The organism is Streptomyces sp. NPDC085927 (assembly GCF_044540975.1).
Lineage (GTDB): Bacteria > Actinomycetota > Actinomycetes > Streptomycetales > Streptomycetaceae > Streptomyces > Streptomyces hirsutus.
The window spans coordinates 85275-200009 of sequence record NZ_JBITSN010000002.1 but is presented as its reverse complement, the minus strand read 5'-3'; the positions used below and the strand labels follow the sequence as shown (position 1 = coordinate 200009).

At 72.4% G+C, this 114735-nt stretch carries 95 protein-coding genes, 3 tRNA genes and 4 pseudogenes (1 of these 102 cut by a window edge); 57 read left to right on the top strand and 45 right to left on the bottom strand.

What is annotated here, in order from left to right; genetic code table 11:
- Both ACIF80_RS05835 and ACIF80_RS05830 read right to left on the bottom strand, forming a co-directional pair.
- Positions 1-879 carry the 5' portion of a family 43 glycosylhydrolase gene (locus ACIF80_RS05835; protein ID WP_399799849.1) on the bottom strand. 555 nt of this gene lie to the left of the window's left edge, so the window shows 879 of its 1434 coding nt (coding positions 1-879); the start codon lies at positions 877-879; its stop codon lies beyond the left edge, outside the window.
- Positions 861-1841 carry an arabinan endo-1,5-alpha-L-arabinosidase gene (locus tag ACIF80_RS05830; protein WP_399799847.1) on the bottom strand — a complete coding sequence of 327 codons (981 nt, stop codon included), beginning with the start codon at positions 1839-1841 and terminating at the stop codon, positions 861-863. Before ACIF80_RS05830 ends, ACIF80_RS05835 begins: the two co-directional genes overlap by 19 nt.
- 234 nt (positions 1842-2075) lie before the next feature.
- On the opposite strand from ACIF80_RS05830, the pseudogene ACIF80_RS05825 reads away from it, so the two are divergent.
- From ACIF80_RS05825 to ACIF80_RS05815, 3 genes and pseudogenes are all read left to right on the top strand, one after another.
- Positions 2076-2348, top strand: a pseudogene (locus ACIF80_RS05825) (Scr1 family TA system antitoxin-like transcriptional regulator); the annotation flags it as partial.
- On the top strand, positions 2332-2577 hold the full coding sequence (locus tag ACIF80_RS05820) for a DUF397 domain-containing protein (RefSeq protein ID WP_399799845.1): 246 nt from the start codon (positions 2332-2334) through the stop codon (positions 2575-2577). The pseudogene ACIF80_RS05825 and the gene ACIF80_RS05820, both read left to right, overlap by 17 nt.
- A 47-nt stretch (positions 2578-2624) precedes the next feature.
- Complete coding sequence (locus ACIF80_RS05815) at positions 2625-4175, top strand: fused MFS/spermidine synthase (protein WP_399799842.1); 1551 nt, start codon at positions 2625-2627, stop codon at positions 4173-4175.
- Positions 4176-4437: 262 nt separating this feature from the next.
- Here the strand turns inward: ACIF80_RS05815 and ACIF80_RS05810 are convergent, their stop codons facing one another.
- Positions 4438-5430, bottom strand: coding sequence for an endonuclease/exonuclease/phosphatase family protein (locus ACIF80_RS05810; RefSeq protein ID WP_399799839.1), 993 nt, complete (start codon positions 5428-5430; stop codon positions 4438-4440).
- 827 nt (positions 5431-6257) lie between these two features.
- Positions 6258-6428 (bottom strand): hypothetical protein, encoded by a 171-nt coding sequence (locus ACIF80_RS05805; protein ID WP_055594165.1) that lies wholly within the window; start codon positions 6426-6428, stop codon positions 6258-6260.
- 184 nt (positions 6429-6612) lie between these two features.
- Here ACIF80_RS05805 and ACIF80_RS05800 point away from each other — a divergent pair, with 184 nt between their 5' ends.
- From ACIF80_RS05800 to ACIF80_RS05750, 11 genes are all read left to right on the top strand, one after another.
- Complete coding sequence (locus ACIF80_RS05800) at positions 6613-6933, top strand: gas vesicle protein (RefSeq protein WP_399799836.1); 321 nt, start codon at positions 6613-6615, stop codon at positions 6931-6933.
- Between the two features lie 42 nt (positions 6934-6975).
- A complete protein-coding gene (gene gvpJ / locus ACIF80_RS05795) occupies positions 6976-7446 on the top strand; it encodes a gas vesicle protein GvpJ (protein ID WP_399799834.1) in 471 nt (156 codons plus the stop codon).
- 2 nt (positions 7447-7448) lie between these two features.
- Positions 7449-8198, top strand: coding sequence for a GvpL/GvpF family gas vesicle protein (locus ACIF80_RS05790; protein ID WP_399801185.1), 750 nt, complete (start codon positions 7449-7451; stop codon positions 8196-8198).
- Between the two features lies 1 nt (position 8199).
- Positions 8200-8460, top strand: a complete 261-nt coding sequence (locus ACIF80_RS05785; protein WP_399799831.1) for a gas vesicle protein GvpG — start codon at positions 8200-8202, stop codon at positions 8458-8460.
- Positions 8461-8467: 7 nt separating this feature from the next.
- Positions 8468-9232, top strand: a complete 765-nt coding sequence (locus ACIF80_RS05780; RefSeq protein WP_399799829.1) for a histone protein — start codon at positions 8468-8470, stop codon at positions 9230-9232.
- Positions 9233-9238: 6 nt separating this feature from the next.
- Complete coding sequence (locus ACIF80_RS05775) at positions 9239-10306, top strand: SRPBCC family protein (protein ID WP_399799826.1); 1068 nt, start codon at positions 9239-9241, stop codon at positions 10304-10306.
- On the top strand, positions 10299-10640 hold the full coding sequence (locus ACIF80_RS05770; protein ID WP_399799824.1) for a gas vesicle protein: 342 nt from the start codon (positions 10299-10301) through the stop codon (positions 10638-10640). Before ACIF80_RS05775 ends, ACIF80_RS05770 begins: the two co-directional genes overlap by 8 nt.
- Before the next feature lie 19 nt (positions 10641-10659).
- A complete protein-coding gene (locus tag ACIF80_RS05765; RefSeq protein ID WP_399799821.1) occupies positions 10660-11475 on the top strand; it encodes a GvpL/GvpF family gas vesicle protein in 816 nt (271 codons plus the stop codon).
- A 3-nt stretch (positions 11476-11478) separates the two neighbouring features.
- Complete coding sequence (locus tag ACIF80_RS05760) at positions 11479-11706, top strand: gas vesicle protein (protein WP_399799818.1); 228 nt, start codon at positions 11479-11481, stop codon at positions 11704-11706.
- Positions 11703-11981 carry a gas vesicle protein K gene (locus ACIF80_RS05755; RefSeq protein WP_399799815.1) on the top strand — a complete coding sequence of 93 codons (279 nt, stop codon included), beginning with the start codon at positions 11703-11705 and terminating at the stop codon, positions 11979-11981. Before ACIF80_RS05760 ends, ACIF80_RS05755 begins: the two co-directional genes overlap by 4 nt.
- 192 nt (positions 11982-12173) lie before the next feature.
- A complete protein-coding gene (locus ACIF80_RS05750; protein WP_399799812.1) occupies positions 12174-12632 on the top strand; it encodes an Asp23/Gls24 family envelope stress response protein in 459 nt (152 codons plus the stop codon).
- 112 nt (positions 12633-12744) lie between these two features.
- Here ACIF80_RS05750 and ACIF80_RS05745 read toward each other — a convergent pair whose 3' ends face one another.
- The 14 genes from ACIF80_RS05745 to ACIF80_RS05680 form a co-directional block, all read right to left on the bottom strand.
- Positions 12745-14010: a lytic transglycosylase domain-containing protein gene (locus ACIF80_RS05745; protein ID WP_399799810.1), complete on the bottom strand. Its 1266-nt coding sequence runs from the start codon at positions 14008-14010 to the stop codon at positions 12745-12747.
- Between the two features lie 82 nt (positions 14011-14092).
- Complete coding sequence (locus ACIF80_RS05740; RefSeq protein ID WP_399799808.1) at positions 14093-14941, bottom strand: hypothetical protein; 849 nt, start codon at positions 14939-14941, stop codon at positions 14093-14095.
- A gap of 49 nt (positions 14942-14990) precedes the next feature.
- Positions 14991-15533 carry a nuclear transport factor 2 family protein gene (locus ACIF80_RS05735; RefSeq protein WP_399799805.1) on the bottom strand — a complete coding sequence of 181 codons (543 nt, stop codon included), beginning with the start codon at positions 15531-15533 and terminating at the stop codon, positions 14991-14993.
- 26 nt (positions 15534-15559) lie between these two features.
- Complete coding sequence (locus tag ACIF80_RS05730) at positions 15560-16396, bottom strand: hypothetical protein (protein WP_399799803.1); 837 nt, start codon at positions 16394-16396, stop codon at positions 15560-15562.
- Positions 16393-16944 carry a hypothetical protein gene (locus ACIF80_RS05725; protein ID WP_399799800.1) on the bottom strand — a complete coding sequence of 184 codons (552 nt, stop codon included), beginning with the start codon at positions 16942-16944 and terminating at the stop codon, positions 16393-16395. The genes ACIF80_RS05730 and ACIF80_RS05725 overlap by 4 nt, the downstream gene beginning before the upstream one ends.
- Positions 16941-18233, bottom strand: a complete 1293-nt coding sequence (locus ACIF80_RS05720; RefSeq protein ID WP_399799797.1) for an MCE family protein — start codon at positions 18231-18233, stop codon at positions 16941-16943. Before ACIF80_RS05720 ends, ACIF80_RS05725 begins: the two co-directional genes overlap by 4 nt.
- Positions 18230-19636 carry an MCE family protein gene (locus tag ACIF80_RS05715; RefSeq protein ID WP_399799794.1) on the bottom strand — a complete coding sequence of 469 codons (1407 nt, stop codon included), beginning with the start codon at positions 19634-19636 and terminating at the stop codon, positions 18230-18232. The genes ACIF80_RS05720 and ACIF80_RS05715 overlap by 4 nt, the downstream gene beginning before the upstream one ends.
- A complete protein-coding gene (locus ACIF80_RS05710; protein ID WP_399799792.1) occupies positions 19633-20712 on the bottom strand; it encodes an MCE family protein in 1080 nt (359 codons plus the stop codon). Before ACIF80_RS05710 ends, ACIF80_RS05715 begins: the two co-directional genes overlap by 4 nt.
- On the bottom strand, positions 20709-21851 hold the full coding sequence (locus ACIF80_RS05705) for an MCE family protein (RefSeq protein ID WP_399799789.1): 1143 nt from the start codon (positions 21849-21851) through the stop codon (positions 20709-20711). Before ACIF80_RS05705 ends, ACIF80_RS05710 begins: the two co-directional genes overlap by 4 nt.
- Complete coding sequence (locus ACIF80_RS05700) at positions 21848-22906, bottom strand: MCE family protein (protein ID WP_399799786.1); 1059 nt, start codon at positions 22904-22906, stop codon at positions 21848-21850. Before ACIF80_RS05700 ends, ACIF80_RS05705 begins: the two co-directional genes overlap by 4 nt.
- A complete protein-coding gene (locus ACIF80_RS05695) occupies positions 22903-24156 on the bottom strand; it encodes an MCE family protein (RefSeq protein ID WP_399799784.1) in 1254 nt (417 codons plus the stop codon). The genes ACIF80_RS05700 and ACIF80_RS05695 overlap by 4 nt, the downstream gene beginning before the upstream one ends.
- A gap of 1 nt (position 24157) precedes the next feature.
- On the bottom strand, positions 24158-24964 hold the full coding sequence (locus tag ACIF80_RS05690; protein ID WP_399799782.1) for an MlaE family ABC transporter permease: 807 nt from the start codon (positions 24962-24964) through the stop codon (positions 24158-24160).
- A 5-nt stretch (positions 24965-24969) separates the two neighbouring features.
- Entirely contained in the window at positions 24970-25734 is a 765-nt protein-coding gene (locus tag ACIF80_RS05685) for an MlaE family ABC transporter permease (RefSeq protein ID WP_399799780.1), read from the bottom strand.
- A complete protein-coding gene (locus tag ACIF80_RS05680; RefSeq protein WP_399799778.1) occupies positions 25731-26738 on the bottom strand; it encodes an ABC transporter ATP-binding protein in 1008 nt (335 codons plus the stop codon). Before ACIF80_RS05680 ends, ACIF80_RS05685 begins: the two co-directional genes overlap by 4 nt.
- Before the next feature lie 717 nt (positions 26739-27455).
- Between ACIF80_RS05680 and ACIF80_RS05675 the strand changes: the two genes are divergently transcribed.
- The 4 genes from ACIF80_RS05675 to ACIF80_RS05660 all read left to right on the top strand — a co-directional run bounded on the left by ACIF80_RS05675 (position 27456) and on the right by ACIF80_RS05660 (position 32219).
- Positions 27456-28103: a hypothetical protein gene (locus tag ACIF80_RS05675; RefSeq protein WP_399799776.1), complete on the top strand. Its 648-nt coding sequence runs from the start codon at positions 27456-27458 to the stop codon at positions 28101-28103.
- A 121-nt stretch (positions 28104-28224) separates the two neighbouring features.
- Complete coding sequence (locus ACIF80_RS05670) at positions 28225-29808, top strand: DUF6801 domain-containing protein (RefSeq protein ID WP_399799773.1); 1584 nt, start codon at positions 28225-28227, stop codon at positions 29806-29808.
- Between the two features lie 40 nt (positions 29809-29848).
- A complete protein-coding gene (locus ACIF80_RS05665; protein ID WP_399799771.1) occupies positions 29849-30790 on the top strand; it encodes a hypothetical protein in 942 nt (313 codons plus the stop codon).
- A 217-nt stretch (positions 30791-31007) separates the two neighbouring features.
- Entirely contained in the window at positions 31008-32219 is a 1212-nt protein-coding gene (locus ACIF80_RS05660; RefSeq protein ID WP_399799768.1) for a helix-turn-helix domain-containing protein, read from the top strand.
- 209 nt (positions 32220-32428) lie between these two features.
- Here ACIF80_RS05660 and ACIF80_RS05655 read toward each other — a convergent pair whose 3' ends face one another.
- Positions 32429-33079: a DUF4360 domain-containing protein gene (locus ACIF80_RS05655; protein WP_399799765.1), complete on the bottom strand. Its 651-nt coding sequence runs from the start codon at positions 33077-33079 to the stop codon at positions 32429-32431.
- A 440-nt stretch (positions 33080-33519) separates the two neighbouring features.
- Here ACIF80_RS05655 and ACIF80_RS05650 point away from each other — a divergent pair, with 440 nt between their 5' ends.
- Entirely contained in the window at positions 33520-36531 is a 3012-nt protein-coding gene (locus ACIF80_RS05650) for a beta-galactosidase (RefSeq protein ID WP_399799763.1), read from the top strand.
- Positions 36532-36565: 34 nt separating this feature from the next.
- On the opposite strand, the gene ACIF80_RS05645 is transcribed toward ACIF80_RS05650, so the two are convergent.
- From ACIF80_RS05645 to ACIF80_RS05635, 3 genes and pseudogenes are all read right to left on the bottom strand, one after another.
- On the bottom strand, positions 36566-38080 hold the full coding sequence (locus tag ACIF80_RS05645; RefSeq protein WP_399801183.1) for an alpha-N-arabinofuranosidase: 1515 nt from the start codon (positions 38078-38080) through the stop codon (positions 36566-36568).
- Positions 38081-38145: 65 nt separating this feature from the next.
- A pseudogene (locus ACIF80_RS05640) lies at positions 38146-38664 on the bottom strand (carbohydrate ABC transporter permease); the annotation flags it as partial.
- Positions 38654-39430: pseudogene (locus ACIF80_RS05635) on the bottom strand (ABC transporter substrate-binding protein); the annotation flags it as partial. The pseudogenes ACIF80_RS05635 and ACIF80_RS05640, both read right to left, overlap by 11 nt.
- 305 nt (positions 39431-39735) lie before the next feature.
- Between ACIF80_RS05635 and ACIF80_RS05630 the strand changes: the two are divergent.
- From ACIF80_RS05630 to ACIF80_RS05615, 4 genes are all read left to right on the top strand, one after another.
- A complete protein-coding gene (locus tag ACIF80_RS05630; protein ID WP_399799760.1) occupies positions 39736-40284 on the top strand; it encodes a toxin in 549 nt (182 codons plus the stop codon).
- Entirely contained in the window at positions 40281-41501 is a 1221-nt protein-coding gene (locus tag ACIF80_RS05625; RefSeq protein WP_399799758.1) for an MAB_1171c family putative transporter, read from the top strand. Before ACIF80_RS05630 ends, ACIF80_RS05625 begins: the two co-directional genes overlap by 4 nt.
- 76 nt (positions 41502-41577) lie before the next feature.
- Positions 41578-42807 (top strand): MAB_1171c family putative transporter, encoded by a 1230-nt coding sequence (locus ACIF80_RS05620; RefSeq protein WP_399799756.1) that lies wholly within the window; start codon positions 41578-41580, stop codon positions 42805-42807.
- A complete protein-coding gene (locus ACIF80_RS05615) occupies positions 42797-44227 on the top strand; it encodes an FAD-binding protein (RefSeq protein ID WP_399799754.1) in 1431 nt (476 codons plus the stop codon). Before ACIF80_RS05620 ends, ACIF80_RS05615 begins: the two co-directional genes overlap by 11 nt.
- Positions 44228-44263: 36 nt before the next feature.
- On the opposite strand, the gene ACIF80_RS05610 is transcribed toward ACIF80_RS05615, so the two are convergent.
- From ACIF80_RS05610 to ACIF80_RS05595, 4 genes are all read right to left on the bottom strand, one after another.
- Entirely contained in the window at positions 44264-45133 is an 870-nt protein-coding gene (locus tag ACIF80_RS05610) for an SMP-30/gluconolactonase/LRE family protein (protein WP_399799752.1), read from the bottom strand.
- A complete protein-coding gene (locus tag ACIF80_RS05605) occupies positions 45130-45903 on the bottom strand; it encodes an IclR family transcriptional regulator (RefSeq protein ID WP_399799750.1) in 774 nt (257 codons plus the stop codon). Before ACIF80_RS05605 ends, ACIF80_RS05610 begins: the two co-directional genes overlap by 4 nt.
- A 520-nt stretch (positions 45904-46423) precedes the next feature.
- Positions 46424-47671, bottom strand: a complete 1248-nt coding sequence (locus ACIF80_RS05600; protein WP_399799747.1) for a helix-turn-helix domain-containing protein — start codon at positions 47669-47671, stop codon at positions 46424-46426.
- 3 nt (positions 47672-47674) lie between these two features.
- Positions 47675-47827: a hypothetical protein gene (locus tag ACIF80_RS05595; protein ID WP_399799744.1), complete on the bottom strand. Its 153-nt coding sequence runs from the start codon at positions 47825-47827 to the stop codon at positions 47675-47677.
- A gap of 254 nt (positions 47828-48081) precedes the next feature.
- Here ACIF80_RS05595 and ACIF80_RS05590 point away from each other — a divergent pair, with 254 nt between their 5' ends.
- The 14 genes from ACIF80_RS05590 to ACIF80_RS05525 all read left to right on the top strand — a co-directional run bounded on the left by ACIF80_RS05590 (position 48082) and on the right by ACIF80_RS05525 (position 66065).
- On the top strand, positions 48082-49053 hold the full coding sequence (locus ACIF80_RS05590) for a DUF3068 domain-containing protein (RefSeq protein WP_399799742.1): 972 nt from the start codon (positions 48082-48084) through the stop codon (positions 49051-49053).
- 405 nt (positions 49054-49458) lie between these two features.
- A complete protein-coding gene (locus ACIF80_RS05585; RefSeq protein ID WP_399799739.1) occupies positions 49459-50667 on the top strand; it encodes a glycosyltransferase family 4 protein in 1209 nt (402 codons plus the stop codon).
- A 26-nt stretch (positions 50668-50693) separates the two neighbouring features.
- Complete coding sequence (locus tag ACIF80_RS05580; protein WP_399799737.1) at positions 50694-51476, top strand: class I SAM-dependent methyltransferase; 783 nt, start codon at positions 50694-50696, stop codon at positions 51474-51476.
- Positions 51473-55834 carry an alpha-(1->3)-arabinofuranosyltransferase family protein gene (locus ACIF80_RS05575; protein ID WP_399799734.1) on the top strand — a complete coding sequence of 1454 codons (4362 nt, stop codon included), beginning with the start codon at positions 51473-51475 and terminating at the stop codon, positions 55832-55834. Before ACIF80_RS05580 ends, ACIF80_RS05575 begins: the two co-directional genes overlap by 4 nt.
- Positions 55831-57159: a condensation protein gene (locus ACIF80_RS05570; RefSeq protein ID WP_399799732.1), complete on the top strand. Its 1329-nt coding sequence runs from the start codon at positions 55831-55833 to the stop codon at positions 57157-57159. Before ACIF80_RS05575 ends, ACIF80_RS05570 begins: the two co-directional genes overlap by 4 nt.
- Entirely contained in the window at positions 57156-57893 is a 738-nt protein-coding gene (locus ACIF80_RS05565; protein WP_399799730.1) for a methyltransferase domain-containing protein, read from the top strand. The genes ACIF80_RS05570 and ACIF80_RS05565 overlap by 4 nt, the downstream gene beginning before the upstream one ends.
- 15 nt (positions 57894-57908) lie before the next feature.
- On the top strand, positions 57909-58853 hold the full coding sequence (locus ACIF80_RS05560) for a DMT family transporter (protein ID WP_399799727.1): 945 nt from the start codon (positions 57909-57911) through the stop codon (positions 58851-58853).
- On the top strand, positions 58850-59260 hold the full coding sequence (locus ACIF80_RS05555; protein WP_399799724.1) for a Trm112 family protein: 411 nt from the start codon (positions 58850-58852) through the stop codon (positions 59258-59260). The genes ACIF80_RS05560 and ACIF80_RS05555 overlap by 4 nt, the downstream gene beginning before the upstream one ends.
- Entirely contained in the window at positions 59257-60102 is an 846-nt protein-coding gene (locus tag ACIF80_RS05550) for an FkbM family methyltransferase (RefSeq protein WP_399799722.1), read from the top strand. Before ACIF80_RS05555 ends, ACIF80_RS05550 begins: the two co-directional genes overlap by 4 nt.
- Complete coding sequence (locus ACIF80_RS05545) at positions 60068-60688, top strand: hypothetical protein (RefSeq protein WP_399799720.1); 621 nt, start codon at positions 60068-60070, stop codon at positions 60686-60688. The genes ACIF80_RS05550 and ACIF80_RS05545 overlap by 35 nt, the downstream gene beginning before the upstream one ends.
- A 286-nt stretch (positions 60689-60974) precedes the next feature.
- Positions 60975-62447 carry an acyl-CoA synthetase gene (locus tag ACIF80_RS05540; protein ID WP_399799717.1) on the top strand — a complete coding sequence of 491 codons (1473 nt, stop codon included), beginning with the start codon at positions 60975-60977 and terminating at the stop codon, positions 62445-62447.
- The gene (locus tag ACIF80_RS05535) at positions 62440-63870 is read left to right on the top strand and encodes a carboxyl transferase domain-containing protein (RefSeq protein WP_399799715.1); all 1431 of its coding nucleotides are present in this window, start codon (positions 62440-62442) and stop codon (positions 63868-63870) included. Before ACIF80_RS05540 ends, ACIF80_RS05535 begins: the two co-directional genes overlap by 8 nt.
- A gap of 154 nt (positions 63871-64024) precedes the next feature.
- Positions 64025-65062, top strand: a complete 1038-nt coding sequence (locus tag ACIF80_RS05530; RefSeq protein ID WP_399799711.1) for a rod shape-determining protein — start codon at positions 64025-64027, stop codon at positions 65060-65062.
- 253 nt (positions 65063-65315) lie between these two features.
- Positions 65316-66065 (top strand): ANTAR domain-containing protein, encoded by a 750-nt coding sequence (locus ACIF80_RS05525; protein ID WP_399799709.1) that lies wholly within the window; start codon positions 65316-65318, stop codon positions 66063-66065.
- A gap of 15 nt (positions 66066-66080) precedes the next feature.
- On the opposite strand, the gene ACIF80_RS05520 is transcribed toward ACIF80_RS05525, so the two are convergent.
- The 8 genes from ACIF80_RS05520 to ACIF80_RS05485 all read right to left on the bottom strand — a co-directional run bounded on the left by ACIF80_RS05520 (position 66081) and on the right by ACIF80_RS05485 (position 78933).
- The gene (locus ACIF80_RS05520; protein WP_399799707.1) at positions 66081-67343 is read right to left on the bottom strand and encodes a beta-ketoacyl-[acyl-carrier-protein] synthase family protein; all 1263 of its coding nucleotides are present in this window, start codon (positions 67341-67343) and stop codon (positions 66081-66083) included.
- A 59-nt stretch (positions 67344-67402) separates the two neighbouring features.
- Entirely contained in the window at positions 67403-68785 is a 1383-nt protein-coding gene (locus tag ACIF80_RS05515; protein ID WP_399799705.1) for a beta-ketoacyl-[acyl-carrier-protein] synthase family protein, read from the bottom strand.
- A 53-nt stretch (positions 68786-68838) separates the two neighbouring features.
- Entirely contained in the window at positions 68839-69306 is a 468-nt protein-coding gene (locus tag ACIF80_RS05510; RefSeq protein ID WP_399799703.1) for an SRPBCC family protein, read from the bottom strand.
- On the bottom strand, positions 69303-73388 hold the full coding sequence (locus tag ACIF80_RS05505) for an amino acid adenylation domain-containing protein (RefSeq protein WP_399799701.1): 4086 nt from the start codon (positions 73386-73388) through the stop codon (positions 69303-69305). The genes ACIF80_RS05510 and ACIF80_RS05505 overlap by 4 nt, the downstream gene beginning before the upstream one ends.
- Before the next feature lie 17 nt (positions 73389-73405).
- Positions 73406-73696, bottom strand: a complete 291-nt coding sequence (locus ACIF80_RS05500) for an acyl carrier protein (protein WP_399799699.1) — start codon at positions 73694-73696, stop codon at positions 73406-73408.
- A 183-nt stretch (positions 73697-73879) separates the two neighbouring features.
- Positions 73880-75745: an acyl-CoA dehydrogenase gene (locus ACIF80_RS05495; RefSeq protein ID WP_399799697.1), complete on the bottom strand. Its 1866-nt coding sequence runs from the start codon at positions 75743-75745 to the stop codon at positions 73880-73882.
- A gap of 771 nt (positions 75746-76516) precedes the next feature.
- Complete coding sequence (locus ACIF80_RS05490; protein WP_399799694.1) at positions 76517-78118, bottom strand: MFS transporter; 1602 nt, start codon at positions 78116-78118, stop codon at positions 76517-76519.
- A 314-nt stretch (positions 78119-78432) separates the two neighbouring features.
- A complete protein-coding gene (locus ACIF80_RS05485; protein WP_399799692.1) occupies positions 78433-78933 on the bottom strand; it encodes a MarR family winged helix-turn-helix transcriptional regulator in 501 nt (166 codons plus the stop codon).
- Positions 78934-79112: 179 nt separating this feature from the next.
- Between ACIF80_RS05485 and ACIF80_RS05480 the strand changes: the two genes are divergently transcribed.
- Both ACIF80_RS05480 and ACIF80_RS05475 read left to right on the top strand, forming a co-directional pair.
- Positions 79113-79553: a hypothetical protein gene (locus ACIF80_RS05480; RefSeq protein ID WP_399799690.1), complete on the top strand. Its 441-nt coding sequence runs from the start codon at positions 79113-79115 to the stop codon at positions 79551-79553.
- 34 nt (positions 79554-79587) lie between these two features.
- On the top strand, positions 79588-80298 hold the full coding sequence (locus ACIF80_RS05475; protein ID WP_399799687.1) for a poly-gamma-glutamate hydrolase family protein: 711 nt from the start codon (positions 79588-79590) through the stop codon (positions 80296-80298).
- Between the two features lie 22 nt (positions 80299-80320).
- Here the strand turns inward: ACIF80_RS05475 and ACIF80_RS05470 are convergent.
- The 3 genes from ACIF80_RS05470 to ACIF80_RS05460 all read right to left on the bottom strand — a co-directional run bounded on the left by ACIF80_RS05470 (position 80321) and on the right by ACIF80_RS05460 (position 80751).
- Positions 80321-80397: transfer RNA gene (locus tag ACIF80_RS05470), tRNA-Ile, on the bottom strand.
- 203 nt (positions 80398-80600) lie between these two features.
- Positions 80601-80673: transfer RNA gene (locus ACIF80_RS05465), tRNA-Asn, on the bottom strand.
- 5 nt (positions 80674-80678) lie between these two features.
- A tRNA-Asn gene (locus tag ACIF80_RS05460) sits at positions 80679-80751 on the bottom strand.
- A 182-nt stretch (positions 80752-80933) separates the two neighbouring features.
- Here ACIF80_RS05460 and ACIF80_RS05455 point away from each other — a divergent pair.
- The 4 genes from ACIF80_RS05455 (at position 80934) to ACIF80_RS05440 (ending at position 86603) form a co-directional block, all read left to right on the top strand.
- Entirely contained in the window at positions 80934-81239 is a 306-nt protein-coding gene (locus tag ACIF80_RS05455; RefSeq protein WP_055627734.1) for a hypothetical protein, read from the top strand.
- 84 nt (positions 81240-81323) lie between these two features.
- A complete protein-coding gene (locus ACIF80_RS05450; protein WP_399799684.1) occupies positions 81324-82778 on the top strand; it encodes an FGGY-family carbohydrate kinase in 1455 nt (484 codons plus the stop codon).
- A 160-nt stretch (positions 82779-82938) separates the two neighbouring features.
- A complete protein-coding gene (locus ACIF80_RS05445) occupies positions 82939-84672 on the top strand; it encodes an ABC transporter ATP-binding protein (protein WP_399799682.1) in 1734 nt (577 codons plus the stop codon).
- A complete protein-coding gene (locus ACIF80_RS05440) occupies positions 84672-86603 on the top strand; it encodes an ABC transporter ATP-binding protein (protein WP_399799679.1) in 1932 nt (643 codons plus the stop codon). The genes ACIF80_RS05445 and ACIF80_RS05440 overlap by 1 nt, the downstream gene beginning before the upstream one ends.
- A 37-nt stretch (positions 86604-86640) precedes the next feature.
- Here ACIF80_RS05440 and ACIF80_RS05435 read toward each other — a convergent pair whose 3' ends face one another.
- From ACIF80_RS05435 to ACIF80_RS05410, 6 genes and pseudogenes are all read right to left on the bottom strand, one after another.
- Entirely contained in the window at positions 86641-87396 is a 756-nt protein-coding gene (locus ACIF80_RS05435) for an SDR family NAD(P)-dependent oxidoreductase (RefSeq protein WP_399799677.1), read from the bottom strand.
- A gap of 91 nt (positions 87397-87487) precedes the next feature.
- Positions 87488-88893: pseudogene (locus tag ACIF80_RS05430) on the bottom strand (sigma-70 family RNA polymerase sigma factor).
- Between the two features lie 67 nt (positions 88894-88960).
- A complete protein-coding gene (dnaG, locus tag ACIF80_RS05425; protein WP_399799674.1) occupies positions 88961-90901 on the bottom strand; it encodes a DNA primase in 1941 nt (646 codons plus the stop codon).
- A gap of 123 nt (positions 90902-91024) precedes the next feature.
- Positions 91025-92290: an NAD(P)/FAD-dependent oxidoreductase gene (locus tag ACIF80_RS05420; RefSeq protein WP_399799672.1), complete on the bottom strand. Its 1266-nt coding sequence runs from the start codon at positions 92288-92290 to the stop codon at positions 91025-91027.
- Between the two features lie 188 nt (positions 92291-92478).
- Positions 92479-93879: a deoxyguanosinetriphosphate triphosphohydrolase gene (locus tag ACIF80_RS05415; RefSeq protein ID WP_399799669.1), complete on the bottom strand. Its 1401-nt coding sequence runs from the start codon at positions 93877-93879 to the stop codon at positions 92479-92481.
- 83 nt (positions 93880-93962) lie between these two features.
- Positions 93963-94793 carry a sirohydrochlorin chelatase gene (locus tag ACIF80_RS05410; RefSeq protein ID WP_399799667.1) on the bottom strand — a complete coding sequence of 277 codons (831 nt, stop codon included), beginning with the start codon at positions 94791-94793 and terminating at the stop codon, positions 93963-93965.
- Between the two features lie 227 nt (positions 94794-95020).
- Between ACIF80_RS05410 and ACIF80_RS05405 the strand changes: the two genes are divergently transcribed.
- The 7 genes from ACIF80_RS05405 to ACIF80_RS05375 all read left to right on the top strand — a co-directional run bounded on the left by ACIF80_RS05405 (position 95021) and on the right by ACIF80_RS05375 (position 104527).
- The gene (locus tag ACIF80_RS05405) at positions 95021-95755 is read left to right on the top strand and encodes a vancomycin high temperature exclusion protein (protein ID WP_399799664.1); all 735 of its coding nucleotides are present in this window, start codon (positions 95021-95023) and stop codon (positions 95753-95755) included.
- A 269-nt stretch (positions 95756-96024) separates the two neighbouring features.
- The gene (gene tap / locus ACIF80_RS05400; RefSeq protein ID WP_399799661.1) at positions 96025-98181 is read left to right on the top strand and encodes a telomere-associated protein Tap; all 2157 of its coding nucleotides are present in this window, start codon (positions 96025-96027) and stop codon (positions 98179-98181) included.
- A 3-nt stretch (positions 98182-98184) separates the two neighbouring features.
- Positions 98185-98742 carry a telomere-protecting terminal protein Tpg gene (gene tpg / locus ACIF80_RS05395; protein ID WP_399799658.1) on the top strand — a complete coding sequence of 186 codons (558 nt, stop codon included), beginning with the start codon at positions 98185-98187 and terminating at the stop codon, positions 98740-98742.
- Positions 98743-99140: 398 nt separating this feature from the next.
- Complete coding sequence (locus tag ACIF80_RS05390) at positions 99141-100367, top strand: PP2C family protein-serine/threonine phosphatase (protein ID WP_399799656.1); 1227 nt, start codon at positions 99141-99143, stop codon at positions 100365-100367.
- A gap of 276 nt (positions 100368-100643) precedes the next feature.
- A complete protein-coding gene (locus tag ACIF80_RS05385; protein WP_399799654.1) occupies positions 100644-102860 on the top strand; it encodes a molybdopterin oxidoreductase family protein in 2217 nt (738 codons plus the stop codon).
- Between the two features lie 290 nt (positions 102861-103150).
- On the top strand, positions 103151-103750 hold the full coding sequence (locus ACIF80_RS05380; RefSeq protein WP_399799653.1) for a hypothetical protein: 600 nt from the start codon (positions 103151-103153) through the stop codon (positions 103748-103750).
- 165 nt (positions 103751-103915) lie between these two features.
- Positions 103916-104527 (top strand): class F sortase, encoded by a 612-nt coding sequence (locus tag ACIF80_RS05375; RefSeq protein ID WP_399801181.1) that lies wholly within the window; start codon positions 103916-103918, stop codon positions 104525-104527.
- 95 nt (positions 104528-104622) lie between these two features.
- Here ACIF80_RS05375 and ACIF80_RS05370 read toward each other — a convergent pair whose 3' ends face one another.
- A complete protein-coding gene (locus ACIF80_RS05370; protein ID WP_399801178.1) occupies positions 104623-104961 on the bottom strand; it encodes a winged helix-turn-helix transcriptional regulator in 339 nt (112 codons plus the stop codon).
- A 110-nt stretch (positions 104962-105071) separates the two neighbouring features.
- Here ACIF80_RS05370 and ACIF80_RS05365 point away from each other — a divergent pair, with 110 nt between their 5' ends.
- Entirely contained in the window at positions 105072-106010 is a 939-nt protein-coding gene (locus tag ACIF80_RS05365; RefSeq protein WP_399799651.1) for an NAD(P)-dependent oxidoreductase, read from the top strand.
- A 244-nt stretch (positions 106011-106254) separates the two neighbouring features.
- Here ACIF80_RS05365 and ACIF80_RS05360 read toward each other — a convergent pair whose 3' ends face one another.
- A complete protein-coding gene (locus tag ACIF80_RS05360; protein WP_399799649.1) occupies positions 106255-107037 on the bottom strand; it encodes a sulfite exporter TauE/SafE family protein in 783 nt (260 codons plus the stop codon).
- 221 nt (positions 107038-107258) lie between these two features.
- Here ACIF80_RS05360 and ACIF80_RS05355 point away from each other — a divergent pair, with 221 nt between their 5' ends.
- From ACIF80_RS05355 to ACIF80_RS05330, 6 genes are all read left to right on the top strand, one after another.
- Positions 107259-108476 (top strand): NAD(P)/FAD-dependent oxidoreductase, encoded by a 1218-nt coding sequence (locus ACIF80_RS05355; protein WP_399799646.1) that lies wholly within the window; start codon positions 107259-107261, stop codon positions 108474-108476.
- Positions 108476-111115, top strand: a complete 2640-nt coding sequence (gene nirB / locus ACIF80_RS05350; RefSeq protein ID WP_399799643.1) for a nitrite reductase large subunit NirB — start codon at positions 108476-108478, stop codon at positions 111113-111115. The genes ACIF80_RS05355 and nirB overlap by 1 nt, the downstream gene beginning before the upstream one ends.
- On the top strand, positions 111112-111462 hold the full coding sequence (nirD, locus tag ACIF80_RS05345; protein WP_399799641.1) for a nitrite reductase small subunit NirD: 351 nt from the start codon (positions 111112-111114) through the stop codon (positions 111460-111462). The genes nirB and nirD overlap by 4 nt, the downstream gene beginning before the upstream one ends.
- A gap of 157 nt (positions 111463-111619) precedes the next feature.
- Positions 111620-112606, top strand: coding sequence for an SMP-30/gluconolactonase/LRE family protein (locus ACIF80_RS05340; RefSeq protein ID WP_399799639.1), 987 nt, complete (start codon positions 111620-111622; stop codon positions 112604-112606).
- Between the two features lie 154 nt (positions 112607-112760).
- Positions 112761-113918 carry an alkaline phosphatase PhoX gene (locus ACIF80_RS05335; protein WP_399799638.1) on the top strand — a complete coding sequence of 386 codons (1158 nt, stop codon included), beginning with the start codon at positions 112761-112763 and terminating at the stop codon, positions 113916-113918.
- Positions 113919-114127: 209 nt separating this feature from the next.
- A complete protein-coding gene (locus tag ACIF80_RS05330; RefSeq protein ID WP_399799636.1) occupies positions 114128-114616 on the top strand; it encodes an excalibur calcium-binding domain-containing protein in 489 nt (162 codons plus the stop codon).
- Positions 114617-114735: the final 119 nt, after the last annotated feature.

Genomic DNA, 114735 nt, shown 5'->3' with positions numbered 1-114735 from the left:
GGAGGTGGAGTCGTTGGCGTGGTAGACGATCCAGCTCTCGCTCCCGTCCGGCGAGGTGAAGAACCCGTTGTGCCCCGGCCCGTACACGCCGTTGCCGTCGCTGCGCTGGAAGACGGGCGTGGACTTCTTGGTCCAGGACGACGCGGAGGTGGGGTCGGAGCCGGTGAGGGAGAGCTGGCCGAGTTTGTAGTCGGGGGTCCAGCAGCCGCCGGCGGAGTAGATGAGGAAGGTCCGCCCGCCCCGTTGCAGGATCTCCGGCCCTTCGTTGACCGTTCCACCCTGCCGTTCCCAGTCGTGGGTGGGCGTGGAGACGGTGGAGAAGGAGGAACTCACCGTGTACGGGTTGGACATGCGGGCGGCGACGACGTTCTGCGTCCCGCTGTGGGTGCTGCCGAACAGGTACAGCTGCCCGTTGATGGTGGCGACGGTCGGGTCCAGCATCCAGGAGGAGTTGAGCCGCCCCTTGTAGGTGTACGGCCCCAGGGGGTCGGATCCGGTGCTCTCCAGGACGTGGCTGCGCTGGGTGGGGTTGTAGTCGGAGACGTTCTGCCCGGCGACGTAGTACAGGTACCAGCGGCCGTTGAGGTAGTGCAGTTCGGGTGCCCAGATGTTGCAGCACCGGGAGGCCGCGTCGCCCTGCCACACCTGCACGCTGGGCGCGGTGTTCAGTCCGGCGAGGGTGGCCGACCTGCGGATGGTGATGACGTCGGTCCAGGACGTGCTGATCAGGTAGTAGGTGCCGTCGTGGCGGACGATCCAGGGGTCGGCGCCCTTCTGGGCCTTGACGGGATTGGCGAACGAGGCCGCCTGCGCGGAGGACTGCCCGAGCGACAGGGCGAGCAGCAGCGCGGCCAGCAGGATCAGTGGGCGACGGGCCATCCGCTGCTCCAGTTCAGGAGGTTGATGCCGAGCTTGGGGGTGCCGTTGTCGTTGGCGTCGTAGTAGTGGTAGACGATCAGGTCGCCGTCGACGTCGTTCATGATCGACTGTCCGCCGGGGCCGACGATGCTGCCGTGCGGCTCCAGCACGGGCGTCCCGCCGTTGCTCATCATCGAGACGCCGTTCCTGTCGCGGTACGGCCCGGTGATACCGGTGGCGCGGCCGACCTTGACCTTGTAGGTGGAGCCGGTGCCGGCGCAGCAGGTGTCGTAGGACGCGAAGAGGTAGTAGTACCCGCCTCGTTTGACGATGAAGGGCGCCTCGACGGCCTTGGTCCCGGTGGGCCGGGAGGCGAGGGAGTAGCGGGTGGTGTTGCTCGAGAGCTGCTTCCCGCTGGACGGGTTGATCTGGATCATCTTGATCCCGGTCCACCAACTGCCGAAGGAGAGCCACCACTTGCCGTCGTCGTCGACGAAGAGGTTGGGGTCGATGGCGTTGTAGTCGCTGGAGGAGCCGGAGGTGTACACGATGCCCTGGTCGGTCCAGCTCCCCGGCTGCCCGGTACTGGAGGCGGCGAGCCCGATCGCGGAGGTGTTGGAGCCGAACGACGAGACGGAGTAGTACATCAGGTACTTGCCGCCGCGGTACGAGATGTCGGGCGCCCACGCCTCCGGGACGGAGGAGTAGTTCCGCCACCAGCTCGGCCGGGAGGTGAAGGCGTCCGCCCCCGCGCTGAAGGCGGTGCGGTCGTTCGATGTCTTGTTGCTGATGCCGCCGCCGGTCGCGTACAGCAGGTACTGCCCCGACGACGTCCGCATCATCGACGGATCGTGGGTGACGACGGAGCCGGTGACCCGGCCGGGATGGGGGTACGCCGACGCGGCGGTCGGCATGAGGGCGAGCAGGGCGGCGGTGGGGAGAGCGAGGAGGACGGTGCGTTTGCGGAGGGAACTGCGGCGCATGCGGGTCTCCTTGCGGTGGGGGCCAGAACGCGGTGGGGGGCAGAGCGCGGTGGGGGCCAGAACGCGGTGGGGGTCAGAGCGCGTCCGTAATCTCGAACGGCGATCGCAAGTTCGAACGGGAACGTAGAATCGAACCACTTGCGCGTCAATGACCCGCGCAGCCCCGGTCGAGGCGCGCCTCGGCACGGACCGTCTTGGCGGGCGGCTCCCGGTCCACCACCTCCCACCGCGCCGGAGGCCGCCCAGCTGCGGAACATCGAGTTGCGGGTGATGCCGCTCGTGCACGATTCGCATGCCGGGCTGCGGGGCCCCATCCGGTTGCCGGAGACTCCGGAGAACGAGCGGTTCGCCTACAGCGAGGGGCAGGAGAGCGGCATCCTGATCGCCGACCGAAAAGTGGTGAGTGTGCTCCAGAGCCGTTGTGCCAGGATGCGTTCACAGGCTCTGTCCCTCCAAGACTCCGTGAGCCTGTTGCAGCGGATGCGAGGGGATGATGGGCATCACTGATCTGGCTTGGTTCAAGAGCAGCTACAGCAGCGCATCCGGGGACGACTGCCTGGAAGTCGCCCTCTCCTGGCACAAGTCCAGCTACAGCAGCAGTGGTTCCGGCGACTGCGTAGAGGTCGCGGCCTGCCCCGCCACCATCCACGTCCGCGACTCCAAGAACCACCAGGGCCCGCAACCCGCCCTCTCCCCCACCGCCCGGACCGGCTCCCTCACCCACTTCGCCGAGTAACCGGCGGCTTCTCCCCACTCCCGTCCGTGGATGAGTCGCATGCAAGGATGTCGCCCGTGACCGGATCGTCTTCCATGCCTGTCGCCGAGGGCACACCCCGCGACTACGGTCCGGGCCCCCGTGTCGCTGTGGCGCTTGTGTTCGGATCCTCGGCCGCAGTCCTGGTGGTCGAGATCGTCGCCTTGCGGCTGCTGGCTCCCTACCTCGGCCTCACCCTCGAGACCAGCACCATGGTGATCGGCATCGCCCTCACCGCGATCGCCCTCGGCTCGTGGCTGGGTGGGCGCATCGCCGACCAGGTCGATCCACGCCGGCTCATAGGCCCCTCGCTCGGGGTGTCGGGGGCGGTCGTGGCGCTCACCCCCGCTGTACTGCGCGTCACTGCGGAGTGGGCACCGGCGATGCTCCTGCTGATCGCGTCGCTGACCATCCTCGTGCCGGGCGCACTGCTCTCCGCGGTGACGCCGATCGTGACCAAGTTGCGTCTCACCAGCCTCGCCGAGACCGGAACGGTTGTCGGCCGGCTGTCCGGCGTCGGCACCGTCGGCGCCATCGTCGGCACCGTTCTCACCGGCTTCGTCCTCGTATCACGGTTGCCGGTCAGCGGCATCCTGATCGGTCTTGGAGCGCTGCTGGTGGTCGGCTCGGCGCTGGTCGAGTGGCGAACGCGCCGGTGGAGAAGCACCCCTGCCCTCGCCCTCGCACTCGTGGTCGTTGCCGGCGGCCTTGCCACCACGGTCGCGCCCGGTGGCTGCGACGCGGAGACCAGGTACCACTGCGCACGGGTCGTCGCAGACCCCGACCGGGACAGCGGCCGCACACTCGTTCTGGACGGCCTGCGGCACTCCTACGTCGACATCGACGACCCGGCCTTCCTCGAGTTCACGTATGTGCGCGCCCTCGCGTCGGTGGTCGATGCCGCCTTCCGCGAAGGTGAGCCACTCGCTGCCCACCACCTGGGCGGCGGTGGGCTCACCTTTCCCCGTTACCTCGCGGCCACGCGGCCCGGGACACGCAGCCTCGTATCCGAGATCGACAGCGGGGTCGTGCGCGTCGACCGCGACGCATTCGGTCTGAGACCGGAAACCGGTATCGACGTACGCGTCGAGGACGGCAGGCTCGGCCTGCGGCGACTGGACGCCGGCAGCCGTGACCTCGTCGTCGGGGACGCCTTCGGGGGCGTCAGCGTGCCGTGGCACCTCACCACGGTGGAAGCGATGGCTGACGTACGGCGGGTACTCGACGAGGACGGCCTGTACGTCGCCAACCTCATCGATCACGGTGGTCTGGCCTTCGCACGCGCCGAAGCAGCCACCCTCAGCGAGACCTTCGAGCACGTCGCCCTCACCGGCGAACCCGCCGATATCGGCCTCGAACCGACCGCCACCCCCGAGGGCGGCAATCTGGTGATGTTCGCCTCCGACCGGCCGGTCGACCTCCACGCGGCCCAGAAAGCGCTGGACGCCCGGCACACCGGCTGGAAGATCGTCACCGGCGACGACCTCACCTCCTGGATCGGCGACGCCCGACCACTCACCGACGACTACGCACCCGTCGATCAGCTCCTCCAGCCCCACAGCCCACAGAACAGCCGATGAGCCATTCCCGTCCTGACGTCGCAAGGGGCCTCCCGTAGGAGGGAAGCGCTTGGGCCGCCAGCGGGCGAGGGGCGCTTCCGGAATGCCGCCGACAGGCCGAAGAGCTCGTGACAAGATCTTGGCGAGATGTCCTGGTCGGGCGTGACCGGTGTGGGTGCTCCGAACATCCAGGGCATCGGCGGCGGCCAGGGGGCACGCGGTCCCGGAGCCGCCGTCGGCCTCGTCCTCCCGCCGGCGGGTGGTGGCCCGGGGCGGGAACGGGTCATCGGGCCCGCAGGTCGGCGTGGACCAGGTCGTGATTCGAGTAGTTGGGGTGGACTCCCACACCCGACGCGGAGAAGCGGCCGCCCTTGCGGAGGAGGATGTAGTCGAACTTCTTCCGGTTCGGGCTCGTGTCCTTGCCGAGGGTCGGCTTGCAGGGGGGACCGCTGCGGGCTGCGTTGCACTTGGGGTCGGCGTCCCGGAATTCTTTCCATACGGGCTTCATCTCGGAGTAGGTCGGGGTCGCGTTGAAGTCTCCCAGGACAATGGCGTTCGGATGCTTTTTCACCGCGACAAGCAGTTCCTTGATCTGTGCATTCCGCTCGGCCCGCTGGCCCCCCTCCGAGAGATGGGTCGCGAAGACACGCACCTTCTTGCCGGCGACGGTGGTGTAGGCCGAGACGTGCCCGCGGTTCTCCGCCTTGTCATCGCGGTCCGTGGAGGGCCTCGTGTAGCGCGTGTTCTTCTTGCCCGTCAGTGGCGCGGCGGAGAGGATCGCGTTGCCGTAGGACGTGCCATAGCCAAGGCAGCGCCCCCCGTGCCTTGTCACACTTCCGTGTGCGACGCGATATGTGTACCCCTTCTTCCTGAGCCGTTCGACGATGGCGTTCGTTTCCTTGACGCAGATCTCCTGCAGCGCGATGACCTGCGGACGGTACCGGGCGATCTCGTTCACGATCCGGTTGAGGTGGCGGCCCTTCCTCAAGCGGCTGGAGGGATTGTCCACATTGAAAGTGGCGACCCTGTTCGTGAAGGCGGCTGCGGCCATGGCCACAGGCTCGTCCGCGGGTGCCTCCTCCGCCGAAGCCGTTCCACCCGGCTCCGCCGGGCTTGCCGCGTTCGGCCGGTCGGAGGACTTGATCTCGTCCGAGCTGTCGGCCGCGCCCGGACCGCAGGCCGTGGAGGTGAGGAGCGCGGCGACCACCGCGGCTCCGGCGGCGTAGGTCTTCCTACCTGTGGTGCGCTTGCGGTACGTAAGGGTAGAAGCGTTCATGATATTCCCCCGTGGGTGACCGTGCGTGGCTGCCTTTGTCAGGTACAGGAAGAGATTGCTTCAAGAGCCCTTCTCAATCCATCTGCTGGGCAAGCCTGTTACCGACGAGGTACACGGAAGGGGTGATTCCGAGGGGAGGTAACGACCACCGACGCGGCACGGCTTCCCGTCACGGCCTCGGGAGGACGGTGCCGGAAGGACGAACAAGCAGGTGAAGCCTCCGGCGGAGACAGTTCTCCTGGTCGAAAACCCATCCACCAAGGGCTTCACCACGTTGTCACCTTCACTGTCGGACCCCGCCCTCAGGCCGGAAAGGGCTCAGTGGGAGCAGCCGTACCGGGCCGGTCCGAAGCTCTGGTGGGTCCCCTCGAGGCAGGCGTGAATCCGACGAACGCCATGCCCTGACCAGACTCACCAAGACCGCGTGACGAGCTCATAGGCGCGTTCATGCCGGTGGCCCTCTCAAGGAACGGCGCCCGCTCAATTGTTGAGGACCAGGGTTTCCGAAGGAGCTGTTGAAGGCCTTTCGGTCGATTTCGGTCTCGAGTGGCGAATCTTCGACAAACGGTGGCGAGAGCAAGCGGTGGGCCCCCGCTCTGCCCAAGGCCGCCATCACCGAGAACCACTTGCCGCTTCGTCGCGGCTTCGGAAAGGCAGCGCCCGGAAGAACGCCCCTCTTGCGCCGCGAGGTTCACGTCATGCCGGCGGAAAGGGAGACGGAGGGACACACACCGGGCTCGACGAATCCATCCGGGCATGAAGGCGGGGTGGTACCGGAGATTTCTCCGGTACCACCCCGCGCATTCAAGTACGGCGTGTTCCTCGGTCTACCAGCGATACCACCGGCCACGGCGTCCGCCCGTATCGGCGGAGCGCATGACGAAACCGAGCAGCCACACGGCCAGCACGATCACCGCCACGATCCACAGCGCCTTCATGGCGAATCCGGCACCGAAAAGAACGAGGGCCAGCAGAAGTACAAGAAGCAGGGGAACCATGATTATCAACCTCCGAGGGAGCAGATGCCCCGGAGTTCTCGTGGTACGCATGGCGTCTTGATGTTTCTTTTATGTCGCAGCGGGAAAACGCGCGCGCCGCGCCACTGCGACACACACGCTCCGCGCCTCACACGGATGGCCCCGCTCGAGATGCACAGCCGTCAGGAGCGCCAAAACTGACCGTATGGCAGAACCACGTCGCCCGGATGCCGGGAGCTCCAAGACGGCCCCGGCTCGCCGCACGGGAGCCGCGCGGGGGCCCGAGCACGCGGCCCGTACTGCCCTCCGGAGCCTGGCGGAGCTGATCGATCACCCGCCGGAGGGCGTGTCCGCCGTCCGGCGTTCCGACGACGGCTGGTGTGTGGTGGTGGACGTCCTGGAGGTTCCGCGGATCCCCGACACCACGAGCCTCCTGGCCTCGTACGAGGTGCAACTCGACCGGGCCGGTGAGCTCCTGGAGTACCGCAGGGTCCGCCGCTACCGACGGGGTGCGGCCGACGAGTGATCCGTGTCCGCTCCCTCTGCCCCTCTGCTGGAAGGAACTTCCATGACCGCCACCACTTACTACTCCGACGAAGTAGTGGCCTGCCCGCCTCGCGCCGGCACGTTGTACGACGTACTGGAACTGATTCTCGACCGCGGCATGGTCATCGACGTGTTCATACGGGTCTCACTGGTCGGTATCGAGATCCTGAAGGTGGACGCGCGCATCGTCGTCGCGAGCGTGGACACCTACCTGCGGTTCGCGGAGGCGTGCAACCGGCTGGACCTCGAGCGCGATTCGCGCAGCACCACGGTCCCCGAACTGTTCGGCGGCGGTGCGGCCAAGGCCGTCGGCAAGCGCAAGGTGCGCAAGGCCGCCGACACCGTGGGCGAGACCGTACGCAAAGTGGTGGGCGGCGGCGAGGAGGAGCCCGACGACCAGGACGAGGACGAGGTCGAGGACGAGCAGCGGGAACGCCCGAGGAAGCGGCGCGCTCCCGCGCGCAAGAGCAGCCGCCGCCGGGTGGAGGCATGACCGTGGTGACCGACGGGGTGTACGTCTACGCGATTCTGCGGGCGGGAACGGTGCTCCCGGAAGGGCTCGGCGGTGTGGGGTCCCCTCCCGCCCCGGTGCGGACGATCGGGCAGGGCCCGCTCGACGCGGTCGTCAGCGAGGCACCGCCCCAGCTGCGCGCGCGACGTCGCGACCTGCTGGCGCACCAGGAACTCCTGATGCGCCTGGCGGACGAAGGGCCGGTGCTGCCCATGCGGTTCGGCATGGTCGCGCCGGACGAGAGGACGGTCCTCGATCAGCTGGCCGCCGACGGGTCCCGCCACGCCGCCACTCTGGAACAGCTGGCCGGCCGCTTCGAGATCAACGTCAAGGCGCTTCCGGCGCAGAACGCGCTGGCGGCCCTCGTCGCCGAGGAGAAGAACGTACGACGGCTTCGCGATGCCGCCCGCCGGCGTCCCGGCTACGAGGCCAGCATCAGGCTGGGCGAAGCCGTCACCACCGCACTCACCCGCAGAGCGGCAACGGCGGGACAGCGCTTGGTGCGTGAACTCACGCCCGGGGCCCGCGCCGTGGCAACGGGTCCCCCCGTGTCGGGCTGCGCACTCAACCTGTCCTTCCTCGTCGACCGCGGCGACACCGACGCCTTCCTCACCAGAGCCCGGACCTTCGCGGACGCTCATCGGGAGCATGTGGAGCTCCGGCTCGCCGGCCCGCTCCCCTGCTACAGCTTCGTCTCGTCCGAGGCCCTCCCCCTTCCCATGGGCGGGGCGTGACATGGGACTGATCACCGGCCTGCTCACCCTGCCCATCGCGCCGGTCCGGGGCGTGGTCTGGGTGGCCGAGAAACTCCACGACGCCGCCGAGCGCGAGGTGCACGACCCCGCCGTACTGCGTGCGCAGCTGGCGGTGCTCAACCAGGAGCTCGAGGCGGGCGACATCACTCCGGACGAGTTCGAACGAGAAGAAGAACGGTTGCTCGACCGACTGCACGCCGTGCGGGTCGGTCCGGCACACAACGATCGCGATCGAAGGTGACGTGCTGATGGAAGACCAGTCCAAAGTTGCCCTCGGGGCCGCAGTGGTCGGCGGCTACCTCCTGGGCCGGACCAGAAAAGGACGGCTGGCCATCACCGTCGCCACGTACCTGGCCGGCCGGCGGTTCGGTCTGGAGCCCCGCCAGCTCGCCGCGGAGGGGATGCGCCGGCTCGGAGGGGTTCCCCAGTTCGCCCAGCTCCAGGACCAGCTCCGGGGCGAGGTCCTCGAAGCGGGCCGCAAGGCCATGTCCGCCACCGCCAACCGCAGCCTGAGCTCGCTGGCCGACACGCTCAGCGACCGCACGGCCCGTCTCACCAAACCTCCGCGGTTCAAGGACGAGGACGAGGAGGAGGGCGAGAACGAAGACGTCGAGGAGGAGTACGAGGGCGAGGACGAAGAGACCCCGGACGACGAAGGCGCGGAGTACGGGGACGACGAGTACGAGGACGAAGAGGAGCCGGGCCCGGAGGACGAGGAGGAAGAGGAGGAGCCCGGCCCGGAGGAAGAGGAGGAAGAGGAGCCCGAGCGGAGGCCGGAGAAGCGGCCGTCGGGAAGGAAGACCCCGGCGAAGAAGTCCTCCCCCGCCAAGAAGAAAGCGGCCGAGAAGACATCTCCGGCCAAGAAGGCGACCGCCAAGAAGTCCGCTCCGGCCAAGAAGACGGCGTCCAAAAAGACCGCGGCCAAGAAGACATCTCCCGCGAAGAAGACGGCAGCAAGCACTTCGTCGTCGGTGAAGGGGACCGAATCCAAGCGCACGAAGCGTCGGAGGTAGCCAGTCATGGCCAAGACGAAGAACACAGAACCCGAGGCTGAAGAGTCCGGATTGGGCAGGCTCCGGGGAGAGCTGTCCGGCTTCCTCGGCGCACATGCGGGGAAACTCGCCGAGAAGGCGGGAGACAAGCTGACCGGCGTCACGGGCCGGCTGACCGACGTCGCGGAGAACGGCGGTTCCCTGCCCAAGATCGGCTCACGCGTCCTTCAGGGCGATTCGCCGGTGAAGGCATTCGTCTCGGAAAAGGCCAAGGGCGTCAAGGACAGTGTCGTGGACAAGGCCAAAGAGACCTTCGGCGGTGGAAAGCGCAAGCGTAAGTCGGGCGGCGGCAAGCTCATGAACATCATCGAGGTACTCGATGTGGGAGTGCCTCTGCGTACCGCTTACGACCACTGGACCCAGTACGACCAGTTCAGCGGTTTCACCAAGGGCGTTCAGGACGTCTCGATGGAAGACGAGGCGACCAGTAACTGGAAGGTCAAGATCGGACCGTCCGCGCGCAGCTTCAAGGCGACGGTCCAGGAGCAGGTGCCCGACGAACGCATCGTGTGGACGTCGGAAGGCGCCAAGGGCACCACGCGCGGTGCGGTGAGCTTCCACGAACTGGGTCCGACCCTCACCCGGATCGTCCTGGTCCTCGAGTACTACCCGTCCGGGTTCTTCGAGAAGACGGGCAACCTCTGGCGTGCCCAAGGGCGCCGCGTGCGCCTGGACTTCAAGCACTTCCAGCGATACGTCACGCTCACCACCGACGAGCCCGAGGCCTGGCGTGGCGAGATCCGCGACGGAGAAGTCGTCAAGTCCCACGAAGAGGCCATGGAGGAGGAAGAAGAGAGGGAAGAGGACCAGGACGGCCGGGAGGACGAGGACGAGGGTGAGGAAGAGGAAGAGGAAGAGGACGGCGAGGCCGCGGACGATCGACTGACGGGCGAGGAAGAAGACGAGGACGAGGAGTACGAGGAAGAAGAGGAGCCCGGCCCGGAGGACGAGGAGGAAGAAGAAGAGGAGGAGGAGGAAGAGGAAGAAGAGGAGAAGCCCGCCGAGCGGCGCTCCCGGAGGGCCCGTCGTGACTGACCTCGCCTTCCGGCACGACGTGAACCAACCCGTCCCCGGGCCCCCGAACACCAACCTCGCCGACATCCTCGAGCGCGTCCTCGACAAGGGCATCGTGATCGCCGGCGACATCAAGATCGACCTTCTCGACATCGAGTTGCTGACCATCCGGCTGCGCCTCTTCGTGGCCTCCGTGGACACCGCGAAGAAGGCCGGCATCGACTGGTGGGAGACCGACCCGGCGCTCAGCTCCCGCGCGGCACGAAGCGCTCTGCAGGAGGAGAACCGCGAACTGCGTGCCCGGCTGGAGGCACTCGAATCCGGTCCCCGGGACATGGTGTCGTCCGATCGTTGAGCCAGGGAGAAACGAAGGCATGACGGAGCACAGCCCCAAGGCTTCGGAAGCGACCGCCCTCTACGTGTACGCGGTCTGCCGCGCCGACGGAAGTCCGGCTCTCGCCGGGGTGCCCGGGGTCACCCGGGACGCACCCCTGCGTACGCTTCCCCTCGGTTCTCTCACCGCGATCGTGCAGACCGTGCGGGCCGCCGAGTTCACGGACGAGGCATGGCAGGAGCGTCTGACGGACGAGCCCGAACTCGAACGGTACGCGCGCGCCCACCACGAGGTCGTGTCGGCGGTCGCCGCCCAGGCACCCACGGTGCCCTTGCCCCTGGCGACGCTGTACACCGCGGAGGACAGGGCCGAGCGCGTGCTGAGCGACGAGTCGGCGCGCTTCCACACCGCCCTGAAACGCATCGCGCACCATGCCGAATGGGGCGTGAAGGTCTACGCGGCCGGCTCTCCGGGCGATGACGGCGGCGGGGCGGCGCAGCGGCCGAGCCCACCGGGCGACCGGAGCCGTCCGGCTCCGGGAGCGGGGCGGGCGTATCTGGAACGCAAACGGAACCTGCAGGCACGGCGCGAGCAGCGACGGGAGGAGTCCCTGCGCGTCGCCGAGACCGTGGACACGCGGGTGTGCCGCATCGCCAAGGCGTCCCGCCGGCTCCGGCCGCACGGCCCGGGAACGGCCGGCGACCACCGCGTCCAGGTCCTGAACGCCACCTACCTGGTCGCCGAGCACCGGTCGGCGGAACTGGAGCTGCTGGCACAGGACTTGCGGGAAAGCACCGGCGCCGGGATCGAACTCTCGGGCCCGTGGGTGCCCTACTCCTTCGTGGGCGAGGTGTGAGGGGTGACGCACGACGTGGTTCCGTGGGACAGTCCGGGCCCCTTGAGCGGTCCCATCGGGGTGCCGTTGGTGGATCTTCTGGACCGGGTCCTGGCGACCGGGGTCGTCGTCAGCGGGGATCTGGTCATCGCGATCGCCGATGTCCCGCTCGTCCGGGTGTCGCTGCATGCCCTGCTGTCGTCGGTCGGCGAACGCGTGCCCGCCCCGTGGGCCGACAGCGGGCCGCTGTGACGGCCTCACGGGTCGACCTGGACTCCGAGCAGATGGGGCGCGATCTCGTCGCCCTGGTCCTCACCGTGGTGGAGCTCCTGCGCCAGCTGATGGAGCGGCAGGCCCTGCGGCGCATCGACCAGGGCGACCTCACCGACGAGCAGACCGATGAGATCGGCACCACCCTCATGCTGCTCGACCAGCGCATGACGGAACTCTGCGAACAGCACGGCGTACGCCCGGAGGACCTCAACCTCGATCTGGGGCCGCTCGGCGCCCTGCTCCCCCGGGACTGAAGGGGCGACGGGACGGGTGGAGCCGGTGCCCCCGCCGGCCGCTCACCCGAATGGCGGAGGACCGGTTTCCGGAGCACAGTGGAATGAGGGCGCGAGGCAGCGGATGCCGGCGGATGGCATCCGCTGAGTGCCGGTGGACGGCATCCGCCGGATCCGGCCCGCCCCTCCCCGACGGCTCTGTGCGAGGAATCCATGACGACGAACGACAGTCTGAGCGGCACTGCCCTGAGCACGGGCGGCACCACGGGGGAAACCCCTGGGACGACCGTCATCGCGAACACCGTGGTCTCCACGATCGCGGGCATAGCCGTGCGCGAGACCGAGGGGATCTACTCCCTCGGCGGGGGTGCCTCACGAGCTCTGGGAGCGGTCAAGGAAAAGGTGTCCCGCTCCAGTGATCCCGGGCGTGGCGTGAAGGTGGAGGTGGGCGAGAAGCAGACCGCCATCGACGTCGATGTCGTGGTGGAGTACGGCATCGAGATCCTGGAGGCCGCGAGGGAGGTCCGCTCCCGGGTCACGGACGCGGTCGAGACGATGACCGGACTGGAGGTCGTCGAGATCAACATCAAGGTCCTCGACGTCCATGTCCCGGGAGCGGACGAGGGCGACGAGGACACGGAGCGTGCTTCCTCGGGTTCCCGCGTCCAATGACGCGGGTCTGCTGACCCGCCCCGCACCCCCCGCCTGCGGGAAACCGCCGACGGAACTCGACCGACGCCTCCGGGACGGCTCAGGGGCAGCTCCGGGACGGCTCAGCGATGGCTCAGTCGGCGGAGGGTGTGGCCGGGACGGTGGGGCACGGGGAGGTGGTCGGGGAAGGGGAAGGGTCGGGGGACGGGGAGCCGGACTCCGGGGAGCACTCGTCCGGTTCGGTGGGTGAAGGGCCCGGGTCCGTGGGGTCCGGGGAGGGCGACGGGTCCTCGGTGGGGGACTCCTCGGGCGGTGTGGAGGGGTTCTCGCTCGTCGGGGGTTCCGTCGGCGAGGAGGGGCCCGGCGACGGGGACGGGGGCGGCGACGACGGGGAGGGGGAGGTGGTGGGCGACGGGGACGAGGAGGGGGGCCGTGTGGGGGTGGCGGGGGTGGTCGGGTCCGGGCCGATGATGATGCCGTCGTCGTCCTTGTTCCCGGTGTCGGCGGGCTCGGTGGCCGGGGTGTCGCCGCCCGCGCCGGGGCTCTTCGGGATGACGCCCTTGCCGTCGGGGACGGTGTGGATCCCCCGGCTGTAGAACTCCAGCCAGTACCTGACCAGTTTCAGGTAGGCGCGCGAGTGGTTGTAGCTGAGGATCGCCCGGTCCAGGTCCGCGGCCCGGCCCAGGTTCCGGTCGCCCGCGCACAGGTAGTGCCCGGCCGCCAGGGCCGCGTCGAAGATGTTGTTCGGGTCGGCACGGCCGTCACCGTTGCCGTCCACGCCCCAGCGGGCCCAGGTGGACGGCAGGAACTGCATCGGTCCCACCGCACGGTCGTAGACCGTGTCACCGTCGTGGGCGCCCCCGTCCGTGTCCCGGATCAGGGCGAAACCCCGGCCGTTGAGCGGCGGTCCGGTGATGCGGCCCAGCGTGGTGCCGTTCCGGTCGACCGCTCCGCCGCGCGCCTGGCCGGACTCGACCTTGCCGATCGCCGCGAGCAGCTCCCAGGGCAGCCGGCAGCCGGGGTCCGTCCTGCCGACGGACGTCCCGGCGGCACGGTAGGCACGCAGCACGGTGGCGGGGACACCGGACTGGGAGCGGAGGCCGTGGACGAGCGCCGGGGCCGCCGACCCGACGTCCGGCACCTTCAGGGGCGGGATCTCGGTGTGGTAGGAACCGTCGCCCGGAGGCATGAGCTCGGTGTACGGGGCGTCTGCCGCGGCCGGTCTGCCGTCGTCGTCGGTCGAGGGGGCGGCGTGGGCGTCCTTCGCGTCCCGGGTGAGACCGGGTGCCTGGGAGGCGGTGAGGGCTGCCACGGCCGCCACCGCGAGGGCGGTCGTCCGCAGTCTCCTGCGGGCCCGGCCGGGACGCCGGCGTCGTGCGCGTGCGCGGTGTGCGGACATGGCGGTCACTCCTGTCGGATGCGGGGCGTACGGGCGGTGCCGTGCGTACGGGCGGTCACGCGGGCGGTCACGCGGGCGGCTCTCAGCGGCCGAAGGTGTCGAGGGCGGAGACGAGCCAGCGTCCGTCGCGGTGGACGACGTCCACCGCGAGCAGGGCCCCGGCGTACACGCCCTCGTCCTGCTGCTCCTGCTCGCCCTTCGCGGCCTTCCCGTCCTTGTTCGCGGTGGGTTTGGTTCCGGCGGTGCCGACGCTGCTCTGGTCGGCGTAGACGAGGACCCGGGCCCGGTCGCCGTCGATGCGTTCGACGGCGCTCTCGGTGACCGCCGTGGTGATCAGCGCCTTCTGCTCGTCGGCCCGCTTGCGGACGTCGGCGAGCAGGGTGTCGTGCTGGCCGACGGCCTTCTCGGTGAGCAGGTCCTCCGCGGCTTTCTCCAGGGCACCGGGGTCGGTGTGGTCGTACGAGAAGAGCGCCTCGACGGCCTTGGACGTCTGCCCCTTGATCTCGCTGGTGCGGGCGAGGTCGGTCAGGGCGGTGTTGCTGCGCGCGGGGTCGTCCCGGAGTGCCTCGGCCCGCGCGTGGGCCCAGCCCGCGAAGCCTCCGAGGAGCAGGGTCAGGGCGCAGAGGACCGCGAGGGTCGTGGCCGGGCGGTGCGGGCCGCTGCGGGCCCGGGCGGTCCTGCGGTCGCCCGTGGCCCCGGGCGTCTTCCGGGCCGCCCCGGGGGCCTTCCCGGCCGTGCCGGGAGTCGTTCCAGGGGTCTTCCGGGTCGTCGTCCCGTCCGTGGCCGGCTCGGCCGGAGGGGGGAGGACGGCCGTGCCGCCCGTGCCGGACCGGCTCTCGGTGCCCGGCCGGGTCCCGGCGGAGGGGGCGGGGCGGGACTCGCGGGCCTGCCGGCGGCGCTGGCGGTTGATGTGGTGGCGGGTCGTCGACATCGTGCGGGTGTCCTCCTCGGTGCGGCGGCTGGCGCTGTGCGGGGCCGGGTCAGCCGGCCGATGTGCCGCCCACGGGTGCCTGGCCCAGGGCGCTCAGCTTCCAGCGGCCCTCGGTCCGGGTGAGTTCGCCGAGCATGCGACTGTCCTTGTCGGTCTTCGCGCCGCCGGCCGCCTCGACGGTGACGCGCAGGGCGATCAGCACCCGGGCGCGTCCGGCGCGGTCGTCGATCTCGGTGACGGCGCCCGACAGCACCCGGGCCGTGGTGACCGTCCTGGCCGCTTTCACCTGCTCGGCGAACTCCGTGCGACCGGAGGTCAGTTGTTCGTGCAACTCCCCGGTCGTCGAGGATTCCCACAGGTCGAGGCCCCGGTCCAGGTTCTGGTGGTCGAGCGTGTTGAGGTTCTGCACGGCCTGCTCCCCGGCGGCGAGCGCCTCGTCCCGTTGCCCGGCGTACGCGGCCCGGTCGTCGTGGGCCGCGCGGTACCAGTCCTGTCCCGCCCACGCCGCGAAGCCGCCCGCGGTGAGGGTGAGGGCGAGCAGCACGGCCGGCAGCGGCCGGGTTCCGGCGAAGGCGCGGACCGCGCGTTTCATGGGGTGCTCCACTCTCCCGCGCACGGTCAGCGGGCCTTGATGTCGGTGATCCGCCACTGGTCGTCCACCAGCCGTGCCGTGACGGTGAGTTGGGCCGCCGCGGTGGTGGCCTTGTCCTTGCCGCGGTGGGAGGTCTGGTCGAGGAAGACCAGCAACCGTGCTTTCCCGCCGTCGAGTTCGATCACTCCGGTGCGGGCGACCCGGGTGCTCAGGGTGACGCGCTGCTCGGTGAGGTCGTCGCGCACCTGGTCGAAGAGGGCCTGGTACTGGCGGGCGGCGCGGCCGCTGAGGACGGTGCGCGCGGAGCGTTCGGCGGCCGCGGTGCCGTCCGGTGTGTAGGAGAAGGCCCGGGCGAGGGCATGGCCGACCTCACCGGCGACGCGGGTGGTGGCCTCGGTGTCGGTGAGCGCCTGGTTCCGGACGGGCGGGGCCGATCGCAGCTGGTGGGCACCGTAGAAGAAACCGCAGCCGGCGACGAGGAGCAGGGCGGCGGACCCGGCGAGGGCGGCCCGTCGAAGGCGCCCGGCGGGAAGGCGGCGGGGACGGGCGTCGCGCGTCGTGTCTTCCGGCTCCGGGGCGGCTTCCGGCTCCCCGGCTTCCGTAGCGGGTTGTGCTTCCGGCACGTCTGTCACGCCCGGCGCGTCCGGTGCGTCCGGCGCGACTGTCACGCCCGGCGCGTTCGGTGCGTCCGGCACGTCTGTCACGTCCGGCGCGTCCGGTGCGTCCGGCGCGACTGTCACGCCCGGCGCGTTCGGTGCGTCCGGCACGTCTGTCACGTCCGGCGCGTCCGGTGCGGGGGTTCCGTCGGGCTCCGGCGGTCTGCCCCTGCGCAGCAGCCGTGTCAGCATCGGGGTCTGCGTCATCGGCCGCCGCCCTCCTTCTCCTCGGAGGTCTCTCCCGCGTCCCGTGCCGTCCTCTCCCCCGTGACCGGCACCGCGCTCAGCGCCCTCACCTTCCACTCCCCCTCGTCCGTGCGGGCCAGGACCGCCTCCAGCCGTTTGCGGTCGGTGGTCGGCTGCTTCGTCCCGGCGGGTGCGACCTCGACCCGGACGGTGGTGATGAGCTTGGCCGTGCCGGTGCGTGTGTCGAGCGCGGTGACGGCGGCCTCGGTGACCGTGCCGCGCGCCGAGGCGCCCGCCTCGGCCTCGGTGCCGCCCAGTTCCTCGCGCAGGGGTCCGATGGAGGCGGCGCGCCAGGATTCGATGCCCTTCTCGGCCCGCTGCCGGGTGGAGGCGTCGAGTGTGGTGAGCACGGCGACGCCCTTGCGTCCGTCGGCGAGCGCCCGGTCGCGCTCCCGGCCGTGGGCGAGCGCGTCGTCGGTGCGTGCCTGGGCGTAGGTCCACGCGCCGGTGCCGCAGAAGCCGAGCGCCAGGGCGAGCCCCACGCCGGTGAGGATGCGGGTCCGCTTCATCGGGTGCTCCCGGTGGCCGGGGTGAGGAGGCCCGTCATGTCCCCGGGTGCCTCGCCGTCCTGGCCGGGCAGGGCGAGGGCGCCGGGGAGCGTGGTCGCGCCGGCCGTCCTCGCCCCGCCGCCGCTTCCGCCGCTGCTGCCGGAGGGCAGGGTGCCGGGCTTGGCCGGTTCGGGTACCGGGCCGCCCTTCGGGGCGTTCGCCGAGCCGCGCACGTTGACCCCGTCCGCGGCCGGGGCGGTGCAGGCCGCGCCGGTGTTGAGGGCGGGCGTGGTGCCGAGGTCGAGCCCGTTGCGGTAGCGGGTGGCGCCGTATCCGGCGGTGCAGGGCAGGGGGTTGAAGAAGGTGACGGCCATGCCGAAGTTCAGTTTTCCTCCGTCGACGGCGGTGGCGCCGGCGGCGACGGCCGCCGGGAACTTCACCAGGAACTCCTCCGTGCCGCGCTGCCGGGTGACGGCGATCTCGGAGGTGGTGAGCAGGTTGGCGAGGACGACGCCGAGGCTCGGGTCGAGGTCCCGCAGGACGCCGCTGACCTGGGTGGCGGCATCGGGGGTGACGGTCAGGAGGCGGCGCAGGTCGGCGTCGGAGCCCTTGAGGGCGCGGGCCAGTGCCTCCGCTCCGGTGGCGAAGTCGCGGATGGCCTGCGCCTCTTCGGCCTGGGTGCGCAGGACGGTCTCGCCGTCGGTGATGAGCCGGGTGGTGGACGGCAGGTTGCGGTCGGCGGCCTCCACGAAGCCGCTGCCGCTCTCGAGCAGGACCTCTAGGTCGTCGCCGTGGCCTTCGAAGGCCTTGCCGAACTCGTCCACGACCGTGCGCAGGTCTTCGAGCGGTACGGAGGCGGCGAGGGCGTTCACGCCGGTGAGGACGTCGGTGACGGGGGCGGGCACCTGGGTGTCGGTCTCTTCGATGCGGGTGCCCTCGGCGAGGTAGGGGCCGCCGTCGCTCTCGGGCCGCAGGTCGATGTACTGCTCGCCCACGGCGGAGAGTCCGGCGACCACCGCGCGGGTGTCGGCGGGGATGCGCGGGGCGGACTTCTTGATGCGGAGTTCGGCGACGACGCCGTCGGCGGTGAGGCCGATCGGGCCGACCCGTCCCACGGAGACGCCCCGGTAGGTGACGTCGGAGTGGGTGAACAGGCCGCCGGTGCGCGGGAGCAGCACGTCGACGGTGTAGTGGTCGGCGACGCCGATGTACCGGCCGAGGTCGGCGTAGCGGATGCCGAGGAACGAGAGGGCGAGGACGGCGACGAGGAGGAAGGCGATGTTCTTCAGCCGTACGGCGAGGGTGATCAACCGGATTCACCTCCCCGCGTGGCCGCCGGGTCCGCCGGCGTCCCGGAGGCGGCGGAAGCGGAGGCGGAAGCCGTGGCGGGGACGGAGGGCAGGGGCAGCGGGGGCGAGTGCTCCGGTGCGGGCTGCCGCGGCGACGAGGTTCCCGGCGACGGGACCGGCTCCCGTCCCCGGCCGGACTCCTCTTCCCCGCCGGCCTTCCTGGAGGACGGACCCTCCCCGGCCGCCGCCGGGCCGCCGTCCGCCGGGGCGGAGGGGGAGGCCGTCTCCTCGGACACCAGGGGCGGGATCACCTGGGTGCCGGGGACGGCGGCCATGTTCAGGTACACGTTGAGGTAGTCGCCCTTCACCCCCCGCAGCACCTCGTCGGTGAACGGGTACGTCAGCAGCACCTGGAGCGAGTCGGGCAGGTCCGTGCCCGCGTCCGCGAGCGCCTTCAGGGTCGGCGCGATGGCCTTGAGGTCGGCGATCATGTCGTCCTTGCTCGCGTCGATGGTGGAGACGGCGACGCCGGAGAGGGTGTCGAGGGAGCGCAGCATGGTCAGCAGGGAGCCGCGTTGCTTCTCGAGCGTCTTCAGTCCGGGCGAGAGGTCGGTGAGGACGGTGCCGACGTCGTCCTTGCGGGTGGCGAGGGTCGCGGAGAGCCGGTTGGCGGCGTCGAGGGCGTCGGTGATGTCGCCCCGGTTGTCGTCGAGGTCGGTCACCAGGGTGTTGACCCGCTTCAGTACGGAGCGGACCTCGGGTTCACGGCCGCCGAGCGCCGCGTTGAGCTCCCGGGTGATGGTCTTGAGCTGGTTGACGCCGCCGCCGTTGAGTAGCAGGGACAGCGCGCCGAACACCTCCTCGACCTCGGTGTCGCGGCTGGTGCGGGAGACCGGGATGACGCCTCCGTCCTCCAGCCTGCCGGTGCCGGCCGTGCCGCCGGTCTCCCGGGCGGGCGCGACGAGTTGGACGTACTTCTCGCCCAGCAGGCTGGACTGTTCGAGCCGGGCGGTGGCGTCGGCGGGCAGCCGCACATCGCCGTTGATCCTCATGGTGACGCGGGCCGACCAGTCGTCGTGGCCGAGTTCGATGGCGGTGACCCGGCCGACGGCGACGTCGTTGACCTTCACCGCGGACTGCGGGACCAGGCTGAGTACGTCGTGGAGTTCCGCGGTGACGGTGTAGGGGTGGTCGCCGAGGTCGGCGCCGCCGGGCAGCGGCAGGTCCTCGATGCCGTCGAAGCTCGGGAGGCCGGTGGTGGCCGCGCCGAGGGCCAGGGTGAAGCCGAGACCGAGGGCGATCAGTCCGCCCAGGGTGAGGCCGACCGCGCCGCCCGTGGTGAGCACGCCGCGCTTGATCCCGTCGGCTCCCGGGCCGGCGCGCCGTGCGCCGTGCTTCCCCGCTCCCTTCTCCGCTCTCTTCATCGCTCCCCCTTTCCGGAGGCCGCGGATCCGCCGTCGTTCCCGGCCCCGCCGCCGCCCGTGGCCTCGCCGCCGCTCGTGGAGGAGCCGCCCGCCGCGGGCAGGGGCAGCAGCGGTCCGCCCATGCTGATCTCGTTGAGGTCGGCGCGGCCGTCGAGGGTGCGGGTGTCGGGGTTGTAGGCGCGTACGAGGTTGCCCGCGGCCAGCGGTGCCACGTCCAGCGCCTCGGCGAGGGAGACCCGCTGCTCGACGAGGGTCCGGGTGATGGGGACGAGCCGGTCGACGTTCTTCTTCAGCTCGCCCCGGTTGTCCTCGATGAAGGTCTTGACCTGGCCGAGGGCGGTGCCGAGTTCCTCGAGCGCGCCGGTGAGGTCGCCCTTGTTGTCGGCGAAGAAGGTGACGACCTCGTCCAGGCGTTCCTGCGCGGTCCGTACGTCGGTGTCCTTGTCCTTCAGCATGGTGGTGAAGGTCTGGAGCCGGCTGAGCGTGCTGAACAGGTCGCCGCTGCTGCCGTCGAGGGTCTTGGCCGCCTTGCCGAACTCCTCGATGCTCGTGCCGATGGTCTCGCCGTTGCCGTCGAGGTTGGCGGCGCCGGTCGTCAGCAGGCCGGACAGCGCGCCGGTGGAGTTGGCGCCGTCCGGGCCGAGGGCCTCGGCGAGTTCGGTGACCGATGCGTAGAGCTGGTCGATCTCGACGGGGGTGCGGTTGCGGGAGGCAGGCAGTACGGCGCCTTCGGCGAGGGCGGGCCCCGAGCTGTGGGCGGGGGTCAGCTGCACATAGCGGTCGGCGACGACGCTCGGTGCGACGACGACGGCCCTCGCCCCTTCGGGGACCTTGACGCCCTCGTCCAGGCGGAGGCCGACGCGCACCGTGGTGCCCTGCGGCCGCACCGACTCCACCTCACCGGCCCGCACCCCGAGGATGCGCAGGTCGGACCCGGCGTAGATGCCGACGGCGCGGTCGAAGTAGGCGGTGATGCGGGTGCCTTCGGAGTCGAGGACCCGCACGGCGGTCAGCCCGCCGGCGGCGAGCACCGCGAGGGCGAGCACGCCGGTGAGGACTTTTCTGCGTCTGCTCATCGTTCACCGTTCCCCTGGGCCGCCGGCTGTTTCGGCGGCAGGCATCCGGTCTCGGGCAAGGACGTCTCGGGCAGGTAGGCACGGGGGACGACACCGCACAGGTAGCTGTCGAACCAGCGGCCGTTGCCCAGGGTGTTGCCGACGAGGCGGTAGTACGGTCCGGCCAGCGCGAGGGTCTTGCCGAGCTGGGCGCTGTTCTTCTCCAGGACGCCGGTGACCCGGCCGAGGGCCTTGAGGGTGGGGCCGAGCTGCTTCTCGTTGTCGTCGACGAGGCCGCTGAGTTCGGTGCCGAGCTTTCTGCTCCCCTTGAGGAGGGCGCGGATGGCGTCGCGGCGGTCCTGGAGTTCGCCGAGCAGGGTGCCGCCGTCCTCCAGCAGGGTCTCGAAGCTGGACTGCTTGTTCTGCAGGGTCTTGGTGAACGTGGCGCTGCCCTTGAGGAGTTCGGAGAGTTCCGCGTCGCGCTTGGAGACGGACTTCGACAGTGCGGACAGACCGCCGGCGGCCTTCCTCACGTGGGGCGGGGAGTCCTCGAAGGTGTCGGAGATGGTCTCGAAGCTCTCCGCGAGTTTTCGGGTGTCGATGGCGTCGACGGTGCCGCTGAGATCCTGGAACGCCTGCGTCACGTCGTAGGGGGAGGTGGTGCGGGACAGCGGGATGCGGCTGCCGGGGTCCTGCCGGCCGGAGCCGAGCGGGTCGAGTGCCAGGTACTTGTCGCCGAGGAGGGTCTTGATGGCGATGGCGGCGGTCGTCCGGTCGCCGAGCCAGGCGTCCTCGACCTCGAAGGTGACCTTCACCTTGGCGCCGTCGAGCCCGACGCCGGTGACCCGGCCTGCCTTGACGCCGGCGATGCGCACCTCGTCGCCCTCGTCGAGGCCGGCCGCCTCGGAGAAGTCGGCGCTGTAGGAGGTGCCGCCGCCGAGCGGCAGCCGGTCCACGTTGTAGACGAGGGCGGCGAGCAGGGCGAGGGCGAGCAGCCCGACGACGGCCACGGCGACGGGGTCGCGTTCCTTGACCGGTCCGATGCGCGGGCGCCGGGACCCGGCAGCCGTCCGCCCGGCCTTCTCCGCCTCCTCGCTCCCGCCTGTCTCGTCGCCCCCGCCTGTCTCGTCGCTCCCGCCGCGTCGCATGAAGGGCCTCATCCGCGGCACCTCGATTCGGTGATCGCGATGCCGGTCGGCGGTTCGGAGCCGTCGGAGGTGGTCACTCCGCTCACGCGTGCCTCGCAGAGGTAGAGGTTGAGCCACGATCCGTAGGAGGACAGGCGGGCCAGGGCGGTCATCTTGGCGGGGGTCCGGTCGAGGAAGTCCTCGATCTGCGGGGTGTGTTCGCCCAGTCCCTTCGAGAGCCGGCCCAGTTCACGGATGTCCTGTTTGAGGGGCGCGCGTCCGTCCTCGAGGAGGTCGGCGGTGACGGTGGTCAGGTCGCCCATGGCCTCGACCGCTTCGCCGAGGGGTTTGCGGTCCTCGTTGAAGCCGGTGACGAGGTCCTGCAGGGTGTCGACGAGGTCGTCGAAGCCGGCCTCCCGGTCGTTGAGGGTCTTCAGGACGGTGCTGAGGTTGTCGACGACCTGGCCGATCACCTTGTCCTTGGCGGCGACGGTGGTGCTGAGCGAGCCGATGTGGCGGATCAGGCTGTCGACGGTGGCGCCCTCGCCCTGGAGCACCTGCACGATCGATCCGGCGAGGTCGTTGACGTCCTTCGGGGACAGTCCTTCGAACAGCGGCTTGAACCCGTTGAAGAGCAGGGTCAGGTCGAGGGCGGGCGCGGTGCGGTCGAGCGGGATGGTGGCGTCCTGCTCGAGGGTGCCGGTGAGGTCGCCGCTGCCGCGGTCGAGGGCGACGTAGCGCTGGCCGACCATGTTGAGGTACTTCACGGCGGCGGTGGTCGACCGGGGCAGCCGGCGGTCGTCGCGGACGGTGAAGGTGACCTGCGCGGTGCGGCGCTGCACGACGCGGACGTCGGTCACCTCGCCGACCTTCACCCCCGAGATCCGCACGCTGTCGCCGTCGACGAGCCCGGTGACGTCGGTGAACAGGGCCTTGTAGCTGTGGGTGTCGGAGCCCACGCCGGTGCTGGCGACGCTGAGACCGAGCACGGTCGTGGCGAGGCCGGTGACCAGGACGAAGACGAGGGACTTGAGCAGCGTCCCGGTCAGCGGGCGGCGCCGGGTGTGCGCGTAATCCTGGGTGGTCATCCGAGGGTCACCTCCGTGCCGCGGTAGACGGGCCCGACGAGCAGGCTGCTCCAGTCGGGCAGGTCCGCGGGGCTCCGGCCGGCGGCAGGGGCGAGCAGCTCGTTGACGAGGGCGTTCTCCTGCGGGGAGTTGGCGGGGCCGAGGTCCTCGTCCGTCCCGGCGGACGCCCGGGCGGCGGGCGCTGCGGACGCGCCGAGGTAGGGCACCGGATGGCAGCGGGGGCCGCCGCCGGAGTCGTACGCCGGGGTGTCGCGGCCGGGGACGTAGGCGCCGCGCGAGGGGACGGTGGTGACGTCGACGTGGATGCCGGGCCGGTCGGTGCCCTTGCCGAGCGCCTTGTCCATGGCGGGCACGAACTCGGTGAGGGTGCGCAGGGTGCAGGGGAAGGAGGGTGCGTACTCGGCGAGCAGTTCCAGGGTGGGCCTGCCGGTGGCGCTGAGGCGGATGATGGTGTCCTCGTTCTTGCGCAGGAAGGCCGTCATGTCCTCGGCCGTCCGGGTGGTGGCGCCGAGGGTGCCGGCGAGGTCGGCCTCCTGTGCGGCGAGGGTGCCGCTGGTGGTGGTGAAGTCGGTGAGCGCCGTGATGATGTCGGGTGCGGCGTCCGCGTAGACATGGCTGACCTTCACGAGCTGTTTGAGGTCCCGGTTGAGCGTGGGCAGGTGGGGGTTGAACTCCCGCAGGTGGTCGTCGAGCACGCCGAGCGTGTCGCCGAGCCGGTCGCCGCGTCCCTCCAGGGCCTGCGAGACGGCCGACAGGGTGGCGGAGAGCTTCTGCGGCTGGACCGCGGTCAGCATCGGCAGGACGTTGTCGAGGACCTGCTGGAGTTCGACGGCGTTCTCGGAGCGGTCCTGGGGGATGACGGCTCCGGCGGCCAGTGGCCGGGGCGAGGGGTTCTGGGACGGCACGAGGGCCACGAACCGTTCGCCGAACAGGGTGGTCGGCAGCATCTGCGCGCGGACGTCGTCCGGTACCCGCTCCAGGGTGCCGGGCTTCATGGCGAGGGTGAGCCGCGCTCCGTCGCCGTGGGCGTCGATGGAGCGGACCTCGCCGACGACGACCCCGCGCAGTTTGACCTCGGCGCCCGGGTGCATCTCGTTGCCGGCGCTGCCGGTCTCGACGACCACCGGGTCGGAGTCGGTGAACCGCTTGTCGTAGACGGCCACGGCCAGCCAGATCAGCAGGGCGGGCACCAGCAGGTAGGCCACCCCTGCACAACGGCGGCCCAGTGTCACGCCTCGTCGTCCGCTCATGTCACCCCGCCACCTTCACGGTCGTGGTCGCGCCCCACAGGGCGAGCGACAGGAAGAAGTCGGTGACGCTGATCAGCACGATGGCGTTGCGCACGGACCGGCCGACGGCGACGCCGACCCCGGCGGGGCCGCCCGAGGCGCGGTAGCCGTAGTAGCAGTGGGACAGGATCACCATCACGCTGAAGATCAGTACTTTCAGCACGGAGAGCAGGACGTCCGTGGGTGAGAGGAAGAGGTTGAAGTAGTGGTCGTAGGTGCCCCGGGACTGCCCGTTGAACAGGACGGTCACGTAGCGGGACGCCACGTAGGAGGAGAGCAGCCCGATCGCGTAGAGCGGGACGATGGCGACGACGCCGGCGATGATGCGGGTGGTGACCAGGTAGGGCTTGGAACGGATGCCCATGCCCTCGAGGGCGTCGATCTCCTCGTTGATGCGCATGGCGCCGAGCTGGGCGGTGAAGCCGGCGCCGACGGTCGCGGAGAGGGCGAGTCCGGCGACGAGCGGGGCGATCTCGCGGGTGTTGAAGTAGGCGGAGACGAATCCGGTGAACGCGGCCGTGCCGATCTGGTCGAGGGCCGCGTAGCCCTGGAGTCCGACGACGGTTCCGGTGAAGAGCGTCATCGCGATCATCACGCCGATGGTGCCGCCGATGACGCCGAGGCCCCCGGTGCCGAAGGCCACCTCGGCGAGGAGGCGCTGCACCTCCCGGAGGTAGCGGTGCAGGGTCCGCGGGATCCACAGCAGGGCCCGTACGTAGAAGAGGAACTGGTCGCCGGTGCGGTCGAACAGGGCGAGCGGGGAGGCCATCGCGCTCAGCCTCCCTTCGGCGGGACGATCTGGAGGTAGATGGCCGTCATCACCATGTTGACGAAGAAGAGCAGCAGGAAGGTGATGACGACGGACTGGTTGACGGCGTCGCCGACGCCCTTGGGGCCGCCGCGCGGGTTGAGGCCCCGGTAGGCGGCGACGATGCCCGCGATGAACCCGAAGACCAGCGCCTTGAGTTCGCTGATGTACAGGTCGGAGAGCTGGGCGAGGGCGGAGAAGCTGGCCAGGTAGGCGCCGGGGGTGCCGCCCTGCAGGATGACGTTGAAGAAGAAGCCGCCGAGGGTGCCGACGACGGAGACCAGGCCGTTGAGCAGGACCGCCACGCCCATGGTGGCCAGGACCCGGGGGACGACCAGGCGTTGCACGGGCGAGACGCCCATGACCTCCATGGCGTCGAGTTCCTCGCGGATCTTGCGGGAGCCGAGGTCGGCGCAGATGGCGGAGCCGCCGGCGCCGGCGATGAGCAGGGCGACGATGAGCGGGCTCGCCTGCTGGACGACGGCGAGGACGCTGGCGCCTCCGGTGAACGACTGGGCCCCCAGCTGCTGGGTCAGGGAGCCGACCTGGAGGGCGATGACGGCGCCGAAGGGGATCGAGACGAGTGCGGCGGGCAGGATGGTGACGCCCGCGATGAACCAGAACTGTTCGACGAACTCGCGGAACTGGAAGGGTCTTCGGAAGATGGCGCGGCTCACTTCGGCGGCGAGCGCGAAGAGCCGGCCGGTCTGCCGCAGCGCGCCGGTGATCATGCGCCGCTCCCGGTGGCGGGCATCGGCAGCGTGGGTGCCTGGGCGTGGTGCGCGTAGGTCTCCCGGATGGCGGAGCGCGCGGCGGGCGGCAACCGGTCGAGCATGCCCATGACTCGTTCGCGCCGTCGGGCGACGGCCCGGCGCGGCGGCAGGCCGGGCGACGGCTCCAGCTGCGGGACGATCCTCCGGGGCCGGGCCTCGTCGGCGGCGGTGCCCGCCTCGGCGGCGAGGGTGGCCGCGTCCTTCTCCTCGGACATCCCGATGGGGCCCTCGCGCCGGCCGCCGAGGAACTGGGCCACGACCGGTTCCTCGCTGGTGAGCAGCACCTCGCGCGGGCCGAAGGTGACCAGCTCGCGCCGGAAGAGCATCCCCATGTTGTCGGGCACGGTGGCGGCGATGTCGAGGTTGTGGGTGACGATCAGCATCGTCGCGTCGATCTGCGCGTTCAGGTCGATCAGCAGCTGGGAGAGGTAGGCGGTGCGGACCGGGTCGAGCCCGGAGTCCGGTTCGTCGCAGAGGACGATCTGCGGGTCCAGCACGAGCGCGCGGGCCAGGCCGGCCCGCTTGCGCATGCCGCCGCTGATCTCTCCCGGAAGCTTGCCCTCCGCTCCCAGCAGTCCGACGATCTCGATCCGCTCCATGACGATGCGGCGGATCTCGGACTCCTTCTTGCGGGTGTGCTCGCGCAGCGGGAAGGCGATGTTGTCGAAGAGGGACATCGACCCGAAGAGAGCCCCGTCCTGAAACATGAGACCGAACAGTTTACGGGTCTCGTAGATATCCCTTTCGGGACTGTTCACCATGTCCACCCCATTGATGAGGACACGGCCCTGCTCGGGTTTGAGCAGCCCTATGAGCGACTTCAGGAAAACGGTCTTCCCGGTGCCGGACGGTCCCAGCATCACGCTCACCTCTCCGGCAGGAAGGGTGAGTGTCACGTCCCGCCAGATGCTCTGCTTACCGAAGGACTTGGTCAGGCCCTCGACCACCACTTCGATTCCCATATCACCTCCAGCGGACGCAGGTCGGATGTGCACCGCGGGGCGCACGTTAAGTCGGTGCGGAGCGCAATGACAACGGGTGCGGTGCCGGATTCCCGTCCCCTTTCCGGAACTTGTCACCGCGCAGACAACCCGTCGGCCGCACTTGTCTCCGGGGAGACAGGGGCAGGGTCTCGCGGCTCCGGGGGTGCGGATCCGCGAGACCCTGCCTACGGACGTCCGGACCCGCTGGGAGGGTGAGGCCGGAAAGCATCCGTCGTGGCTCCGGCCGACGGGGGCCACCGACCTGGAGCCGAGCACCACACCGGCACGTTACGGTCCAGTAACCTCGGCGGGCAAGACCGGGATCCGAGTTTTCCGGGATACGCACTTCAGCCATCCGGAACTTGTCAGGACGCAGATAAAACACGGCCCGGAAACTGTCACCGGGTGAGCAGGGCGGCTCGGTGAAGGGCAGCGAACGGCGAGGCCCCGCAACCGGCGGACGAAACGTCGACATTGACACTTGATGACTAAGACGACCTGTGGACCACTCACCCCGGAAACAGATATTTCCACTTTCAAAAGAATCATGAACGGCGGCATTGTTCGGCTAAGTTTCCCGCAAGTAACGTCATTTCTCGCGGACAGGGAACAGCGAGCCGCGGGCCGCACGGCCTTCCCTCGATCGACCGGCCACGGCCCACCTCTGCCGGCCAACCCACAAGGAGTCCTGACGTCATGAAGAAGAACACGAGAAGGTTCGCAGTCGTGGCGGGTGCGGCCGCGGCCGCCTTCGGCCTCACCGTCGCGCCCGCCTCGGCGGTGCCCTCCACGGTGTGGACCGTCACCCCGACGGGCGCCTACACCGCGACGAACGTCGGCAACATCGTGCTGACCGCCACCATCCCGATGACCTGTACGACTTCGAGCGCGTCGGGAACCATGAACAACGCCACGGGCAACCCGGCCACGGTCGCCAACATCAACGCCATCAACTTCGGCACTTCGGCCTCGCCGTGCACCAGTGTCCTGGGCTCCGTCACCACCGTGGCGGTCACCCCCTGGACCGTCGTCGCGCAGGACTACACCGCCGCGACCGGTGTCACCAAGGGCTACATCGGCAACGTCAAGGCCAACGTGACCGCCGGCGCCTGCAAGTTCACGGTGACGGGCAAGGCATCGGCCACCTACACCAACACCGGCACCAACGCCGGCATCCTGGCCGTCAGCAGTGTCGCCACCGGTGACCTGATCGTCAGCTCCAGCCCCGCCCCCTCCAACTGCGGCACCGTGGTCACGACCGCCACCAAGCCCATCTTCAAGGGCAACTACCGCATCAAGGCGGCGAACGGCGCCACTCCGAAGATCGTCGGCACCAACCCGTAAGGCATCACCGGCCCGTGTCCGCCCGACCGGAGTTCCGGTCGGGCGGACACGGGCCGTCCGTGCCGGACCCCACCGACGGCCCTGCCGGTTTTTCCTGTCGGACCACTCGAGCGGAGCAGCATTGAGAGGCAACCGTACCGCCGTGTCGCGGCCGTCCCGCGTCCGCGCCAGGAGGGCGGCGATCGCGGCGTTCGTGGTGCTCGCCGCCCTGACCCCTGCCGCGGTCTCCGCCGCAAAGACCCAGGAGGTCGACACCGAACTCCCCTATGTCTGCGTGCTTCCCTCGGGACCACAGCGCGCGACGGTACGGGTCTCGGCGGTGTTCCCGGACCGGGTGAAGGCCGGCGAGGCGTTCTCTCCCACCGAGGTCACCACCACCGTGGAACTCCCGGCGGAGGCGGTCGCGGACCTCAGGGAGTCCGAGGCCACCACCGCGCGGGCCGCCACCCGCCTCACCGTCGGCGTCGCCCAGAACAAGGCCACGGCCGAGGCGACCTGGCGCGGCACCGCGGAGCCGGTCGCCCTTCCCGACTCCGGACCGCTGATGCTGACCGCGACGGGCGACGTCCCCTCGGTGACCGCGCAGGGCGACGGCGACCTGACGTTCTCCGCCGGCGGCCTCGCCGTCGACCTGGCGCTCGGCACGGCGGACGGGACCGCCGCCGGGCCCGGCGCGCTGACCATCGGCTGCTCCCTCGCCCAGGAGGGAACCGGCAAGGGGCTGCTGACAGCCGTGCCGGTCGGCAGGGGCACGGCGGACCCGAGCGGGCCGCCGGCCTCGCCCGACTCGGACTCCGGTTCCGGAGCACCGGATTCCGGCTCCGGGGCGCCGGCCGAGCCGGAGGACCAGCGGGGGGAGCGGGCGCCGAAGGTGACGGAGAACCGGCCCGGTGCCGCCGCCGACCGCGACGCGCCGTACTGCGCCTACGACGAGGAGCTCCCGTTCACGTCGGCGTCACTGAACGCGTACATCACCGGCTACACGAACGTGCGCAAGCAGAAGGGCGCCTCGATCTTCCCCACGTCCTGCGTGCTGATCGAGCAGGGGGAGCTGGATGCCTTCCCGGACGAGGACGGCAACTTCCACGTAGTGATCAACGCCACGGGCCGGCTGCGCTACGAGCGACGCATGGAGACACCTCCCTTCCAGGCCACCTTCCTCGGCTTCGGCTTCGTTCCGACCAAGGCCACCATGGTGCTGGAGCAGACGGGCCCGATGACCATCCGCTTCGACACCGTGGTCGTGTACCCCGAGTTCAAGGCCGAGACCATCGTCCGGGTCCCGCTGGTCCTGCGCGTGACCGACCTCGAGGTCAACGGCACGCCCCTGGACGTCGGATCCGGGTGCGGGACCGAGAAGCCGCTCAGTTCCACCGAACCGGATCCCGCGAACCATCCCGGTGACCACGCGGTGCTGTACGGCAAGGGCGGCTATATCGACGGCGAGCCCGCCACCGGCTACCAGCTCACCTCCGGCGGCCCGTTGACCGGAGAGGTGACCATCCCCGCTTTCACCGGCTGCGGCACCGGCGGCGAGAACCTCGACCGCCTCCTCACCGCCTCCGTCTCCGGCCCCGGCAACTACGTCAAGCAGATACAGGGCCAGACGTGTCTGCCGAGCGATCCGGTCTTCGAAACCCCGACCACCCGAGGGCAGTGCACCGAAGACCTCCAGCCCTACCAGGTCCCCGTCCGCGAACGCTGAGCCGCTGCCCCCGTTCCCCCTTTCACGAAAGGCCACCACCATGCCCCGGTTCTCCACCCGCGCCCGACTCGCCACCGTCGCCGGCCTGACCGCGCTCGGCGCCTTCGCCTCGATGGGCACCGCCACCGCCGCCGACCCCGCGCTGAACGGTGAGTGGGCCCCCTTCACCCGCTGTCCCGTGGACTCCGCGCCGATGCTGGCCGCCGACGGCCTCCAGAAGACCCCGCAGTGCGTGGTCTCCACCTCCGCCAGCGGCTCCATCAAGCTGGGCAAGACCACCGTGGTCACGGGGAAGACCAACCTCCAGATCGGCGTCGTGCAGAACGCGGACGGCACGAGCAGCGTGGTCGCCCCGCCCTCCGGCGCGCTCGTCGCCGACTCCGCCACCGTCCCCGGCGGTCTGCTCGGCCTGATGTGCCCGAGCGACGTTCCGGTGATCACGGCCATCTGCAAGACGCTCGACGACTCCAGCCTCAACAGGATCACCGCCACCATGGAGTCCGTCGGCGCGCCCTACGCCTTCGACCAGACCGCGGGCATCCTCACGGGCATGCCGATCGTCGCCCTCCCGGTCCGCATCCACCTGGAGAACTCGCTTCTGGGCGGCAAGTGCTACATCGGGACGGCCTCCAACCCCATCCTCCTGCGCCCGAAGAACCTCACCTATCCCGAGTTCGGGATGAGCTTCTTCAAGGGCAACGGTGCCCTCGACGACGCCGGTGAGATGAGCCGGATCAACCTCACCGGTGCCACCCAGAACGACAGCTCCTTCGCGGTCCCCGCGGCCACCGGCTGCGGTCTGAACGTCGGCCTGATCAACGCCGCCGTCAACGCGAAGACCGGGCTGCCCTCCGCCGCCGGGAACAACAGCCTCACCCTCAACAACACCCGGACCCACCTCACCGGTCTCAACGCGCCCGGCACCGTCGCCCCCGACGCCGGCAAGGTACTCGCGGAGAACTGGCACTCGGCCGTCAAGTAACAGCCACGCAACGGCGGTTCCCGGCCGTCCCACCGGCCGGCCGGTGTCCCCGTACGTCACTTCTGCTCAAAGCGTGTACAAGGCAACCGCGTTGATTTAGCTTCAGCGTGCCAGAACGGCGTGACCCCATGGACCCGGCCGGACGTCCTCCGCCCTCCGGCGGAACGGCGCCCGGCCGGCCATCCCGCCGGACACATCTGAGAGCAAAGGGTGACTCATGCCCTCGATCACACGGTCACCGGAGGCCGGGGAACCGCTCGGCCCCCTCCCCAGACAGTTCGCGGCCTTCATCCGACCGGAACTACCGGGGCTGCTGAACGAGATACGGGCGGAGGTCACCCGCGCCTACCCGGTGTACGGCCGGCTGTTCAACGGCCCCGACGGGGACGCGATCCGCCAGGGCGTGGAACATACGCTGGCCGCCTTCGTGGACCGGGTGGCCAACCCCGGCCAGAGCTCGGAACCGCGGGACGAACTGCTGCGCAGATTCGGCCGGGTGGAGGCCTACGAGGGCCGCGACCTGGAGACCCTGCAGGGCGCCTACCGGCTCGGCGCCCGCATCGCGCTGCGCCGCGCCAAGACGGTGGGACGCCAGTACAACCTCTCCCCCGCCCTCGTCCTCACCTTCGCGGACGCCCTCTTCGCGTACGTCGAGGAGCTGGAGGCGATCACCCGCGAGGGGTACGCGGAGGTGCGGGAGCGGAGCGCGTCCGAGGTGTCCGCGTTACGAAGACAGCTGTTACACCTGATCCTGGCCGCACCGCCGCTGCCCCGGACGACCGTCTCCGAACTGTGCGAGGCCGCCGCCTGGGAACTGCCCCGGGAGTGCACCCTCGTCGCCCTCCGGCCCCCGGTGCCCCACCACATCCAGGCGGGTCTCGACGACGACGTCCTCGCCGACCTCGACATCCCGCAGCCGTATCTGCTCGTCCCCGGGGTTCTCACCCCGCAGCGCCTCACCATGCTCGGCACGGCCCTGGCCGGCACCCGCGCCGCGGTGGGCCTGACCGTACCGCTCGCGCAGACCGCCGACTCCGTCCGCTGGGCCCGCCGTGTGCTCCAGCTCGTCGACGACGGTGTCGTGCCCGACGCCCCGCTGATCCACTGCGCGGACCATCTGACGACCCTGTGGCTGTTGTCCGACCCCGCCCTCGTCGACCACCTCGCCGCCCGCGAACTGGCCCCCCTCAGCGGACTGTCCCCCAGCCGGCGCGACCGGCTCGTCGAGACCCTCCGGGTCCACGTCTCCACCCGGGCACCCGCGGAGCAGGTCGGCGAGATGCTGGGCGTCCATGCCCAGACCGTCCGCTACCGCCTGCGGAACCTGGACGGCTACCTGGGCGACAGCCTCAGCGACCCCGACCACCGCTTCGCCCTCGAAGCGGCCCTGCGCGCCCTCCACCTGCGCGGCCACACCGGCCAGGAGTGACTCCCGCGGCCGGCCCGTTTCCCCGCCGTCCGGGCCGGCTACCCCACCCCCCCCCGTGCACGGGCACGACGGGCCGTCGCGTCCGGGGGAGGCCGGCGGCGGAGACCGGCGTGCGGCCCGTGCGCCCGGGAGGCGGACGCACGAGCCACACAGACTGCACGGGCCGCACGGGCCGCACAGGCCGCGCGGACGGCGTGCCTGTCGCCCCGTCAGGAGCCGGGGCACTCCTTCCAGGCCATGTGGTAGGTCGTGCTGATGTCCCCGTCGGTGGAGTCCATCGTCATGAAGCTGACCTTGTCGGGGGACGAGGTGCCGACGCCGACGCGCAGTTCGGTGTTGATGTTGAAGTTGCGCTGGACGCCGCAGGGGGCGTAGACGAGCTGGGCCCAGTCGGTGGTGTCCGTGGCCTGCCAGTTGTCGTCGTAGGGGCCGGCGAAGGAGTGGCTGCGGTACTCCGTGTTCGGGGAGCCCTGGAAGTAGTACGACGCCCTCTGCGTGCCCGTCGCGCCGCGCTGGAGGGCGGCGAAGCCGCGGTAGTCGGCGCTGGCGATGGCGTAGGTGAAGCCCTGGGGCACGTGGACGATGAGGCTGAGCTGGCAGTTCTTGCGTGATGCCGTGGGGTCGGAGGTGCCGCCCGCCTGGGCGAGGTAGTCGCTGTACGTCACCGTGAACGCGGTGTTGTTCTCGGAGACGGCGACCGCGGTCGTGCCCTGGGGACAGCCGGAGCCGTTCACCGTGGCGACCTTGATGACGATCTTGTCCGGGGGCGGGTCCACGAACCCGGTCGACGGGTTGTGCGCGGGTGTCGCGGTGGTGAGCAGCGCGGCCACCGCGGTGCTGAGGAGCAGGCCACCAGCCATGGTTCTCCCTGTCGGTCCAGTGGGGGGTGAGTGGGACGTGATGGTTGAAAAGTCATGCACCTGACAAGAAGCCGGAGGGCTTCCGCACGCGTCGGCACACGGGCTCCCGGCCCTCGTGAAGGAGGCATGGAGAGGATGTGAAGGCCGGGAGCGCTCGCATCGTAGGCGGCGCCCCGGGGCGCGGGCAGGGTGAACTCCGGCCATTCGCCCCCGCCGGGCCGGCCGGGTGTTCACAGGGAACGGGCGATGGGAACAGCCCGCGCGCGCGTCACTCGTACCGGGCGAAACGGACGTACCGGGAACCTGGCGTGAACACCGTGGTGCCCGGGCGTAGACAATGGCCCCCCAGGACCACCCGTCACGGGGGAACCAGGACCACCCGACGGCACCACCCGCGGCCCCATGCGGCCGCACCAGCGGCACACCAGGAGGCGGCTCCCTTGGAGCTCAGCAGGCGTACCTTCACCGCGCTGGCCGGCACGGCGGCGCTCGGCCTCGCGCTGGCCGGCAGCGGGGCGGCCACCGGCACGAACCGGACGCGTGCCGTGCCCACGGGGCCGCCGCCCGCCCCGCCGCGCGCGGACGGCAGGCGGCACGAGGTCGGCTTCGACCGGCACTCGCTCCTCGTCGACGGCCGGCGGCTGGTGCTCTGGTCGGGCGAGGTGCACCCCTTCCGGCTGCCGAGCCCGTCCCTGTGGCGGGACGTGCTGCAGAAGCTGCGCGCCCACGGCCACAACGCGGTGAGTGTCCCCGTCCCCTGGAACGTCCACTCCCCCGCGCCCGGCAAGCACGACTTCACCGGGGTGCGCGACCTCGACCTGTTCCTCACGACGGCGGCCGAGGAGCGGCTGTACGTCGTGCTGCGCCCCGGGCCGTACCTCGGCACCGCCGACCTCGACGCCGGTGGCTTCCCCGGCTGGCTGACGGTCGCCGAGGGCGCGGCCGGAGCCGCGGACCCCGCGTACCTGGGACACGTGGACGCGTGGCTGAGCGCCGTCGACGCCATCGCCGTCCGGCACCTGTTCACCGGGGGCGGCGGCACCGTGCTCCTGTACCAGATCGAGGACCGGTACGAGGGGCGGGGCGGGAGCGGCCCGGCGGGCGCGGGCGCCTACATGTCCCACCTTTACCAGAAGGTGCGCGCCGACGGGATCGACGTACCGCTGTTCCACAACGACGGCGGCGCGGACGGCCTGTGGGCGCCCGGCTCCTTCCCCGCCGGCGCGAAGAAGGGGGAGAGCGGCTGGCTGTACGGGTTCGAGTCCTCGCCCGTGCCCGGTGGGGCGCCGGCCGATCTCGGGCACTTCGGCAGGCGCGGGACGGGGGCCCGGGCCAGTGCGCGCACCCCCGGGTTCGTCACCGGGGCGGCCGTCGGCGCGCCCGATCCCTGGGGCGGGGCCACCTCCGGGGGCAAGGGGTACATCGAGGTGCGCGGAAGGTGGGACCCGGCGTACGAGCGGAGCAGCCTCCTCACCAGCCTGGCCAACGGGATCACCCTGCACACCACGCGGGTGGCGGCCGGCGGGACCTCGTGGGGGTGGCTGGCCTCGCCGCACGTCTACACCTCGTACGACTACGGGGCCCCGGTCGACCAGGCCCGCCGGCCCACCGCCAAGCTGGCCCCGCTCCAGCAGCTCGGGCATCTGCTGCGGACCGTGCCGGACCTCGCCCGCCTCGAACCGGCGCCCGCGGTGCGCCCCGAGGACGACCGGCTGAAGGTCTACCACCTGGCCAACCCCGACACCGACGCCCAGGTGTACGTCCTGCGCAACGATTCCGCCGAGGAGGTCAGGTCGGCGCTGCCGGGCACCGATGTCGGCGTGCCCGTCACGGTCGGCGCGCGGGACGCCAAGCTGCTCGCCACCGGACTCGAACTGGGGCGGCGCAAGCTGGCGTTCACCACCGCGCAGCCCATGTTCGGGGTGACCGTCGGACGGCAGGACATCGCCGCGTTCGTGGGCCGGGCCGGCGAGACGGCGCAGGTCGTCCTCGACTGCGAGGTCCAGCCGCTCACCAACCGGCTGGACCTCGAACCCGCCTGGTCCTACGACCGGGGCCGGCTGAACGTGGTCACGCCGCTCGGGGTGGGCGGGCTGAGCCGGGTCCTGATCGAGGGCGGCGACTCCGACACGCCGATGCTGCTCCTGTTCGCCGACGACGCGACCGCCCAGCGGCTGTGGCCCTACGAGACCCCGTCCGGCTCGCTGCTGGTCTACGGCCCGCCGCTGCTGCGCTCGGCCGCGCTGCGCGGCTCCACCGTCCACCTCACCGGCGACGTCACGGGCGAGACCGGCCTGGAGGTGTGGGCGCCGCGCGGGATCACCACCGTGACCTGGAACGGGCGGCCGGTGCGCACCACGGTCAGCAGGGCCGGGTCCCTGGTGATGGAGGGCCTGATGCCCGGCACGCCCGCGCCGTCCCTGCCCGAGCTCACCGGCTGGCGGCGGCGGGCGGAGAACCCGGAGTCCGAGCCGGACTTCGACGACGCCCGGTGGACGGCCGCCGACCGCACCGCCTCCCCGAGCACCACGCCCGTACCGGAGGGCCGGCCCGTCCTGTTCGCCGACGACTACGGCTTCCACTACGGCGACGTCTGGTACCGGGGGCACTTCGAGGACGCACGCGGCGCCACGTCGGTGTCCCTGTCCTACAGCACCGGCACCCAGGGGCTGCTGATGGCCTGGCTGGACGGGAAACCGCTGGGCACGCACCGGATGCCGGTGCCGGACGAGGAGACCGCGGGCCGGGGCACCTGGACCGCGACCGCGACGTTCCCCGTGCCCGGGAAGCTGCGCGGGCGCGGCAAGCACGTCCTGTCCGTGCTCGTACGGCGGATGCAGCAGGAGGGGGACACGGCGGGCGCGGAGGAACCGGCGGCCGGCCGTGGTACGCGCCGGGCGGGCCGTGGACTGACCGGCGTCGGCTTCGCGGGGGCTTCCCCCGAGGTGAGCTGGCGGATCCAGGGGGCCGGGGCACCGGACCGGGTGCGCGGGGCGATGAACAACGGCGGCCTGTACGGGGAGCGCGAGGGCTGGCACCTGCCGGGGTACGGCGACGACCGGGACCGCAGCGCCTGGAAGGCCGTGGACCGGCCGCGCGAGGACCGGCGGCGGCAGGGGGTCACCTGGTACCGGACGGAGTTCCGGCTCGACGTCGACCCGGACGTGGACGCGTCGGTCGGCCTCGTCCTCGAGGACGACCCCGAACGCGCCTACCGCGTCCAGCTCTTCCTCAACGGCTGGAACATGGGCCAGTACATCAACGACGTGGGCCCGCAGCACACCTTCATGCTGCCGAACGGGATCCTCCGCACACGGGGGACCAACACACTGGCCCTGGCCGTGCTCTCCGACGGGACCACACCCTCGGGGCCGGGCGAGGTGCGGCTGACCCTGGTGGGCGCGGCGCGCGGCGGAGTGCCGGTGGAGGCGGTGGAGTCACCGGGACGGTGACCCCCGCGCCTCCGCCGGCCCGGCCCCGGCGTGCTCACGCCAGCCGGATCACGTTCCAGGACAGCGGTTCCAGTACGGCCTCGAGTCCGCCGTCCGTCAGGGTCGTGCCCCCGACGGTGTGCGGGGTGACCCGCTCCGGTTCGGCGAGGGTGTTGCGGGCGTCGGGGTCGGCGTCCGCGAGGGCGGTGTGCTCCACGACCGAGGTGAGTCCGAGGCCGCCGAGGGCGATCTCCAGCGGCAGCGGCCCGGTGCGGCTGCGGTTGACGGCGAAGACGGTGACCGTGCCGTCGTCGGCGCGTACGGCGGTGGCGTGCAGCAGGTCGGCCGTGCCGTACCTGTCGGTCTCGTACGTCGGTGAGTCCACCCGGACGTCGAGGACCTCGCCGCGCCCGTACCGGGAGGCCTGCGCGAACGGGAAGAACGTCGTCTGCCGCCGGGCGGGGCCGCCCGGCTCGGTCAGGATCGGGGCGATGACGTTGACGAGCTGGGCGAGGCAGGCGACCTTGACCCGGTCGGCGTGCCGGAGCAGCGCGATGAGGAGCGAGCCGAACACGACGGCGTCCGTCACGCTGTAGTTGTCCTCCAGCAGGCGCGGCGCCTCGGGCCAGTCGTCCTGCGCGAAGGCCGTCGCCCGCTCCTGCCAGCGGGACATGTACCAGACGTTCCACTCGTCGAAGGAGAGGTTGATCCTCTTCGTGGACTTGAGCTTCGCGCCGACGTGGTCGCAGGTGGCGACGACGTTCTCGATGAAGGACTCCATGTCGACGGCGGAGGCCAGGAAGGAGTCGAGGTCGCCGTCGTGCGGCTCGTAGTAGGCGTGCAGGGAGACGTGGTCGACGAGGTCGTACGTCTCGGTGAGGACCGTCGCCTCCCAGGCGGCGAAGGTGGGCATGGACCGGCCCGAGGAGCCGCAGGCGACGAGTTCGACGCCGGGGTCCTGCTGGCGCATCGCGCGGGCGGTCTCGGCGGCGAGGCGGCCGTACTCCTCGGCGGTCTTGTGGCCGGTCTGCCAGGGGCCGTCCATCTCGTTGCCCAGGCACCACAGCCGGATGCCGAAGGGGTCCTTGTCGCCGTGCGCGACGCGCAGGTCGGACAGGGCGGTACCGGCGGGGTGGTTGGCGTACTCCTGGAGTTCGAGCGCCTCGGTGACCCCGCGGGTGCCGAGGTTGACGGCCATCATGGGCTCGGCCTGCGGGCCGATCTTCCGCAGGAAGGAGATGTACTCGGACAGGCCGAAGCGGTTGGTCTCGGTGGAGTGCCAGGCCAGGTCGAGGCGGCGGGGGCGGTCCCCGGCGGGGCCGACGGAGTCCTCCCACCGGTAGCCGGAGACGAAGTTGCCACCGGGATAGCGGATCGCGGTGACGCCGAGTTCGCGGACCAGGTCCAGGACGTCGGTGCGCAGACCGTCGGCGTCGGCGGCGGGGTGGCCGGGTTCGTGGATGCCGGTGTAGACGCAGCGGCCGAGGTGTTCGACGAAGGAGCCGAAGAGCCGGGGGTCGACCGGGCCGACGGTGAAGGCGGGGTCGAGGGTGAAGCGGGCGGTACGCATCTTTTCCTTTCGGGGGTTCGCCGGCGTCCGCGGGGCCGGTACGGGTGCCGGTGCGGCGGTGGGCGTCACTGGCCGGCGAGGCCGGTGTGCGCGACGCCCGCCACGATCTGGCGCTGGAAGAAGACGAAGACGACGATCAGCGGCAGGCCCGCCATGAGGCCGCCGGCCATCAGCTGGGCCCACTGGATGCCGTAGGAGTTCATGACGGTGGCGATGCCGTTCGGCATGGTCATCAGGTCGGGGTTGTTGGTGACCATGTAGGGCCACAGGAAGTTGTTCCACGAGCTGATGAAGGTGAAGATGCCGACCGCCGCGAGCGAGGGGCGCGACAGCGGCAGGATGATCGTGAGGAAGACGCGCCAGCGGCCGGCGCCGTCGATGAAGGCGGCCTCCTCCAGTTCGCGCGGGACGCCCTGGAAGAACTTGTAGAGGATGTAGACCATCGCGGCCGGCGCGCACTGCGGCAGGATCATTCCCCAGTGGGTGTCGACCATGCCCATCTGCTGCACCGTCGTGAACAGGGGAACGCCGAGCACGGCCGGGGAGATCATCAGCCCGGTCATCACGACGCCCAATGTGCCGCCGCAGGAACTCCAGGACCTGGACGGCCTTGCCGGTGTCGAAGGTGACCTCGGTGTTGGCGTCGTCGAACCAGGTGCCGCCGAGCTGGGTGTGGAAGGCGGCGAAGAACCACCACTGGAAGTTCTGGTCGTTGACCCACAGGCCGATGGTCTGCAGCCCTTTCCCGGTGGCCTTCTTCGCCTCCTTCAGCACGCCGAACCACTCGTCGGCCGACGTCACGGGCGCCATGCGCCCGTCGGCGTCGAGCAGGCCCGCCTTCCCCAGCACGTCCTTGCGGTAGAAGCAGAGCTGGACGTGGATGCCGAGCGGCAGGGCGTAGAGCTTGCCGCCGATGACGGCGCGCTTCCACACCTCGGGGTTGAAGTCCGCCTCCTTCACGCCGTGCTCCGCGAGCAGGCCGACGTCCCAGGGGTCCAGGAGACGGCCCGGCGAGAAGCCGGTGACACGGCCCAGGTGCATGACGCCGAGGTCCGGTGCGCGGTTGCCGGCGGCCGCCATGGCGAGCTTGGTGTAGAAGGGGCTGCCCCACTGGAGGGTGGAGTCCTTCACGCCGATGCCGGGATTGTCCTCACGGAAGGCGTCCAGCATCGCGATCATGTTGTAGCCGTCGCCGCCGCTGAAGAGGTTCCAGTACCGCACCCGCGTGCCGGCGTCGGAGACCAGGGCGTCCGCGCCGGTTCCGAGAGCCGCGAAGCCGAAGCTGCCCGCGACCGTCAGGCCGCCCGCCGCGGCCAGAAAGTGCCTGCGATTCAGGCCAGGTCGTCCCATGCCCTGCCCCATCTGTCGAGGTGTCGTGTCGGAGAGGTGCCTCGTAGGAGATGTGCTCGTGGGAGGTGTGCACGGCATCCGAAGCGGGTGCGTCGGGATACCCGAGATGGCATGTTCGGTATATCGAATGGCGCCCGTAACTTCGAACGGACCGTAAGGGGCGGGCGCGGGCGCGTCAATGCTTCGGACAAGATCTCGGGGCCTGGCCGACGGGACACCTGTTCGCATGACGTGGACCCTCACGGCGCGTAGTCTCGAACGGCCTTGAGATCACCCGGGGGAACAGGGAAACAAGGGAGAGAGCGGTGCGCACCAGGAAGGAGATGCGTCGTCTCGCCGACGCGCTCATCGAGCCCATCCGGGTGCCGGTGCCCGCCGAGCCCGAGGTCCTGTTCGACGCACTCGTCGCCTCCGTCGGCGCCTGGCGGGGACGTGAAGTCCTCGTCCACCGGGCGGCGTTCCCGCCGCACACCGCGAGCGGCCTGTGGCTGGAGCGGGAGGGCCACGACGACGTGGTGGTGGACGAGCGGGCAGCCGCGTGGCACCAGATCGTGATCTTCTGCCACGAGGTGTGGCACATGAACCGGCGGCGGATGGAAGCGGAAGCTGGATCCGGCGGTCGCCCGGTGACCGATCCGGCGAGCCGTCAATCCATGGCCGCCCGAACCGACTTCAGCCTCGCCGAGGAGCAGGAGGCCGACCGTTTCGGGATGCTGATGGGCCGTCGGCTGCGCACCTGGATGGACGCCTCCGCCGACTCCGTGTTCGCCGCCGGGGGCGGCGGCTCGGGCGAACCGCAGGACCTCGCCGGACGCATCGGCGCCGCACTCAACCACCGCGGGACCAGACGATGAACGGCCTGATCAACTACGTCAGTTGCGGAGCGCTGTGGCTCGGCCTGCTGGTGCGGGCCCCGGACCTGCTGCGGCACCGGCGCGATCCGTATCTGCGTTCCATCTGCGCGGTGCTGGGGCTGGCCGGTCTCTGCTTCTTCCTCGGGGCGCCGCCGACGGTGGGCGCGATCAACCGCCTCGGCGGGGTGCCGAACCTGGCGGCACCGCTGACGTACGCGGCGATCATCGCCTACGGCGCCGCCTCCCAGGTCCTCGTCGTCCACTGGCGCGGCGGGTCCGGGGTGCGCCGCACCGCCCGCCGCTGGATTCTCGCCTACACCGGCGTCCTGGCCGGGGTGGCGGTGACCTTCGCCCTCGGGGACGCGCCGGTGGAGCGCCGCACCGACCTGGACACCTACTACGCGACGACCCCGTACCTGGCGCAGATGATCGTGCTGTACCTGGTCGCGCACCTCATCGCGGTGACCGTGACCGCGGTGACGTCGCTGCGCTGGGCGCGCCGGGTGCGGGGCGGGCTGCGGGCGGGCCTGACGCTGATGGGAGTGGGCGCGCTGTGCGGCACCGGTTACAGCGTGGCCAAGCTCGTCGCGGTGGCCGCCCGCTGGTCCGGCCGGGACTGGGCGGCGCTCGGCACCGCCGTCTCCCCGGCCGCCGCGGGGCTGGGCGCGCTGCTGACGGTCGTCGGGGTGCTGGTGCCGCTGGCCACGCCCCGGGTGGCCCGGTGGGGGCGGGCCCGGCGGACGTACGCCCGGCTCGAACCGCTGGAGCGGGCGCTCGACGACCTGCTCGTCCGGCGGACGCTGCGGCTGCCCCGGCCCCGGCTCGCCTCTCCCGCCGCCCTCCTCGTGTGGCGCCAGACCAGCATCCACAACGCGCTGAGCCACCTGGACGCCTACTTCGACCGGGACCTGTTCGACCGGACCCGCGCGTGCGCGCTCAGGACGACGGCCGATCCCGAGTGGGCCGAAGCCTCCGCCTGGGCCGCCGTGATCGTCACCGCGGTCCGGGACGAGGCCGCGCCCGGACGCCGTCCGCCGCCGGCCCACGGCACCGGACGGCTCCTCGACCGGATCCCGGGGCCGGCCGGACTGGCCCGGATCGCCGACGCCCTGGCCGGCACCGCACCGGCCGCCCCGGTGACGCAGGCCGCGCCGGTGACGCCGGCGGAACCTGCACCCTCCGCCGTGGCGCCCCCGGCACCGACGGGGGCCGTATGAACCGCGACGCCCGCGGCGGCCGGCCCCGCCGGTCCGGCGGTGCCGGGCACCCCGCGCCGCGAGGAGGCACCGCGACATGAGTCTCGTCGTGTACCTGGCCGCCTTCATGCTGGGGATCTCCTCCGTCCTGGTGCGGCGCCGCCCGCGCACCGCCCTGCGCGACCCGCTGACGCTGTCCACCTGTGTGGCGATCGCGCTCGCCGCCCTGGTCTTCGTCTGTGCCGCCCCGGCGACCCTGGCCGCCGTCAACGAGCTCACCGGCGTCCCCAACTTCGGTGCGCCGCTGACCTACGGGATGCTCTCCGCGTACAGCTGCGCCGCGCTCGTCCTGCTGATCAACTGGCGGGGCGGGCCCCGCGAGCTGGTGCGGCGCATGGTGCTGCGCAGCGTCACCGCGTACGGGCTGCTGGTGCTCGCCATCGTCGTCCTGTTCGCGCTCGCCGACGCGGGCACCGAACGGCTGACCGACCTCGACACGTACTACGCCAACACCCCGTTCATGCGGGAGATGATCCTGCTGTACCTGCTCGGGCACAGCGCGGCCATGCTGGTCATGTGCGCCGTGTGCCTGAAGTGGGCCCGTGAGGTCACCGGGCTGCTGCGCACCGGGCTGCGGCTGATCCTGCTGGGCACCCTGCTGGACGTGGTGGGCTTCCAGCTGACCAAGTACACGGCGGTCGTGGCCCGTTGGAACGGGCACGACCTCGACTTCCTGTCCACCGATGTCGCCCCGCCGATGGCCTCGCTGGGCGCGGTGCTGTGCTCGGCGGGCTTCGTGCTGCCGAGGCTGCTGCCCCCGGCGCTCGCCCAGTGGCGGGGACTGCTCGACCACCGGCGGCTGGCTCCCCTGTGGTGCCTCGTACGGTCGGCGTCCACCGCTCCCAAGCCGCCCGCCGACTGGTGGCAGCTCCCCCAGGTCCGGCTGCAGTGGCGCGAGGTCTCCATCCACGACGCCCTGCTCGCGCTGGCGCCGTACTTCGACCACCGCGTCCGTGAGCGGGCGCGGGACGACGCCCTGGCCGCCGGGCGCTCCCCCCACGAGGCCCGGCTGGCGGCGGAGGCCGCCATGCTCGCCGACGCCGCGCGCCGGGCCGCCGCCCGCGAGGAACCGCCCCAGACGGACGGAAGTTACCGGCTGCACGCCACCGAGGTCTCCGGCACGAGCGGGCTGGTGGAACTGGCCCGGGCGCTGGACCGGGACCGCCCTCCCCCCATCGCACCCCACACGCCTCCCGCGCCCGACGGCGCGGGGCCGAACCCCATGGCTGGACCCATGGCAGAACCCGAGGAGCCCCATGTCGCGTAGAGCTGTCGTCATCGGTGCCGGACTGGCCGGCATGCTGGCAGCGGCCGCCCTGTCCGACGCCGGAGCGGACGAGGTGATCGTGCTGGACCGCGACGATCTGCCCGACGGCCCCGAGCACCGCCGGGGCCTGCCGCAGGGGCACCACGCGCACCTGCTGATGCCGGGCGGACTGGACGCCATGGAGGAGCTGCTGCCGGGCGTGGATCCGCGGGGACGGCTGCTCGCCGCCGGCGCGCACGAGGTGTCCCTCAGTTCGGGCATGCTGGCCCTCACCTCCGAGGGCTGGCTGAGACGATGGCGGCGCGCGGGACCGGTCATGCTGACGTGCACCCGGCCGCTGCTGGACTGGGTGATACGGACCGCGGTGCTGGAACACGCGCCGGTCGAGATCCGCAAGGCGGCGGTGACCGGGCTGACGGGGTCCGCCGGGCGGGTGCACGGAGTACGGGTGGCGGCACCCGGCGGCGGGGAGAACCGCCAAGCGATCCGCGACGAGGAGCTCGACGCGGACCTCGTCGTCGACGCGAGCGGACGCGGTACGCGGGTCGTGACCTGGCTGGACGGGCTCGGGGTGTCCGGCATCCGGGAGCGGACCGTGGACTCCGGTCTGGTCAACGCGACGCGGCTGTACCGGGTGCCGGAGGGTGCGGAAAGGTTCCCGCTGACGATCGTGCAGGCGAACCCGTTCGTCTCCCGGCCGGCGCGGAGCGCGATGGTCATGCCGGTCGAGGGCGGCCGGTGGCTGGTGAGCTGCGGCGGCTCCCGCGGCGGTGAGCCGCCCGCGGACCCGGAGGGCTTCCTGCGGTACATGCTCGACCTGCCGGACCCGATCGTGGGCCGGCTGGTCTCCGGCGCCGAACCGCTCACCGACATCCATCTGAGCCGGTCGACGAGCAATGTGCGGCGGTATCTGGAGAAGGCGCCCCGGTGGCCGGACGGCTTCGTCGCCCTCGGGGACGCGCTGGCCACCTTCAACCCCGCGTACGGGCACGGCATGTCGGTGGCCGCGTTCGGCGCGCGGGTCCTCGGCCGGGAGCTGAACGGGGTGGCCGGCGACCTCGGCGCGCCCGGTCTCGCCCGGCGGGTGCAGCGGGGTGCGGCACGGGTGGCGGAGGCGGCCTGGTCCATGGCGGTCAGTCAGGACGTGCTGTACCCGGGGGTGCGCGGCGGTGCGCCGACCACCGCCGACCGGGCCCTCTCCGCGTACACGCGGCGCGTCACGCGGGCGGCCACCGGTTCGTACCCGGCGGCCTCGGCGCTCTGGGGCGTCACCGGTCTGCGCATGTCCCCGGCCCGGATGTTCCACCCGGCCACGGTGCTCGCCACCGTCGCCGGCTCCCCGCTGCCCCCGTCGACCCGGCCGCCGATGACCCCGGGCGAGCAGAAGGTCCTCGCGCAGCTGGATCGTACGGAGGTCTGAGCAGCGGGCGGGCGGGGAAGGGGACCGGTCCGTGCGTCAGCCCGCGAAGGCGGGCTGGGCGACGCCCTCGCCCGCGCCCGGGACGACCAGGAGCGAGCCGGCCAGGGGCGGCGCGGGGGCCGGTCCCACCCGGGCCGTGGTGATGTACAGGTCGGTCAGGCCGGGGCCGCCGAAGGCGCAGGCGGTGACGCGCGGGACCGGGAGTTCGATCACCCGGTCCAGTGCGCCGGACGGGGTGTAGCGGCGTACCGCCGCGCCGTCCCACAGCGCCACCCACACACAGCCCTCGGCGTCGACGGTGAGGCCGTCGGGGAAGCCGGCGCCGTCCTCCACCTCGGCCAGCGGGCGGCGGCCGGTGACCCTGCCGGTGTCCGCGTCGTGGTCGAAGACGTCGATACGGCGGGTGGGGGTGTCGATGTAGTACATCAGGCGCCCGTCGGGGCTCCAGCCGGTGCCGTTGCTCACCGTCACGTCGTCGAGGACGAGTTCGGCGGTGCCGTCGCCGGTGACCCGCGAGAGCGTGCCGCCGCCGGTGGCCTCGTCGTAGCGCATGGTGCCGGCCCACAGGGCGCCGTCGGGGGCGACGGCGGCGTCGTTGCCGCGGCGGCCGGGGACGGGCTCGTGGCGCAGCCAGCGGAAGGTGTCGTCGGGGTCGAGCAGGCCGATGCCGTCCCGCAGGTTGAGGACCAGGCCGCCGCCCGCGCGGGGCTTGACCGCGCCCACGTGCTGTTCGCCGCGGCGCAGGGTGCGCCGGCCGGTGGCCGGGTCGTAGCCGTTCAGCCGGGAGTTGAGGATGTCGATCCACAGGAGGCGGCCGGTCGCGGGGTCCCAGGTGGGGCCCTCGCCGAGGGCGGACTCCGCCCGGACCGCCACCTCGTAGGAGGCACCGTCACGCGTCGTCGTCATGGCGTCCTCCGGTGGCCGAGGCGCTCGGACAGTTCGTCGGCGCCCTTGGCCGCGAGCTGTTCCAGCTCGGCGAGGCGGTCGTCGCTCCAGCGGATCATCGGTACGGAGATGGACAGCGCGGCGACCACCTGTCCGGTGCGGTCGCGGACCGGGGCGGCCACGCAGCTGACGTCCGGGTTGGACTCGCGGCTCTCCACGGCGACGCCCCGGGCCCGGATCCGCGCGAGGGCCTCGCGCAGGGCGGCCGGGTCGGTGATGCTGTTGGGGGTCATCGCGGCCAGCTCGGCGTCGTCGGGCAGGCGCGCGGCGAGTTCCTTCTCGGGGAGGGAGGCCAGCAGCATCTTGCCCACGGAGGTGCAGTGCGCGGGCAGCCGGCGGCCGGCCGCCGACACCATCCGTACCGCGTGGGTGGAGTCCACCTTGGCGATGTAGATGACGTCGGTGTCCTCCAGGATCGCCACGTGCACCGTCTCGTCGCAGGTCTCGGCGACGGACCGGGCCACCTGCTGGCCCTCGGCGGCGAGGTCGAGGTGCTCGGCGTAGCGGGCGCCGAGCTGGTACGGGCGTACGCCGAGCCGGTAGCGGCCGGGCTGGCCGGCCACCGGGACGATGTACTTCCGGGCGGCGAGCGTGGTCACCAGTTCGTGCACGGTGGTGCGCGGCAGCTGGAGCCTGCGCACGATGTCGGGTGCGGAGAGCGTCCCGTCCCCGTCGAGGAAGAGCTCGAGAATGTCGAGAGCCCGGGTCACGGCTGGTACGAGACGTCCCACGACCGGCCCCTCCCTGTCTGTCTCAGCCCGTTCGAGATATCAACAGGCGATCGGAATGACGAACACACAGGCTAGCCATCCGGACCCACCCGGGCAATGGCCTGCCGAAGAGTCGACACCGGCCTGCCGGCCCCGGCGCCCGGACCGACCCTGACACGGCCCGGGCGGCCCGACCTGCCCTGGCGGTCCGGGCGATCCGGGCGGTCTGGGCGGTCCGGGCGGTCCGACCCGCTCTTGCCGACCCTGCCTGCCCTGGCAGCCCTGGCGGCCCTGGCGGCCCTGGCAGCCCTGGCAGCCCTGGCAGCCCTGGCAGCCCTGGCAGCCCTGGCAGCCCTGGCAGCCATACAAGTCCCGGCAGCTCTGGCAGTACTGGCAGTCCCGGCAGTACTGACAGTCCCGTCGGCCCTGGTAGTTCCGCCGGTCCTGCCTGTCCCACCAGCCCGCCTGCTTCGGCGGCCCTACCCGCCCGCTCCGCCGGTCCGGTCCGCCCTGCCGGCCCCGGCTGTCCGGCTCACCCCGGTCAGCGCCGGGCGCGGGTTCCTCCCAGTTCGCCGCGGAGGCGCTGCGCCCTCAGGACGAGTTCCAGTTCGAAGCGGCGGTCCGGGTCGTCGATCTCGTCGCCCCACAGTTCGCGGATCTGCCGCAGCCGGTAGCGGACGGTCTGCGGGTGCACGCCGAGCCGCGCCGCCACCTCGGGCGCGCCGCCCCGGGTCTCCAGCCACGCCAGCAGTGTTTCCGCGAGCCGCCGTCCGTTCGTGGGGGCGCAGTGGGCCAGCGGGGCGAGGCACTTGAGCGCGAGGTCGTCGATGAGTTCCTCGGGCTGGAGCAGCACCAGCGCCTCGGTGTGCTGGGTGCAGTGCAGCACCTCTCCGGCGGGCAGCAGCCCGCGTTCCATCAGGCGCAGGGCGGCCTCGGCCCAGCGCAGCGACTTCGCCGCGTCGACCGGCGGCACCGGCGGTCCGATCGCGCCGGACCATCCGGTGAGCGCGCGCTGCAGCAGTTCGGGGCGGCCCGCGGCGTCCGGCTCGGGGATGATCATCCGGGGCTGCTCGTACTCCATGTCGAGCAGCACCTCCTGGCCCACGGCGGGCGCGACCGCCTCCCGCGCGGGGCGCCGCAGGACGCCCACCGCGACCTTCCCGGGCAGCGGCCAGCCGACGCGGGCGGCCCGCTCGGCGAGCGCTTCGGCCGGATCGCCCCGGTGGTGCTCGGTGAGCAGGAGCTCCATCAACCGGCGCTGCAACCGCAGCCGTTCCCCCGCCTGCCGGGCGGCGGCCTCGGCATAACCGCGGACGGACTGGTCGACCAGTCCGTCCAGGTACGCGTAGCCCGCGTCGGCGAGTTCGTACATCGCGGGTGGCGGGATGTCGACGCGCTGGCCGATCTCGGCGAGCCGCCGCCAGGCCATGCGGACGCCGAGCCGGTAGATCGCCTGGAGCGAGTCCAGCGACCGTCCGTGCAGGCCCTCACCGCGTCCGAAGTCGTGGAACAGGCCGGGCGGCGCCGTGGGACGGCCCGCCGAATAGTCGGCGTGCACCAGATGCTGCACGAACACCTCGATGGCCCGGCGGATGCCGACGAGAGCCATCGGTTCGCCGGAGTCGTCGAGCACGACGGGGAGTTCGGGGTATTCGCGCTGGATCTCGCTCATGATCTCTTCGGCGAGTCCGGGTGCCTCGGCCATGGCCGTCTCGGCGAACCTGTGCACCTGGGAGCGTGGTACGTCGTGCCAGGCGGAACGGGCCGTGACGGTTCTGGACGCCGTCACCGGTCAGCTCCCCTGCCCCGCGTGCTCGTAGGTGATCAACGGCGTGTTCGGCTGGTCGGGGGTGGCATCGAGCAGTGCGACCACGCCGAAGGCTGCGCCCACGGCAAGGGCCGAGGCGAGTACGACCGTCAGCGCGGCAGCAAGCAGTCTGGACATTTCAGGGTCAGCCTCTCTGGATCCGGAGGATTTCCCCACCCCCGAAAGCACGTTCCGCCACCCCTGTCCGTCACCCCCCAGTGTCGAGTGCACATTGACACTGAGTCAAGGGGCGCCTACGGTTCCCGGCCCAGAGGGAGTACGGTCCCGGCCCGCAGGGGGTGCCGGATGGCTCCGCCCCTCCCACATGCGCGTTTTCCCTCTACGGTCCGGCCTTTTCACGCCGGTCCGTCCCAACCTCCCGGAGTGCCCGGATGCGCCGTACAGCCTCCCCCTTTTCCCTGGCCATACTCGGTTTCGGCACCTTCCTGCTGGTGCTGGCACCGATGCTGGCATGGTATGTGCAGCCACGTGCCGCGGTGAACCCCATCGACATCGACACCACCGCCCGCTACACCGGCCGGGGCAGCGTGTTCGATCTCGACCGGGTCGAGACCCTCTCGGACCAGGCACTCACCGTCACCCAGCGGGTACGTGGCGACGTCGAGGCCAGCGAGGACAGCGGCAACGCCGTGTGGGACGTGATCACGACGGTGGACACCGACAAGTCCCTGCCGGCCGCCGACCCGCACGACGCGCTGGACTTCTCCCCGCACCGCTGGGTACTGGACCGCGAGACCACGAAGCCGGTCCACTGCTGCGGTGCGAAGCCCCGGATCGAGGGCGAGGCGTACCTCAAGTTCCCCTTCGACGTGCAGAAGCGCTCCTACCAGTGGTGGGACAACACCCTCGGCGACACCGTCGTGATGCGCTACCGCGGCACCGAGAAGGTGCAGGGGTACACCGGCTACCGGTTCACCGCCTCGGTGCCGGCCACGAAGACCGGCACGCGCATGGTGCCGGGCACCCTCGTGAACACCCCGGACAGGCCGCAGGTACTGGCCGAGGAGTGGTACTCCAACCACGGCCTCGAGCTGGTCGTGGACCAGGCCACCGGCCGGGTGATCTACGCGCAGACCGGTCCGAGGCGCACGCTGCGGACGCCGGGCGGGGACGAGGACGCGGCAGTCCTGCTGGACGCGGAGAAGCTCGCGTTCACGACCGAGACGCAGAAGGAGGCCGTGCGGCAGGCGGAGCGCGACAGCGGACAGCTGCGCATGGTGGGCCGGACCCTTCCGGTCGGCGCGGCCGTGGCGGGATTCGTGCTCGCGGTGACCGGCGGGATTCTGGTGGCACGTGGACGGAAGGAAGAAGAGCATCCCGGTTTGTCCGGTACTGCTCAGTAAATGCTCACGAACCGAAGCGACTTCCGGGTCAACAGGAGCGGAAATTGTCACCTCGGTGAGTAGCCCTGGGGAACGTCTGGGCGAAAACTGTCCATCCCCACCCCGTGCACAAGCCATTCACAGTCCACGCCCAGGGTGAGCACGCGTGCTCCCCCGAAGCATTCGGGTTCCGGCCGGGCCATCCCGCCCGGCCGGAATCCGCCCCCTTTCCGCGCCACCACGTTCCGCACCCCCTGCGCCTCGTGACACTCCCCCGTACCTCCGACACTCCCCGCACTTCGACACTCCCCGTAACTCCGACACTCCCCCGCGCTCGGCAGCACCGCCCGCGCTTCGTACACCCCGGTCCCACCCGCACGTGTCCCGCGTACCCCACGCATGACCCCAAGACGAGTTGGAGCACCGATGCCCCAGCACGTACCGTCCTCTCCCGCGCTCTCGGTTCCGCTCGAGCGGAGAGAGGCCCATGAGCGGGGAGGCCCCCACCGCACGCCGCTCCCCGGCACGCCGCAGGTGTCTCCGGCTGCGCCCCCCGCCCCCCGGCGGATCGTCTTCCTCGCCCACCGCGATCTGGGCAACCCCTCGGCCGGCGGCTCCGAGCTGCTGGTCGACCGGCTCGCCGACGGCCTGAGCCGCAGGGGCCATCAGGTCACCCTGCTGTGCGGAGGGCCGGCGACCCCCGTCCGTGACTACCGCGTGGTGTCGGCGGGCGGCACCTACAGCCACTTCCTGCAGGCCCGTTCCGCCTTCGCCCGTCAGGTCGGTGCATGCGATCTGCTGGTCGAGGTCTGCAACGGCATGCCGTACCTGGCACCGATGTGGCATCGCGGGCCGACCCTGTGCCTGGTCAACCATGTGCACACCGACCTGTGGGGTATGCGCTTCGGCGGTCCTCTGGCTCCGGCCGCGCGGATCGGGCGCAGACTCGAGCACTGGGCGCTGACCGGCGCCCGGCAGAACGGGCTGATGGTCGCCGTCTCCCCGTCGACCGCGGACGCCCTGCACGGGATCGGCGTGCCCCGCGAGCGGATCAGGGTCGTGCACAACGGCGTGGAGGAGCCCGGTCCGCGCACCGAGCGCTCCCCTGAACCGCTCTTCGTGGCGGTGGGCCGACTCGTCGAGTACAAGCGGATCGACCTGCTCCTGCGACTGTGGGAACGCGTGCGGCCGGTCACCGGCGGCCGGCTGGTGATCGTCGGCGACGGCCCCGAGCGGGAGCGTCTGGAACGCCTCGCCGGCCCCGGTGTCGAGTTCACCGGCCACGTCTCCGAGGCGGAGAAGCACCGTCTGCTGTGCGCGGCCTGGCTGCTGCTGCACCCCTCCGCCGTGGAGGGGTGGGGCCTGGTCGTCACGGAGGCCGCAACCCGCGGGACCCCGACCGTCGCCTTCGACGTGCCCGGTCTCAGGGACTCCGTGGTGGACGGCGAGACCGGCGTGCTGGCGCACGGCGAGTCCTCGTTCGCGGCCGCCTGGTGCACGCTCGCCCTGTCCGGCGCCCGCCGGGAACTGATGGGCGAGGCGGCAAGGAAGGACGCCGCCCGCTTCCGCTGGGACCACACGGTGCGCCGGTTCGGCGCGGTGGCGTCGGAGGCGGTGCGGAGTCACCGGACATGAACGGCGGACGTGTGACTGACAGGAGCATGACTGAGACAGGACCGGGTGGCGCAGTGAACGGCACGGGCAAGGGCGGCGGTACGCCGAAGGACCCCTCCCTGCGCCGTTCCCTCGCCCTCTTCCGCGCCTTCATGGGCGAGCAGGAGGATCCCGACGCCTGTTACACACTGCTCGCCCGGGACGCCGCCGACCAGGTCGAGGCGTACGGCGGGCCCGTGGCGGGCCGCGTCGTGGTCGACGTCGGCGGCGGCAGCGGGCACTTCACCGAGGAGTTCCGCCACCGCGGTGCGGACGCCTTCCTGTTCGAGCCCGATGCGCGGGAGCTGGCCGAGAAGCCGCCCGAGGGGACCGTGGTCGCGGACGGCTACATGCTGCCGCTGTGCGACGGCGCCGCGGACGTGACGTTCTCGTCCAACGTCCTGGAACACGTGGCCGATCCGCAGACCTTCCTCAGTGAGCTGGCCCGGGTGACCAAACCGGGCGGACTCATCTATGTGTCGTTCACCAACTGGTTTTCGCCGTGGGGCGGGCACGAATGGGCCCCGTGGCACTATCTCGGCGCCGAGCGGGCCCGCGCCCGCTACCGGCGCCGTACCGGAAAACCCGCCAAGCACACACTCGGCGAGAACCTCTTCCCGGTACACATCGGCACCACCCTGCGGCAGGTACGGGGCCGCACCGACGTACGCATCGTCTCGGCGCGCTCCCGTTACTGGCCGTTCCTCACCGAGACCGTGGTCAAAGTCCCCGGTCTGCGCGAGTTCGCTACTTGGAACCTCCTCCTCATCCTCCGGCGGTGTCCCGAATGACGTCCACGGTCCAGGCTCCCCCTCCGGAAGCCGTTCCCCGTACCGCAACCGCCGCGGACCCGCCCCGGGGTCCGCGGTCGCGGCGCTGGCTGCTGGGCTTCTGGGCGGTTGTCTTCGCCCTTCTCCTAGTGGTGCAGCCGGGTCGGCAGACCTTCGACACCAAGCTGGGTGTCACCGTCGACCCGGGCCGGTTCCTCTCCGACCTGGGCCAGCTCTGGCAGAGTCAGGGATCGTTCGGCGGGGTCAACAACCAGTACATCGGCTACCTGTGGCCGATGCTGCCGTTCTACTGGGTGGCCGACCTGGTGCAGCTGCCGGTGTGGCTGGCCGAGCGGCTGTGGCTGTCGCTGATCGTGACCGTCGCCTTCTGGGGCGCACTGCGCCTGGCGGAACGACTGCGTGTGGGCAACGGGCCGGCTCGGCTGCTCGCGGCGACGGCGTACGCGTTGTGGCCGCTGTTCACCACGGTGATCGGCTCGACGTCGGCCGCCGCCCTGCCGGGCGCGCTGCTGCCGTGGGTGCTGCTGCCGCTGACGGACGAGCGCTACAGCGCCCGGGTCGTGGCGCTGCGTTCCGCGCTGCTCGTCCCGTTCATGGGCGGGGTCAACGCGGCCTCGACGCTGGCGTCGCTGCTGCCCGTGGGCCTGTACCTGCTGTCCCGGCCGCCGGGCCCGCGCCGGCGCAAGCTGATCGCCTGGTGGGCGCCCGCGGTCGCGGTCGCCACCGCCTGGTGGTGGATACCTCTGCTGCTGCTCGGCGTGTACGGCGAGAACTTCCTGCCCTACGTCGAGACCGCGCAGACCACGACGGACACCATGGCGGCCACCGAGGCGCTGCGCGGCGCCGGCAACTGGGTGGCGTACCTGCACTTCGGTGAGGCATGGCTGCCCGCGGGCTGGACCGTGGCCTCCTCCGTGCTGGTGATCGTCTGCTCGGCGCTGGCGGCCGCTCTGGGCCTCGCCGGTCTGGCCCGGCGGGACCTGCCGGAGCGTCGCTGGCTGGTGCTGACGGTGCTGGTGACGGTGCTGGTGCTGCTCGCCGGCTACGGCGGTGCGTTCGGCGGCCCGTTCCACTCGGTGGTGCAGGGCTGGCTGGACGGCTGGTTGTCGCCGTTCCGCAACATCTACAAGTTCCAGACGGGCCTGGCGCTCGCCCTGGTCCTGGGCCTGGCCCACCTGGTGGGCACGGTCGCGCAGGCGCGGGCGGCCGACGGATCGGTCCGCTCCCGACGGCGGGAGCGGGGCAGGCGCTTCGCGCCCCTGATCGCCGCGGTGCTGGTCCTTCCCGGTCTGATGTGGCCGTACCTCAACGGGTCCATCCTCAGCCCGGGTTCGTTCCAGGAGATCCCCAAGTACTGGCAGGCCACGGCCGACTGGCTGGAGGAGAACTCCCCCGATTCCCGTGCCCTCGTCGTACCGGCCACCGCGCACGGCATCCACACCTGGGGCTCGACCATCGACCAGCCGCTCGACGTGGTCGCCGACTCCCGCTGGGCACAGCGCGACTACGTGCCGTTCGGCACCCCGGGCAACCGGCGTGCCATGGACGCGGTCGAGCAGGCCCTGCTGACCGGCTCCGAAGTCCCGGGCCTCGCGGACTACCTGAGCCGCGCCGGCCTCCACTACGTCGTGGTCCGCAACGACCTCGACCCGGACCAGGTCGGGCAGGTGCCGACCACCACGGTCAAGCGGACCCTGACGCAGTCCGGCTACGAGCGGGTCACCGGACTCGGCCCGGTCTCGACCGGCGGTGTGATCGCGAACGGCACCCCGCTCCAGGTCGAGGGGCTGTACCCGCAGCAGCGGGCGGTGGAGATCTACCGTCCGACCGGCACGGACGTGCAGCGTCCGGGGCAGGCCTCGCTGGCTCCGGTCGCCGACACCGCCGTGGTCTCCGGCGGCCCGGAGGCGCTGCTGCCGCTGGCCGACGAGCTGCGCGGCCGTCCGGCCGTGCTGACCGGCGACGGGCACCCGGGGCTCGGCACCCCGCCGGTGCAGGTGACCGGTGACGGGATGCGGTACGCGGACACCCGGTTCGGCCTGGTCAACTCCAATACGTCGTACACGTACACCCCCGAGGAGCGCAACGCGCCCGACGCGGTGCAGGACGCCGGTGAGAAGCCGCGCCAGATCCTGCCCACGGAGGGCCTGGACCACCAGACGGTGGCCGAACTGCGTGGCGCCCGTTCGGTGTCGGCGTCCTCGTACGGCAACTGGCTGTTCCACCTCCCGCAGTACGACCCGGTGAACGCCTTCGACGGCAGCCCGGACACGGCCTGGACGGAGGGCTCGGCCGGATCGCCGAACGGGCAGTGGCTGCGGATCGGCTTCGACGGCAGCTACGACATGCCGGACTCCTTCGCCGTCACCCCGCTGCCGCAGGACAGTGTGCGAGCGGCCGCGACCAAGGTGCGGGTGGAGACGGAGCGGGGTTCCGAGACCGGCTTCCTCCAGGCGAACGGCACCAAGCAGGAGATCAAGGCGCCCGAGGGCGCGACGCGCTGGATGAAGCTGACGATCGTCGAGTCGGTCTCCCGGCACTCCGGTCTGGGCGGCGCGGGCTTCTCCGAGATCGACCTGCCGGACGTGCAGGTGACCCGGATGCTGCGGCTTCCCACGGACTCGGAGGACTCGACGGCGGCCGCCCAGGTCGTCTCGCTGCACCGCTCGGCCGACCCGACCGGACTGTCCCCCACCGGCACCGAGAACGGACTGCACCGCCAGTTCACCACCAACGCCGCGGGCACGTACGAGATCGCGGCGAGCGCCGTGGCCGTGCCGGGCGAGGGACTGGACCGCCTGCTGTACGAGGTGGCTCCCGACCGGCAGACCCGGATCACCGCAACCGCCGACTCGACCGCCCGCCTCGGCGCGGGCCTGAGCGCGCGCAACCTCACCGACGGCGACCTGACCACCTCCTGGATCGCGGGTGACCGGCCGGTCGTCCGTCTGAGCTGGGAGGGCAAGCAGTCCATCGACGAGATCGTGCTGGGAGCGGCGGGCGGCCTGTCCACCCGGCCGACCGAGGTGCACATCAGCTCCCCGGACGGCGCGGCGATCGCCAATGTCGACGACAACGGCAAGGTCCGTTTCCCGGCGATCACCACGGACCGGCTCGACATCACGATCACCCGTACCGCCCCTCTCACCCTGCACAACCCCGTCGCCGGCGAGGACCTGGACCTGCCGGTGGGCTTGACCGAGGTCTACCTGCCGGCGCTCGAGACGTACCGCACCCCGCAGCCGTCCGCCGACCGGGAGTTCACCCTGGCGTGCGGCAAGGGGCCGGTCCTGTCCGTCGACGGCCAATTCCACGAGACCAGCGTCGAGGGAACGGTCGGCGACCTGGTGGAACGGCGTCCGGTGGAGGTGACGCTCTGCCAGGAAGGCGAAACGAAGACCGCCCTGGAGCTGCCGGCCGGAGAGCACCGGGTCGAGGCCGGTGACGAGGGCCCGCTGACCGTGACCGGCCTGACCCTGACCCGCGGCACCGTGCCGGACGTCTCGGCGTCCGAGCGCGAGCTGGAGGTCCGGGACTGGCTGGGCGATCAGCGCGAGCTGACGGTCGGTTCGGGCGCCGCCTCGTACCTCACCACGTACGAGAACCACAACGAGGGCTGGACGGCCACCCTGAACGGTGAGGAACTGACGCCGCTGCGGCTGGACGGCTGGCAGCAGGGCTGGCAGATCCCCGCCGGCGAGGGCGGCACCGTGAAGCTGTCCTACGGTCCCGCCACCACGTACGACGCCGGGCTGATCGGCGCCGGCGCCGGGATCGCGGTGCTGATCGGGCTGGCGTTGTGGCGCCGCAAGACCGAGAACCCCGACGCCCCGCAGCCCGCGCCGGCGGCGCCCGGACTGTGGCTGGGCGCGGTGGCGCTGACCCTGGTCGGCGTGGTGATCGCGGGCTGGTGGGCGCTGCTGGTCCCGGCACTGGCGCTGCTCGCCTGGCGCAGGGCCGCCCTGCTGGTGCCGGTGGCGCTGGCCGCCCTCGCGGGAGCGGGGATCGTGGCGGCCTTCGGGGCCGGGGAGCCGGCGGGCGCGGGCGAGGGTGCCTTCGGGCACCTGGCCCAGCTGCTGGCGCTGATCGGCCTGTTCGCGGCGCTGGTGAGCCTCGGCGGCCCGGATTCCGGGCGCACGGTCCGGGAGGACGGCTGGGGAACCGGCCGGGCGGACGGGACCGGGACGGACGAGTACGGCCCCGCGGGGTACGACAAGGCCGTGCCGCCCCGGGTGCCGGCGCACTCGGCGGCACCCGGTCAGGAGACGCCCACTCAGGAGATCCCCCGCGTGCGGACAGCGGGCGGCCAGGACGGTCCGGCGGGCGGCGGACCGGCGGAAAGGGGCTCGGCGGGATGACCGCACCCCTGCGTATCCCGTTCCCCGTGGTGGACGAGGTGTCACGGCACTGCGTCCAGGACGAGGAACCGGAGACGGTGCTCATCGAGGTGCACCTCCCCGGGGAACTGGATTCCGGACGCCTGCGCAAGGCGTTCCTGGAAGCGCTGCGCCGGCACCCGCGCATCCTCATGCGCGAGGCCCCCGGTCCCTGGTACCGGCGCCGCTACGAATGGGAACTGACCGACGAGCCCGACGTGGAAACGGTGAGTTTCCCGCCGCCGGGCCCCGGCTCCCTGCAAGACGCCCGGGCCCGGGCCATGGCGGTTGCTCCTTCGCTCACGGCCTCCCCGCCCATCCGCCTCGAGGTGGTGACCGCCCCGGGCTCCACGGAGTCCGGGGCGGGGGGCGGGGCGGACGGCCGCGCGGCCGTCCCGACGGGCACCGCGCTGCTCCTCACCCTCAACCACACGGCACTCGACGGCCCGGCCTGCCTGCGCATCCTGGCCACCGCCGCCGAGATCTACGGCGGCCGGGACAACTCGGCCGCCGCCCCGCCCGTACGGCCGTCCGAGACGCCGCGGGCGGGGGCGCCGGACACGCCCTCCCAGTGGGCTCCGCCCGCCCGGGTGGCCCGCGGCACCCCGGACCCGTACCCGGGTCCCCGGCGCGGCAACGGACTGCTCCACACCGAGCTTCCGTTGCCGCACCGGCCCAAGGGCGCCCCTTACACCGTCAACGACCAGCTCATGGTCGCCACCGCCCTGACGCTCGCCGACTGGAACCGTGAACACGGCGCACCGGCCCGCCCGTTGCGCATCACGATGCCGGTGGACGACCGTCCGCGGGACGCCTCGATGCCCATCGGCAACGGCACCCGCCTGGTCGAGGTGCCCTTCTCCCCCTCCGAGCTGGAAACGGAGGACCTGCCCGGACTGCTGGGCCGCACCGCGCTGCGCACCCGTGCCCTGAAGGCCCTCGTCCGTCCCCAGCTGGGGCACGGCGCGGCCCTGCTGACCTCGCCGTGGGCGCCGGTCGCCGTCCGCGCCGCCCTCACCCGGGGAATCCGCAGGGCGGCGGCGCCCTGGACGTCGACGACGCTGCTCAGCAACATCGGGCGCATCCCGTACCGGATGGACTTCGGAGAGGAGGCCGGGTGCGCGCACGCGGTGTGGTTCTCGGCTCCCGCCCGGATGCCCCGCGGTCTCACCTTCACCACCGCCTCCGTCGCGAGCCGGCTGCACCTGGCCGTGCGCTGGTCCCGTCCGCTGCTGGGGCACGACGACGGCATCCACCTGCGCGACCTGTTCGCGCACCATCTCCACTCCACGGAGGCGACCCCGTGACGACCACCGCGCCCCCGCCCCGCGACCTGCGCGACTTCTACGAGAACCCCGCCGTTCCCGTGGCCTCGGGCCCCTCCCGCAGCCTCCGCCAGGCCCGGATGCTCGCCGGGGCGCTCGGCCCGGCCGGTGCCGGGGGCACGCGGACGATCCTCGACATCGGCTGCGGCGACGGCTCCGCCGCGGCCACCGCCGCCCCCCTCCTGCGGGGCCACCGGCTCGTCGGCGTCGACTGGTCCCAGGACGCCCTGGCACGGGCCCGCACCCGGATGCCGTACGCGGTGCGCGGCGAACTCACCGGCGGAGGGCTGCCGTTCGCGTCCGGATCGGCCGACGCGGTGCTGTTCAGCGAGGTGATCGAGCATCTCGTCGACCCGGACGCGGCCCTGGAGGAGATCCACCGGGTGCTGCGCCCCGGAGGCCATCTGATGCTGTCCACCCCCAATCTGGCCGCCTGGTACAACCGGGCGCTGCTGCTGGCCGGGGTGCAGCCGGTGTTCTCCGAGGTCAGCCTGCGCGGTATCCACGGCAGGCCGGGTTCGGAGGTGGTGGGGCATCTGCGGCTCTACACCGCCCGCGCGCTGCGGGAGTTCGTCGCCGCGTCCGGCTTCACCGTCGTACGCCTCGAAGGCGCTCCGTTCCACGGGGTGCCGCGTCCGCTGCGGATGCTGGACCGGCTGGCCTGCGCCCGGCCGCCGCTCGCGTCGATCCTGCTGCTGCACGCGCGCCGGACCTGAGGGGGACCGGGGACCATGTGGTGGGGAGTAGCCGCTGCCCTGGTGTCGAACGTCCTGTACAGCGGCGGGTTCGTCCTGGAGAAGCGGGCGCTCGCCACCCTGCCCGAAGTAACGGTTCACCGGCCGGCGCGACTGCTGCGGCTGGTGCTCGGCAGCCCGCTGTGGATCGCCGGCGCGCTGTCCCTCGCCGCCGGTTTCGGCGCACAGCTCGCCGTGTACCGGACCCTGCCGATCGCCGCCGCCCAGGGCCTGTTCGTCTCCGGCCTGGTGCTCCTCGTGATGCTGTCGGCGCGGCTGCTCGGCGAGGAGACCACCGGCCGGGAACGGTACGCGCTGGGCGCCATCCTGCTCGCGCTGCTCATGGTGGTGCTGTCGCTGAAGGAGGGCGGCGCGGGCGCCGACACCGTCGGCCGGGACGCGCCGTACCCGCTGATCCTGCTGGTGTGCGTGCCGTCGCTGGCGGCCGGGGTGTGGCTCTACCGGTCCGCGGAGCGCCGTGCCCGGCGCCGGCACCGGATGCCGACCACCGGTGTCGAGTACGGGGTCGCCGTCGGCCTGCTCTACGGCGTCAGCTCGCTCGCCATCAAGGGGGTGTCGAGCCACCTGACGACCAGCGGCATCGGCGACGCGCTGCTCGGCCTGCTGCGCTCCCCCTACCCGTATCTGCTGCTGTTCACCGGCGTGTTCGGCCTGGTGCTGTCGCAGGCGGCGCTCCAGCGCTGCCGGGCCTCGCTGATCGTGCCGGTGTGCACGACCGTGACGTGCCTGTACACGGCGGTGCTCGGCACGCTGTCGTTCGGCGAGGAACTCCCCGACGAACCCCTGCGGCTGGCCCTGCGCGTGGCGGGCACGGTGCTCGCGGTCACCGTGCTGCTGGCCATGCCGAAACACGACACCACCTCACAGCCAAGCACCGAGACCAAGACCGAAACCGAAACCGAGGAGTTGACGCCCCCGTGAAGCCCGACGATCCGCTGCTGAGGATTCTGGCCTGCCCGCTCGACAAGGGCCCGCTGCACCTGCTCCCCGCCGCTGCCGCTGCTTCAGCCTCTGCCTCTGCCTCTGCCTCTGCCTCTGCCTCTGCCGGGAAGGACGGCACAGCGGCGGTGGACGGAGCCGGGGAGGCGCTGTACAACCCGCGCCTGCGCCGCCGCTACCCGATCATCGACGGCATCCCGCAACTGCTCCCGTCCTCCGGCGAGCAGGTCTCGGACGAGGAGCACGAGACACTGCTGGCGCGTGTGTCCGAGGACCACATGACCGCGGGAGACATGTCCGAGGACCACATCGCCGAGGACCCCGTGCCTGAGAACCACATGGCCGGGAACGACATCCGCCGTCCCGGCACCCCGGGGGCGACCACATGACGAAGGACCGTCCCAGGGTCACGCTCGCCGCCCGCGCGGCGTCCGTCCTGCCCACCCGGGTCGTGGCCGCCGCCGCCCGCGCGGTCTACCCGCGCTTCGAGCCCGAGCTGGCCCGGCTCGCCGACCTGTGCCCGCCGGACTGCGGCACGGCGGTCGACGTCGGCGGCTGGTACGGCCCCTGGACGCACCGGCTGGCCCGGCGCGCCCGCCGGGTGGTGACCATTGAGCCGGTCCCCCACCTGGCGCGGCTGCTCGTCTCCGGCGCCCCGCCGAACGTCCGCGTGGTCCGCGCGGCGGCCTCGGACCGCGCCGGGGTCGCCCGGCTGTGGCTGCCGCCGGACGACGGCGGCGACCGGGGGGTGTCCTCCCTGGTCCGCCGGGACATCCACGGCCACGCCCTGGACGTCACCTGCGTCACGCTGGACGAACTGGGCCTGAAGGACGTCGGCTTCATCAAGATCGACGTGGACGGCAACGAGTCGGCGGTGCTGCGCGGCGCCACCGGCATCCTCGCCCGCGACCGCCCGGCGCTCTTCGTGGAACTGGAGTCCCGCATCCAGCCGGTCGCGCCCGTGGTCACCCAGCTGTCCCTGCTGGGCTACGACGGCTGGGTGCTGCCCGGCGACTCCTGGGTCCCGCTGGCCCGTTTCCCCCTGGAGGCCCACCAGGCCAGGGCCTCCTACGTCGTCTCCCACGGTCTGCTCCGCCGCGTCCTGCCGCACGGCGCGCTCAGGGGCCCGCGCTATGTGAACTCGGTGCTGTTCCTCCCGGACGGCCGCCGTCCCGGAACGCCCCCGGTGAGCGACGATGGTTCCCGTGCCTCCCGCGAATCCCCCCGGTAGCCCGTCCGGCCCGTTCACCCCGCTCGACCTCCAGCTCGTCCTGCTGCGCCGCATGGCCGACCACCAGCCCGGCCTGGTCGAGGACGCCCGCCGTGAACTGGGTGTCTCCCTCGCCGGGATGCGCGAGGCGAACAAGCGCTGGCAGGCCATGGTCCGCTCCCCGCGCTCCCGTTCGGCCCGTTCAAGGTACCTCTCCGTCCTCGGTGAGCCGGAGTCCTCGGCCCGGCGCCGGATCGGCGACCTCGACTGCGAGGCACGGCGGTGGCGGCTCCCGCTCTGGCCGGACCTCCGCTTCGAGATCCTCACCGCGCCCGACGGCACCGTCTGGAACGAGTGGCTGGTCCGCGCGCCCGACGCCGACCCGCCCGTCCTGCGCACCGTCGAGGATCTGACGCCCTGGTCCTGCACGGTCGACGAGGCCGCCCGCGCCTTCGCCCCGGCCCGCCCGCTCGAAGGCACCGCCCCCACCCGGTGGGGCCTCGCCTTCGTCGCGCCGGACGCGCGGGGCGGGCGGCACGAGGTGGTCGCCGAGTTCACCTGGGGCCTGCTGCAACGGGTCGCGGTCGGCGAGCCGCCGCCCGGATGATCGCGTCCACCGTCCGGGGCGTCGAACCGGTGTGCAGGACGGTCGAGCGCGAGGCTGCGCGTCGCGGCGGCGGTCTGCCGCACCGGACGCCGGCCACGGGCGTTCGTTCCGACGGTTGATGGTGTACGGAGGAATCGTGGTCGCGCCGGTACCGGCGGTGGTGTGGCGGGTGCCGGCCGTGCCCGGCCGGGGTAGGAGCCCGGTCGGCTCCCGGCTGGAGCCCGGCACCCCGGGAACGACAGCTGTACAGCCCCCATGGTTCCCCGATGGTCAAGGAGTACGACGCGTGTCCTCTCTCTTCCCGGCCCTGACCGACGGCGACGGCCCTGCCGCCGGCCGGCCCGCCCTCCGGTTCGGCGAGCGCTCACTGACGTACGGGGAACTCGCCGCCGCGGCCGGCCCGGTGGCCGGGGCCGTCCGGGAGGCGCGGCGGGTCGCCGTCTGGGCGACCCCGACCCTGGAGACGGCGGTCGCGGTCACCGCGGCGCTGCTCGCCGGGGTGACCGTGGTGCCCCTGAACCCGAAGTCGGGCACCAAGGAGCTCGGCCACATCCTGTCCGACAGCACCCCGGACCTGGTCCTCGCCGCTCCCGGCCAGGACCTCCCGGAGGCCCTGGCCGGCCTGGCCCGCCTGGACGTCGACCCGGCCGTCCGCGCCCCCGGCGCGCTCCCCGGGGACCTCGCCGGGGGCGGCACGGGCGACGAGGACCCGGCCCTGGTCGTCTACACCTCCGGCACCACCGGCCCGCCCAAGGGCGCCGTCATCCCCCGTCGCGCGATCGCCGCCACCCTGGACGCGCTCGCCGACGCCTGGCAGTGGACCGGCGACGACGTCCTCGTCCACGGGCTCCCGCTGTTCCATGTGCACGGGCTGGTCCTGGGCATCCTGGGCCCGCTGCGCCGCGGCGGCTCGGTGCGTCACCTCGGCGGGTTCACCACCGAGGGGGTGACACGGGAGCTGCGCGGCGGCGCGACCATGCTGTTCGGCGTGCCGACGATGTACCACCGCGTCGCGGAGGCGCTGCCCGCCGAGCCGGGGCTGGCCGAGGCGCTGGCCGGGGCGCGGCTGCTGGTGTCGGGGTCGGCGGCGCTGCCCGTGCACGACCACGAGCGGATCGCGGCGGCCACCGGCCGCCGGGTGATCGAGCGGTACGGCATGACGGAGACGCTGATGAACACCAGCGTCCGTGCGGACGGCGAGGCCCGGCCCGGCACCGTGGGCGTGCCGCTGCCGGGCGTGGAGCTGCGGCTGGTGGAGGAGGACGGGTCACCGGTGGCGGCGCACGACGGGGAGACCGTGGGTGAGATCCAGGTCCGCGGCCCGAACCTGTTCACCGAGTACCTGAACCGGCCGGACGCCACCGCGGGCGCCTTCACCGCCGACGGCTGGTTCCGCACCGGTGACATGGCGGTGCGCGACGCCGACGGCTACGTCCGCATCGTCGGCCGCAAGGCCACCGACCTGATCAAGAGCGGGGGTTACAAGATCGGCGCCGGTGAGATCGAGAACGCGCTGCTGGAACACCCCGGTGTCCGGGAGGCCGCGGTGACCGGGGAGCCGGACGCCGACCTGGGCGAGCGGATCGTCGCGTGGGTCGTCCCGGCGGATCCGGGGGCGCCGCCCACCCTCGACGACGTGGCCGGCCATGTCGCCGCCCGCCTGGCCCCGCACAAGCGTCCGCGGGTGCTCCACCACCTCGCCGCACTGCCCCGCAACGACATGGGGAAGATCATGAAGCGCGCGCTGCGCCATGACTGACCGGCTCACCGCGCGCGAGACCGTCGCCCTCGTCGCCGACGACGCGACCTTCGTAGAACTCCCCGACCCCGTACGGGAGTCCGCCGATTCGCCTCCCGACGGCCCGCTCGGCTGGCCGGGCTACGACGCCGCCCGCGCCCGTGCGGCCGAGCGCACCGGTGAACAGGAGTCGGTGGTCTGCGGCACCGCCCTGGTCGAGGGCGTCCGGGCCGTGCTGATCGCCTTCGAGTTCGGCTTCCTCGGCGGCTCCCTCGGCGAACGCACCGGCGACCGGCTGGTGGCGGCGTACGCGCATGCCCGCGCGCACCGGCTGCCGGTGGTCCCGCTGGTCGCCACCGGTGGCAGCCGGATGCAGGAGGGCATGCTCGCCCTCACCCAGCTCCAGCGGGTGGCCCGCGAGTCGGTGCTCACCAGGGAAGCCGGGTCGGCGCAGATCGCGGTGCTCCGGGACCCGACGACGGGCGGCGGCTGGGCCACCCTGGGCGCGGGCGCCGACGTGGTCCTCGCGCTGCCCGGCGCACAGGTCGGCTTCGCCGGCTCACGGGTCCGTCCGGCGGACGCCGACCCGGCGGCGTACACGGCCCGGGCGCAGGTGGCGGCGGGGGCGGCGGACGCCGTGGTCCCGCCGGAGGAGCTGCGCGGCACGCTGGGCCGGTGGCTGCGGCTGCTGACCCGCCCGTCCGACACACCGGCCGCCCCACCGAAGCCGCTGGGCACGGGCGCGGGCGCGAGTACGGGCACAGGTCCGGGCCCGGCCGGCCTCCCGGCCACCGGCTGGGACGCCGTGCGGCGCGCCCGGTCCCTTGAACGCCCGCGCGCAGGGGACTACCTGGACGCCTACTTCACCCACCGCGTCGCGATCAACGGCGACCGCTGCGGCGGCACCGATCCGCAGGGCATGCTCTGCGGCTTCGGCGAGCACGAGGGCCGTACGGTCGCCTACGCCGCACAGACCGGCACGGCGACCCGTCCCGCCGGGTACCGCACCGCCGCCCGGCTGATCCGGCTCGCGGACCGGCTCGGCATCCCGGTGCTGACCCTGGTGGACACCCCGGGCGCGGCCAACGACGCGGAGGCGGAACGGCAGGGGGCGGGGGCGGCCATCGCCGACCTGTTCGCCGCGGTGGCCGCCGCCCGCACCCCGGTCACCACGCTCGTCGTCGGCGAAGGCGGCTCCGGCGGCGCCCTCGCCCTGGCGGCTCCGGGCAACACCTGGGCCGCACCCGACAGTTACTTCTCGGTGATCACCCCGGAACTCGCGGCGGCGATCCTCAAACGCCCCCCGGAGGAGGTGGAGGCCACGGCGGACCAGCTCCGCGTCCGCCCGCAGGACCTGGTGGAGCTGGGCGTCGTACGGGGCATCGTCGGCCACCACGACCAGGAACAGGACCCCGACCCCGGCCACCCTTACGACGACAGGTGAACCGGGGGCCTCCCCGCGGTCCCCGCGCCCCGCCCCCGTTCAGCGGCCCCCCGCCCGGCCCTCCACAAGGGGCGGGGTCCTGTGCGGGCGCGCACGATGGTCATGAGGTCCGCCGCCCGGCGGCCCGCAGGACCGCGCACTCGGGAGGATTGCCGTGACCGCCAGTCTGGAGCAGTTGCGCCGCTGCCACTTCGCCGTCGACCTGGGAGCGGCCCGCACCCGGGTCTACGTCAAGGGTGCCGGTCTCGTCGTCGACCAGCCGTCCGCCGCCGCCGTGAACACCCGTACCGGCGCGCTGATCGCGGTCGGCGAGCTCGCGGAGCGGATGAAGGGGCGGACGCCGAGCTACATCCGTGTCGTACGGCCGGTGTCGGGCGGCACCGTCGTCGACATCGACATGGCGCAGCGCATGCTGCGGCATCTGCTCGGCGACCGGATCCGCCGTACGCTGCGCCGCCGGCCGGGCCTGCGCGCCGCGGCCTGCACGCCGCACGACGCCGATCCGCTGGCCCAGCGCGCCGCGATCGAGACCCTGGTCGGGCTGGGCGCCCGCCGGGTGGAGCTGGTCGACACGCTCATCGCCGCCGCCGTCGGCTGCGGGCTGCCCGTGGAACGTCCCGAGGCGACCATGATCCTGGTGTGCGGGGCGGCGACCACGCAGGTGGCCGTGCTCTCCCTCGGCTCGATCGTGACGGCCGAGCGTATGTCGGTCGGCGGTGACGCCGTGGACAACGCCATCGTCCAGCACCTGCGCCACCAGCACGAGCTGATGCTGCCGAGCCAGTCCGTACGGCCGTTGCAGCTGGCCCTGTCCGGCAACGGGCTCACCCCGCACGGTCCGGAGTCGACGGAGATCCACGGCCGGGACGTCGCCACCGGCCTCGCCCGCTCGGTCAAGGTCGACACGGCGGCCGTGCGGCACGCCATCCAGACCCCGTTGACGGCGGTACTGGACGGGATCGGCAAGGTGCTGCGGGGCTGTCCGCCCGACCTGGTCGCCGACCTCGTCGACCGCGGGATCATGATGGTCGGCGGCAGCGCCCTGCTGCCGGGCCTCGACCAGATGCTGCGGCAGGCGACTGGCATGCCGGTCCACATCGCCGAGCGGCCGGACGTGTGCGCCGTCCAGGGCCTGGGCGCCATGCTGGAGGGCAAGATCGCCCCCCTGGTGCTGAACCCGCTGGCGACCTGAGCCGCCGGGCCGGCCGTACCTGCCCCGCCCCCTGTCCGCTCTGTCCGCCGTACTCGCCCCACCCGCCATACCCGGCCGGAATTCCGGCCGGTTCGACGACAAGGGGTGTAAGGCGCGGCAAACCGGGCAGGCGCACCCGCGAACACTGCATGGACCGCGCACGCTCCCGCATGTACCGCACGCCCTGCCGCCCGGTCCACGGCGACCGAACCGCACGCCCGACGGCCCGCACGCGTACCGACAAGGCGGTGTCATGACCTCCGCGGCCCCACCCCCTTTCCCGGAACGGCCTTTCCCGGAACGACGCGGCACCCTGGTCATCGGTGGGCGCATGGACGCGGACCGGGCGCTGCTCACCCCGCGCGGTGAACTGGTCCACGGCTGCGCGGACACCCTCGCCCGGAAGCTGGCCCGGCTGCCCGCCCGCACGGCCCGCGTCGACCTGGACATGAGCGGGGTGCGTTTCATGGACACGGCGGGACTGCGGTTCCTGGAGGTCCTGCGCGATCACGGCCGCCGGCGGTCGGTGCCGGTCACGGCCACCGGGTGGACCGGTCAGCCGCGCCGCATCCTGGCACTCGTCGGCCTGGACACCACCGACCCGCTGCGCTCTCCCGGCGAGGACCGCGCGCCGGCGCCCGCCGCCGCCCCGGCGGTGGCGGAGGAGCCGGCGAAACGGCCGCCCGTGCGGGAGGAGGAGGCCGAACGGCTCCGGGAGGCCATTGCCGCCCGGCCGGCCGTCGACCGGGCCCGCGGCCTCCTCATGGCCGCCCACGGCTGCGGCTCGGACACCGCCTGGCGCATCCTGCGCGAGGCCTCCCGGCTGTCCGGCGCCCCGCTGCGTACGGTCGCCACGGCGGTGACCGCCGATGCCGGCCGGGCGGACCCCCGCCCTCCGGAGGAGGTGCAAAAGGCCCTGGCCGCGGCCCTCGCCCGCCACCTCCGCCCGCCCCGGGCCGGAACGGACCCGGAGGGGGCGGACCCGGGCACGCCCCACCGGTGAGCGCGCCGAGCGGTGTCACCGGGTCCGGAACGCCAGCACCACGTTGTGGCCGCCGAATCCGAAGGAATTGTTCAGGGCGGCGATCCGCCCCTCGGGCAGCGGACGCGGCTCGTCGCGGACGATGTCCGCGGCCACCCCGGGGTCGAGGGTGTCCAGGTTGACGGTCGGGGGCGCGAGCCGGTCCCGCAGCGCGAGGATCGCGGCGACGGACTCGACCCCGCCGGCCCCGCCCATCAGGTGGCCCGTCATGGACTTGGTGGCGGAGACCGCGAAGCGGTCGGTGTCGTCGCCGAACACCGTGCGCAGCGCGGTGATCTCGGCGACGTCCCCCGTCGGGGTCGAGGTGGCGTGCGCGTTGACGTGCACGATCTCGGCGGGTTTCAGGTCGTTCGCCTCCAGCAGGTTGCTCAGCGCGGCGGCGATGCCGCGGCCCGTCGGCTCGGGCCGGGTGATGTGGTGGCTGTCCGCGGAGAGCCCCTGCCCGACGGCCTCCGCGTACACGCGGGCGCCGCGCCGGGCCGCGTGCTCGGCCGCCTCGAGCACCAGGACGCCCGCGCCCTCGCCCATGACGAAGCCGTCCCGGTCGACGTCGTAGGGGCGGGAGGCCGCCTCCGGGTCGTCGTTGCGCTTGGACATCGCCATCATGTTGCCGAAGGCGGCCATGTTCAGCGAGCAGATGGCCGCCTCGGTGCCGCCCGCGAGGACGATGTCGGCGCGGCCGGTACGGATCATCTCGATGGCGTAGCCGATGCCCTCGGCGCCCGTGGCGCAGGCGCTGACCGGACTGTGCACCCCGGCCCGGGCGTTGACGTCCCGGCCGACGGTGGCCGACGGCGTACTGGCCATCATCATCTGCATCGCGTGCGGGGAGACCCCGCGCGGGCCCTGCTGCTTGAGCATCTCGTACTGGTCGAGCAGCGAGGTCATCCCTCCGATGGCGGAGGCGACGACCACGCCGAGCCGGTCCGGGTCCACCGGGGCGTCCGCGCCGGCCCGGCCGGTGAACCCGGCGTCGGCCCACGCCTCGCGCGCCGCGACGAGGGCGAACTGGGCCGCGCGGTCCAGCTTGCCGGTCTCGGACGCGGGCAGCACCTCCCTCGGCTCCACGGCGGCCTCGGCGGCGATGCGCACCTGGACCTCGCGGGTCCAGTCGTGCCTCAGCGGGCGGACCCCGGAGCGGCCGGCCAGCAGACCCCGCCAGGTGGAGGCGGCGTTCCCGCCGAGTGGTGTGGTGGCACCGAGACCGGTGACGACCACGGTGCGGTCAATCGCTGTCACTGGAACAACTCCACGTCTGGATACGGGTGTTACCGGTGTTGTCGTTACGGGTGTTGGTGTTACGGGTGCCGTCGGGCGGGGACGCCGCGGAAGGTGAGGGCGACGTTGTGCCCGCCGAACCCGGCCGAGTTCTTCACCGCGACGTTCTGCTCGCCCTCCAGCTTCCGCGGGCTGCCGTGCACGATGTCGACCGACAGGTCCTCACCGAGCCGGGTGAAGTTGCGGGTCGGCGGCACGAGGCCGTGGTACAGGGAGAGGACGGTGGCGATCGACTCGATCGCGCCGGCCGCGCCCAGGCTGTGCCCGGTCATCGACTTGTTCGCCGAGACCGCGGGCCCCCGGTCGGCGTCCCCGAACACGGCCCGGATGCCGTGTCCCTCGGCCGCGTCGCCGGGGAGCGTGGCCGTGCCGTTGGCGTTCAGGTGGACCACCTCCTCGGGCCGGGCCCCCGCGTCGGCGAGCGAGTCCCGGATGGCCCTGGCGGTGCCGGCCCCGGCCGGGTCGGGCTGCACCATGTCGTAGGCGTCCGAGGAACTGCCCACGCCGGCGAGTTCGGCGTAGATCCGCGCGCCGCGCTCCCGTGCGTGCTCCTCGGACTCCAGGACGAGGATGCCCGACCCCTCGCCGAGCACCATTCCGTCGCGGTCCGCGTCGTACGGGCGGGACGCCGAGGCCGGGTCGTCCAGTCGCTTCGACAGGGCCCGCATCGACCCGAACGAGGCGAGGACCAGCGGGTGCAGTGGCGCCTCGGTGCCGCCGGCCACGACGACGTCCACCTCGCCGCGGCGGATCAGCTCGGCCGCGGTGGCCAGCGCCTGCGTCCCGGAGGAGCAGGCGTTGACCGTGGCGTGCACCCCCGCCCGCGCGTTCACCAGCAGGGCGACGGCGGCCGCGGAGCCGTTGCCCATGGACATCGGCACCGTCAGCGGGGGCACCCGGTTCCAGCCCCGGCTCTTGAGCACCTCCCAGCCGCTGATCATCGCGTTCATGTCGCCCAGGGCGGCCGACACGACCACGGCCACCCGGCGCGGCTCCGCCGGGGCGCCGTCGAGGCCGGCGTCGTTCCAGGCCTCCGCGGCGGCCGTCACCGCGAGCTGGGCGGAACGGCTCAGCCGGCGGCGCTGCTTGTGCTCGAGCGCGGGTCCCGGTTCGGTCTTCACCCGCCCGCCGAGCGCCGGGGGCATGTCCTTCGTCCAGTCCTCGCCGTCCAGCAGCCGGATGCCGTTCTCGCCGCGGAGCAACGCGTCCCAGGTGGTGGCCACGTCACCGCCGAGCGCGGTGGTGGTGCCGACACCGGTGACGACGGCCTTCGGGCGCGGCCGGCCCGCGGACTGCGGCGTGTGCGCGTACGTGTGCGTGTTCTCGTGCTGTGGTGTGGCCCCGTACTCGGATGTGATCCCGTACGGGGGTGTGATCCCGTGCTGAGGGGTTTCCCCTGGCATGACTTCTCCTGTCAGGACGCGGGTGTGATCGTGCGGGCGCGCCGGGACCCGGGTCAGGACGACCGGGGCCGCTCCGCCTGCGCGAGCCGGTCGGCGAGCCGGCCGGAGTCCTTCTTGACCTGGCTGACCAGCACCTTGCGCAGCAGGGATTTCGGCATGATCCCGAAGTAGTCCCCGGGCTCGACGTCGAACGTCCAGTGCACGCCGGTGGTGCCGTCCGGGCGTTCGGTGTAGTCGTAGGTGCCGGTGTAGCCGAACGGCCCGTCCACCACGTGGAACCGGGACCGGTGGCCCGGCTCGTACTCGGTGATGTCGACGGTGAAGGTCATCCGCTTGCCGATCAGCGCGAAGGTGATCTCGTACCGGCAGCCCTCGCGCGCGGCCCCGTTGAGCAGCTTCGTGTCCACGCAGCCGGCCTGCCACTCGGGGTCGCGGGCGGGGTCGGACAGCCAGGCGAAGGCCTCCTTCGGCGGCACCGGAAGGTCGAACTCGTACTCGGCCCTGAGGGATGCGGTGTTCATCGCTGGTGTGCTCCCATGTGCGGTGCGATCGCCTCGGCGGCGACGGCGGCGTGCGGCGGATACATGACGGAGTTGTGGTCGCCCTGGACGTCGACGACCCGGAGCGATCCCTTGATCAGCGTGTCCCAGCCGAGCTCCGGCCCGTAGTCGACGGGTTCGTCCACGGCGCGGAGCAGCAGGAGGTCGAGGTCGTTCGGCTCGGGCAGGTAGGTCTGCAGGGCGATGCCGTTGGCGAGGTACGCCTCGAAGTAGCGCAGGATCTGGTCGCGGTCCGCGTCCTCGGCGAGGACGCCGATGGCGGCGGCCCGGGCCAGGATGTGGTCGAACGCGGCGTCGCCGCCGCGTTCCCGCAGGTCCTCCGCGGGGATGTCGAGACTCTTCCCGTAGGGCACCGCGAGGTCCCGCGCGAACCACGACAGGATCGTCGCGTCGTCCGCGGTCTCCGGGATGTTCTCCTCGATCGGGGCGCGGCTGTCGATGGCGGCGAGGAGTTCGATCTCCTCACCGGCGGCACGCAGTTGCCCGGCCACCTCGTAGGCGATCACCCCGCCGAAGCACCAGCCGCCGAGGGCGTACGGCCCGGTGGGCTGGATCTCCCTGAGGTACTCGATGTACCGGGCGGCCATCCCCTCGACGCTCACCTCGGCCTCGCCCGTGCTCTCGATACCGGGTGCCTCCACCGCCAGGACCGCGCGGCCCGGGGGCAGGTGGCGGGTCAGCTCGACGTAGCAGAAGACGGTGCCGCCGAAGGGGTGGAACAGGAACAGCGGCCTGCTTCCCTCCTCCCCCTCGCGCAGGGTGACGACCGGGACGCGGGAGGTCTCCTGGCCGCCGTGCCGCACGGTCGTGGCCAGTTCGGCGATGGTGCCCTGCCGCAGCAGCTCGGAGATCGGGATCTCCACGTCCCATTCCTCGCGGATGGCGGCGCTGAGCCGCACGGCGAGCAGCGAATGACCGCCCACGTCGAAGAAGTTGTCGTGCACGCCGACCTCGGGGATGCCGAGGATCTCCGTCCACATGCGGGCCAGCGTGATCTCCGTGGCGTCGCGCGGTTTCTCGAAGACGGCGTCCGAGGTGACCTCGGGCTCCGGCAGCCGGTTGCGGTCGATCTTCTTGTTGGCGGTCAGCGGGAGTTCGTCCAGGACGACGAGGATGCCCGGGACCATGTACGGGGGCAGCGACACGGCCGCCGCCTTCTTGATCTCGGACGTACTCGGTCCGGTACCGGTACCGGGCTCGGGCACCACGTAGCCGACGAGCCGGTCGTCGCGGACCACCACGACGGCCGTGGAGACGCCGTCCACCGCCTGCAGCACGGCCTCGACCTCGGCGAGTTCGATGCGGTAGCCGCGCAGCTTGACCTGGTTGTCGAGGCGGCCGTGGTGCAGCAGCCGGCCGTCGCTGGTCCAGCGGGCCCGGTCGCCGGTGCGGTACAGCCGCTGCCGCGGGGCGGCGGGCAGCCCGGTGACGAACCGTTCCCCGGTCAGCTCGGGCCGGTCCCAGTATCCGGCGGCGAGGCCCGCGCCGCCGATCCACAGCTCGCCGGGGAAGCCCGGTTCGACGGCGCGTCCCCGCGGATCCAGCACGTACAGCTGCGTGTTGGCGAGGGGGCGGCCGATGTCGATGCCGGCGGCGGGGTCGACCGGCCCCTCGGTGGACCAGATGGTCGTCTCGGTCGGCCCGTACACGTTGCGCAGGCTCGCCACCCGGCCGGACAGGAACTCGGCCAGTTCCAGAGGCAGTTCCTCGCCGCCGCAGAGCACGTTCAGCCGCGGTGATCCGTTCCAGCCGGCGTCGCGCAGCATGCGCCACGAGGTGGGGGTGGCCTGCATCCAGGTCGCGCCGGACTCCTCGATCCGGACCGCGAGCCGGGCGCCGTCGGCGGCCGTGTCGCTGTCGCACACGATCACGCGCCCGCCGGCCACCAGGGGCATGAACAGTTCCAGCCCGGCGATGTCGAACGAGACCGTGGTGACGGCGAGCAGACTGTCGTCGGCGCCGAACCCGGTGGTCTCGCGCATCGACAGCAGCAGGTTGACCAGGGCGCGGTGCCCGATCGCCACGCCCTTGGGGCGGCCGGTGGAACCGGAGGTGTAGAGGATGTACGCCAGCCCTCTGCCGTCCGGGCCCGTCCCCTTCCCGCCCGCCCCCTCCGCGTTCGTCCCCTCCGTGCCCGCCCCCTCCGCGTTCGTCCCCTCTGTGCCCGTCCCCTCTGTGCCCGTCCCCTCCGTGCCTGTCCCTTCCGGGCTCCCGGCGCCGGTGACGCCCGCCGCCAGGTCGTCCAGGCGCAGCACGGGGAGTCCGAGTCCGGGCAGCGTGTTCTCCCCCGTGCCGCGCTCACCGAGCAGCAGCCGTGCGCGGGAGTCCTCGGCCATGTAGGCGAGCCGCTCCACCGGCAGTTTGGGGTCCAGGGGCACGTAGGCGGCGTCGGCCTCCAGCACGCCGAGCAGGGCGGCCACCAGCGGGGCCCCGCGTTCCGCCATCACCGCGACCCGGTCGCCCGCGGTGATGCCCGCGGTGCGCAGGGCCGCCGCGACCTCCTCGGTCCGCTCCAGCAGCCGCGCGTAGCTCCACTCCTCGCCGTCGGCGACCAGGGCGGTCGCGTCGGGGGTGCGCCGGACCTGCTCCCGGAAGAGGTCCGGGAGCCTGGCGTCGGGCAGCGCGCGTACGGGGCCGGAGCCCTGGGCGGCGAGCCGCGCCGACTGGCGTTCGTCGCCCCGGGCGAGGCTGTGCAGGGGGACGTCCGGCTGCCGGACCAGGCTCTCCACGGTCGCGACGAAGGCGGCGGCCAGGTCGCGGGCCGTGCCCGGTTCGAAGAGGTCGGTGTTGTAGCGCAGGACACCCGCGAAGGCGCCGTCCCGCTCCCCGCCCATCTCGACCCACAGGTCCGTCTGGCCCTCCTGCTGCGGCACCGGGTAGGGCCGCAGGGTGGCTCCGGCGACGTCCAGTTCGGCGGTCCGGTCCGGGTCCAGCAGGAAGAAGGCGTCCATGTCGGTGAGGAACGGCAGCCGGTCCCAGGCGAATCCGGCCTGGTACAGCGGGGTCCGGCTCGGGTCGCGGGGCGGCGCGAGTTCCCGGACCAGCCAGGGGAACGGCAGTTCCTGGGCCCGCATCGCCTCGAGCACCCGGGCCCGCACGGAGGCGAGCACCTCCCGGTACGTCGCGGTCTCCTCGACCTCGCCGCGTACGACGACGGTGTTGACGAAGTTGCCGAGCGCGTCGCGGTACCGGCGCTGCAGTCTGCCGGAGGTCGGGGTGCCGACCAGGACGTCGGACTGGCCGCTCAGCCGGCTCAGCAGCACGAAGTAGGCGGACAGCAGCACCATGTACGGCGTCGCCGCGGCCTCGCGCGCCAACTCCCCTACGGCGTCGGTCGCTTCGACCGACAGGGCGAACGGTACCGAGCCGCCCTCGTACGTCGGGGCCGGCGGCCTGGGCCGGTCGCCGTACAGGTCGAGGCCGGGAGGGGCGTCGGCGAGCCGTGCCGCCTCGTCGGCGGCCAGCGCGGCGGCCTTCCCGCCGGCCAGGAAGGTCCGCTGCTGCTCGGCGTAGGACGCGAAGGCACCGCCGTCCAGGGTGAACTGCCCCTGCGTTCCCTCCAGCCGGGCGCGGACCTCGCCGAGCAGCAGGGCCAGTGACCAGAAGTCGGCGGCGGCGTGGTGCAGCACGGCCGCGAACACCCAGGTGCGCTCGGCGGTCCGGTACAGGTGGACGCGCCACAGCGGCGGCCGGGACAGGTCGAACGGTGTGCGGGTGTCGGTCCTGACCCGGTCCCGCAGCGCCTTGGGGTCCATGCCGCGGGCGTCGGTGTGCCGGATGTCGAGCGGCACGGACTCCTGGACCCGCTGCGCCGGCCCGTTCTCGCCGGGCCGGAAGCAGACGCGTAAGGCGTCGTGTTCGGCCATCAGGTCACGGAGGATCGCCTCGGTCCGGTGGCCGAGTCCGGCGTCGGCGGTGACCTCGGCGCCGAACACGATGTGGTAGGCGGAGCACTGGGGGTCGGTCTCGTGGATGAACCAGAGGCCGGCCTGCTGCGCGTTGACGGGCGGCGGTACGGCAGCCGCCGGGGATGCGGTGGTCATGGGGGTCCCGGTCGTCATCACTGGCCGTCCGCGGTGGCCGGGACGGGCACGGTGTTCATCAGGTTCCAGAGCGCCTCGGAGAGGCTGTCGACCGTCGGGTGGTCCCACAGCAGGTCCACCGGCAGGTCGGAGAGCCCGCAGGCGTCCTCGATCTCCATGCCGACGGCGAGCGCCGCCATGGAGTCGAGGCCGTACGAGGTGAACGGCTGGTCGGTGGCCAGTTCGGCGGCGGGTACGCCGGCCTCGGCGGCGACCGCCTGGGCGAGGACGCGCTTCACGTCGTCGAGCGTCATGTCGGTGGTGTTCATCGCAGGTCGGAACCTTCCGGTGTGCAGGTGTGCAGGTGTGCAGGTGAGCCGGTGAGCCGGTGAGCCGGTGAGCAGGTGATCAGGTGTGCCGGTGATCAGGCGATCAGGCGGATCGTGGGACGGGTGGTCGGGTGGTCGGGTGGTCGGGTGGTCGGGCCGATCGTTCGGCGGGCGGGCGCCGGGTCAGGCGGCGGAGGCCGGCCGGTCCGCGCCGTGGCGCGCCTCGCGCGCGCCCGGGGCGGCCTGGCGCATGGTCCTGAGGGAGAAGAACTCGTGCTTCTCGCGCTGGGAGTTCATGCGGTCGAAGAGGGTGCGGGCGGTGTGGGGGTCGAGGTCGCCGACCTCGTACTGGTGGACCTGCTCACGGGCCAGGGCGGCCTCGAGCCAGGCCCCGTCGGCGAAGAACGCGTCGAGGTGGTCCCGGTTGTGGAGCCAGATCCCGAGGGCGGCGACCTTGGCGTGCAGGGCGCACAGGTCCTCCGCCAGCCTCATCAGCCGCGGCGGGGTGGTCTTGGCGGAGGCCGGCGGCGCTGCCGCCGGTGCCCTGCGCAGGTCGTGGAAACGCGCGTAGAGCGCGTCGAGCCGTGCGCGCAGCTCCTCGGCCCGGGTCCGCAGTGCGGTGAGCCGTTCCTCGTCGCAGCCGGCGTCGGGTGCGAGGCCGGCGAGACGGCCGATGAGGGCGGGGAGGCTAGCGAAGGTCGCGTCCCGGCCGCGGCCGAACACGCTCACCCGGGCCGGCTCGAACGGGGGCAGTTCGGCCCGCAGGTCGTACAGCGTGCTCCAGTCCTCGTCGCGGGGCCGCTCGTGGGACTTGGCGAGGGCGGCCAGTTGCTGGGTGATGCTGTCCAGGCAGACCGGTTCGCTGCCGTCGAAGACGGACACGACGGCGCCGTCGCGGAGCATCTTCTGGAAGATGCCGACGTGTTCCGCCGCCCGCATGTAGTACCGGGCGCCCAGCGTGCGGGCGAGCGCCTTGCCGGCGAAGTCGACGAGGCGGGCCACCTGGACCTTGGCGGCGTTGCCCCAGACGCTGAACTCCTCGGTGTACAGATGCAGTCCGCGCATCGCGACCAGGCTCTCGCACTCGGCGACCAGCAGGCTCAGGTAGGCGTTGGCGAGGGACTCGGTGACGTACGGGATCTCGCTCGCCGGCCCGTCGTACAGGGTCCGGCCGGAGAGGAAGCCGCCCACCGTCCGCAGCATGGTGTCGCCCGTGCCGAGGGACAGGCCGGTGCACAGGGTGCGGGTGATCAGCAGGCCGCGCAAGGACAGTTCGAGCCCTTCTCCCTCGGCGCCCAGCCGGGCGGAGGCGTCCACCCGGGCGTCGTCGAAGGAGACTCCGCTGATGTCGCATCCGCGCAGGCCGTACGTGGGGACGCGGGGTACGCCGGTCACCTCGCCGGAGACGACACGCGACCGGTCCACGAGGAACATGGACTGCTTGCGCTTGGCCGGCACGCCGTCGTCGCCCGTGGTGCCGAGGAGCACCACATGGGTCGAGGTCCGGCCCCGGTTGATGGGCCATTTCTCGCCGGTGAGGACGTACTGTCCGGCGTCCGGGGTGGCCACCAGTTCGTTGGCGGCCAGGTCGGCGCCGTGGCCGGGCTCCGAGTAGGCCAGGCAGGGGACGACCCCTCCGCGCAGCACCGTGCTCGCCCACTGGGCACGCTGCCCGGCGTCGCCGCCGATCCAGGCGAGCATCATCCAGATCTGGGTGCTCTCGCTCACGGCCACGTTCATGTCGCGGCGGGCGATCACACGGGTGAGCATCAGCAGTTCCTCGGTGCTCCGGAGGTCTCCGCCCAGCCAGTCGGGCACGAAGTACCGGTGAAATCCGAAGGCCCGCACCCGGTCGATTCCGTCGGCCGGCAATTCCTCACGTTCGTCGAGCTCCAGGCTCCGGGCGAAGGACAGGGAGTTCATCTCCACATCGGGGTCACCCAGCCACTCCTCCAACGCCTCGGCCGGTGCGGCAGCATCGACCGGGTGCTTTTCCGGTTCATCGGAGAGAACGCCTGCAAGCTGCTTTTCGGACACGAATTCGCGCATGGAGCACTCCATTTCAGCGCATGACAAAGACGAAATCGGCACCGGCCGGTCCTTTCCACGGAATAAGCCAGGGGTCGACCGGCGACTTCCGATGGATTCGGCCGTGCGGGAACGGCCCGGAGCGGCGCGCGGCACGGCGTTGTGCCGCGGCACCGGCTCGGACGGAAAGGGCACCGCCGTCCGGACCACACAGGGGCGCCGGACGCGGACACCAGAAAAAGGGCAGGTCACCGACGTCGGTCAGACGTCGGCACCGGCGTCATCTACGGCAACAGCCGAACAGAATGCGGTTCACTCGAACGTCCCCCGTGACGTATGTGTGTGTCTCGGCGGGAGCCGGCCGGAACCCCGTCCGGTCGGCCCTCCCCAAGATCTCCCCCGTAGTGGTTGCACATTCGACAACCTGTCGCCGCCATGGGCGGCTTCGCTCTACGTCAGGACTCTAACATTCACAAGCCTTGGCGGTTTGTGATGCCCATCACTATTTTACGCTCCCTTTGCGCGAATATTCGATCAGGCCGGAACCTTGAACTCCGTTCACCGTAAATGAAGGACGTACGAATTCCGCTTCACCCGCCTTTCGCTTCGGTTGAATTCGCAATTGACACGGATTCGAAAAGCACCCGCCCCAGCAGTTCCCTGCCGGCACACAAAAACGCCCGGCCGGGATGTCCGGCCGGGCGTCGGTGTCACTGCGGTGTCGCGTCGGGGTCGGTGCCGCCGTGCGGCGACGGTGGGTCAGGAGCGGATCAGTGGCGGTTCAGGACCGGATCAGGAGGGCGCGCCCACCGGCACGTCCGGCCGCAGCTCGCCGTCCTCGTCGAGGTCCGGCGGGATCGTCGACAGCGCGCTCGCGTGGAGGTCCTTGGTCCGCAGCATCAGGAAGCCGATGAGCGCGGCGATGAACCCGAGGATCGCGCAGATGGTCATGGCGCCGTGGAACGCGGTCATGAACGCGTCCCGTCCGGCGGCGACCACCTGCTCCTGCAGCGCCCCCGCGTTCGCGGCGACCGCGTCGAAGGCACCGGCGCTGATGCCGTGGGCCGCCTCCTCCGCGGCGGCATCACCCATCTGCTGCCCGACCGCCGACGCGGCGAACTCGTCGGCCACGCGGTTCTGGAAGAAGGCGCCCACCCCCGCGATACCGACGGCGACACCGACCTGCTGGAAGGTCTCGTTGATGCCGGACGCGACACCGGACTTGGCCGGTTCGGCGACGCCGATGGCCAGCGCCGCCCGGGTCGGGTTGAAGGCGCCCATGCCGAAGCCGGCGATGATCAGGGCCGGCAGGAGCACGGTCCAGGCCGAGTCGACCTCCGCCAGATTGAGGAAGAGCAGACCGATCGCCATGACGAGGGTGGAACCACCGAGCAGCACCCGGAAGGGGACCTTGCCGATGAGTCCGCCGCCGATCGCGCCGGCCACGAACATCGCGGCCGTCAGCGGCAGGAACCGCAGCCCCGCGTCCCAGGCGTCCATGCCCAGCATGTTCTGGAGGTAGCTGGTCTCGAAGAACACCGACGGCAGGGCGCCCGCGTTGCCGATCATGGCGACGAGGGAGATGCCGACGAAGGTGCGGTTGCGGAAGAACGACAGGTCGATCATCGCGCGCTCGCCCAGACGCCGCTCGATGAACACGAACACCACCAGGAAGACCGCGCTGGCCGCGTACAGGCCGAGCGTGTTGGCGCTGGTCCAGCCCTCCTCGGGCGCCCGGATGGTGGCGAACACCAGGGCCCCGAGCGCGATGCTGAAGGTGGCCAGTCCGGCCCAGTCGGTGGGATGCGCCCGCCGGTTGAGCGACTCCCGCACCCACAGCGCGCCGACGAGGATGGCGATGATGCCGACCGGCACGTTGATGTAGAAGATCCAGCGCCAGGACAGCGAGCTGGTCAGCGAACCGCCGACGAGCGGCCCGGCCGCGACGGCGACACCGACCGCGGCACCGAACACGGTGAAGGCGGTGGCCCGCTCCTTGCCGTGGAACTCGTGGCTGAGCATGGCCGGACCGACCGCGAACATGACGGCCGCGCCGACACCCTGCACGGCGCGGTAGAGGCTCAGCGCGGTGGCGTCGCCGGCCAGGCCGCAGGCCAGCGAGGCGATGGTGAAGATGGCGAAGCCCACCTGGAAGAGCCGCTTGCGGCCGAGCCGGTCGGCGAGCGAGCCCGCTGCCACCAGGAAGATCGCGAGGGTGAGGGCGTAGGCGTCGAACACCCACTGCAGGTCGGCGAAGCTGCTGTCCAGGGACTCGTGGATCGCCGGCAGCGCGACGGCCACCACGCTCAGGTCGAGCATCAGCATGAACGTGCCCAACGCGACGATCCCCAGGGTCCACCACCTTGCGGGCGATGGTGCGCGTTCTGCGGACATGACGGGGACTCTCCTATCAACCGGATTCATCGATGATGGAAAAATAGATGATTGGAAAGTCGAGGTCAACTGCAGTCACGGTGAGTAACGAGGATCCGGCCGTCACCCGCACCGCCGCACGGCGGGACCCACACGCGGTCACGGATGACAGGGGCGACGGGGGCCGACGGACGGACTGCGGGCGGGCGGAGGGAACCGTCGGACGGAGGGAACCGGCAGGCAAACGAAAGCGGGCGGACCCTCAAGGGCCCGCCCGCACCACCGCCAACGCCACCGGCGCCGTCGTCAACTCACCTCCGTGCCGCCCGCTCCCGTCAGTCGGAACAGACGGAGGCGGGCCAGCGGCCCGCCAGCATCCGGTCGAGCATCCTGCGCATCACTTCGCGCTCGTCGTCGTCGAGCGCGCCGAAGAACGCCGTCTCGACCTCGGTGACCACACTGTCCACCGCCGCCAGCGCCGCACGGCCGGAGTCGGTGAGGATCAGGTTGTACCGCCGCCGGTCGGCGGGGTTGCGCCGCCGCTCGACGTGCTGGTTGCGCTCCATCTCGTCGATGACCGTCACGACCGTGGTCGGGTCGAGGTTGAGCAGCCGGCTCAGGTCCTGCTGGGAGAGCTCGGGCCCGCCGGCCAGCGAGGCCAGCACGAAGAAGTACCTGCTGCGCATGCCGACCGTCTCCAGGGCCTTCTCCACGTCCTCGAGGAGCAGCAGCCCCGCCTTGTGGAGCAGGTATCCGGGACGCTCGGCGATGAAGAAGTCCTCGCGTGGCCGCAGTTGTGCCCCGTCCCGCTCGGCATTGCCGCCACTGCGCGCCATGGGCCGACTCCCTTCAACCATATGAAACGTCCACCATCGAAGATACCAACGCTTCGGACGCCCGGAACGTGCCGTGCAGCGTCCGGGCAGCGGACCCACGTCCCGGGCGGTCCCGGCGCCCGGCACCGGCCGCGCACCCGCCATGCTTTCCCCACAGCACCAGTCATCCCGGGGGGACCATGCGCATCCGCACCACGACCGTCGCCGCTCTGACCGTGCTCGCCCTCGCGCTCACCGCGTGCGGCAGCGGAGAAGAGCCCACCGCCGAGGACGACGGCGGCAGCCGGTCGGCCGGTACCGGCGCCGAGGACGCCGAGGACAGGGCCCGCGAAGCCGCCGGCCTCCCGCCCGAGCCGAGCACCACGGCCCGGTACAGGTTCCTGGAGGCCCTGGACGCCATCGACCGCCGTATCTCGGAGCCCGGCACGGACGAGCTGGCCATGAGCCGCGGACTGAACCAGTGCCGCTCCATCAAGGCCTTCCCGGACGACAGGGACAAGCTGATCCGGCAGACGCTGGAGCGGTTCGCCGTCCCGGCCGACCTGCCCGACATCAACACCCCGGAGACCGGCGGGAAGATCCTGGACGCGGTGCACGAGTACCTCTGCCCCGACTTCTGACCGGACGGACCGCACGAGGCAAGGAGCGTGACCCGTGGCCGACCTGTACGGCTCCTACGGCGAGCTGGCGGCCGTCGAGACGGAGGGTGTCGCCTACGAACGCCGCCTGGTCCTCGTCGCCGGTGCGACGTGGTGTTCCATCGCGGTCCACGGCGGCGGCATCGAGGGCGGGTCCGGAGAGGCGGCCCGCGCGGTCGGCGCCGGACTGATGTCGCACTACGAGTTCGCCGGACTCAGGACGTCCGGGAACGCCGATCTGCACGTCACCAGCACGAACTTCGACGAGCCGATCGGTGCGGGCCTCGTCCGCGCCTCCCGCCGCTGTCTGTCCTTCCACGGCTGCGCCGGAACCCCCGGCGTGGCCGAGACGGCCGTCGGCGGCCTCGACACGGACCTGGTCGCCCGGCTGACGCGGCGTCTGCGGAGCGCCGGATTCCCGGTCGTCACCGCGCCCTCCGAGATCGCGGGCGCCCACCCGGCCAACATCTGCAACGGGACGCTGACCTCCGCCGGGGTGCAGCTGGAGCTGAGCAGGGCCCAGCGTGAGGCGTTCTTCCCCGGCGGGGACCTGAGCCGGGCGACGCGCGACAGTGGCCGCCGCACCGGGACGTTCCACGCCTACGTGGCCGCCGTCCGCGCCGCGTTCCGGGACCGCGGACGGATCTCCGCCGGCGGCCGGCCCATGATCTCCGGAGCCGAAGAAGCCCCCTCCACCGGAAGGGGGCTGACGTCGGTGCGCAGCTGAACGTTCCTGCGTTGCTCCGCTGTGGTGGGGCGGGTGGGACTCGAACCCACGGCCGACGGATTATGAGTCCGTTGCTCTAACCGGCTGAGCTACCGCCCCAAGCGGCGTGTCGCGCACTGGTGTGCGTGCCGTCTGCCGCAGCATAGCCGCTCATACGATCTCCTGCCTCGATGATCGACTAGGCACGGCCCCCCTTGCGGCCCCGAGGGCTGTCTCCGGGCCCGCCCGGCCCCTCCGGGCGGTCGGCCAGGACGTGAACCGGGCATGAAAAAGGACCCCCAGAGGGGTCCTCGTTCAGCATGCTCCCCCGACTGGACTCGAACCAGTAACCTGCCGGTTAACAGCCGGCTGCTCTGCCAATTGAGCTACGGAGGACCGAGCTCCCCCGACTGGACTCGAACCAGTAACCTGCCGGTTAACAGCCGGCTGCTCTGCCAATTGAGCTACGGAGGAATGCCTCGTCTGCATCGAACGCACCTACCTGGGTATCCGCCAGGGGGCGCGCGCTCTCTGCGACACATACATTAGCGCAAGCAGGGGGGTGCTTCGCCAATCGGTACTCTCCGGCGCTGTCGCCGCAACCGGAGAGCCGTGCAAACCTGCACGCAGTCCTACACAAGGGAAGGGTGGCCGCCATGCGTTACCGGCTCACGTTCGTCACCGGAGTCGTCCTGGGTTACGTGCTGGGCACGAGGGCCGGACGCGAGCGCTACGAGCAGTTGAAGAAGTCGGCTCAGCGGTTCGCGCAGAACCCCGCCGTGCGCAACACCGCGGAGACCGCGGCGCAGCAGGGCCGGGACATCGCGGGCCGGGCGTACCACGTGGTGAGCGACAAGGTGGGCGACCGGATGCCCGACTCGGTGGCGCAGCGGGTGCGCACCCTGCGCGAGCGCACCTCGCAGGGCGCCGGCGAGGACGACTGGGGGACGAGCAACACCTGACCGGGACACCGGTGACACCCGGCGGAAGCCCTCGGCGGACCGGCCCGGCGTCACGATGTCGCCGGGTACGGCAGAATTTTGGCCATGGGGATAGTCGCCGGGCTGGACAGTGCGCCCGATTTCACTCGCATCGTCGTCTGTGACGCGGACAGCGGGACCGTGCTCAAACAGGGGTATGCGCCACACCCGGTGGACCACCCCCAGGGCACGGGCCGCCCGTCCGACGTCGATCCGCAGAACTGGCTGCTGTCGCTGGGCGAGGCGGCGGGCGGTGGACTGCTCGAGGGCGTGCAGGCCATCGGGGTCTCCGCGCAGGCGAACGCGCTGGTGCCGCTGGACTCCCAGGGCAACACCGTGCGGCCCGCCATGGTCGGCGCCGACAAGCGGGCCCAGGTGGCGGCGGCCGATCTGATCGACGCGCTCGGCGGCCGGGAGGCGTGGGCGCAGGCGGTGGGCAGCGTTCCGCAGGCGGCGCACCCGGTGACGAAGCTGCGCTGGCTGGCCCGTGCGGAGCCTGAGAACGCGGCGCGCACCGCCGTGCTGCTCCAGGCCCACGACTGGCTGGTGTGGCAGCTCCTGGGCCGTCCGGTGCGCCGGACCACCGACCGGGGCGGTGCGTCCGGAACCGGCTACTGGGCGGCGGCGACCGGGGGTTACCGGCCCGATCTGGTGGAGCTGGCGCTCGGGCACCAGACCATGCTGCCGGAGGTGATCGGCCCGGCCGACGCGGCCGGTGCCACGCCGGAGGGGCTGCTGATCTCCGCGGGCACCGGGGAGACGATGGCGGCGGCGTTCGGGCTGGGCATCGGGCTGGGCGACGCGGTGGTGTCGCTGGGCGCGTCCGGTTCGGTCATGGCGGTCCACCCCGAGGCGCTCTACGACCCGCACGGCATGGTCACCGCGCTCGCGGACGCCACCGGCATGCATCTGCCCGTCGTCACCACGCTGAACGCGGTGCGGACCCTGCGCGGGACCGCGGAACTGCTCGGGCTGCCCGATCTGGAGAGCCTGTCCGACCTGGCGATGAAGTCGACACCGGGTTCGCACGGGCTGGTGCTGCTCCCTTACCTGGAGGGCGAGCGGACGCCGAATCTGCCGCACACCGCCGGAACCCTGTCGGGGCTGCGGCGGGAGTCGATGAAGCCGGAGCACCTGGCGCGGGCCGCGTTCGAGGGCATGCTGTGCGGGCTCGCGGACGCGCTGGACGTGATGCGCGGCCGGGGCGTGGAGGTCCGGCGGGTGTTCCTGCTGGGGCAGGCCGCGGAGCTGCCCGCCGTGCAGGCGGCGGCGCCCTCGCTGTTCGGGGCGCAGGTGGTGGTGCCGCAGCCCGCGGACTACGCGGCGATCGGCGCCGCCCGGCAGGCGGCGTGGGCGCTGGGGGTGTCCCAGGGCACCCTCGACCCGCGGACGCCGCCCGTCTGGCAGGGCGCGGTGGCGCAGGTGCTGGAGCCGGGCGACGACCTGGCGGTGGGGCAGGCGGTGCGCCAGCAGTTCGTGTCGGTGCGCGAGCAGACCCACCCGGGGGCGTTCCGGATGTGACCGGCCGGGCGGCCGGCGGGCGCGGGTCGCGCGCCCGCCGGCCCGTGGCACCGGGACGCGGTTCCACGGATTAAATCGGTTGAGGTAACGCGGGTGGAGTGTCCGACGATAGGGGCCAGGGGCAACCAATGGCTCCCGCCGCCCACCCGAGAGACTCAGCGTGCTGATACGACTGCTTCGGACTCATCTCCGGCCGTACAAAAGACCCATCGTCCTTCTGGTGCTGCTGCAGTTCCTGCAGACCTGCGCCACGCTCTACCTCCCCACCCTCAACGCCGACATCATCGACGACGGTGTCGTCAAGGGGGACACCGGCTACATCCTGTCCTACGGCGCCCTGATGATCGGCATCTCGCTGGCGCAGGTCGTGTGCAACGTCGGTGCCGTGTACTACGGCGCCCGGACCGCGGCGGCGCTGGGGCGGGACGTGCGGGAGGCCGTCTTCGACCGGGTGCAGTCCTTCTCCGCGCGTGAGGTCGGCCGCTTCGGCGCCCCCTCGCTCATCACCCGTACGACGAACGACGTCCAGCAGATCCAGATGCTGGCGCTGATGACGTTCACCCTGATGGTGTCGGCGCCGATCATGTGTCTGGGCGGCATCGTGCTGGCGCTCGGTCTGGACGTGCCGCTGTCCGGGGTGCTGGTCGCGGTGGTGCCGGTGCTGGGCGTCTCGGTGACACTGATCGTGCGACGGCTGCGTCCGCTGTTCCGGGCCATGCAGGAGCGGCTCGACACGGTGAACCGGGTGCTGCGCGAGCAGATCACCGGCAACCGGGTGATCCGGGCGTTCGTCCGGGACGCGTACGAGCAGCGGCGGTTCGGGAAGGCCAACGCCGAGCTGACCGAGGTGGCGCTGGGCACCGGCAACCTGCTGGCACTGATGTTCCCCGTGGTGATGACGGTGGTGAACCTGTCGTCGATCGCGGTGGTGTGGTTCGGCGCGCACCGGATCGACAGCGGGGGCATGCAGATCGGTGACCTGACCGCGTTCCTCGCCTATCTGATGCAGATCGTCATGTCCGTGATGATGGCCACCTTCATGTTCATGATGGTGCCGCGGGCCGAGGTGTGCGCCGAGCGCATCCAGGAGGTACTGGACACCTCCTCCAGCGTCGTGCCGCCCGTCGCGCCCGTCACCGAGCTGCCCCGGCACGGCCATCTGGAGATCAGGGGCGGCGGCTTCCGCTTCCCTGGTGCCGAGGAACCGGTGCTGAAGTCGGTGGACCTGGTGGCCCGTCCGGGGGAGGTCACCGCCGTCATCGGTTCGACCGGCAGCGGCAAGTCGACGCTGCTCGGGCTGGTTCCCCGGCTGTTCGACGCGACCGAGGGCGAGATCCTGGTGGACGGCGTGCCCGTCGCGGACCTCGATCCGGCGCTGCTCGCGAGGACGGTCGGGATGGTGCCGCAGAAGCCGTACCTGTTCGCGGGGACGGTGGCGACGAATCTGCGCTACGGCCGTCCGGACGCCACGGACGCCGAGTTGTGGCACGCGCTGGAGGTGGCGCAGGCCAGGGAGTTCGTCGAACGGCTGGAGGGCGGGCTCGACGCGCCGATCGCGCAGGGCGGCACCAACGTGTCCGGCGGCCAGCGCCAGCGGCTCGCGATCGCGCGGACTCTGGTGCAGCGCCCCGAGATCTATCTCTTCGACGACTCCTTCTCCGCGCTCGACTACGCGACCGACGCGGCGCTGCGCGCGGCGCTGGCGGAGGAGACCGCCGAGGCGACGGTGGTGATCGTCGCCCAGCGGGTGGCGACGATCCGTGACGCCGACCGGATCGTGGTCCTGGACGAGGGCCGGGTCGCCGGCACCGGCCGGCATCACGAACTGATGGCGGACAACGAGACCTACCGGGAGATCGTGCTCTCCCAGCTGACGGAAGCGGAGGCCGCCTGATGGCCGGGGCCATGGCGCGGGCCGGGGCCGGGGCGGGCCCCGACCACCAGTCGCTGCATTTCAAGGAGTCGGGCAAACGGCTCATCGCGCGGTTCGGGCCGGAACGCCTGACCATCTACGGGCTGTTGGCCTGCGTGGTGCTGAGCGTGGGGCTCAGCGTGATCGGGCCGAAGATCCTCGGCCGGGCGACCGACCTGGTCTTCGCGGGCATCGTCGGACGGGACATGCCGGCCGGGGCGACCAAGGAGCAGGTGCTGGAGTCGATGCGGGAGCGCGGCGAGGGCGGTGTCGCGGACATGCTCCGCAGCACCGACTTCACGCCGGGCGAGGGCATCGACTTCACGGCCGTGGGCAACGTCCTGCTGTTCGCGCTGGCGGTGTTCGGGGCCGCCGGTCTGCTGATGGCGGTGGCGACGCGGCTGGTGAACGGGGCCGTGAACCGCACCATGTACCGGATGCGCGAGGACGTGCAGACGAAGCTGTCGCGGCTGCCGCTGTCGTACTTCGACAAGCGGCAGCGCGGTGAGGTGCTGAGCCGGGCGACGAACGACATCGACAACCTCGGGCAGACGCTCCAGCAGACGATGGGCCAGCTGATCAACTCGCTGCTGACCGTCATCGGCGTGCTGGCGATGATGTTCTACGTGTCCTGGATCCTGGCGCTGGTCGCGCTGGTGACCGTGCCGCTGTCGTTCGTGGTCGCCACCCGCGTGGGCAAGCGGTCGCAGCCGCACTTCGTGCAGCAGTGGCGTACGACGGGCAGCCTCAACGCGCACATCGAGGAGATGTACACCGGGCACACCCTGGTGAAGGTGTTCGGGCGGCAGGAGGAGTCGGCGAAGCGGTTCGCCGAGGAGAACGAGGCGCTGTACGAGGCCGGCTTCAGGGCGCAGTTCAACAGCGGCGTCATGCAGCCGCTGATGCTCTGCGTGTCGAACCTCAACTATGTGCTGGTGGCGGTCGTCGGCGGGCTGCGGGTCGCGTCGGGTTCGCTGTCCATCGGTGACGTGCAGGCGTTCATCCAGTACTCGCGGCAGTTCTCGATGCCGCTGACGCAGGTCGCCTCGATGGCGAACCTGGTGCAGTCGGGTGTCGCGTCGGCGGAGCGGGTCTTCGAACTGCTCGACGCCGACGAGCAGTCGGCCGACGTCTCGCCGGCCGAGAAGCCGGCCGAGCTGCGCGGGCGGGTGGCGCTGGAGCGGGTGTCGTTCCGGTACGACCCGGAGAAGCCGCTGATCGAGGACCTGTCGCTCACGGTGGATCCGGGGCACACGGTCGCGATCGTCGGTCCGACCGGCGCCGGCAAGACGACGCTGGTGAACCTGCTGATGCGGTTCTACGAGGTGTCCGGCGGGCGCATCACGCTCGACGGTGTCGACATAGCGCGCATGTCCCGGGACGAACTGCGGGCCGGGATCGGCATGGTGCTCCAGGACACCTGGCTGTTCGGCGGCACCATCGCGGAGAACATCGCGTACGGCGCCTCGCGGAAGGTCACCCGGGAGGAGATCGAGGAGGCGGCGCGGGCGGCCCACGCCGACCGGTTCGTCCGCACCCTGCCGGACGGGTACGACACGGTGATCGACGACGAGGGCGGCGGGGTGAGCGCCGGTGAGAAGCAGCTCATCACCATCGCGCGGGCGTTCCTGTCCGACCCGGTGATCCTGGTGCTGGACGAGGCGACGAGTTCCGTGGACACCCGTACCGAGGTGCTGATCCAGAAGGGGATGGCCCACCTGGCGCACGGGCGTACGTCGTTCGTCATCGCGCACCGGCTGTCGACCATCCGGGACGCGGACACGATCCTGGTGATGGAGAACGGGTCGATCGTCGAACAGGGCACGCACACCGGGCTGCTCGCGGCCGGCGGGGTCTACGCGCGGCTGTATCAGGCGCAGTTCGCGCAGGCCGTGGTCGAGGTGGACGGCTGAGCGGCCGGGGCCCGGCAGGCCGGCCGGGCCCCGGCGGTCAGCGCAGCTTGTTGGCGCCGCCGTCCGCCATGACGGTCTGGCCCGTCATGTAGCGGGCGTCGTCGCCGGCGAGGAACGCGACGACGGGGGCGACGTCCCGCTCGGGATCGCCGAACCGGCCGAGCGGCACCTTGGCAGCGGACTGCTCGTACTGCTCCGGGTGCGCGTCGGCCCAGCGGGCGACGCCCTCGGTGAGCGCCATGGGGCAGACGACGTTGACGCGGATGTCGTGCTTCGCCCACTCGTTGGCGACGACACGGCTCAGGCCGCGGATGGCCTCCTTCGTGGCGGCGTACGAGGCCTGGTTGGGCTGGCCGTCCAGGGCGGCGCCGGAGCCGAAGTTGACGATCGATCCGCCGCCGGCCTTCTTCAGCTCGGGCAGGGCCGCGAGCATGAAGTTCCGGGTGGCGTAGAGACTGGTGCCCATGGCCAGGTCCCAGTCCTCGTCGGTCTGCTCCTCGAAGGGGCGCTGCCGGGAGACGCTGGCATTGTTGACCAGGACGTCCAGCCCGCCGAAGTGCTCGACGGCCCTGGCCACGGCGGCGTCCGCCACGGCCCGGTCGGACACGTCGCCGCGCAGGAACACCACCGCCTCCCCCAGGTCGGCGGCGAGCTTCTCCCCGGCCTCCTCCTGGAGGTCGACGACGACCACGCGGGCGCCGCGTCCGGCGAACACCCGGGTGATCGCCCCGCCGATGCCGGAGGCACCTCCGGTGACGATCGTCCGCTTGCCTTCCAGGCTCCTGTCTCCCACGAGGCACTCCACTCGTTCGGTTGTGTGACGTCCGCGCCGATCCGCGCAGGATCACACTAAACGAGCGGGTTGCCCGGCCCCGGCCGGAGCCTCAGTCCAGATAGCCCCTGAGCTGGTCCGCGAAGGCGTGGTCGCGGAGTTTGTTGAGGGTCTTGGACTCGATCTGGCGTATGCGCTCGCGGGTGACGCCGAAGATGCGGCCTATCTCCTCCAGGGTGCGGGGACGGCCGTCGACCAGGCCGTAGCGGAGCTGGACGACCTTGCGCTCCCGTTCCCCCAGCGTCGACAGGACCGCCTCCAGGTGCTCCCTCAGCAGCAGGAACGCGGCCGACTCGACGGGGCTCGCGGCGTCGCCGTCCTCGATGAGGTCACCGAGGGCGACGTCGTCCTCCTCGCCCACCGGGGCGTGCAGGGAGACGGGCTCCTGGGCGAGCCTCAGCACCTCGCCGACCCGCTCGGGGGCCAGGTCGAGCTGGGCGGCCACCTCGTCCGTGGTCGGTTCACAGCCGCGTTCCTGGAGCATGCGGCGCTGGACGCGGACGACACGGTTGATGAGTTCGACGACGTGCACGGGGACGCGGATGGTGCGGGCCTGGTCGGCCAGCGCGCGGGACATGGCCTGGCGGATCCACCAGGTGGCGTAGGTGGAGAACTTGTAGCCGCGCGCGTAGTCGAACTTCTCCACGGCCCGGATCAGGCCGAGGTTGCCCTCCTGCACCAGGTCCAGCATGGTCAGCCCGCGGCCCACGTACCGCTTGGCGACGGAGACGACGAGCCGCAGGTTGGCCTCGATCAGCCGCCGCTTGGCCATCCGGCCCATGACGACGAGCCGGTCCAGGTCCAGGGTGAGCCTGCTGTCCAGGTCGGAGGCCAGCCGCAGCTTCTCCTCGGCGAACAGTCCGGCCTCGACGCGGCAGGCGAGTTCGACCTCCTCGGCGGCGGTGAGCAGGGGGATGCGGCCGATCTCCCGCAGGTACTGCCGGAACAGGTCCGAGGAGGGGCTGCCGGACTCGGTGCGCACCGGCGGCGGGGCCGCCTCCACCGCCTCCACGGGGTCCGCTGCCTCCACGGGGTCCACCACGTCCGTGGGGTCCACCGCCTCCGCGGGATCCACCGCGTCCACGGGATCCACCGCGTCCACGGGGTCCGCCGGGTTCCCCGGGTCGGGTGCCTCGGAGGGGGGTTCGGGCTCCGTCCGGGGGTGGTGGGCGGCCCGGCTGTGCGTGGGCACCGCCACCAGGACGTCCGCGTCGGGCCGCGCACCGGCCGTACGCGCGGCGGACTGGGCGAGGGTCTGGATCTGGGTCTGCACCGGGGCGACCTCCAGGATGATCGCTGCCGAGGGGGGCGGCAGCGGTACTTCGGGGGCGGAGCCGGTGGCCTCGCCGCTGTCCGTCCCGTACGCGATGGGCGTGGCCGCGGGGGTCCGGACCCGTCGGGGACGGAGCGGCCGCGCTCCGAGGACTCAGGTACCGCACCCAGTGTGGGGTACGACACATCGTCCCCACGAGGGGCGTGCGACGACTTTTTGCTTCCGCGCGGTGACCCGGCGGTTACGGCCTGCCTACAGCGCCGCCGCGCCGTGTCCGCGCAGGGCCTGGTCGTACTGCTGGAGGACCCACAGCTCGTTCTGCACGGAGGCCAGTTCGGCCGGGTCGCCCTGGGAGGCGACCCGGGTCAGCCGCCCGGTGATCTCGCGGATGCGGCGCTCGACGGCCCGGCGGCGGACGGTGACCAGCTGGGCGCCCGCGTAGTTCTCGTCGACCTCCTTGACGCCCCGGTGCAGCATGATCGCCTCGACGGCGAGTTCGGTGACCATGGCGCGGACGGTGTCGTCGGGGGCGGCCTCGCGGACGCGGACCAGGTAGTCCTGGGAGTCGGGAACGCCGGACTCGGCGCCGCCCGCGTCCAGGATGGCCTGGCGCACCGCCGCGTACACCGGGGCGGTGAACTCGTCGAGGCCGTACGCGTCGAAGGCCGGGGAGACCAGCTCGGGGCGCTGGAGGGCGAGCTTGAGCAGTTCGCGTTCGGTGGCGAAGACGGGGTTGCGCAGGTTGAGGGCGGGGCCGCGCGGGGACGCCTGGGCGGGGGCGGAGCCGTACTGCTGCGGGCCACCGCCGCCGCCTCCGCCGTGCTGCTGCCGGTCGGGAGCGGGGCCCTTGCCGCCGCGGTCACGGGCCCAGCGGGCGAGCTGCGCCACCCGCTTGACCACGAACTGGGTGTCGAGGATGCCGAGCATGCCGGCGAGCTGGACGGCGACCTCGTGCTGGGCGCCGCTGTTCTTGATGCGGGCGACGACGGGGGCGGCCTCGTCGAGGGCGGCGGCGCGGCCGGCCGGGGTGTCCAGGTCGTAGCGGCCCACGATGTGGCGGAGCGCGAACTCGAAGAGCGGGGTGCGGGGCTCGGCGAGGTCCGCGACCGCGTCGTCGCCCTTGGCGAGGCGCAGGTCGCAGGGGTCCATGCCGTCGGGCGCGATGGCGATGTAGGTCTCGGCGGCGAACTTCTGGTCGTCCTCGAAGGCGCGCAGGGCCGCCTTCTGGCCGGCCGCGTCCCCGTCGAAGGTGAAGATCACGCGGGCCGATCCGTTGTCCATCAGCAGCCGGCGCAGGATCTTGATGTGGTCGCCGCCGAAGGCGGTGCCGCAGGTCGCGATGGCGGTGGTGACGCCGGCGAGGTGGCAGGCCATGACGTCGGTGTAGCCCTCGACGACGACCGCGCGGGACGACTTCGCGATGTCCTTCTTCGCCAGGTCGATGCCGTAGAGGACGTGGGACTTCTTGTAGATCGCCGTCTCGGGGGTGTTGAGGTACTTCGGCCCGTTGTCCGACTCGTACAGCTTGCGGGCGCCGAAGCCGACGACCTCGCCGCCGATGTCGCGGATGGGCCACATCAGACGGCCGCGGAAGCGGTCGATGGGGCCGCGGCGGCCCTCCTGGGAGAGGCCGGAGAGGACCAGTTCCTTGTCGGTGAAGCCCTTGCCGCGCAGGAAGCGGGTGAGGTGGTCCCAGCCCTGGGGGCTGTAGCCGACAGAGAAGTGCTGGGCGGCGGCCTGGTCGAAGCCGCGCTCCGCGAGGAAGGCGCGGCCGGTGTCCGCCTCGGGGGAGGTCGCGAGCTGCTCCATGTACCAGTCGGCGGCGATCCGGTGGGCCTCGACCAGGCGGATGCGCTCACCGCGCTGGTGGGCGGGGTTGTACCCGCCCTCCTCGTAGCGCAGGGTGATGCCGGCCTGGGCGGCGAGGCGCTCGACCGCCTCGGAGAAGGAGAGGTGGTCGATCTTCATCACGAACGTGAGGGTGTCGCCGCCCTCCTGGCAGCCGAAGCAGTGGAAGAACCCCTTGCTCGGACTCACCTGGAAGGACGGCGACTTCTCGTCGTGGAACGGGCACAGGCCCTTGAGGTTGCCGCCGCCCGCGTTGCGCAGCTGGAGGTACTCGGAGACGACGGCGTCGATCGGGACCGCGTCCCGTACCGCCTTCACGTCCTCGTCGTTGATCCGTCCAGCCACGCGTGAAGTCTACGGCGGTCCGCCGGCAGCCGGGCCCGAAGCGTCCGCCCCCAGGTGCGAGGCCTCCGCCCGCGGGGGTGCGGGCGGGTGCCGGACGTCCGGGCGCGTGGTGCCGGCAGGCCGTCAGGGGGCGAGGCTCTCCAGCGGGACGCGCGGGTCCGCCAGGGAGTCCGTGTCCACCGGGGCCCGGGAGGTGATCAGCCGCTGGATCGGGTCGGTGACGTCCCACACATTGACGTTCATCCCGGCCAGCACCCTGCCCTCCTTCATCCAGAAGGCGATGAACTGCCGCTTGCCCGCGTCGCCCCGGACCACGACCTGGTCGTAGGAGCCGGGCGGCGCCCAGCCGGAGTACTCCATGCCCAGGTCGTACTGGTCGCTGAAGAAGTACGGGACCCGGTCGTAGACGACCTCCTGGCCGAGCATCGCGCGGGCCGCGGCCGGGCCGCCGTTGAGGGCGTTGGCCCAGTGCTCGACGCGCAGCCGGGTGCCGAAGAGGGCGTGCGGGAAGGAGGCGACGTCGCCGGCGGCGTGGATGTACGGGTCGGAGGTGCGCAGCCGTTCGTCGACCCGGATGCCGCCGCCGTCCGCGGGGTCGGCGAGGTCCAGGCCCGCCGCCTGGGCGAGGCCGGTGCGCGGGGTGGCGCCGATCGCCGCGAGGACCGCGTGCGCGGGGTGCTCCTCGCCGTCGTCGGTGCGGGCGGCGAGGACGACGCCGTCCTGCCCGGTGATCCCGGTGAGGGTGGCGCCGAAGTGGAAGCGGACGCCGTGCTCGCTGTGCAGGTCGGCGAAGAGCTGGCCGAGCTCGGGGCCGAGGACCGAGTGCAGCGGGGTCCGCCCGCGGTGCACGACGGTGACCTCCGCGCCGTACCCGCGGGCCGCCGCGGCGACCTCCAGGCCGATCCAGCCGGCGCCGGCGATCACCAGGTGGCCGTTGTCCCGGCCGAGGGAGGCCAGGACGCCCTTGAGGCGGTCGGCGTGCGCGAGGCGGCGCAGGTGGTGGACGCCGACGAGGTCCGTGCCCGGGATGTCCAGGCGGCGGGGCTCGGCGCCGTTCGCCAGCAGCAGTTTGTCGTAGCGGACGGTGGTGCCGTCCTCCCCGAAGCGGACGGTCTTCGCGGCACGGTCGACGGCGTCGACGGTCTGGCCGAGGTGCAGTTCGATGTCGTGGCGCGCGTACCAGGCGGGCTCGTGCACGAAGACGCTGTCGCGCTCCTCCTTGCCGAGCAGGAAGCCCTTGGACAGTGGCGGCCGTTCGTACGGGCGGTCCCGTTCGTCGCAGATCAGCAGGACCCGGCCGGTGAATCCCTCCGTTCGCAGCGTCTCGGCCGCCTTCGCGCCCGCCAGGCCGCCTCCGACGATGACGAATGTCTGATCCGCGTCGACCACTTGATGCCTCCTGCAGGGGGTCCGGGGAGTGTCCCCCCGGAAAACACTGTGGGTGCCGCCACTTGCGAGCGTCCCGCACACAGGGTGATGCGGGAAGAGGGGGTGGCCCGATCAGGCCACGGAGGGTCACCTTCGGGCGAGCACACGTCTCCGGTGTCCCACCGGCCTCCTCCGTGTCCCCCTCTCCTTCATGCCTGCCCCGTGAGGCGGGCGTGAAGCGAGCGGGCCGAGACGTCGGTGAGGGACGCGATCCGGTCGACGATCACCCGCTTGCGGGCGCGGTCGTCCGGGGCCTGCGCGAACAGGGAGCGGAACTGCGGGTCCAGGCCCTCGGGGGCGCGGGCGGTGAGCGCCTCGGCCAGTTCCAGGACGACGATCCGCTGGTCGGCGCGGAGCTGCTCCTGCTCGGCGCGCTGCATGACGTACCGGTCGGCGACCGCCTTGAGGACGGCGCACTCCATCCGGGTGTGCCGGGGGACGACGAGTTCGGCTCCGTAGCGGGTGAGACGGCCGCTGCCGGACCTCTGCCGGGTGGCGCCCTCGGCGGCCAGGCAGAAGCGGCCGATGAGCTGGCTGGTGGCGTCCTTCAGGCGGGCCTGGGCGACCGCCGTGCCGTCGTAGCCGTGCGGCCACCACTCCTGGGCGAGGAGGCGGTCGAGCGCCTCGGCGAGCTCCGCCGGGTCGGTGTCCGCGCCGACGTAACGGCCGACGGCGACGGCGAAGACCTCCTGCCGTTCGGGCTCGGCGTGCAGGACGTTGGGGTCGATGTGGCCGGCGTGCAGGCCGTCCTCCACGTCGTGCACCGAGTAGGCGACGTCGTCCGCCCAGTCCATGACCTGGGCCTCGAAGCAGGTACGGCCCTCGGGGGCGCCCTCGCGGACCCAGTCGAAGACGGGGCGGTCGTCCTCGTAGACGCCGAACTTCGCGGAGGCCGGGTCGGTGGGGTGGGCGCCCCGGGGCCAGGGGTACTTGGTGGCGGCGTCGAGGGCGGCCCGGGTGAGGTTGAGGCCGACGCTGACGGGGTCGCCGGTCTGTGGATCGGTGACGAACCGCTTGGGTTCGATGCGGGTGAGCAGGCGCAGCGACTGGGCGTTGCCCTCGAAGCCGCCGCAGTCCTCGGCGAACTCGTTCAGCGCCTGTTCGCCGTTGTGGCCGAAGGGCGGGTGGCCCAGGTCGTGCGAGAGGCAGGCGGCTTCCACCAGGTCCGGGTCGCAGCCGAGGGCGGCACCGAGTTCCCGGCCCACCTGCGCGCATTCGAGGGAGTGGGTGAGGCGGGTGCGGGGGCTGGCGTCCCAGACCCCGCCGGCCTCTCCGGGGGTGACGACCTGCGTCTTGCCGGCCAGGCGGCGCAGGGCCGCGGAATGCAGGACGCGCGCGCGGTCGCGCTGGAAGGCGGTGCGCCCGGGACGCTTGTCCGGCTCGGCGGCCCAGCGGGCGGCCGACGCCGGGTCGTAGCCGGGAGGCGAAGTGGGGTGCTGCTGCGGGTGCGCGTGCGTCGGCGCCTGCGCCGGTGGCTGCGCCTGGGGCCGGGGCTGCGCTTGGGGCTGGGGTGCGGGGTCGGTGGGGGCGGAAGTGCTGGTGCCTGCCATACCTCGACACTACGGGCACGCGGTGACACTCGGGCGGGGCCGGGGCACCGGGGCGTACGACGGAGGCCGGGACGGGTGCTCGTTCAGGCGGGGGCCGGGCTCGTGGGTGCCGGGGCGGGGACCGTGCGGGCCCGGCTGTAGCGGTGCAGGAGGAGGCGGGCCATGGCGGGGTGGGTGCCGAGGGGAGCCGCGGTGATCCAGGGGGAGGCTGCCGCGCACTCCGTGGCGAAGCGGCCGGGGGCGGTGAAACAGGAGGCGACGGCCACCCGGTGACGGCCCCGGCCGGCGAGGGCGCGCAGTGCCTCGGGGACGGTGGGGGCGGCAGCGGAGGCGTAGGCGGGGACGACGGGGACGCCGAGACGCCGGGCGAGCAGTTCCGCGGTGCGGGCCGTGTCGGCCCGCGACTCGGGGTCGCGCGACCCGGCGGCGGCCAGTACGACCGCGCTCGCGCGGCGGGCCGCCTCGTCGGCCGGGGTGTGCCAGCCGGCCTCCGTCAGGCGGTCCCGCAGGGCGTCGACGAGCAGCGGGTGCGGGCCGAGCGGGGCGGCCACGCGCGTGTGCAGCGGCGATGCGGCGGCCGTCCCGGGGATGTCCTGCTTGACGTGGTGGCCGCGGCCGAACAGCAGCGGCACGAGCACGGCGCGACCGGTCCCCCGCGCGTGCAGGCCGGCGAGGCTGTCGGCCAGAAGCGGCTCGTTCAGCTCGATGTGCCCGAGGTGCACCGGCAGGCCGGGGCGGAGTGCGCGGACGCGGTCCAGGAGCGCCCGTACGGTGCTCAGCGCGCGCGGGTCACGGCTGCCGTGGGCCACCACGACGAGGGCCGGGGGCGGGAGCGGGTGGCACCGGCTGCTCCCGTTGAGCGCCCCGTGGACGGGCGGCCGGGTGCTGGTCGAGGTCGTGAGGTGCGCCGTCATGCCCCCGATCGTCGCCGGGGGAGGTTGCCTCCCCGTTGCGCGGGGGTGACGGGTGTTTTCCGGCGGTTCACGGCACGGCCCCGCGGGGTGAGAGCCCGTTCGGGCCGCGGTCCCGCCCCGCCCCGCCCCGCCGCGCACCGTGCCGCTGATCACAGGGCGCGGCTGAACCGGAGGACGCGCGGGGGCGTCTTCGACGTCGAGGACCGACCGGGGAGGGTGCCCGTCCCATGCTTCATCTGTTGCGCCGCGTGAGGGCGGGCGGGGCCCGACGGTTCCGCCGGCCGCGTCTGCCGCGTACCCGGGCCGGCCGGCGGCGGCTGGTGCAGGCGGGGATGGCGGTGTGCGTCCTGGCGCTGCTGCCGGCGACGTGGCTGCGCCTGGCGGCGGACGGCCGGCTGCACACCACCGCCGACGTGCCCCGCACCGAGGTCGCCGTGGTCTTCGGCGCGGGCCTGTGGGACGGGGAGCCGTCGCCCTATCTCGCGCACCGGCTGGACGCGGCGGCCGAACTGTACCGGGCGGGCCGGATCGAGGTGGTCCTGGTCACCGGCGACAACAGCCGCGAGGACTACGACGAGCCGGACGCGATGCGCGCCTATCTGACCCGGCACGGCGTGCCCGACGCGCGGATCGTCAGCGACTACGCGGGCTTCGACACCTGGGACTCGTGCGTCCGCGCGAAGGAGATCTTCGGTGTGGACCGGGCCGTACTGATCAGCCAGGGCTTCCACATCCGGCGCGCGGTCACCCTGTGCCGGGCGGCCGGCGTCTCCTCGTACGGTGTCGGCGTCGACGACCGGCACGACCTGACCTGGTACTACGGCGGCACCCGGGAGATCCTCGCCGCGGGCAAGGCGGCCCTGGACGCGGCCTTCCGCCCGGACCCCCACTTCCTCGGCCCGAGGGAGCCGGGGGTGCGGCGGGCGCTCGACGGCATCCGTGCCCCGTCGGCCGCGCGGTGACCGTGCCGTGCGGGTCGCAGCACGCTCGCGCCATGGCGGACCCGGCACGGATCGCGGCCGCCCTCCCGGCCGAGCGGGCCGCCGGACCGGGCAGGCCCACCGGCTCCCCCTCGGTGGCCTGAGGGCGGAGACGGCCGCTCGGCCACCGGCTCCGATCAGCTGCTCCAGGTCGTCGTCCGCCACCCTCCCCCGATACTCGAACGGGTTACATGAGCAGGTTAAACGGGAGGGTAAGGTCCGCTAGGGTCGAGGCGCGGAAGGAGATCGCCATGGCCACCGAGGAAGAGCTGTTCGCGTCGGTCGACGCGCTGCTGGAGGAGGAGCCGCAGCTCCCGTCCCCGGCGGAGCGCGCCCGGCTGCGCGAGGCCGCCGGCATCACCCAGGCCCGCCTCGCGGCCGCGCTGAAGACGTCGACGCAGAGCATCAAGAACTGGGAGAACGGCCGCTCCGAGCCCAAGCCGCCGCGCCTGGAGGCGTACCAGCGACTCCTGAAGGGCTGGGCGGCGAAGTACCCCGCGCCCGGTGTGCCCGGCACCCCCGCGGTCGCATCCGCCGCCGCACCCGCACCCGCCCCGGCCGTCGCGCCGCAGCCGGAGGTGTCGGCCACGGTCGCCGGCCCGGCCGCGCCCGGGCCGGCGACCGCCGCGCCGGTGGAGGCGCCCGCCGCCCAGGCCGGCCCCGAGCACCCCGCCCGTCCGGCCGCGCGCCCGGCGACGTCGTCGCGGCATCCGGCGGCGAAGAAGACCGCGAAGCCCGCCGACGACCCGCGCTTCCCGCACGGCCCGCTCGCGGTGCTGGACGGCGACGGCTGCGCGTACGGCGTGGACGGCATCGTGCTCGACTGCCCGGCGACCACCGTGCCGGAGCTGGTGGAGTGGACGCTGCGTGAGTCCGGCCTCGGGGCCGCGAAGCTGAACCGCTACGGCAAGGACAGCGACCCGCTGATCGTGCTCACCGCCTCCGCCGCCGTGAAGCTCGGGCTGCCGGAGCGCCTGGAGGGCCACGAGCAGCGCCGTTCCCTGCGTCTGCCCGAGGACCATCCGGTGGTCAAGCAGGTGGCGAAGGCGAAGTGGCGGCTCACGCAGCGCGGGTTCGGCCCGTGGGCCCGGATCTACCGCAAGGCGCAGGAAAACCAGCGGCAGTGCGTGCAGCTCGCGATCCTGTCCTGGGACGCCCTCGACGAGCGGTCCTGGCCCGGTGTCGCGGACATGGAGCCGGCCGACGTCGCCCGCGTCCTCGGGGTGTACGCCCAGCGGGTCATCACCCCGCGCGGTTCCACGGCCGTGTCCGGGCTGGAACTGATGACGGCGCTGCGCCCGCCCACGAGGGCCGTGCAGGACCGGGCGACCGGGAACTGGGTGCCCGGCCACAACCCCGGCTCGCTGGGCACGGAGCCGATGGACCCGGCACCGCCGGAGGCCACCCCCGAACACCCCGTGGTCGTGAACAGCGGCTGGACCGGCGGGTTCCTGGACGAGGAGGCGTACCAGTGGGTGCGGTCGGTGGACTCGCTCACCGATGAGGAGTGCACGCTGCCGTACGCGGTCGGCCTGGACCTGAACACCGCGTTCCTCGCCGCCGCGAACCGCCTGGTCGTCGGCCTGTCCGCCCCGGACCACTTCCACGCGCCGGCGTTCAATCCGAAGATCCCCGGCTCCTGGCTGGTCGACCTGGGCCATGTCGAGCTGGACCCGCGCCTGCCCTCGCCGTTCACGCCGGACGGCACTCGCCCGAGCGGCCCGGCCTGGTACCAGACGCACACCGTCGCCTACGCCCAGGAACTCGGCCACGACGTGCATCCGGTCGAGGCGTACCTGCGCCGGGAGACCGGCGCGTACCTGGACCCGTGGCACGACCGGCTCAGGACGGCGTACGTCGACACGCTCGCCGACCTCGGCGTCACCCGGGACCTGTCGGACACGGAGTTCCTCGCGGCGATGGAACGCCACAAGGACGTCGACCCGGCCCTGGCCGCCGTCCTCGCCGCCGTCAAGGCCACGGTCAAGGGCGGCGTGGGCAAGCTGCGCGAGCGCCCGCAGGGCCGCCACTACAAGGAGGGCGAGCGGTGGCCGGCCCTTCAACGGCCGACCTGGCGCCCGGACATCCGCGCCGCCGTCATCTCCAGGGCGCGGGTCAACATGCACCGCAAGCTGCGCAACATGGCGGCGATGACGGGCCTGTACCCGCTCGCCGTGCTGTCCGACTGCGTCGTCTACCCCTCGCCGGGCGACAGCCCGCTCGACTTCCTCCCCTACGCGGCGTCCGGCAAGCCGCAGCCCGGCGGCTTCCGCCTCGGCCCCACCCCGGGCCTGGCGAAGCTGGAGGGCGTCCGGTCGATGCTGTGGGCGGTCGGCCTGATGGAGCAGGGCCTCAACCCGGCCCGCCACATCAAGGGCGGCGACGCCGTCCTGGACGAAGGGGAGTGACCGGTGGGGGAGATCGAGGACGCCATCGAGCGGGCCGACCGGGAGAGCTTCACCCGCGAGCCGCCGAAGACGCTCAAGAGCCAGATCCGTTACCTGCTCAAGCAGCTGGGCAGCGCGAAGGCCGTCGCGCAGGAGATCGGTGTCACCGCCGACTCCGTGAACCGCTACCGGCGCGGCGCCCGCAAGCACGCCCGCGCCGACGTCGCCGCGAAGATCGACGACGCGGTGCGGTCCCGCTGGCAGCCGCAGGTGCGCAGGCGCCGGCAGCGGCAGGCCGCCGCCACGGGCGGGATCACGGTGGAGACGAGGGCCCGCTTCGGATACACGGCGCCGGTCGGCACGACCGACGACGGACGCTTCCGGCGGCTCACCGTGCACCTCCCCCCGGCGTACGCACAGCGCCTGTTCGACGCCCGCGCCGCGGGGGCCGGCGACCGGGAGATGCGCGGGATCATCGCCGAAGGATTCAAGGACGTCTACTTCCAGGACGGTGGCGGCCGCGCCCCGGGCCTGTCGGACGTGGCCATCAACGACATCGACTACCTGGACCTGGATTACTGAAGAGGAGCGAGGACAGGACGGCTCCAGGAGCCGCGGCGCCCGGGGCCGACGGTGCCGGTCATTGATCAGGGGCGCTGCCGGCGTTCGGTGACGGCGTCCTGAGACCGGCCTCGCTCACCGCGCTGCGCGTGTCTTCGCTCACCGCACTGCGCATGTCTTCCAGCGGGCTCCGGTGAGCCGCTGGTGCCTCCCGTCGCGCGGCTCCGTCCCGTCGAGGGTGTCCGTGCCGTCCACTCGCGGCGCCGGGAACTTCCTGCGGGCCGGCACGCGCCTCGCGCCGGCGGCGTCGGCCGGTCGTCCTCGAACGCCCGGTGTGCTCGGGTGGCCGGGGCCGCTCAGGTGGGGTGGAGTGGTAAAGGCGCGGTTGACCCGCCCGGCGGCGGGAGAGGGGCAGACAGGTGACGGGAGAGAAGACCGGCGGAGCCGATGAGGTCCTGGGCCAGATGCTGCGGGAAGTGCACCGCACGGCGCCGGACGATCTGCCGTTGCTGTTGCGGCGTCACACCGCGGACCTGGGCCTGAAGAAGATCATCGTCTATGTGGCCGACGTGCAGCAGCGTGTCCTGGTGGAACTGGGTGAAACCCCGGACCAGCCGCTTCGGCGCCTGTTGATCGACGATTCGCTGGCGGGCTGGGCCTACCGCACGGTCTCCCCTCGTATCGAGCCCGACGACACCGGCGGGCTGATCCTGTGGCTGCCGATGCTCGACGGGGTCGCGCGGATCGGCATGGTCGCCTTCCACGCTCCGGCCCTGGACGGCAGGACGCTGAAGGACTGCCACGCGCTGGCATCACTGATCACGCTGATCATGTTGGACAAGAGCGCCTTCAGCGACACCTTCCGCCGCCTGCGACGCGTCTCGGACATGCGACTGCCGGCCGAGATGGTGTGGGCCTTCCTGCCACCGCGAACGATCGGCACCGACCTGATCACCTCCTCAGCCGTCCTGGAACCGGCCTACGACCTGGGAGGCGACTGCTTCGACCACGCCCTGTCCGGCAACACCCTGCACACCGCCGTCCTGGACGCGATGGGACACGACCTGGCGGCCGGCATCACCTCCTCCGTCGCACTGGCCGCCCTGCGCCACGCCCGCCACCACGCCACAGATCTGGCCGGGACCGTCACCGGCATCGACGCCACCCTCAACGAGGTTTTCGCCGACCGGCACAGCACCGGCATCCTCGCCCAGCTGGAGACCACCACCGGCCACCTGACCTGGGCCAACTGCGGACACCCGCCACCCCTGCTCATCAGAGGCCGGGACCTGGTGCCCCACGCTCTTGAGCGCGAGCCCGAGCCGCCACTGGGCGTAGGAGCCTGGCTGCCCGGCGTTCGGCGCACCATCCACCACGCCCGGCTCGAGCCCGGCGACCGCGTGCTGCTCCACACCGACGGAGTGACCGAGGCCCGCTCCGCCGGCGGAGAGCTCTTCGGCGAAACCCGCTTCGCCGACTTCATCATCCGCGCCATCGCCTCCGGCGAAACCGCCCCCGAAGCCTTGCGCCGCCTGATCAACACCATCCTGGAACACCGGGACAGCCGCCTGAATGACGACGCCACCATCCTCATGCTCGAATGGCATCCCTTCCGCGAGACCACCACCCGCCGCAGGCTGCCCTGACCCGCAGCGGCCGCAGAGCGGTGAAAGCGGCGGTGACGAGCGGCGGGCCTCCACCGTGACAACCGACTCGCCCTACGAGATCCGAACGGCCGGCTCACCTCCGTTCCGAAAGTGACGACCACCGTGGTGACGGCCACCGTGCTTCGGCCCACGGCCGTCGACCGCGGCATCCGCTCCCGGCCTCACTGCGCTCCCCCGGCCCCGGGGAGGTGGCCGTACCGGGGGTGTAACAGGGGCCGGTGCGGTGCGTAACACGTGCGACGCACGCTGGGCGGCATGCAGAGCACCGTGACGCCCACGCACTGCCCGTACTGCGCCCTGCAGTGCGGGATGAACCTGACGCCCGCCCCGGGCGGGACCGTCCGGGTGAGCGAGCGCGCGGACTTCCCGGTGAACCGGGGCGCGCTGTGCGGCAAGGGGCGTACGGCACCGGCGGTGCTCGACCCCGGCGTGCGGCTGACCTCGCCGCTGGTGCGGTCCCCGGAGACGGGCGCGCTGGTGCCCGCCGGCTGGGGCGAGGCGCTGGACCGGATCGCCGAAGGGCTGGGCCGTACGCGCACCGAGTACGGGGCGGACGCGGTCGGGGTGTTCGGCGGCGGCGGGCTGACGAACGAGAAGGCGTACGCGCTGGGGAAGTTCGCACGGGTGGTGCTGGGCACCTCCCAGATCGACTACAACGGCCGCTTCTGCATGTCGTCCGCCGCGGCCGCCGGCATCAGGGCGTTCGGGCTGGACCGGGGGCTGCCGTTCCCCCTGGAGGACATCCCGAGTACCGGCTGCGTGATCCTCGTCGGCTCGAACCCGGCGGAGACCATGCCGCCGGCGCTGCGCTACTTCGCCGAGCTGAGGGCGAACGGCGGCACGCTGATCGTCGTCGATCCGCGCCGCACGAAGACCGCCGAGCAGGCCGATCTGCATCTGGCGCCCCGCCCGGGCACCGACCTCGCGCTGGCGCTGGGCCTGCTGCACCTGGTCGTCGCCGAGGGACGCACCGACGAGGGGTACATCCGGGAACGCACCACCGGCTGGGAGGAGACCCGGGCCGCGGCGATGGCGCACTGGCCGGAGTACGTGGAGCGGATCACCGGTGTGCCCGTGCCCCTGCTGCGGGAGACCGTACGGCTGTTCTGCGAGCCGGAGGCGGCCATGGTGCTCACCGCCCGCGGACCCGAGCAGCAGGCCAAGGGCACCGACACCGTGGGCGCCTGGATCAACCTGTGCCTGGCGACCGGCCGCGCGGGCCGCCCGCTGTCCGGGTACGGCTGCCTGACCGGTCAGGGCAACGGGCAGGGCGGACGGGAACACGGCCAGAAGGCCGACCAGCTGCCCGGCTACCGCAAGCTGACCGACCCGGCGGCCCGCCGGCACGTGGCGGGGGTCTGGGGCGTGGACCCCGACGCGCTGCCCGGCCCGGGGCGCAGCGCGTACGAGCTGCTGGACGCGCTGGGTACGGACATCCGCTCGCTGCTGCTGATGGGCTCCAACCCGGTGGTGTCGGCGCCCCGCGCGGCGCACGTCGAGGAGCGCATCAGGTCGCTGGACTTCCTGGCGGTGTGCGACGTCGTGCTGTCGGAGACGGCCGCGCTCGCCGACGTCGTCCTGCCGGTGACGCAGTGGGCGGAGGAGACGGGCACGACGACCAACCTGGAGGGCAGGGTGCTGCTGCGGCGGCGCGCGCTGCCCGCGCCGGACGGTGTGCGCAGCGACCTGGAGGTGCTGCACGAGCTGGCCGTCCGGCTCGGTGACGGGCCGAGTCCGGAGAAGAGGTTCCCGACCGATCCCGAGGAGGTCTTCGAGGAGCTGCGCCGCGCGAGCGCGGGCGGGCCGGCGGACTACTCCGGGATCAGCTACCGGCGGCTCGCGGAGGGGAACGGCGTGTTCTGGCCGTGCCCGGCGCCCGAGCCCGAACCCGGACCCACGCCGGTGGCGGTGGCACCGACAGCGGCACCGGCCCCGGCAGCGGCAGCGGCAGCGGCAGCGGCAGCGGCAGCGGCAGCGGCAGCGGCAGCGGCAGCGGACAGTGCCGTGCACCCCGGTACCCCCAGGCTGTTCCTCGACCGGTTCGCCACCGAGGACGGGCGGGCCCGGTTCGTGCCCGTGGCGCACCGCGCGAACGCCGAGGAGCCCGACGACGATTACCCCGTCCTGCTGACCACCGGCCGGGTGATGGCGCAGTACCAGTCCGGCGCGCAGACCCGGCGCGTCGACGAACTGAACGCCGCCGCGCCCGGCCCGTTCGTGGAACTGCACCCGCGGCTCGCGGAGCGGCTCGGCGCGGCCGAGGGCGATCCGCTGGCCGTGGTGTCCCGGCGGGGCCGGGCGGTGGCACCGGCCCGGATCACCACCGCGATCCGCCCCGACACCGTGTTCATGCCGTTCCACTGGGCGGGCGAGGGCCGCGCGAACACCCTCACCCATCCCGCCCTGGACCCGACGTCGCGGATGCCGGAGTTCAAGGTGTGCGCGGTGCGGGTGGAGACGGTCCGGCCCTGAGTCCCCGTCCCGGCCGACTGCCGTACCGGCCTCACCCGTTCACCGCCGTGCGGCGTCCCCATCGGATTCTTTCCCCCGGCCGGGCCCGCGGCACGGCGGTGACCTGCCGAAACGGGTACGGGCGGGGGTCCCGCCGGGGCCGGCCGACACCCGTTCACCTCGTTTTTGACGTTTCTTCAGGGAGCGGCCCGCGCCCGCCGGCCTTTACCTCGGACCAGTGGGAACGCGACTGACGGCGGCACATGGGGGTGCCGCGGGCGCGGCCCCTTCGTGAGCCCGAGGGAGCATCGATGCGAGGTACCGCCCGGCGGCTGCCCGGCCCGACCTGCCTGACCGGACCCGCGCTCGCCGTGGCCGCCGCGGGACTGCTCGTGGCGGCCGCCGCACCCGCCGTGTACGCCGAGGAGTCCGCCGCCCCCGCAGGACCCCCCTACGACGCGCCGGCCGGGAGGCCCGCCGGGAGCCTGGAACTGCACCCGGCCATGGTCGTGGCCGGCGCGCAGGTGACGGTGAACACCGCGGCGTGCGGCGACGACGACACGGTCGCGGGCGACGCCACCGCCGTGGGCGCCGGCCGTTTCACGCTGGCGCCGGGCTCGGACGACCCGGACTCGACCGGACGGTTCCGGGTGCCGCCGGGAGCGCAGCCGGGCACGTACGAGATCGTCGCGACGTGCGACGCGGGCGGGCAGCGGGTGACCGGCGACCTGGTGGTCAGGCTGACGCCCGCCGCGCAGCAGGTGTATCCCCGGGGCAGTGTGAAGACGGGGGTCGGTGGCGCTCTGGGCCCCGATCCCGTGCAGACCGCGGCCGGTGTGACGGCTCTCGCCGTCGCCGCCGCGGGCGGTACCTGGCTCCTGCATCGCCGGGCGAGAGGCGACGGGATCTGACGGGCGCCCTCCACCGCCCGTCCGCCGTACCGCATGTCCCTCCCCCTCCGGGTCCGACGCCCCTCGCGGCCCGGAGGGGTGCGGGGCCGGCCCCGGAGAGGTCAGTCCGCGATGCGCCGCATACGCCGCAGGTCCAGCCGGGCCGGGAGCCCGGGCGACAGGGTCATGGTGTCGGTGAGCGTGTTCGCCCTGTTCTGCGGCCTGTGGCTGCTGGGCGACGGGGCCGCGACGCACGCCCCGCCCCAGCCGTCCGCCGCCCAGGCGCACTCCGCGCCCGCCGGACACGGCTCCGGGCGCCCCTCCGAGCAGGCCGCCGCGCTGCCGCCCTCCCCGCCCGACCGGATCCGCATCCCCGCGATCGGCGTGGACGCGCCCCTGACGGGCCTCGGGCTGACCGGCACCGGCAGCCTCGACGTACCGCCGCCCGAGCGGACGAACCTGGCCGGCTGGTACGAGGCCGGCACCACTCCCGGCGAGACGGGCACCGCGGTCGTCGCGGGCCATGTCGACAACGCCGAGGGCCCCGCCGTCTTCTACTCCCTGGGCGCCCTGCGCAAGGGCGCCACCGTCGAGGTGGGCCGGCGCGACGGCGGCACCGCCGTGTTCACCGTGCACGCCGTCGAGGTGTACGACGCCCGGGACTTCCCCGACGAGAAGGTGTACGGCGCGGCGAAGCGCCCGGAGCTGCGGATCATCACCTGCGGCGGAGGTTACTCACGCACCACCGGCTACCGGGGCAACGTCGTCGTCTACGCCCACCTGACGGGCAGCCGCTGAGCCTTGGGCGGCCGAGGCCTTCAAGCAACTGGGCCTTCGGGCAACCGGGCCTTCGAGCAGCCGAACCGCCCCGCGCGGCCGGCCGGCACCGCGTCTCACGCCACCCGGTGCGGGCCGGGCTCCGCCCTCCCCCATGCGCCCAGCGGTTCCAGCGCCTCGTTGAGCGCCGTCCCCCTCGGCGTCAGCGAGTACTCGACGCGCGGCGGGTTCTCGTCGTACTCCTCGCGGTGCACGATGCCGTCGGACTCCAGCTCCCGCAGATGCGAGGCGAGCACCTTCTCGGTGATCCCGGGCAGCTCCCGGCGCAGGGCGCCGAAGCGGTACGGCCGTTCGTGCAGCGCCCAGAGGATCAGCACCTTCCACTTGCCGCCGATCACGTCCATCGCCGCGTCGATCCCGCACAGATACGCCCCCGGCCGCCGTACCGTCCCCATGCCCGTCGTCACCCCGTCCGCTCCCGCTGCCTGCACCCTTTCCCCGGGGTAAGCGCCCACTTCGAAGTACGTACTTGAGCAGGCCCTTCCCCGCGGCGAGCCTAGTCTCCATGACCCACAACGCCCCCTCCCCCGCTCCCGCTTCCCTGACCCTGCTCGGCGCCGGTGCCATGGGCACCGCCCTCGGCCGCGCCTGGCTCGCCGCCGGCCGTCCGGTGACCGTCTGGAACCGTACTCCCGCCCGCACCGCGGCCCTCGCCGCCGAGGGTGCGACGGTCGCCGCGACCGCCGCCGAGGCGGTGGCCGCGAACCGCCTGGTGATCGCCTGCCTGCTCGACGACGACTCCGTCGGCGAGGCGCTCGACGGCGCCGACCTCACCGGGCGGGACCTGGTGAACCTCACCACCGGCACCCCGGCCCAGGGCCGTGCCCGTGCCGCCCGGGCCACGGCACGCGGTGCCCGTTTCCTGGACGCCGGGATCATGGCGGTGCCGCCGATGATCGGGGTCCCGGAGTCCGGGGCGTACGTCTTCTACAGCGGCTCGCGCCCCCTGTTCGAGGAGCACCGGGACACGCTCGCCGTCCCGGCCGGCACCCGGTACGTGGGTGAGGACCCGGGGTTCGCCGCGCTGCACGACGTGGCGCTGCTGAGCGCGATGAACGGGCTGTTCGCCGGGATCACGCACGCCTTCGCCCTGATCGGCGGGGAGGAGGTCGCTCCCCAGGACCTCGCGCCGCTGCTCGCCTCCTGGCTCACCGCCATGACCCCGGCCGTGCACGAGACCGCCGAGCGGCTGAGCAGCGACGACTACACCTCGGGAGTGGTGTCCCACCTTGCCATGCAGGCCGCGGGCAACGGCACGCTGCTGCGCACGGCCGAGGAGCAGGGCGTGAGCGCCGAGCTGCTGATGCCGTACATGGACCTGATGGCCCGCCGCGTCGCCGCCGGACACGGCGACGAGGACGGCGCGGGCCTGGTCGGGCTGCTCCGTCTCCCGGCGACGGAGACGGCAACGGCGACGCGGGAGCGGGCCGCCGACCGGGCCTGAGCCCCGTCGTCCCAGCCGGTGGGAGCGGCCCGGTCGGGAAGCTCTGCCGGGAGGCCGGCCCGGGCCCCGATGACCTCGCATCCCAGCAGCCGGCCGGCCTCGTCCACGGCGAGGACGGCTTCGGCGCCCGCCGCAAGCCCTTCGACGGGAACCTGGCGGACGGCGGCGCCGTCCGGAATGCGGGCGACGAGGGAGACGGACACGGCGTTCCCGGCCCTGAAGGGCCGGGCGAGGTGCCGGCGCCTCAGGCCAGCCACTGTTCGTACGCCATGTTCGCCACCAGGGCGAAGACCACCGTCAGCAGGACGACGCGGACGAAGCCGCTGCCCTTCTTCAGGGCCGTGTGGGCGCCGAGGGTGCCGCCCGCCAGGTTGAAGACGGCCATCAGGCCCGCCAGCTGCCACAGCACCGCGCCCTGCCAGGCGAACATCGCCAGCGCGCCGGCGTTGGTGCAGCAGTTGACGATCTTCGCGGTGGCGGACGCGGTGACGAGGTCGAGGTGGAGCAGGGCGGTGAGCGCCAGGACGAGGAACGTGCCGGTGCCGGGGCCGATGAGACCGTCGTAGAAGCCGATGCCCAGGCCGCCGAACCCGATCGCGGCGAGGACGCGGCGGCGGGAGACCGGGCCGGGCTTCGGCGCGGTGCCGAAGCCCGGGCGCAGGATGACGAAGGCCGCGACGGCGAGCAGCACCACCATGATCACCGGCTTGAGGACCTCGGTGCTCATCCCGGCGGCGAGGAAGGCCCCGCCCGACGATCCGACGAGGGCGGCCAGGCCGATGCGTACGGCGGTCCGTACGTCGACGGGTGCCTTGCGGGCGTAGGTGATCGCCGCGCCGGTGGTGCCGACGATGGCGACCGCCTTGTTGGTGCCCAGGGCGTGCGCGGCGGGGGTGCCGGCGGGCAGGCCGAGCAGCAGCGCCGGCAGCAGCAGGAGTCCGCCACCGCCGACCACCGCGTCGATCCAGCCGGCCGCCAGTGCCGCGAGGCAGAGGAGAACGACCGTGGTCAGGGAGATGTCGGGCATGGGCGTGACCCTATGGAGCGGATAGTTGTGCCGTCCATCAAGATGAGCGTTTCCTGAGGTTGAGGCTCCTCACAGGCCCTCCTCACCATGCCTCCTCACACCCCTCTCCGCCGCACGCCCCGAACCCTCACACCCGTCCCCCGCCCCTGCTGAGGGCAGCGTTCCGAGCGGGAAACAGAGGGGATGCCGTCGGGTAACACCCGCACCGCACGCTCGGTGCCATGACCTCGAACTCGCGTGTGGTGGTGATCGGCGCCGGCCTCGCGGGCGTGACGCTCGCCCGGCGGCTCGGTGAGCTCGGCACGCCCGCGCTGCTGGCCGGCGACGAGGAGCACCCCCCGTACAACAGGGTGCTGCTCGCCGAGGTGCTGGCCGGGCGGTACGGCCCCGAGGTGATCGCGCTGCCGGCGCCCGCCGGGCTGACCCGCGCCCGGGTCACCGGCATCGACCGGGCCGGGCGGACCGTCCGGTGCGCCGACGGTTCCCTGATCGCCTACGACAGGCTGGTCCTGGCCACCGGCTCCAACGCCGTACTGCCTCCCCTGCACGGCCTGTTCACCCCGGACCGCGAACTGCCCGGGGGCGTGCACGCGTTCCGGACCATGGACGACTGCCTGGGACTGTCCGGGGCGGTCCGGCCGGGAGTCCGGGCGGTCGTCATCGGCGGCGGGCTGCTCGGGGTCTCCGCGGCCCGGGCGCTGGCCGTGCGCGGCGCACAGGTCGTCCTCGCCCAGCAGTCCGAGCGGCTCATGGAACGCCAGCTCGACCCGGCCGCCTCACGGCTCGTCCGGCGGCATCTGGAGGACCTGGGCGTCGAGGTGCACACCGAGTGCCGGGTGCGGGACGTGCGCTCGGCCGGCGGCGCGGTGCGGTCGGTGGAGATGGCCGACGGGTACGCCCTCGGCGCCGACCTGGTCGTCCTCGCGTGCGGGGTCCGCCCGCGCGTCGGCCTCGCGCGGGCGGCCGGCCTGGAAGTGCGCAAGGGCGTGGTCGTCGACGACGAGCTGCGCACCTCGGACCCGTACATCCACGCGATCGGCGACTGCGCCCAGCACGCGGGGCAGGTCTACGGGCTGGCCGCGCCCGCCCTCGAACAGGCCGACGCCCTGGCCGGGGTGCTGGCCGGCGACCCCGCCGCCCGCTACACCGGCACCCGGTCCCTGACCCGGCTCACGCTCACCGGGCCCGACAGCCCCTTCGACCTCGCCGCGTTCGGTGAGACCGCCCCCCGCCCCGGCGACGACGTCGTGCAGCTCGCCGACGCCACCCGGGGCACCTACCGCAAGGTCGTCGTCCGCGACGACCGGCTGGTCGGCGGGGTCCTGGTCGGCGAACTCGGCACCGTCGGCGCGCTCGCGCGCGCCTGGGAGGGAGCAGAGCCGCTCCCCTCCGACGGCGGCCCCCTGCTCCACCTGCTCACCCACGACGGAGGCTCCTGATGACCACCGCCCCGGAGGCCACTCCCACGATCGTGCTCGTCGGCCACGGCATGGTCGGCCAGCGCTTCCTCGAGGCGCTCGCCGAGCGCGGCCTGACCGCCACGCACCGCGTGGTCGTGCTGTGCGAGGAGCCGCGTCCGGCGTACGACCGCGTCCAGCTCACCTCGTACTTCTCGGGGAGGACCCCCGAGGACCTGTCCATGACGGACCCGCGGTTCATCGAGGACCACGGCATCGAGCTGCACGTCGGTGACCCGGCCGAGAGCATCGACCGCGAGGCGCGCGAGGTGACCGCCCGCTCCGGGCTGGTCGTCGGCTACGACGTCCTCGTCCTGGCCACCGGCTCCTACCCCTTCGTCCCGCCGGTCCCCGGCAAGGACGCCCGGGGCTGCTTCGTGTACCGCACCATCGAGGACCTGCTCGCCATCGAGGAGTACGCGAAGAACGCGACGACCGGCGTGGTGGTCGGCGGCGGGCTCCTCGGCCTGGAGGCGGCGGGCGCGCTCGACGGGCTCGGACTCACCTCGCACATCGTGGAGTTCGCGCCCCGTCTGATGCCCGTGCAGGTCGACGAGGGCGGCGGCGCGGCGCTGCTGCGTACCATCGAGGACAGGGGCCTGTCCGTCCACACGGGCGTGGGCACGCAGGAGATCGTGACCGGCGCGGACGGTTCGGTCACCGGCATGAAGCTGTCCGACGGCTCCGAACTCGCCACCGACCTGGTGGTGTTCAGCGCCGGCGTCCGCCCCCGCGACCAGCTGGCCCGGGACTGCGGCCTGACGGTCGGCGAGCGCGGCGGCATCGCCGTGGACGAGCGGTGCCGCACGGTCGCCGACCCGCACGTCTTCGCGATCGGCGAGTGCGCGCTGGCCGCCGACGGCCGGGTGTACGGCCTGGTCGCCCCCGGCTACGAGCAGGCGCAGACCGCCGCCGCGGCGATCGCCGCCGACGAGACCGACCGGTCGACGTTCACCGGCGCCGACCTGTCCACCAAGCTGAAGCTGCTCGGCGTCGACGTGGCGTCCTTCGGCGACGCGCACGGCGCCACCGCCGGCTGCCTGGACGTCGTCTACTCCGACTCCCGCGCCGGCCTCTACAAGAAGCTGGTCATCGGCGGCGACGGCACGCTGCTCGGCGGCATCCTGGTCGGCGACGCGGAGGCGTACGGCACGCTGCGCGCCTTCACCGGCTCGGTCCCGCCGGTCCCGCCCGAGTCCCTCGTCCTGCCTGCCGGGGCCGGGGCCCCGGTCCAGCTGGGCCCGTCCGCGCTGCCGGACGAGGCCGTCGTCTGCTCCTGCCACAACGTCACCAAGGGCACCATCCGCGGCGCGGTCACCGAGCACGGCTGCACCACCGTGCCCGAGGTGAAGAAGTGCACCAAGGCCGGTACGGGCTGCGGCAGTTGCGTGAAGGTGCTCGGCCAACTGGTCGCCGCCGAGCTGGAGGCGAGCGGCGTCGAGGTCGACAAGGGCCTGTGCGGCTGCTTCGCGCAGACCCGCGAGGAGCTGTACGAGATCGTCCTCGCCCTGCGCGTCACCTCCCACCGAGACCTGCTGGACCGGTACGGCCGCGAGGACGCCCGGGGCGGCGACGGCTGCGAGGTCTGCAAGCCGACGGTCGGCTCGGTCATCGCCTCGCTGGCCCCGACGATCGGCGCGAGCGGCTACGTCCTGGAGGGCGAGCAGGCCGCGCTGCAGGACACCAACGACCACTTCCTCGCCAACCTCCAGAGGAACGGCTCGTATTCGGTCGTCCCCCGCATCCCCGGCGGCGAGATCGCCCCGGAGAAGCTGATCGTGATCGGCGAGATCGCCCGCGACTTCGGCCTCTACACGAAGATCACCGGCGGCCAGCGCATCGACATGTTCGGCGCGAGGGTCGAACAGCTCCCGGTGATCTGGGCCCGCCTGGTGGACGCCGGCTTCGAATCCGGCCACGCGTACGGCAAGTCACTGCGCACGGTGAAGTCCTGCGTCGGGCAGACCTGGTGCCGTTACGGCGTCCAGGACTCCGTGCGCATGGCGATCGACCTGGAACTCCGCTACCGGGGCCTGCGTTCCCCGCACAAGCTGAAGTCGGCGGTCTCCGGGTGCGCCCGCGAGTGCGCCGAGGCCCAGTCGAAGGACTTCGGCGTGATCGCCACCGCAAGCGGCTGGAACCTCTACGTCGGCGGCAACGGCGGCGCCACCCCGCGCCACGCCGACCTGCTCGCACAGGACCTCTCGGACGCCGAACTGGTCCGTCTCGTCGACCGGTTCCTGATGTTCTACATCCGCACCGCCGACAGGCTGGAACGCACCTCCACCTGGCTGGAGCGGATCCCCGGCGGCCTGGACCACGTACGGGACGTCGTCGTGCGCGACTCGCTCGGCATCTGCGACGAGCTGGAGGAGCAGATGCGGGCCCATGTCTCCCACTACCGCGACGAGTGGGCCGAGACCATCGACGACCCCGAGAAGCTGGCCCGGTTCGTGTCCTTCGTCAACGCGCCCGACACCCCCGACCCGGTCGTCGGCTTCGTGCCCGAACGCGGCCAGATGAAGCCCGACCTGCCGCTGCTGGACATCGGCATGCGGCCGATGCCCACCGCCGTGACCGAATCCGAGGAAGCCGCCCTGGAAGGAAGCGCCCAGCGATGACCCTGGCACTCGAGACCACCGACCTGAAGGTCCGGATCCAGCTGACCGACACCTGGTTCCCCGTCTGCGACCTGAGCGTCCTGCTGCCCGGCCGCGGCGTGGCGGTCCTGCTGCCCGACGGCCGGCAGGTCGCCGTCTTCACCGACCGCACCGGCGGGCTGTACGCGGTCGACAACCGTGATCCCTTCACCGGCGCGGCGGTCCTCTCCCGCGGCCTGACCGGCACCCACCGGGGCCGCCCGTTCGTCGCCTCCCCGCTGCTCAAGCAGCGCTTCGACCTGGGGACGGGCCAGTGCCTGGACGACGACACGGTCCGCCTGACGACGTACGAGGTCAAGGCGGCGTGAGCGGGTAGGGCACGGCGGCCGGAGGGCCGGGCGCCTGTCGAGTTCCTGTCGGAACCGTGTGTTTCCGTTCGGCGGGCGGGTTCTTGGGGTTTCATCGAAACTGGGAACTCCGCCCGCTCGTCTCGCGCACTCCCCACCCGTCACGGAGGCACGAACCATGACCCGGAAGCACCCCGAGCACTCCGAGCACCCCACGCGTCCCCGGCCGTCCCGCCGCGCCGTCCTGGGTGGCGCCGCGGCCACCGCGCTCGCCACCCTCGCCGGGGCCGCCGGCGCCGGTACCGCGCGGGCGGGCGGCCACCGCGCCGACTGGCCGACCGAGTTCCCGCTGCCCGACGGCTGGCTTCCCGAGGGCATCACCATCGGCGCCCGGCCGTACGCGTACCTGGGCTCGCGCGCGAACGGCGCGATCCACCGCACCGACCTGCGCACCGGACGGGGCCGGGTGTTCCACGAGGGCGCCCCCGGCCTCGCGTCCATCGGCCTGAAACTGGACGACCGCGACGGCCTGCTGTACGTCGCCGGCGGCGGTGGCGGCACCGCGCGCCTGGTGGACGCCCGTACCGGAACCCTCCGCACCACCCACCACCTCACGCCCGCCACCGGACACTTCGTCAACGACGTCGCCCTGCTCGGCGACCGCGCCTGGTTCACCGACTCGCGCGACGCGGTGCTGTACGGCGTCCCGCGCGGGCGGCGCGGCACGGTCCGGGCGCTGCCGCTGAGCGGCGACTGGGAGCAGTTGCCCGACGTCAACAACGCGAACGGCATCGTGAGCACCCCCGACGGCCGCAACGTCATCGTGGTCAAGAGCACCCCGGGCGAGCTGTACCGGGTGAGCCTGCGCACCGGACGCGCCACCAGGATCACCCTGTCCGGCGCGGACGACGTCGTCAACGGCGACGGCCTGGTCCGCGTGGGCCGCACGCTGTACGTGGTCCAGAACCGGCTGAACGTGGTCACCGTGTTCCACCTCGACGCCGGCGCGACGACGGCGACCCTGCGCCGTTCGATCACCGACCCGCGCTTCGACGTCCCCGCCACCGCGGCCCGTTACCGCGACCGCCTGTACCTGGTCAACGCCCGTTTCACCAGCCCGCAGACACCGGAGACGACGTTCACGGCGGTGGGCGTACCGCTGTAGGGCGACGACCACCGGGGCTCCCGGCCCGGGATGGTCACCGTCCGGTACACCCACGTCCATGATGTGTCCATGCCGAACCCATAGGTTCCGTGACCGCACGCTCCCGTCACCGGCCCCGGTGGCGGGACGGTTCACGGCACCTCTGGGAGCAGCAGTGGAACGTCGTACCTTCCTTCGCGCGAGCGCCATGGGCGGCGCCGGTGCGGTCCTCGGCGGCGCGCTCTGGCACAGCGCCGCGTACGCGGCGCCCGCCCAGCCCGGCACGGGCCCGTACGGGGCGCTCGGCTCGGCGGACGCCAACGGGATCAGGCTGCCGGCCGGGTTCACCAGCAGGGTGATCGCCCGGTCCGGCCAGCAGGTTCCGGGCACGTCGTACACCTGGCACAACGCCCCCGACGGCGGCGCCTGCTACGCGGACGGCAGCGGCTGGATCTACGTCTCCAACTCGGAGATCAACCCCTCCGGCGGCGCGGGCGCCGTCCGCTTCTCGGCCACCGGCGCCGTCACGGGCGCGTACCGCATCCTGTCCGGCACCCGGCAGAACTGCGCGGGCGGGAAGACCCCGTGGAACACCTGGCTGTCCTGCGAGGAGGTGGACCGCGGCTACGTCTACGAGACCGACCCGTGGGGGACGAAGGCGGCGGTCCGCCGGGATGCGATGGGCCGCTTCAAGCACGAGGCGGCGGCCGCCGACCCGGTCCGCAGGGTCGTCTACCTGACCGAGGACGTCACGGACGGCTGCTTCTACCGGTTCCGGCCGACGACGTGGGGCGACCTGTCCTCCGGCACGCTGGAGGTGCTGGTGGCGGGCAGCGGCACGAGCGGCCCGGTGAGCTGGGCGAGGGTCCCGGACCCGTCCGGGGCCACCGCGACCCGCAACCAGGTCTCCGGCGCCAAGCGCTTCAACGGCGGCGAGGGCTGCCACTACGCGAACGACACCTGCTGGTTCACCACCAAGGGCGACAACCGCGTCTGGCAGTACGACGCCGCCGCCCAGACCATCGAACTCGCCTACGACGACTCCCTGGTGACGGGCGGGTCCGCCCCCCTGACCGGCGTCGACAACGTCACCGGCTCCACCTCGGGCGACCTCTTCGTGGCCGAGGACGGCGGCAACCTGGAGATCTGCGTCATCACCCCCGACGACGTCGTGGCCCCCTTCCTCCGGGTGAACGGCCAGTCCGGCTCGGAGATCACCGGCCCGGCCTTCTCCCCGGACGGCACCCGCCTGTACTTCTCCAGCCAGCGCGGCACGAGCGGCAGTTCGTCGGGCGGCATCACCTACGAGGTGAGGGGCCCGTTCCGCACCTGACGGCTCCCCACCCTCCGCTCATGCCGGTGTGTTCTGCGCACCGGCGTGAGCGGAGGGCTACCGCCCGGTCACGTCACGTTCGCATCACGGGTCCACCAAACCTCCACACTCTTCCCCAACCCCTCCCCTACCGTCGGCAGCTCACACCCGGCAGACCCTCCCGGAGGGGGCACGCTGCCGGAAATCCGCACATAGCTGGGGGATCCCCTGTGAACCTGTCCTACAAGTCCGCCGCCGTGACCGTCGCCGCGCTCGCATTGGCCACGCTGCCCGTCACCACCGCCGTGGCCCACGAGGGCGCGTTCAAGAACTGCGACGCGGCGCACGCCGCCGGATACTCCGACATTCCGGCGAGCAGCGAGCACTACGGCAAGCACCTGGACCGCGACGGCGACGGCATCGGCTGCGACAACGCGCCCGCGGGCTTCGTCCCCGCCACCGACAAGGACAAGGACACCGGCTCGGACGACGACGACGCCACCGGCTCCGGCTCCGGCTCCGGCTCCGGCTCCGGCTCCGGCTCCGGCTCCGGCTCCGGCTCCGGCGAAAAGGGTGCCACCGAACAGGACAGCGGCACCGACCTCGCCGAGACCGGCGGCAACAGCGCGACCCCGTACATCGCGGCCGGCGGCGCGGCCGTCGTCCTGGCGGGCGGCGGCGTCCTGCTCGCGGCCCGCAGGCGCCGCAGCACCGACTGACCCGCTCCGGAACGCCGGCGTGGGGGGGGGGGGGGGGGGGGGGGGCGGCCCCCCCCCCCCGCCCCCCCCCCCCCCCCCCCCCCCCCCCCCCCCCCCCCCCCCCCCCCCCCCCCCCCACG

Coding starts and splice junctions, on each gene's coding strand:
- ACIF80_RS05830 (WP_399799847.1), bottom strand. CDS start 1,841: ATGCGCCGCAGTTCCCTCCGCAAACGCACCGTCCTCCTCGCTCTCCCC.
- ACIF80_RS05820 (WP_399799845.1), top strand. CDS start 2,332: ATGATGGGCATCACTGATCTGGCTTGGTTCAAGAGCAGCTACAGCAGC.
- ACIF80_RS05815 (WP_399799842.1), top strand. CDS start 2,625: ATGTCGCCCGTGACCGGATCGTCTTCCATGCCTGTCGCCGAGGGCACA.
- ACIF80_RS05810 (WP_399799839.1), bottom strand. CDS start 5,430: ATGAACGCTTCTACCCTTACGTACCGCAAGCGCACCACAGGTAGGAAG.
- ACIF80_RS05805 (WP_055594165.1), bottom strand. CDS start 6,428: ATGGTTCCCCTGCTTCTTGTACTTCTGCTGGCCCTCGTTCTTTTCGGT.
- ACIF80_RS05800 (WP_399799836.1), top strand. CDS start 6,613: ATGGCAGAACCACGTCGCCCGGATGCCGGGAGCTCCAAGACGGCCCCG.
- gvpJ (WP_399799834.1), top strand. CDS start 6,976: ATGACCGCCACCACTTACTACTCCGACGAAGTAGTGGCCTGCCCGCCT.
- ACIF80_RS05785 (WP_399799831.1), top strand. CDS start 8,200: ATGGGACTGATCACCGGCCTGCTCACCCTGCCCATCGCGCCGGTCCGG.
- ACIF80_RS05780 (WP_399799829.1), top strand. CDS start 8,468: ATGGAAGACCAGTCCAAAGTTGCCCTCGGGGCCGCAGTGGTCGGCGGC.
- ACIF80_RS05775 (WP_399799826.1), top strand. CDS start 9,239: ATGGCCAAGACGAAGAACACAGAACCCGAGGCTGAAGAGTCCGGATTG.
- ACIF80_RS05765 (WP_399799821.1), top strand. CDS start 10,660: ATGACGGAGCACAGCCCCAAGGCTTCGGAAGCGACCGCCCTCTACGTG.
- ACIF80_RS05750 (WP_399799812.1), top strand. CDS start 12,174: ATGACGACGAACGACAGTCTGAGCGGCACTGCCCTGAGCACGGGCGGC.
- ACIF80_RS05745 (WP_399799810.1), bottom strand. CDS start 14,010: ATGTCCGCACACCGCGCACGCGCACGACGCCGGCGTCCCGGCCGGGCC.
- ACIF80_RS05740 (WP_399799808.1), bottom strand. CDS start 14,941: ATGTCGACGACCCGCCACCACATCAACCGCCAGCGCCGCCGGCAGGCC.
- ACIF80_RS05735 (WP_399799805.1), bottom strand. CDS start 15,533: ATGAAACGCGCGGTCCGCGCCTTCGCCGGAACCCGGCCGCTGCCGGCC.
- ACIF80_RS05730 (WP_399799803.1), bottom strand. CDS start 16,396: ATGACGCAGACCCCGATGCTGACACGGCTGCTGCGCAGGGGCAGACCG.
- ACIF80_RS05725 (WP_399799800.1), bottom strand. CDS start 16,944: ATGAAGCGGACCCGCATCCTCACCGGCGTGGGGCTCGCCCTGGCGCTC.
- ACIF80_RS05715 (WP_399799794.1), bottom strand. CDS start 19,636: ATGAAGAGAGCGGAGAAGGGAGCGGGGAAGCACGGCGCACGGCGCGCC.
- ACIF80_RS05710 (WP_399799792.1), bottom strand. CDS start 20,712: ATGAGCAGACGCAGAAAAGTCCTCACCGGCGTGCTCGCCCTCGCGGTG.
- ACIF80_RS05705 (WP_399799789.1), bottom strand. CDS start 21,851: ATGAGGCCCTTCATGCGACGCGGCGGGAGCGACGAGACAGGCGGGGGC.
- ACIF80_RS05700 (WP_399799786.1), bottom strand. CDS start 22,906: ATGACCACCCAGGATTACGCGCACACCCGGCGCCGCCCGCTGACCGGG.
- ACIF80_RS05695 (WP_399799784.1), bottom strand. CDS start 24,156: ATGAGCGGACGACGAGGCGTGACACTGGGCCGCCGTTGTGCAGGGGTG.
- ACIF80_RS05690 (WP_399799782.1), bottom strand. CDS start 24,964: ATGGCCTCCCCGCTCGCCCTGTTCGACCGCACCGGCGACCAGTTCCTC.
- ACIF80_RS05685 (WP_399799780.1), bottom strand. CDS start 25,734: ATGATCACCGGCGCGCTGCGGCAGACCGGCCGGCTCTTCGCGCTCGCC.
- ACIF80_RS05680 (WP_399799778.1), bottom strand. CDS start 26,738: ATGGGAATCGAAGTGGTGGTCGAGGGCCTGACCAAGTCCTTCGGTAAG.
- ACIF80_RS05675 (WP_399799776.1), top strand. CDS start 27,456: ATGAAGAAGAACACGAGAAGGTTCGCAGTCGTGGCGGGTGCGGCCGCG.
- ACIF80_RS05665 (WP_399799771.1), top strand. CDS start 29,849: ATGCCCCGGTTCTCCACCCGCGCCCGACTCGCCACCGTCGCCGGCCTG.
- ACIF80_RS05660 (WP_399799768.1), top strand. CDS start 31,008: ATGCCCTCGATCACACGGTCACCGGAGGCCGGGGAACCGCTCGGCCCC.
- ACIF80_RS05655 (WP_399799765.1), bottom strand. CDS start 33,079: ATGGCTGGTGGCCTGCTCCTCAGCACCGCGGTGGCCGCGCTGCTCACC.
- ACIF80_RS05645 (WP_399801183.1), bottom strand. CDS start 38,080: ATGCGTACCGCCCGCTTCACCCTCGACCCCGCCTTCACCGTCGGCCCG.
- ACIF80_RS05625 (WP_399799758.1), top strand. CDS start 40,281: ATGAACGGCCTGATCAACTACGTCAGTTGCGGAGCGCTGTGGCTCGGC.
- ACIF80_RS05620 (WP_399799756.1), top strand. CDS start 41,578: ATGAGTCTCGTCGTGTACCTGGCCGCCTTCATGCTGGGGATCTCCTCC.
- ACIF80_RS05615 (WP_399799754.1), top strand. CDS start 42,797: ATGTCGCGTAGAGCTGTCGTCATCGGTGCCGGACTGGCCGGCATGCTG.
- ACIF80_RS05610 (WP_399799752.1), bottom strand. CDS start 45,133: ATGACGACGACGCGTGACGGTGCCTCCTACGAGGTGGCGGTCCGGGCG.
- ACIF80_RS05595 (WP_399799744.1), bottom strand. CDS start 47,827: ATGTCCAGACTGCTTGCTGCCGCGCTGACGGTCGTACTCGCCTCGGCC.
- ACIF80_RS05590 (WP_399799742.1), top strand. CDS start 48,082: ATGCGCCGTACAGCCTCCCCCTTTTCCCTGGCCATACTCGGTTTCGGC.
- ACIF80_RS05585 (WP_399799739.1), top strand. CDS start 49,459: ATGCCCCAGCACGTACCGTCCTCTCCCGCGCTCTCGGTTCCGCTCGAG.
- ACIF80_RS05580 (WP_399799737.1), top strand. CDS start 50,694: ATGACTGAGACAGGACCGGGTGGCGCAGTGAACGGCACGGGCAAGGGC.
- ACIF80_RS05575 (WP_399799734.1), top strand. CDS start 51,473: ATGACGTCCACGGTCCAGGCTCCCCCTCCGGAAGCCGTTCCCCGTACC.
- ACIF80_RS05570 (WP_399799732.1), top strand. CDS start 55,831: ATGACCGCACCCCTGCGTATCCCGTTCCCCGTGGTGGACGAGGTGTCA.
- ACIF80_RS05560 (WP_399799727.1), top strand. CDS start 57,909: ATGTGGTGGGGAGTAGCCGCTGCCCTGGTGTCGAACGTCCTGTACAGC.
- ACIF80_RS05550 (WP_399799722.1), top strand. CDS start 59,257: ATGACGAAGGACCGTCCCAGGGTCACGCTCGCCGCCCGCGCGGCGTCC.
- ACIF80_RS05545 (WP_399799720.1), top strand. CDS start 60,068: ATGGTTCCCGTGCCTCCCGCGAATCCCCCCGGTAGCCCGTCCGGCCCG.
- ACIF80_RS05535 (WP_399799715.1), top strand. CDS start 62,440: ATGACTGACCGGCTCACCGCGCGCGAGACCGTCGCCCTCGTCGCCGAC.
- ACIF80_RS05525 (WP_399799709.1), top strand. CDS start 65,316: ATGACCTCCGCGGCCCCACCCCCTTTCCCGGAACGGCCTTTCCCGGAA.
- ACIF80_RS05515 (WP_399799705.1), bottom strand. CDS start 68,785: ATGCCAGGGGAAACCCCTCAGCACGGGATCACACCCCCGTACGGGATC.
- ACIF80_RS05510 (WP_399799703.1), bottom strand. CDS start 69,306: ATGAACACCGCATCCCTCAGGGCCGAGTACGAGTTCGACCTTCCGGTG.
- ACIF80_RS05505 (WP_399799701.1), bottom strand. CDS start 73,388: ATGACCACCGCATCCCCGGCGGCTGCCGTACCGCCGCCCGTCAACGCG.
- ACIF80_RS05500 (WP_399799699.1), bottom strand. CDS start 73,696: ATGAACACCACCGACATGACGCTCGACGACGTGAAGCGCGTCCTCGCC.
- ACIF80_RS05495 (WP_399799697.1), bottom strand. CDS start 75,745: ATGCGCGAATTCGTGTCCGAAAAGCAGCTTGCAGGCGTTCTCTCCGAT.
- ACIF80_RS05490 (WP_399799694.1), bottom strand. CDS start 78,118: ATGTCCGCAGAACGCGCACCATCGCCCGCAAGGTGGTGGACCCTGGGG.
- ACIF80_RS05485 (WP_399799692.1), bottom strand. CDS start 78,933: ATGGCGCGCAGTGGCGGCAATGCCGAGCGGGACGGGGCACAACTGCGG.
- ACIF80_RS05480 (WP_399799690.1), top strand. CDS start 79,113: ATGCGCATCCGCACCACGACCGTCGCCGCTCTGACCGTGCTCGCCCTC.
- ACIF80_RS05455 (WP_055627734.1), top strand. CDS start 80,934: ATGCGTTACCGGCTCACGTTCGTCACCGGAGTCGTCCTGGGTTACGTG.
- ACIF80_RS05450 (WP_399799684.1), top strand. CDS start 81,324: ATGGGGATAGTCGCCGGGCTGGACAGTGCGCCCGATTTCACTCGCATC.
- ACIF80_RS05440 (WP_399799679.1), top strand. CDS start 84,672: ATGGCCGGGGCCATGGCGCGGGCCGGGGCCGGGGCGGGCCCCGACCAC.
- ACIF80_RS05415 (WP_399799669.1), bottom strand. CDS start 93,879: ATGGCAGGCACCAGCACTTCCGCCCCCACCGACCCCGCACCCCAGCCC.
- ACIF80_RS05410 (WP_399799667.1), bottom strand. CDS start 94,793: ATGACGGCGCACCTCACGACCTCGACCAGCACCCGGCCGCCCGTCCAC.
- ACIF80_RS05405 (WP_399799664.1), top strand. CDS start 95,021: ATGCTTCATCTGTTGCGCCGCGTGAGGGCGGGCGGGGCCCGACGGTTC.
- tap (WP_399799661.1), top strand. CDS start 96,025: ATGGCCACCGAGGAAGAGCTGTTCGCGTCGGTCGACGCGCTGCTGGAG.
- ACIF80_RS05385 (WP_399799654.1), top strand. CDS start 100,644: ATGCAGAGCACCGTGACGCCCACGCACTGCCCGTACTGCGCCCTGCAG.
- ACIF80_RS05380 (WP_399799653.1), top strand. CDS start 103,151: ATGCGAGGTACCGCCCGGCGGCTGCCCGGCCCGACCTGCCTGACCGGA.
- ACIF80_RS05375 (WP_399801181.1), top strand. CDS start 103,916: ATGGTGTCGGTGAGCGTGTTCGCCCTGTTCTGCGGCCTGTGGCTGCTG.
- ACIF80_RS05370 (WP_399801178.1), bottom strand. CDS start 104,961: ATGGGGACGGTACGGCGGCCGGGGGCGTATCTGTGCGGGATCGACGCG.
- ACIF80_RS05365 (WP_399799651.1), top strand. CDS start 105,072: ATGACCCACAACGCCCCCTCCCCCGCTCCCGCTTCCCTGACCCTGCTC.
- ACIF80_RS05360 (WP_399799649.1), bottom strand. CDS start 107,037: ATGCCCGACATCTCCCTGACCACGGTCGTTCTCCTCTGCCTCGCGGCA.
- ACIF80_RS05355 (WP_399799646.1), top strand. CDS start 107,259: ATGACCTCGAACTCGCGTGTGGTGGTGATCGGCGCCGGCCTCGCGGGC.
- nirB (WP_399799643.1), top strand. CDS start 108,476: ATGACCACCGCCCCGGAGGCCACTCCCACGATCGTGCTCGTCGGCCAC.
- nirD (WP_399799641.1), top strand. CDS start 111,112: ATGACCCTGGCACTCGAGACCACCGACCTGAAGGTCCGGATCCAGCTG.
- ACIF80_RS05340 (WP_399799639.1), top strand. CDS start 111,620: ATGACCCGGAAGCACCCCGAGCACTCCGAGCACCCCACGCGTCCCCGG.